Origin of the sequence: Parazoarcus communis, assembly GCF_003111665.1 — a bacterium.
GTDB classification, from domain to species: domain Bacteria; phylum Pseudomonadota; class Gammaproteobacteria; order Burkholderiales; family Rhodocyclaceae; genus Parazoarcus; species Parazoarcus communis_B.
The window spans coordinates 4,574,316-4,689,051 of record NZ_CP022188.1 but is presented as its reverse complement, the minus strand read 5'-3'; the positions used below and the strand labels follow the sequence as shown (position 1 = coordinate 4,689,051).

Sequence of the window (114,736 nt, the reverse complement as noted above, 5' to 3'; positions counted from 1 at the left end):
TACATACTAGGAAACTTTTTGTTCATTTTCAGAATTCTATATATCCGCGCAGTAAAAAAATAGTTAAAAGCATATAGTAAATTCATACATGAAATACAAACGAATTTTGACTTTGTCGTATTATCACCCGATGGCGCGTTTCTTCTGCGCCATTGAAGATGAATGGAAAAAGATTGATAGTGAAGTAGAGTTTCTTCATATATCTGTATTTCCTAGTGCATACGTATATTTTTTAGTGCATGGAAGACGAACCGTTTCTGTTTCATGGATCTCTGCGCTCGGTAATGTGTGTCACGAACGTTTAGAAAAAAAGGTGCTTGACGAGATTACACTTTTTCACGTTTCTGATCCTGGTATAACTAAAGATGAAGTTTCAGAAATACACGAGCACGCGTGTAAATTATTTTATAACTCAAGACGAGTAACCACTAAATTCTCTCCCGACCTTGCAATCATTAGTGGTGATACCCGAATGCCCGCTGAAGTGATAAAGCATGTTTTATCGGGGACAAAGACGGAAATATTATATTTTGAGCAAGGTCCATATAGAACAACAATACTTGATCGAAATGGGGTTAACGCTAACTGTTCGTTCCGCGAGAAACTTGGGGCTTTGGATATAGAAACCTTTGAGGCTGATTCACCAAGGCCCAATTTGAACTTGCGTTGGAACAATAAGCTTTATTCAGCGTTAGACAAACTTTCGCTTCTTCAGTCTCGTTTTACTGGTGTTTTACCCCCAGAGGTTCGTGGTTATCGACTCAAGAAAGTTAGTAAAAAGCTATACAATCAGATATTAAGCGATCGACCTACGAATTCAGTTCCTGATTTAACGGTGCTTCTCGCTATGCAAGTGCCAGAAGACGCAAACAATATTTACCACAATCCGTTAAAGTTAACTGATATTAGCTTGCTACAGTTAGTAAAGTCAGCTTTACTGGATGGAATGAGTATTATCGTACGTGAACATCCCTTATACAGAATGAAATACTCTCAGAAGTTTTACGAGGAAATTGAAAAATCCAACTCCGTTTTTCTAAGTTCATCTTCTCTAGATGATGATCTGAATGCATCAAAGAAGACGGTAACTATAAATTCAATGACAGCTCTAGATTCCTTCGCGGTTGGTAATGATGTTGCACTGTTGGGGGATTCATTCTTTGATAAATTGCATGGTATGTGGAGAGTCCGTAGCTGCGAGGAACTGAGAGTTTTCTTTAATAGCGTGTGTGAGACTGAGTCGGCGAATAGAATTAAGTTGATAAACGCGTTCAAAAAGAGGTATCTCTTGGATGGTCACTTTTCAAACCAGGATCAGTCGTTTGTTTCCAAGATAGTTAAAAAAATTCATGGTAATGAAATCTAGTTGATAAGATGATCCGCAGAATAAAGAACACTACAGCATGGTAAGGCGCGTCCTACGAGGTTTTTTATTGCGAGCTTTGGGCGCGATCTCTAATTTCGTTTTTTTTATAGTTGTTGGACGATTGCTCGGCGCTGCTGAAACAGGCCTTTATATGATTGCATTCGGTTTTGTTGCAGTCGCCTCGTCCGTTTGCCGATTAGGTCTAGAGCAAATAGTTGTTCGTGAGGCATCACCCTTGATTAAGGAAAATAGAGAGTGTGAGTTAAACGCTCTCTATCGTTACGTCATACTGCGTGTCGGTTTTGTTGGCCTTTCTGTTTCTTTTGCAACAATTGCTTTAGTTTACCTTGCTGATACGTTAGGCTTTATAGCTGTTAGCGATATTAAATATTCGCTTTACTGGGCCGCATTGTCGGTGCCAATGATTACGATCGCATACATACATGTTCCATTTCTTCAGGCCGCACTTAAGCCTGAAGCGAGTGTAAGTATCTTAACTCTATGGATACCAATTTTTTCATTAGGTCTACTGTTTTTGTATTGCCCGACTGATAACGGTGATACATCTAGAATTTATTTTATAGCTTGTGCTTTTGCCGCACTGATATCGATTGGCCTGTGGACGAAATCATCACCAAAGTATGCTCCAGAATCGGCAAAGTCAGACAGACCGATTAAATTGCTTAAGTCATCGTCTTCGATGCTTATTGGTAATTTTTTTCTTATGTCTTTACCTTGGATTGGCGTGTACGCAACTGGGTATTTCTCGACTGTTGCGGAAGTTGGTATCTTTTCAATGGCCATGCGTGTATCGATATCAATCCCAGGTTTCATCTTGCCACCAATAGAGGCAATTGTAGGGCCAAAGATTGCTAATTTACGATCAAGTGAAAATTCTTCAAGCATTGAAACATTTTCCACTGCAATATCAACTGCTTTAATGGTTGCTTCTATTTTAATTTTTGTTATTTTGTTTTTTTTCGGTAGAGATCTTCTTTCGCTTTTCGGTAATGAATTCCGTTCTGCTTATTGGTCATTGCTTGTATTGTGCTTTGGACAGTTAATAGTAATAATTTGCGGGCCAACGCGTTCAATTTTGGTGACCTATGGATTTGAGCGAGTGATTAGAGATTCGATGGTTGTTTCAGCTTTAATATGCCTGTTTCTTGCTCTTTTACTCGTGCCATCGTATGGAGGTCTTGGTGCTGCGGTTGCAACGTCTGTCAGTATTGCGGGTCAGAAAATGTATGAAGTTTATGCTTCGCTTCGGTTGCTCGGAATACAAACTTATCCTTCTCGAAAGGGGTTAAGTGCTCTGCTTGATATTTTGGGGCTACATTGAGGTTGTTTATGTTCGACATAGGGATTTTTTTTAAGATTAAAAATAGACTAAGTACATTCTTTCAGTTTCTTGTATACCCAATCTTTTTCAAATCATTTGGGGTTGGTTCTCGAATTCTTCGTTCAAAACGAGTATGTGGTAGCACAAGGATTGAAGTCGGAAGTAATACTTTTATTAATAATGGAGGATGGATAGAGGTTATTGAGGGGTATGTTGATAGTCCGTTGTTGTCCATTGGGAATCGAGTGTATATCGGAAATGACTCCCATATAATTGCGATTGATAGTGTGGTTATAGAGGACTCAGTGATAATTGCTGATAGAGTACATATCGCCGACTATAGCCATAGGTATGACGATGTTAAGACTCCAATCATCGATCAACCACTTTCGCTAAAAGGTGCTGTACGTGTCGGTTCGGGAACCTGGATTGGAGAAGGGGTAGTAATAATTGGTGCAAAAGTCGGAAAGAATTGTGTTATCGGTGCTATGTCTCTAGTTAACAAAGATATCCCGGACTACTCTGTGGCTGTAGGCGTTCCGGCAAAGGTGGTCCGTTATTGGTGTAAAGAAACCGGACTTTGGGTCCAGTGCTAGACCTACTGAATTGGTGCAAAGCATGAATCCGACTTTTCGCGCAATGAATTATTTGTTATTAGTGCTCATACTTCTGGTAAGCGGAGGTTGGGTTGTTGTAACCCGAACTGCCAATGAATTTTTGATAGCATTCATATTTTCATTTCTTCTGTTCGGTTTTCTACGTTCAAAGATAAAGTTTGCTTCTGTAAGCCCTAGATCGTTCGTGCTTGTTACATTTCTAATTCTTGTTTCATTCTTTCAAGATGGCTTGCTTGACGATAAAGAGGTTGCCGTAATTCTGAAGATGTTTATTGCTGCTTTGGCTTGTGAATATTATTTCGTTCGACGAGTGGATTTTTTGGTTTTATTTGTCGAGACGATGTACTTTGTGGCGTTGGTTAGTCTTTTTAGCTTTATTGTCGTCTTGTTTATACCAACAGTATTAGTCCCTATAGATGGTGAGTACAGTACTGCGTTTGGTGTTGGGTATTTCCGTTCCTCAGAGATTGCACGTTTTGGGTTTTACCGAAATCAATCTTTTTTTTGGGAGGCTGGCGTTTTCGGTTCGTTAATCGGGTTGGCTTATTTCTTAAATGAGGCGTCGTTACGGAACAGAAGAATAAGTTATGTTTTTCTTGCTACCATGCTAACGACGTTTTCTATGGGTGCGTTTTTGATTTTCTTTCCATTGGCACTCTATTCGATGATTCGACAGCGAAGTCGTTCTTTTGCTCGCGGATTTCTTCTTGTTGGTGTGGTGTGTCTGCTAAGTGCCTATTATTACCCTGATTTGTTTGTTGGTATTCTTGAGGTTACTTTTGGGCGGAGTTTTTCTAATGACGCAAGTCTGTTGGTACGCGTTAATGATTTGGTGTTGGGGTTGCAGGCTTCCGGCGGTGGATTTTTCTTAGGCCGGCCGAGTGGTGATTACGATTCGTATAACGAACTCCTTTTAGACGAGCACGGTTACACCAAGGGTGATGAAGGTGGGATCACAAACTCAATAGTTTGGTTGATTTATAAGTACGGTTTTCCTTTCGCGTTTATATATTTAATGGTTTTATTCTTTGCCGTTAGACGTTATAAGTTAAAGAATAGCTATATACTTTTTACAGCGTTGGTTGGTTTTTTAATGATAGAGCCGCTAAGTGTTTCTATTTTCTGGCTTATGCTTTTGGGTTGGAAGCCTATTGAGCAATCCCGGATTTTGTCCAGTTAAATTGTATTGTGTTTCGGGTTTATTTAAGGGTGACCAAGTGATCTGCATTCGTATCAGCGAAGATGTTACCGTTTCAAACGAAAAGTCTTTTGTACTCTTCGGGGGCGTAAATGTTATAGAAGACCTTGATTCGACACTTAATGCTTGCGCCGCATACGTAAGGGTTTCCGAGAAGCTTGGGATCCCTTTTGTTTTTAAGGCCTCGTTCGACAAAGCGAATCGTTCGTCAATCAAGTCGTTTCGAGGTGTCGGGTTGGATGAGGGGATGCGTATTTTCTCGGCGGTAAAGGCTGAGTTTGGCGTACCTCTGATCACGGACGTACATGAGATCGAGCAAGCTGCGACCATCGCGGAAGTTGTTGATGTGTTGCAGATCCCGGCGTTCCTCGCCCGGCAGACGGATCTGGTTGTTGCAATCGCAGAGACTGGTCGTGTGATCAACGTCAAGAAGCCGCAGTACATGAGCCCAGCTCAACTCAAGCATGTGGTGTTCAAGTGCAAAGAGGCGGGTAACGAAAAGGTGATCCTTTGCGAAAGGGGTTCGGCTTTTGGCTACGACAATCTCGTCGTTGACATGCTTGGCTTTCGGCAAATGAAAGAGGCGAGTGGTGGGTGTCCAGTGATCTTCGATGTGACCCACAGCCTGCAGTGCCGCGAAGCATTCGGTGATGCCTCTGGTGGCCGCCGGCGCCAGGTGCTGGAGTTGGCACGCGCTGGCATGGCTGTTGGGTTGGCGGGGCTCTTTCTTGAGTGTCACGCAGATCCGGATAATGCCAAGTGTGATGGTCCTAGTGCTCTGCCGCTTTCACTGCTTGAGCCGTTTCTGACTCAAGTCAAAGCGATTGATGATCTGGTCAAAGGTTTCGCAGAGGTTGAGATCCGGTAGGTGTCGGCGCTCGACTAATCTGGCGGCTTGTATCAAGTGAGTGGTTTGACCGTTGTTATTTTTTGGTGAGGATAGGTATGAGTGAGGACCTCTTGCGCGCAGCTCGTGATGTGTTTGCACTGGAGGCAAAGTCTCTGCTGCGGGCGGGTGAACGCGTTGATGCTGGGTTTGCTGATGCCGTTGGATCGATTCTTGTCGCTAAGGGCAAGCTCATCGTTTGCGGAATGGGAAAGTCCGGGATCGTTGGCAAGAAGATGGCTGCAACCTTCGCAAGTACGGGCACACCGAGTTTCTTCATGCATCCAGGGGAGGCTTATCACGGTGACTTGGGTATGGTCACTTCAGACGACATCTTTCTGGCCATCTCGAACTCGGGTGAAACCGAGGAGGTTGTCAAGCTCATTCCTTTTCTCAAGGACAACGGAAACTTCCTGATCGCGCTTACGGGAAATCCCTCTTCGTCACTGGCGCGCGCTGCTCACTGCCATTTGCACGTAGGGGTTGATGAAGAGGCGTGCCCGCTTAATCTTGCGCCCACGTCGTCCACTACGGTAACGATGGCGATGGGTGATGCTCTTGCGGTTACGTTGATGAAGGCGCGGGGATTCAAACCAGAGAATTTTGCACGGTTTCACCCTGGCGGATCTCTCGGTCGCCGTCTTCTACGGCGTGTAGAAGATGAAATGGTGTCTGAGAATCTCCCGATCGTGCCGGAATCCGCGGGGGTGCTTGAACTCCTTAACGCAATGACTCGGTCACGGTTGGGCGTTGCGATTGTTAAGCGTGGAGGCGGTTGGGCACTTATAACCGATGGTGACGTTCGTCGAGCAATTGAGACTTTTGAGAACAAGGTGTTTTCAAAGAATGCGGGTGATCTGATGACGGTCGATCCGCAGATGGTGTCTGTTGGTACTCGGATTGAGGACGCCCTCGCGCTTATGGATTCCAAGAGGATTACGACCTTGCTGGTTTCCGAGGGAGCTGAAGTTGTCGGGGTATTCAAAAAGTAACTTTTGCGTTTCTTCGTATTCTCGCGTGTTTTAGGGGCATTTCATGTCTGAACTTGGTTCCTTGAGAAAATCGGTTAGGGTTGTCATTCCAGCCCGGTTTGCTTCTTCAAGGCTTCCCGGAAAGCCGTTAGTTGACCTTGCTGGTCTGCCAATGATTGTTCGCGTGGCCAGAAGGGTTAGTGAGGCTTTGCCGGCTTCGGATATCGTTGTCGCCACTGATGACGAGCGCATCGCCAGAGTGCTTGAGTCATTTGATATCAAGTTCATGATGACTTCCGTCAGGCATGAGTCCGGTACAGATCGAGCAGAAGAGGTTGCCGCTCTATGCGGGTGGGGTGAGGATGATGTTGTTTTGAACGTGCAGGGTGACGAGCCGTTGGTGCCGGTTCGATTGCTTCAGGCTTTTGCTGCTTTTTGTTCGGAGAATGCTGATCTCTCGATGGGCACGATTGCAGTGCCGGTTTTGTCTGTTGCTGAGATTCGTGATCCGAACGTTGTGAAACTTACTGTGGATTGCAACGGGAACGCCATTGTCTTTTCGCGGGCAGGCGTTCCATATTGCCGTGATGTTCCGGAGACTGATTGGCCGGTCGCCAGTTATTTACGACATGTTGGTATCTATGCGTATCGGCGTTCCGTTCTGCGCACGTTAACCGCCGCTCCGATGTGCGAACTTGAGAAGCTGGAGAAGCTCGAGCAATTGAGAGCACTGTGGATTGGTCTGAAGATCAGTGCAATGCCATGGTCTGAGGTGCCGCCTCACGGAGTTGATACGCCTGCAGACGTTGAACGTGTTTCGCGGTTGCTTGCGATGGGAAAGGTTTGAGTTAAGCAGAGATGATCTGGCACCACGCATAAGGAGCGCTTCATGGTAGCGACCCACAACGTGCTGACTATTGATGGCCCATCGGGAGTTGGTAAGGGCACAGTTAGCAAGCTCATTGCGGAGAAGCTTGGCTGGCACTATCTCGATTCTGGAGTGCTGTATCGGGCTGCTGCGCTGTCAGTTGAGAAGGCAGGGCTACTTGCTGCGGATGATGATGCGATTGCGCAACATGTCAGGTCGGCATCCGTGGTGTTGGAGCGACAGGAATCGGGCGGGATGTTGGTCCTCGTCGATGGTATGGACTCGACTGCACAGGTCCGACTTGAGAGCACAGGTATGGCTGCGTCCCGGATAGCGGCAATTGGTGCCGTGCGGGCCGCTCTGCTTGAGTTGCAGCGCTCTTTTTTTAAAAAACCGGGTTTGATCGCTGATGGTCGCGACATGGGTACAGTTGTTTTTTACGACGCCCCCTACAAGGTGTTTCTGACGGCGCGTGCGTCTGTGCGTGCTCGGCGAAGATACGAACAATTGTCTCAGGCTGGTCAGTCGCCATGTCTTGCGGAGATTACTGAGCAGATTGAGTCAAGGGATCGACTCGATAGTGAGCGCGGGGTTTCACCGCTCAAAGCAGCGGACGATGCGATCGTCGTGGATTCATCGTCGCTAGGAATCGATGAGGTTGTAAGCCGTATCCTTGGATCATTCGGGTTGGGGCATGAGAAGTGATTTGAGGTGTGCGTGGTGAGAGTTCGAACGAAAGAGCGCATCCGGCGCAATGCCTGGCAGCGTTACTGCTGGCGCTTTGCAACCGTTCTATTTCTCGGCTTGGCAGTCGCGTTGTATGCGATTTTGTCCACAGTCGCGGGGCCTGGTCCACGAATTAAAGACAGCGATCCTGTCGTTACTGAACGCACCGCTACCCTGCGACCCCTATCACTTGCTGCCGATAAGGGCGCGCACGATGACCTCACCGAGTGGTGGTACTACACTGGCCATCTCTCGGGCTCTAGTGGCGAGCGTTATGGCTTTCACGCCACGCTGTTTCTTCGCGGCGGTGTGGTGCGGCACACGGTGCTGCATTTTTCATTGATGGATCTGGCCAGTGGCAAACGTGTGGAGCGTGCGATGCGTACTGCAGGCGTTCCAACGGGCGAGTCGGTGCAGGGATTCAATTTTCGCCAGGCAGATTGGGAAATCAGCAGCGAGGGTACTCAACACATTGTCAATGTTGATGCTGAGGGGCAGAAGCTGGCCTTGACGATGCAGGAGCGTGGTACGCCGATGCTGCATCGGGCTGTGGGCTCCAGAACGCCGGGTATTCTGGATTTCGGTGAGGCGGGTATGAGTTATTACTACTCACGTCCGCGACTCGCAGCCAAGGGAACCGTTAGGGATGCGAGCGGGAAGACCGTGGAGGTGGAGGGTGACGTATGGTTCGATCACCAGTGGGGCGACTTCGACAGTACGCTTTTGGGATGGAACTGGTTTGCGCTGCAGATGGACGATGGTTCTGACTTGATGATCTACGAACTGTTCGACAAGGCCGCGAGACGGGTAATGCTCGCGGGTTCGCTGCAGAGTAACGGAAAGGTCACGCCGCTTGCGGAGTCGGATCTTGAACTGGTGCCGGTTGGCAGTTGGCAGAGTGAGCGGTCCCGTGTGCGTTATCCCGCAGGGTGGGATGTGAGGACGCCCTTCGGCGTCATTCAGGTGCGGCCCGAGAAAGCAGAGAGCGAGTTCAATGGGCTCGAGACTACCTTCAGCTATTACTGGGAAGGTGGTGTTTCGGTCAAAGGCGCAAAGTCCGGGAAGGGATTTCTTGAGATGAGCGGTTACGACCACATCAAGGCGTTGCAGCCGCCAAAGTAAGCGGGCTTACAGCTTGGAGATCCAGCTTGTTACTGCGCTGGAGATCTCTGCGTAGGCTTGCTGATGCGCGGCTTCCCCTTTGCGGTAGGGGTCGGGAATCTCGCGCTTGCTCCAGTGGCCGAGCAGGAAGGTTTTGCCGCGCGCGGTGGCGTCGATGTCGGTGACGTAGTCCAGGTGGTGCTGTTCCATTACCAGGATGAGATCGGCCCAGCGACAGAGCTGTATGGTGATCTGCTGGGCGTGGTGGCCTTCCAGCGACGTGCCGTGTGTCAGCGCAACGCTGGCAGCGGTTTCGTCTGCGGGGTGGCCGATGAGGGCGCCGATGCCTGCGGAGCGGACCTCGGCCTTTTTACCTGCATTTGCGAGGTGTTCGCGCAGCAGGAATTCGGCCAGCGGGCTGCGGCAGATGTTGCCGGTACAGACAGTCAGGATTTTTTCGAACATATCGCTACTGTAATGAGAAAAAGCCGGCGCTCCCTTGCAGGAGCGCCGGCTTTGCATTGTAGTGCTGCTTGATCAGGCTTGCTTGCGACGACGCATGGCGCCGAGACCAGCCAGGCCGAGGCCTAGCAGGGCCAGGGTGGCGGGTTCGGGGACGTCGTTGGAGACGAGGTTGGCGGTCACGCCGGCGAGTGCAAAGGTGCCGTCGATCGTGCCGATTGTTGCCGGCGAGCCCATGGCATCCATTGCGCCCAGGAGTGCGCCAAAGCCGGGCCAGCCTGCTGCGGCTTCGGTGACTGCCACGGTGAAGCCGTCGGTGAAGAGGCTGTAGGCAATATTCAGCACGCCGCTGCCGTTGGGGTCACTGAACACGGGGCCGCCAAGCATTGAGTTGAGCGTTGCGATAACAGCGTTTGAGGTGCTGCCGTCGTAAGCTACGGAGAACGTGTTGGTGGCGAGCGGCACGGAAACGCCGGAATTGAACATGAAGTTGTAGTCACCCGGCGTTGCGCTGCTCAGGCCGAGGAGGCCGGAGAAGAGTTCGACGGCGGGTGCGGCGGGCAACGTGATGGGGGAGCCGGTGCCGCCCCAGTTTACGGTGGCGGAGCCGCCCGTGTAGACGGTGTACGAGCCGCTGGTCGGAACGACGAGGTGGAGGTCGCCGTTCAGGCCGGTGAAAGCAAGGTTGTAGGTGCCGGGGGTGCCGTCGTTGAGACCGGTGATGGCGAAGTTGCCCGTGAGGCTGTTCGACACGGTGTAGGCGAACGAAGGCGCGGCGGTCGCAGACAGCACGACGGCGGTGGCGAGCATTGCAAATTTTTTCATGGACTGGCCTTTAAGGTCGGTTGGGTCGATTGCGCTGCGGTTTTTTTGGTACGGCTGAATCCTGTTGCCCTGTTGTCACATTGTGCATTGAAGCATTTCATGACGCAGAGTCTATGTCGTTTGTAGATAGCAAAATACATACCAATAAACGCAATCCGATGAATGATAAGGAAATACGGGCTTCTCGAGGTTTCGGATAGTTTTCGGGTGTAAAAAATCCCGACATTGTTGTGTTGCAGAAATTATGCAGTTTGTCCCGATCCGTGGTTTCGTGTTCTCATTACACCGGAATGGTTTTTGTGCCTGAACTCCGGTTTTTTGGAGCTTCAGGGCTTCCCCCGGGCGGTTCAGAGGGGCATATTTGTTGCGGGATGCTGGCGTGGCGCGTCGCAGTTGTGGCGACTCACGCGGGTGGCACCGCACTTCAGGGAGCAGTTGATGGCAAAGGGAATGATTTTGGCCGCAGGCCAGGGCACGCGGGTACGTCCGCTGACCAAGGACCTGCCGAAACCGATGGTGCCGATTCTGAACAAACCGGTGCTCGAATACCTGATCGAACATCTCGCAAAGTACGGGATCCGCGAGATCATGATCAACGTGGCGTTCAACCACTACAAGATCGAGAACTACTTCGGCGATGGTCATCGCTGGGGGGTGGAGATCGGCTATTCCTACGAAGGCACGCGCCAGCATGGCGAGATTGTGCCGAAGCCGATGGGTTCGGCTGGTGGTATGCGCAAGATCCAGGATTTTGGCGGGTTTTTTGACGAAACCACGTTGGTGATGTGTGGCGATGCCATCGTCGATCTGGATATTGGCGCTGCGCTGGACGAGCACCGGCACAAGGGTGCGCTGGCAAGCGTTGTCACGCTCGACGTGCCGCGCGAGCAGGTCAAGAATTACGGGGTGGTGGTGGCCGACGACGAAGGTCGGGTCAAGGCCTTTCAGGAAAAGCCGGCACCCGAAGAGGCACTGTCCACGCTGGCCAGTACCGGCATCTATATCTTCGAACCCCAGGTTATCGACCTTGTGCCGCCAGGGCGCGAGTTCGACATCGGTAGCGAACTGTTCCCGATGCTGGTGGAGCAGGATGTGCCGTTCTATGCACAGAAGCGCTTCTTCAACTGGATCGACATCGGCCGTCTGACCGACTACTGGGAGGTGCTGCAGCGCGTGCTGCGCGGCGAAGTGGCACAGATGGAGATGCCCGGTCGCGAGATCAAGCCCGGCGTGTGGGTGGGTCTGAATACCTCGATTGCGTGGGATAGCGTCACGATTGTGGGGCCGTGCTACATCGGCTCCAATGTGCGGATTGAGCCGGGTGTGTCGGTGATTGGCCCCACCTGGATTGGCCGTGGTAGCCACCTGCGTTCGGGGTCGCGCGTCGAGCGCAGCGTGCTGTTTGACTACACCCGACTGGGTGAAGAGCAGACGGTGGAAGAAAAGATTCTTTCCTTCCAGTACTGTGTCGATCGCAGTGGTCACGCCACCTACGTGGGCGACGATACTTTCGATCTGCGCTGGGGCGACGCCAGGGGCTGAGCTTCAGGGCCTAAGTGCCCGCACCAAAGCAAAGAGACCGCCACGGCGGTCTCTTTTTTTGCCCATGCGCCGCGATGCTTGCGGCGCTGCGGGGTCGATCAGGCCTTGCGACGCTTCGACAGACCAAGGCCGAGCAGGCCAAGACCGATGAGGGCCGCGGTGCCGGGTTCGGGCACGTTGTTGGTGTCGCGGTTTGCGCTGATGCGCAGGGCCTCGCTCCAGGTGGTGGAGAGCTGGAGGCCGTCGATCAGCAGCACGTCGCCGCTGTCGAGGTTGACCGAGCGGAAGCCGACGTAGCTGATCTGCGACAGGCCGGTGTTGCCGAGCATGATCGCGTCGGGCGTGCTCAAGTCTGCAAACATCGGGTCGAGCCACATCGAGAAGCTCGTGTAGTTGCCCGGTGCGGTGCGGGAGAGCAGGCCGACGATGTGATAGGTGATGTCGTTGGTGGTGCCGATGTTGCTGTTGGCTGCGAAAACGCCGCCTGTGCCGTTGGTGCGCACGAAGACGTCGTTGGTGCCGCTGCCGTCGGCCTTGATGCCCATGTTCGGACGGTTCGTGTGATCGCCCGTGCTGGCGGTATCGAGCCACAGCCCCAGGAAGTCATTCGCAGCCAGTACGCCGGCGTCGAGCTGGATGTAGAAATCCACGAAGAGCTTGTCGCCACTGAAGGCCGAGCTGAGCTGACGATAGGCGGCGTTATTGTTGTTGCCGGTCACCTGCAGGGCGTTGCTGCCGCCGAGGGAGGTGCCGGGGGTGACAACCTGCGTGACGCCGGTGTTGGCCGACCATGCTCCTGCCCAGCCGCTGCCACCGTTCTGGCCGGCGACTTCGCCCGTGGCGTAGTCGAAGTTGTCGCTGGCGACGATCGCTGCCAGGGAGAGGGGGGCAAAAGTGATCAGTGCGATGGCGGCAACAAGCTTTTTGACGGTCATGATTTGGTTTTTATCTCGCGAAGGCTGCTTGGTTTGGAAAAATGTCATTTATGACAAAAATAAAGCAATAAGCGTTCCTGGTGTTGAGTGTGAAAATTAAATCCATAATTAACAGATATTTGCGGTGCTGCAGGCGTAGATCACCGCATGGGGCGCATTCACCAGGCTTCTGTGTGTAAAAAAATCCGACACTTTCTGCTTGAGACGGGGCCGATGAGCCGCATTAGGTGCTTTTATCGAGAAATGTTCTGACAAAAATGTCTTAAGTGGCGATTTGTAGTTGCAGCTCTCTGAGCGATTGTTCAGATTATTGCTTTGGCATCTTGAGGGAGGTCTTTTACATCCCTAGAATGCCGCGATGCATGCAAATATCATTCATCATGGTGCCTTCAGAGGCGTAACTGGGTCGTGCCATCAGCTGTTCATTGACGATGCGCGCAGCCTGCTGATCGATTGCGGTCTGTTCCAGGGGGCGGAAACCGCGCCGGATGGCCAGGCCGGCGCGGGGCAGCCTGACATCCCGTTTGCGGTCGATGGTGTTCAGGCGCTGGTCGCCACCCATGTTCATATCGACCACGTTGGGCGTATTCCCTGGTTGCTGGCGGCAGGCTTCAAGGGGCCGATCCTGTGCAGCGAGCCCTCGGCGCGATTGCTGCCGGTGGTGCTGGCCGATGCGTTCGAGCTGGGTATTAGCCGTGACCGGCAACTTGTCGAGCGCTATCTCAAACTGGTGGAGTCCCGCATCCGGCCGCTGCCCTGGCGCACCTGGCACACGGTGTTCAGCAGTCCGCAGGCCAGTTGTCGCATCCGTCTGCAACGCGCGGGCCATATTCTGGGCTCGGCCTATGTCGAGTGCGAGATCCGGCGGGCGTACGAGACCCCTGTGCGGGTGCTGTTCTCGGGCGACCTCGGTGCGCCGCATGCGCCCTTGCTGCCGGCGCCGCAACCGGCCTATCGCGCAGACGTGGTTGTGCTGGAGAGCACCTACGGCGACCGCGTGCACGAAAGCCGGGCGACGCGACGCGATCGCCTGCAGGCGGTGGTGGAGCGGGCGCTGGGCAATGGCGGCACCGTCATCGTGCCGGCGTTCAGCATTGGGCGTACGCAGGAGTTGCTGTACGAGTTCGAGGACATTCTCCATCGCCAGCGCAAGAAGCCCGGCCCGCATGCGGCGGCGTGGGAAAAGCTGCCGATCTATCTCGATTCACCGCTCGCCGGGCGCTTCACCCAGCTCTATCGCGAGCTGCAACCCTTCTGGGACGCCGAGGCGCAAGCCCGTGTCCGCGCCGGCCGCAAGCCCCTGGCCTTTGATCAGCTGGTGGCGATCGACGAACACGATGCGCATCTGTCCAATGTGCGCAGGCTCGCGCGCAGTGGCGAGCCCGCGATCGTCATCGCCGCCAGTGGCATGTGCACCGGGGGGCGGGTGCTGAACTACCTCAAGGCCATGCTCCATGACCCGCGCCACGATGTGCTGTTCGTGGGCTATCAGGCAAAAGGCACGCCAGGCAGCGACATCCAGACCTACGGGCCGCGTGGCGGCTACGTCGATCTCGACGGCGAGCGCATCGACATCAGGGCCGCCATTCACACGCTGTCGGGCTATTCCGCCCACGCCGACCAGAACGACCTCGTCCGTTTCGTCACCCGCATGCGCCATCTGCCATCTGAAGTGCGCCTGATCCACGGCGACGACGAGGCCCGGCGGGCGCTGGGCAAGCGTTTGTGGAACGAGACCGATCGGCGGGTGATGGTGCTGAATGCGGAGTAACTTGTATTTGATGTGAAAAAGCCCATAATTTCACCGGGGCCAATGATGACGGACGGCGACGCCCACCAGGATGCGATCGCGGAACTGTGCGCAATCAATGCGCGCGGGGGGCGATTTTTCCAGAGCGGTGGGTGCGCTCATCAGGAAGCGCCATGAAGCACTTCGGGCTGGGCGGCTCGATTCGGCTTTCAGGCGCCACGATCTTCGTTCCGGAGAGCGCCTGTATGCGATCAGTCTTTGTGTCGGACGCTGTGGCGTTACCGCCGTGTTTGTGCTCAAGGGGCGGGCATTGGTACTGCTGAGTGTCGCCGCGTTTGATGACTTCATCGCCGAGGCGCTTTCGGCTGGCGCTTTGAACGCCGCGATCGCTCGTGCAGTCCAACGAACGTAGCCTTCAGGAGTTTTGCAATGAGCTTGCGTATGCTGGAAGACGAACTTCTTCGCGATCCTCTGGTTCAAGAGGGCTACGAAGGTGCGACTGCCGCCGAGAAGATGGGCCTTCTGTTGCGGGAGTTGCGCGAAACGGTCGGGCTGACGCAACGGGGCCTGGCGGCGAGTAGCGGTGTTCAACAGTCAGAGATCAGCCGTTACGAAGGTGGTCAGGCGCCGAGAGGCATCACGATTTCCCAGCTCGAGACCCTTGCACATGCGCAGGGTATGGAGGTTGTGATTGGCTTTGCTCGCAAGGCGACAGCCGTTGATGACAAGGCCGTTGTGATTGATGGTCGAACCTTGTTGCTGCACACAGTGCTCTGAATTTCAATGGCATTGCTTGCCGAATTGCTGGCGTTCATTGGCGGTGTGCTGCTCTTGCGCCCAGCATTTCGGCTAAACGGTCTGATGCGTGAGGCGGCAAGCCTGCGGGGCATACTTGAACATAGCCAAGCACGCATCGACCAAGAAACCATCCCCTTGGTTACGGAGCAGCTCGACGACTTGGGTACGAGCTGGAACCGCTGGGACGAACTGTGTCTGCGCGGAGGCGCAGTCATGTTTGTTTGTTCAGGTGCGATAAAGCTGGCGCTTTTGTAGTGCCGAAGCTTCCCGCAGCAGCCACAACTGAAATGCTTCGACCGCAGGCTGGTGCTGCATCGCTTCGTGCATGACCAGATAGTAGGTACTGGGCGAGGGCAGGGCGATGTTGAAGGGAATGACGAGCTTGCCTTCGGCGACGCGTGAATCGATCAGCGGGCGCGGCGCGAGCGCAATGCCGTGGCCAGCTTGGGCTGCCTCCAGTGCAAGTGCAGCGTTGGAAAAATGCGGCCCTCGGCGACTGTCGATGTTCGATGCGCCCGCGAGCCGAAGCCACTCTGCCCAACCCGACCTTGAATGCCTGTCGCGACCGTCTTCGCTCAGTGTGTCGTCGTGGATGAGCACTTGTCCAGCCAGGTTGGCCGGGGTTTGGAGTGCCGCAGCGCGTTGTAGCGCGGGCGTGCATACCGGCACATAGTCGGGCGTGAAGATCGGTACCACCGCATAGCCCGGATAGTGACCTTTGCCATAAAGAATGGCGACTTCCGTGCGCGCTGGATGGAGCTTGCCGAGCACGGCGGCTTCGCCCTTGTGGTCGACGGTGTCCGAGGTGCTCGACAGGCGCAGCTCGATGTCTGGATGGGCAACGTTGAAGCGCGGCAGGCGTGGCAGCAGCCAGTGGCTGGCGAACGAGGGCGGGGCGGTGACGGTGAGCGGGCCGGGTGTGACGCGCCGGGTATGGTCGACCGCGACGGCCAGGCGCTCGAAGGCGTCGCGCACACCCGGCAGCAGGGTGCTGCCATGCTCGGTAAGCTCCAGTGCCCGCACCCGACGGTGGAACAGCGGCACGCCCAGATAATCTTCCAGTGCTTTCATCTGCTGACTCACGGCCGCGGGCGTGACGCAGATCTCGTCTGCCGCCTTCTTGAAGCTCAGGTGGCGGGCGGCGGCTTCGAAGGTGCGCAGCAGGGCAAGACTGGGAAGCTCGTAGCTCATGGCTGCCTGATCATGGTTTGATGATTAAGTTTTGCTAATGCGTCGAATAATAAATGCTCGTTTGTGCGCACGCCAAGCGCTAACTAGACTGTGTCCCGCATGAATCAGCGTTGCCCTCCCGAAGCTGTCCCCTCCCTCGGACGCCTTGGGAAACCTTCGAGTGATCGAAGCACGCGCCATTGCCTCACCGCATGGCGCGTTTCTTTTGGCCCCTTCTGAAAGAGCAGACGATGAGCGAATCCCGTATCCAGTGTTCCGCCCTGCGCAGCAAGATCATGTCGGCCGAGGAGGCCGCACGCCTTATCCAAAACGGTGCCAACGTCGGCATGAGCGGCTTCACCGGATCGGGGTATCCCAAGGTGCTGCCTGCGGCGCTGGCCGAACGCATCACGACGGCCAACGCCCAGGGCGAGCGGTTCAGGGTCGGGGTATGGACAGGGGCGTCGACGGCGCCCGAGCTCGACGGCGCGCTCGCTGCGGTCGATGGCATTGAGATGCGTTTGCCCTATCAGTCCGACCCGGCGTGCCGCAAGCGCATCAACGCCGGCGAGATGGAGTACATCGACATCCATCTGTCGCACGTGGCGCAGTTCGTCTGGTCCGGCTTTCTCGGCAAGCTCGACGTCGCGGTGGTGGAAGTGGGCGGCATTCTCGAGGATGGTCGTTTGATTCCGTCGTCGTCGATCGGTAACAACAAGACCTGGCTGGATCAGGCCGACAAGGTGATTCTCGAGGTGAACTCGTGGCAGAACAGCCGCCTCGAGGGCATGCACGACATCTACTACGGCACCCAGCTGCCGCCCAACCGCAAGCCGATTCCGCTGGTCAAGGTGTCGGATCGCATCGGCGAGCCCTATCTGCGTTGCGACCCCAGCAAGATCGTGGCGATTGTCGAAACCCACAGCCCCGATCGCAACACCGCGTTTTCGCCGCCGGACGAGAATTCACGCCTGATCGCCGGGCACATCCTTGAGTTCTTCAAGCATGAGGTGAAGAAGGGGCGCCTGCCGGCCAACCTGCTGCCGCTGCAGTCGGGTGTGGGCAACATCGCCAACGCGGTGATGGCCGGCCTCAACGATGGCCCGTTCGAGAACCTGACCGCGTACACCGAGGTGCTGCAGGACGGCATGCTGGAGATGCTCAAGTCGGGCAAGCTGACCTGTGCGTCGGCGACCGCGTTCTCGCTCAGCAGCGACGCGCTCGGTGAGCTCAACGCCAATCTCGATTTCTACCACGACCGCATCATCCTGAGAGCGCAGGAGATCAGCAACCACCCCGAGGTGATCCGCCGCCTGGGCGTGATTGCAATGAACGGCATGATCGAGGCCGACATCTACGGCAACGTCAATTCGACCCATGTGATGGGCTCGCAGATCATGAACGGCATCGGCGGCTCGGGCGACTTTGCGCGCAACGGCTACCTGTCGATCTTCATGACGCCGTCGCAGGCCAAGGGCGGTGCGATCTCCTGCATCGTGCCGATGGTGTCGCACGTGGATCACACCGAGCACGACGTGCAGGTGCTGGTCACCGAGCAGGGCCTGGCCGATCTGCGCGGGCTGTCGCCGCGTCAGCGCGCGAAGGCCGTGATCGAGAACTGCGCGCACCCCAACTTCAAGCCGGCGCTGCGCGACTATTACAATCGCGCGCTGGATCAGTCGCCGGGCAAGCACACGCCGCATCTGCTGGAAGAGGTCTACAACTGGCATCTGAGCGCGCTGCGCGGCGAGCCAATGTAAGTTTCCCGTTCCGCTGACGTGTTCTACCCATGAAGGGCGCCGGTGCAAGCCGGTGCCCTTCATTCGTCTGCAGGCCGGTTGGCGAAAGCTCGCCGGGATCGCCGGCGTGTGACGTGGGATAATCACGCACTGACTTCTTTGAGCAAGGGTGTGTCGTGATTCTGGTTACCGGCGGTGCGGGCTTTATTGGCGGCAATTTCGTTCTCGACTGGATTGCCGAAACCGGCGAGCCGGTGGTGAACCTCGACAAGCTCACCTATGCCGGCAATCTGGAGACCCTGAAGTCGCTCGACGGCGACACGCGTCACGTCTTCGTGCAGGGCGATATCTGCGATCGCGAACTGGTCGATCGTCTGCTGGCAGAGCACCGGCCGCGCGCGATCGTGCACTTTGCGGCCGAGAGTCACGTGGATCGCTCGATCCACGGCCCGGGCGAGTTCATGCGCACCAACGTCGAAGGCACCTTCACTCTGCTTGAGGCCGCGCGCGCCTACTGGGGCGCGCTCGAAGGCGAGGCCAAGGCGGCGTTCCGCTTTCATCACGTGAGCACCGACGAGGTGTATGGCTCGCTCGCCGCGCACGAGGCGCCCTTTGCCGAGACCCATGCGTACGAGCCCAACAGCCCGTACTCGGCGAGCAAGGCAGCGTCCGATCACCTGGTGCGGGCATGGTTTCACACCTACGGCCTGCCGGTGGTGACGACCAATTGCTCGAACAACTATGGTCCTTACCATTTCCCCGAAAAACTGATCCCGCTGATGATCGTCAATGCCCTCGCGGGCAAGCCGCTGCCGATCTACGGTGACGGACAGAACGTGCGCGACTGGCTGTACGTGAAGGATCACTGCAGCGCGATTCGTGCCGTGCTTCAACATGGCCGCCTCGGCGAGACCTACAACATCGGGGGCTGGAACGAGAAGCCCAACCTCGACATCGTGCATACCGTGTGCGCGCTGCTAGACGAGTTGAAGCCGGACGCGGCCGGCAGCTACAGCCGCCTGATTACCTATGTGACCGACCGCCCCGGGCATGACCGCCGCTATGCAATCGATGCGCGCAAGGTCGAGCGCGAGCTGGGCTGGCGCCCGGCGGAAACATTCGAGACCGGCATTCGCAAGACGGTCGAGTGGTACCTGGCCAATCCCGAGTGGGTGGCCAATGTGCAGAGCGGCGCCTACCGCGAGTGGGTGTCGGCAAATTACGCGGGCCGCGATGCGAAGGATTCGCACGCATGAAGATTCTGCTGCTGGGCAAGGATGGCCAGGTGGGCTGGGAGCTGCAGCGTGCGCTGGCGCCGCTGGGCGAGTTGGTGGTGCTCGGGCGACAGGGCAGGGATGGTTTGAGCGGCGATCTGTCGGACCCGGCTGCACTGCGGGCGACGGTGGACGCGGTTGCGCCCGATGTGATCGTGAATGCCGCCGCGCATACCGCGGTGGACAAGGCCGAGAGCGAGGCCGAACTGGCGCAGCGTATCAATGCCGATGCGCCCGGTGTGCTGGCCCAGGCGGCCGCGAGCCGGGGGGCGGTGCTGGTGCACTATTCCACCGATTATGTGTTCGACGGCAGCGGCAGCAAGCCATGGCAGGAAGACGATGTCACCGGCCCGCTGTCGGTGTATGGCCGCAGCAAGCTCGATGGTGAAGAGGCCATTCGCGCCAGCGGCTGCACGCACCTGATTTTCCGCACATCGTGGGTGTATGCGGCCCGTGGAGGCAACTTCGCCAGGACAATGCTGCGCCTGGCGGCTGAGCGCGAGCGCCTGACCGTGATTGCGGATCAGATCGGTGCGCCGACGGGGGCCGAGCTGATCGCGGACGTCAGCGCCCACGCCGTGCGCAGCCTGCGCGCACGCCCTGAGCTGTCGGGCACCTACCACCTGGCAGCCGCCGGCGAAACCAGCTGGCATGGCTATGCGGAATTCGTGATCGAGGCTGCGCGTGCGCGCGGTGTGGCGCTGAAGGTGGGCGAGATCGCGCCGATTCCCACCACCGACTACCCCACGCCGGCCACGCGGCCGCTGAACTCGCGCCTCGATACCACCAGGCTGTGCGCAGCCTTTGATCTGACGCTGCCGGCATGGCAGCGCGGGGTGGCGCGGATGCTGGACGAAACGCTGTAGCGTTCACCGGCAGGCCCTGCGCCTGCCGCTTGATGAATGGCGCGACGGTGAAATCACCGGACGCGCCCTTGAAAGGCTGTGAAATCATGAGCGAACAACGCAAAGGCATCATTCTGGCGGGCGGCTCCGGCACCCGTCTGCATCCGGCCACGCTGGCCGTTTCCAAGCAGTTGTTGCCGGTGTACGACAAGCCGATGATCTATTACCCGCTGTCGACGCTGCTGCTGGCGGGCATTCGCGACATCCTGATCATCTCCACGCCGCAGGACACGCCGCGCTTTCAGCACCTGCTGGGCGACGGCAGCCAGTGGGGCATCAGCCTGAGCTACGCGGTGCAGCCCAGCCCGGACGGGTTGGCGCAGGCTTTCATCATCGGCGAGCAGTTCCTGGCCGGTGGTCCCTCGGCCCTGGTGCTGGGCGACAACCTGTTCTACGGACATGAGTTCGCCAGGGATCTGCGCGGTGCAGGTGGGCGCAGTGATGGGGCGACGGTGTTCGCCTACCCGGTGCACGACCCCGAGCGCTACGGCGTGGTGGAGTTCAATGCAGACGGACGCGCGGTCAGCCTCGAAGAGAAGCCCGTCAAACCCAAGAGCCGCTATGCGGTGACCGGGCTCTATTTCTACGACGAGCGCGTGGTGGGTATCGCGAAGTCGCTGGCGCCCAGCCCGCGTGGCGAACTCGAGATCACCGACGTGAACAAGCAGTATCTTGAGTGGGGTGCGCTCGACGTGCAGGTGATGGGCCGTGGGCACGCCTGGCTGGACACCGGCACGCATGAGAGCCTGCTCGAAGCGGGGCTGTTCATCCAGACCATCGAGAAGCGGCAGGGGCTGAAGATTGCCTGCCCGGAAGAGATCGCCTGGCGTGCGGGCTGGATCAACGACGAACAACTGCAGACGCTGGCTGTGCCGCTGGCAAAGAATGGCTATGGGCAGTACCTGAAGCGACTGCTCGAAGAAAGGGTGTTTTGATGAAAGTAACGCAGACTGCGATTCCGGAAGTACTGGTCCTGGAGCCAAAGGTGTTCGGCGACAGCCGCGGGTTTTTTCTGGAAAGCTTCAATGCCCGCACGTTTCGTGAAGTGACCGGGCTGGATGTCGATTTCGTGCAGGACAACCATTCGCGCTCCGGGCGTGGGGTGCTGCGCGGACTGCATTACCAGTTGCAGCAGCCGCAGGGCAAGCTGGTACGGGTGGTGCGGGGCGCCGTCTATGACGTGGCCGTGGATGTGCGCCGCAACTCGCCCACCTTCGGCAAGTGGGTCGGTGCCGAGCTGTCGGAAGACAACAACTGCCAGTTCTGGGTGCCGCCGGGATTCGCCCACGGGTTCGTGGTGCTGAGCGAATCGGCCGATTTCCTGTACAAGACCACCGACTACTACGCGCCCCAGCATGAGCGCTGCATCATGTGGAACGACCCCGCGATCGGGATCGACTGGCATTTCGACGGCGAGCCCTTGCTGTCGGCCAAGGACAAGGAAGGCAAGCCGCTGGCCGCCGCCGAGGTGTTCGACTGAACGCAAGTCCCCGGGGGTTGAGTCGCTGACATGCCTGGTGCCGTTCGCCCCCGCTGTGGTCGCAGACAATGCTGCCCAGAGCGGGGGCGAACGTACTTAGTGCCTTGGCAGAACACCCCGTGCTTCGAGGGTCGTGATCACCAGATCGGCTGCCGCTTCGATCGACAGGCTTGTGGTGTCGATGCGGATGTCCGGTGACTCGGGGGCCTCGTAAGGCGAGTCGATGCCGGTGAAGTTCTTCAGTTCCCCCCGGCGCGCCTTCCCGTAGAGCCCCTTCACATCACGCTGCTCGGCAACTGCCAGCGGTGTATCGACGAAGACTTCGATGAACTCGTCTTCCGCGACCAGGTCGCGGGCCATGCGGCGCTCGGCGCGGAATGGCGAGATGAAGGCGGTCAGCACGATCAGGCCGGCGTCGGCCATCAGCCGTGCAACTTCGCCCACGCGCCGGATATTTTCGACGCGGTCGGCGTCGGTGAAGCCGAGATCCTTGTTCAGGCCCTGGCGCACATTGTCGCCGTCGAGCAGATAGGTGTGGCAGCCCATGGCGTGCAGCTTCTTCTCCAGCCTGTTCGCGATCGACGACTTGCCCGCGCCCGACAGCCCGGTGAACCAGAGCACGCAGCTCTTCTGCCCCTTGATGGCCGAGCGGGCGTGCTTGTCGACGTCCACATGCTGGGCGTGGAGGTTGTGGGCGCGACGCAGCGCGAAGTTGAGCAGGCCCGCGCCCACCGTGTTGTTGCTGAGCCGGTCGATGAGGATGAAGCCGCCGGTGTCGCGGTTGTCGGCGTAGCGGTCGAAGGCGATCTGGCGATCGAGGCTGAGATTGCATTCGCCGATGGCGTTGAGCTCCAGCTTCTTCGCCGCGATGTGCTCAAGCGTGTTGACGTTGATCTGGTGCTTGATCGACGTGATGGTGGCGGTGACGGTGCGTGTGCCGATCTTGAGCAGGTAGGGGCGGCCGGGAAGCAGCGCTTCCTCGTGCATCCAGACGATGGTGCATTCGAACTGGTCGGCGATCTCGGCCGGCGCGGCGGCTTCGGACATCACGTCGCCACGCGAGACATCGATTTCGTCGGTCAGCGTCAGGGTGACCGACTGTCCCGACACCGCGCGCGCGAGATCGCCATCCATGGTGACGATGCGGGCAACCGTGCTCTCCTTGCCCGATGGCTGCACGCGGATGCGCGCGCCCGGCGCGATCGTGCCGCTGGCAATGGTGCCGGCAAAGCCGCGGAAGTCGAGGTCGGGGCGGTTCACCCACTGTACCGGCATGCGGAAGGGGGTGCGCTGCAGGCGGGTGTCGTCGACTTCGACGGTTTCCAGGTAGCCCATCAGCGTCGTCCCGTGGTACCAGGGCATGGCGTCGCTGGGGAGGATGATGTTGTCGCCCCTGAAGGCCGACATCGGGATGAAGGTCATCCCTTCGATGCCGATCCGGCCGGCGAAGGCGCGGTAGTCCTCGACGATCCTGTCATAGGTCTTCTCGTCGTAGGCAACCAGGTCCATCTTGTTGATGGCGACCACCACATGACGGATGCCGAGCAGGGTGACGAGGTAGCTGTGGCGCCGGGTCTGGGTGAGGATGCCCTTGCGTGCATCGACCATGAGAATGGCGACGTCGGCAGTGGATGCGCCGGTGACCATGTTACGGGTGTATTGCTCATGGCCGGGCGTGTCGGCAACGATGAACTTGCGCTTGTCGGTGGAGAAGAAGCGGTAGGCGACGTCGATGGTGATGCCTTGCTCGCGTTCGGCCGCCAGACCATCGACCAGCAGCGCAAAGTCAATGTTGTCGCCCTGGGTGCCGAATTTCTTCGAATCGGCTTCGACGGCGGCCAGCTGGTCTTCGAACAGCATTTTGGATTCGTACAGCAGGCGCCCGATCAGGGTGCTCTTGCCGTCATCCACGCTGCCGCAGGTGATGAAACGCAGCAGGCTCTTGTGTTCGTGGTGCTTGAGATATTGCTCGATGTCGCTGGCGATGAGATCGGAGACGTGTGCCATCAGAAGTAGCCCTCCTGCTTTTTCTTTTCCATGGACGCCGCCGAGTCGTGGTCGATGACGCGTCCCTGACGTTCGGACGTGCGCGTGAGCAGCATCTCCTGAATGATCGCAGGCAGGGTGTCGGCCTCGGACTCCACCGCGCCGGTCAGCGGATAGCACCCCAGGGTGCGGAAGCGGACGCTCTTCATCATCGGAACTTCACCGGGCCTGAGCGGCAGGCGCTCGTCGTCGACCATGATCAGCGCGCCATCGCGTTCCACCACCGGCCGCACGGCGGAATAGTAGAGCGGCACGATGGGGATGGCCTCGAGGTGGATGTACTGCCAGATGTCGAGCTCGGTCCAGTTCGAGATCGGGAATACGCGGATCGACTCGCCCTTGTGTTTGCGGGTGTTGTAGAGCTTCCACAGTTCGGGGCGCTGGTTCTTCGGGTCCCACCGGTGCTGGGCGGAGCGGAAGGAGAATACGCGCTCCTTGGCGCGCGACTTCTCTTCGTCGCGGCGTGCGCCACCGAAGGCTGCGTCGAAGCCGTACTTGTCGAGCGCCTGCTTCAGGCCCTCGGTTTTCATGATGTCGGTGTGGATGGCCGAGCCGTGGGTGAAGGGGTTGATGTCCTTCTCGATGCCTTCCGGGTTGATGTGGACGAGCAGGTCCATCCCGCTCTCCTGTGCCATGCGGTCGCGAAAACCGTACATCTCGCGAAACTTCCAGCGCGTATCCACATGCAGGAGCGGAAACGGCGGCGGCGCGGGAAAGAAGGCCTTGCGTGCCAGGTGCAGCATCACCGCACTGTCCTTGCCGATGGAGTAGAGCATCACCGGATTGTCGGCCTCGGCAACCACTTCGCGCATGATGTGGATGCTCTCGGCTTCGAGCCGCTGCAGATGGGTGAGAGTGTCTGCATGGGTCATGGTGGCGCACCTGCCTGTCGGGAATGAATCGGGAAACCGGTCATGCTGCCGCGCTGGGAGGCGGAGCCGGATGCATTATGTGGCACTCGGCGCCGGTTTGTCCGGCGAGTGCGCTGCGGGCCGCTGCACCTTGCTGGTCAGTAGTGGGTACTTCTTCATGGCAATGTAATGCTGCATTGCAGTATGATTGCTCGCACAAGGATATTGCATTGTGCAGCTGATGCTGCCTGAATCATTCCGAACGTTTTCTAGGTGTCCGAATATGGCGATCAAGACGGTAATTCTTTCTGGCGGTTCCGGCACACGGCTGTGGCCTGCGTCGCGTGAGTCCTATCCCAAGCAGCTGCTGCCGCTGACCAGCGATCACTCGCTGCTACAGGAAACCGTGGTGCGGCTCAATGGCTACGCGGGCGGCGAGGTGGATGCACAGCCGCTGGTGGTGAGTAACGAGGAGTACCGTTTCATCATCGCCGAGCAGATGCGCCAGGTGGGCGTGCGCTCGGCGCAGATCGTGCTCGAGCCGGTGGGCCGCAACACGGCGCCGGCGCTGTCGCTGGCGGCGCTTGCCGCGACGGCCGAGGGCAAGGACCCGGTGCTGCTGGTGATGCCGGCCGATCATGTGATCGTCGATGTGCCCGCGTTCCAGAAAGCCATTGCCGAAGGGGCGGCGCAGGCCGAGGCCGGCCGCCTGGTGACCTTTGGCATCGTGCCCGATCGCGCCGAAACCGGTTACGGCTATATCCGCGTCGGCCCGCTGGCGGGTGACACCGACACCGCCCGCGTGCTGGCCGAGTTCGTCGAAAAGCCGGATGCCGACACCGCCACCCGCTACGTCGAGAGCGGCGAGTACTTCTGGAACAGCGGCATCTTCATGATGAAGGGCTCGGTGTGGCTGAAGGCAATGGCGCATTTCCGCCCCGATATCAGTGCAGCCTGCGATGCAGCGTTTGCAGGACGTTCGGTGGATGCCGACTTCCTGCGCGTGGACAAGGCCGCGTTTGCCGCCTGCCCGTCCGATTCGATCGACTACGCCGTGATGGAAAAGCTGGGCACTGCGCCCGAGCTTGGTCAGGGCGTGGTGGTGCCGCTGTCGGCCGGGTGGTCGGACGTGGGCGCGTGGGACGCGCTGTGGGCGGTGTCGGAGAAGGATGGCGATGGCAACAGCGGGCGTGGCGAAGTGATGTTCGAATCCAGCCGCAATACGCTCGTCCATGCGACGCACCGCATGGTGGCGGCGGTGGGCTGCGACGACATGGTGGTGGTGGAAACCGCCGACGCGGTGATGGTGGCGCACAAGAGCCGCACCCAGGACGTGAAGAAGGTCGTTGAGCGGCTCAAGGCCGAGGGCAAGAGCCTGACGCGCAGCCACCGCAAGGTGTATCGCCCGTGGGGCTGGTACGACTCGATCGACTTCGGCGAGCGCTTTCAGGTGAAGCGCATCGTGGTGAATCCGGGCGCGACGCTGAGCCTGCAGATGCACCATCACCGCGCCGAGCACTGGATCGTGGTGAAGGGCACGGCGGAGGTGACCAACGGCGAACGTACCTTCCTGCTGGGCGAGAACGAATCCACCTACATCCCGCTGGGCCACACTCACCGCCTGGCGAATCCCGGCAAGGTACCGCTGGAGATCATCGAGGTGCAGTCGGGCAGCTACCTGGGCGAGGACGATATCGTGCGCTTCGAGGATACCTACGGCCGCGTCGCAGGCTGATTTTCGGGGGCTTCGCGGGCGCTCAGGCGGCGCGTCGGAGGCAGGCAACGCGCACTCGCAGCAGGCCGGAATATGCAATCGGCGGTGTTTTTGGCACCGCCGATTTTTTTTGTGAAGTTTTGCGCAGATCTGCCGATAAACTCTTCAAGGCATGTGTCCTGATCACGTCGGGCGGTGCTTTCGAGACAGGGAGAGCGCAGTGAAAAAGAAGATCGAACCGAACAGCCAGGAAGTGGTGCTGGGTTCGGGGGAAATGATCGTGAGCAAGACCGATCTGACCGGCCGTATTACCTATGCCAACCGCACCTTCATGCGGATATCGAATTTCGCCGAGCGCGATCTGCTCGGCGTTCAGCACAACATCGTGCGCCATCCCGACATGCCGCGCGGGGTGTACCGCTTCATGTGGGAAACGCTCAAGAGTGGACAGGAGTTCTTCGGACTGGTGAAGAACATGACCGCGGACGGGGCCTATTACTGGGTGTTTGCCAACGTGACGCCCGACCTCGATGCGAGCGGCCGCACGACGGGCTATTTCTCGGTGCGACGTCCGCCCCCGGCCGATGCCGTGAGGGCAGTGGTGCCGCTGTACGAGGCGATGCTGCGTGCCGAGCGCGAGGCGGGTGCCGCCAATGCGCCGGATGCGTCAATGGCGCTGCTGCACAAGACGGTCGCGGATCTGAACACGACGTATGACAAGTTCGTGCTCGGGCTGTACAAAGGCTGAGCGCAGAGGGGACGGCAACATGGAACATGGTAATCCGCGGCCAGGTGTGAGCAAGCGCGCACCCTTTCTCGATCGGCAATTCTTCATTTACTGCGTGGTGTTCGTTGGTCTGATTGCGGCGATGGCGGGCTGGCAGCTGTGGCTGCATGGACTCGATGGTCCGGTGATCGTGATACCGGTGTTGGCGATCGCGTTCAGTTTCTATGCGTGGCGGCATTTCCAGCGTCCGCTGGAGACGCTGCACCACATGCAGAAAGTCATTCTGGCCTGTCGCGACGGCGATCTTCACCAGCGCATCACGCATACATCCGGTCTGGGCGAGGTCGGTCAGGTGGCGTGGGAGCTCAACGAGTTTCTCGATCTGGTCGAGACCTATTTCAAGGAAATCACCACCTGCTTCCGCATGGTGGGCGAGGGGCAATATTACCGTCGGGCGCTGGTGTATGGCCTGCCCGGCGAGTTCAAGTCTTCGCTCGAGCATATCAACGCGGCGATCCAGGGCATGGAAGAGAATGCCGCCTTCGTCGCGCAGCACCGGCTCGGGGCGCAGCTGCATGCTCTCAATACGGTCAACCTGTTGCGCAACCTGAAGGGCAATCAGTCCGACCTGATCAAGGTGTCGACCGAAATGGACGGCGTAATGGGCATTGCCGAGGAGAACCGGCAGGGCGCAACCCGCAGTCACGAGGAAGTGAGCCGGATCGGTGCTGCGCTGGAAGGGATCAACGAGCGCATGCAGGCCATGACGGCTGCGGCCGGCGAACTGGGTGAGGCGAGCGTGACGATCCGTCGGGCGGTGAGCATCATCTCCGAGATTACCGACCAGACCAACCTGCTGGCGCTCAATGCCGCGATCGAGGCCGCGCGCGCGGGCGAAGTGGGACGCGGTTTCGCGGTGGTGGCCGACGAGGTGCGCAAGCTGGCCGAACGCACAAAGGCGGCAACGACCGAGATCAGCCACATTACCGAGGGCTTTCGCAACCGGGTGGAGGCGATGGTCGAGCAGACCGCCGAGGTTGGCGAGCAGAGTGCATTGGTCAGCGGCAACGTGTCGACCTTCCGCGAGCGTTTCGCCGCGGTGGCGACATCGGCCGAGAAGACCATTTATCACCTCGACCGCGCCAAGGACTTCTCGTTTGCCTCGCTGGTCAAGATGGATCACATCATCTACATGCAGAATGCCTACGTGTCGATGGAGGCGAAGGGCGAGGGTGAAGAGGCCGATGCGATTCGGGTCGATCACCACCAGTGCCGTCTCGGCAAGTGGTACTACGACGGTTCGGGGAAGGCATTGTTCGGTGCGACACGCGCGTTTGCCGACCTGGAGAAGCCGCATGCGCGGGTCCACAACTCGGTGCACGCCGCGCTCAAGGGCATCCAGTCCGACATGGTCAACGCCGACGAAGCCCGCGAAGCCATCGTGGGTGCGATGGAGAGCGCCGAGGCTGGCAGCCACGACGTGATCCACCTGATCAGCCGGATGGTGGAAGAGAAGCACCGTGTCTGAATGCGGGTGCAGCACACGTGAAGACAGGCGCTCATGGCGCCTGTTTTTTTATGCGTGGTCGCTATCGGGGCGGCCGGTGTGGCCGGATCACGGGCCTATGTCGTGCCGGCCTCGAAAGCGCATTCGCCGAGGACGTGGGTTGCGGCCACGCAGCGGTCGTCACCGAGCATCATCAGCACGAACAGGCGTTCGGACAGGCTCGTTGTCGCGGCCATGCGACGGGCAAAGAGCGGTGTGGCGGCGGGGTCGATGACCACGAAATCGGCCTCCTTGCCGGGCGCGAAATTGCCGATCCGGTCGTCGAGATAGAGGCTGCGGGCGCCGCCCAGGGTGGCGAGGTAGAAGGCGCGCTCGGCTGACAGGCGCTGTCCGTTCAGCTGCAGCACCTTGTAGGCCTCGTTGAGTGTCTGCAGCATCGAGAAGCTGGTGCCGCCGCCGACGTCGGTGCCGATACCAACGCGCACGCCGAGGGCGTGGGCGCGATCGAGATCGAACAGGCCGGAACCCAGGAACAGGTTCGAGGTGGGGCAGAAGCTCATCGCCGAGCCGGTGCTCGCCATGCGCTCACGGTCGGTTTCATCGAGCCAGATGCAGTGTGCGTATACGCTGCGCTCGCCGAGATGGCCGTAGCGTTCGTACACATCGAGATAGCTGCGTGCTTCGGGATAGAGCTCGGCGACCCAGGCCACCTCGCCCCGGTTCTCGGCCACATGCGACTGCAGATAGACGCCGGGGTGCTCGGCAAAGAGGCGTCCCGCAAGCGCCATCTGTTCGCGGGTCGAGGTCGGCGCGAAACGCGGCGTGACGGCGTACAGCAGGCGGTCGCAGCCGTGCCATTTCTCGATCAGCGCCTTCGAGTCGGCGTAGCCGGTGTCGGCCGTGTCAGCGAGATAGTCCGGGCAGTTGCGGTCCATCAGCACCTTGCCGGCGATCATGCGCATGCTGCGCTGGCGGGCGGCTTCGAACAGGGCATCGACGGACGCGGGATGCACGGTGGCAAAGGCCAGCGCGGTGGTCGTGCCGTTCCTGAGCAGCTCGTCGCAGAAGAAGTCCGCCACCTCGCCGGCGTGCTCCGGATCGGAGAAGCGGGCCTCGGTGGGGAAGGTGTATTTTTCCAGCCACGCCAGCAGTTGTTCGCCATAGCTGGCGATGATGTCGGTCTGGGCGTAATGGATGTGGGTGTCGACGAAGCCGGGCAGGATGAGTTTGCCGCGGTAGTCGGTAATGCGCGCATCGGCGGGCAGCTTTGCCAGCATGGCCTCGGCCGGCCCGCATTCGCTGATGAGCCCGTCGACGATGAGCATCACCCCATCGGGCAGGTGAACGAGCGCAGCGTCGCCGGCATCGGCCGGATCTGCGGTGAAGTGGATCAGTTCGCCGCGAACGGCGTGCACACGGCGGGTATCGGTCATATTGCGCGGGAGGAGATAGAGATAACGCGGACCTGCGGATGCGCAGTCGGGGCGCAACAGGCCTGCACATACGCAGGCCCGGCGCCGACCGGTTACAGGAGCGGTGGGCTTCTGTAAGCGGAGAGAAGGCTTACTTTGCGTTCGGCAGGCGCGAAGCCACGCCTTCGACGAAGAAGTCCATCTTGCCCAGCGCGACGTCGTCCATGACTGCGCCCTTGGCGAGGCGTTCCTTGCCGGACTGGTCAACGATCGGGCCGGTGAAGGGGTGGAGGGTGCCGGCCTTGAGCTTGCCTTCGATGCCCGTGACCATGGTCTTTACGTCGGCGGGAATGGCCGGGTTGAGCGGTGCGAGGCTGACCATGCCTTCCTTGTAGCCGCCCCAGATGCTTTCGGGCTTCCAGGTACCCTCAGCGACGGCCTTGGCCGTCCTGGTGTAGAACTCACCCCAGTGGTGCGTGGTGGCGGTGAGCTGGGCTTTGGGGCCGTACTTCGACATGTCGGAGTGGTAGCCGAAGGCGTAGACGCCTTTTTCCTCGGCAGACTGCACGACGGCGGTGGAGTCGGTGTGGTGGGTCAGCATGTCTGCGCCCTGGCTGATCAGGGTCATGGCCGCTTCGCGCTCCTTGCCCGGGTCGTACCACGCGTTGGTCCAGATCACCCGCACTTCGGCCTTGGGGTTGACGCTCTTCGCGCCAAGGGTGAAGGCGTTGATGCCTTGCAGGACCTCGGGGATGGGGAAGGCGGCGACGTAGCCGAGCACATTGGTCTTGCTCATCTTGCCGGCGATGACGCCGGTCACGTAGCGGCCTTCGTAGAAGCGGGCGTTGTAGTTGCCGAAGTTCTTGCCCATCTTGTAGCCGGTGGCGTGCATGAACGCCACATTGGGAAACTGCTTGGCCACGCGCTCGACGTAGTTCATGTAGCCGAAGCTGGTGGCGAACACCACCTTGTTGCCACTGGCGGCAAACTCGCGGATCACGCGTTCGGCGTCGGCGCCTTCAGCGACGTTCTCGACGTACTTGGTTTGCACCTTGGTGCCCAGGGCCTTTTCCATTTCCTTGCGGCCTTCGTCGTGCTGGAAGGTCCAGCCCGCATCGCCGATCGGACTGACGTAGACGAAGCCGATCTTGGTGGGCTCCTCTGCAAGTGCGCCGAGAGGCAGGGTGGCGGCAACGGCGAGTGCAGCGGCCGAAAGCATGAAGTGGCGGCGTTGGGTCATGCAGATTCTCCTTGCGGTCATTGGCAGACAGTACTGGCCTGAATCATAGCGCGTGCTGCGTGCTCAGTTTCCAGAGAAAAGCTGATTGAGCTTATTGACAGCGCCGATATAGTCCTCGCGCTCGTCGATGCGCTGCTGCAGGAAGGCTTCGAGGCTGGGGTAGGCCTTGACTGCGAGGTCGAGCATCGGATCGCCCCCAGCCTGGTAGGCGCCGACGGCAATCAGGTCGCGCGAGCGCTGATAGCGCGAGAACAACTGTTTGAAACGACGCACTTTCTCGAAGTGTTCGTCGCCAACGATGCTGTGCATGGCGCGCGAGATGGATTGTTCGACGTCGATCGCAGGGTAGTGGCCCTGATCGGCCAGTGCGCGTGTGAGCACGATGTGGCCGTCCAGAATTGCGCGTGCCGAGTCGGCGATCGGGTCCTGCTGGTCGTCGCCCTCGGCCAGCACGGTGTAGAAGGCCGTGATCGAACCGCCGCCGTCGGGGCCGTTACCGGCGCGTTCGACCAGCGCCGGCAGGCGGGCGAAGACGGATGGCGGATAGCCGCGGGTGACCGGAGGTTCGCCGATGGCCAGCGCGATCTCGCGCTGGGCCATGGCGTAGCGGGTGAGCGAGTCCATGACCAGCAGCACCTGCTTGCCCTGATCACGAAAATACTCCGCGATGGTGGTGGCGTAGGCCGCGCCCTGCAGCCGCATCAGGGGGCTGGTGTCGGCGGGGGCGGCGACCACCACCGAGCGCTCGAGACCGACTGCCCCGAGGCTGTGCTCGATGAACTCCTTCACCTCGCGACCACGCTCGCCGATGAGACCGACCACGATCACGTCGGCTTCGGTATAGCGCGCCATCATGCCGATCAGCACGGATTTGCCGACGCCGGAGCCGGCGAACAGGCCCAGACGCTGGCCGCGGCCGATGGTGAGCAGGCTGTTGATGCCGCGAATGCCGACGTCGAGCGGGGCGCGAATCGGCGCGCGGTTGAGCGGGTTGATCGGGCGCCCCTGCAGCGAGCGTGTCTCGGATGTCTGCAAGGGGCCGAGCGCGTCGAGGGGACGTCCTGCGCCATCGACCACGCGCCCGAGCAGGGCGTCGCCCACGGGCAGGTGCTTGGCACGGTCGGAGGCGCGGCGGCGCGGGCCGAGCGGTTTGCCGGCGACGAGTCGCGGCTGGCTGGTTTCCATCGGCAGGACCTGGGCGCCGGGGGCAAGGCCGAACACGTCGTCGGTCGGCATCATGAACAGGCGGTCGCCGTTGAAGCCGACGACTTCGGCTTCGACATAGCCGCCGCCGGGCACCATCACCTTGCAGCCAGAGCCGAGCGGCAAGCGCAGCCCGGCCGCCTCCATCACCAGACCGTTGATGCGTGTGAGGCGCCCGGCGCTCTGGAAGGGGGTGACGCCCTCGACCAGCTGCTGGCCGTCCTGCAGAAACGTGCGCCAGGTTTCGCCGTGGCGCTTCATTCTTCCTCCGGCGGCGTCCATTCGGCCTCGTCCTTGCCCAGGCTCTCGAGCACGCGACGCCAGCGGGTTTCCATGGTGGCATCGATCTGTGCGCCCGAGGCCTCGACCCGGCAGCCGCCGCGGGCAATGTCTTCATCCTCGACGAGGCGGTGGCCGCCATGGCTGAGCTGTTCGCCGAGGTGCTCGCGGGCAAGCGCGAGGTCTTCCGGGTTGAGCCGGATCTGGGCGTGGGACTGGGGGAGTTGCTGGAGCGCGGCGCGGATGGTTTCGATGACGCTTTCGGGCTGGGTGGCGAGGGTGTGCTGGAGCACCTGGCGGGCAATCTCGATGGCGAGCGCGAGCAGTTCGTCGGCGACTTCCTCGTCGATCTTGCCCATGGCGGTGTCGAGCTCGTCGGCGAGACCGGCCAGGCGTTCGGCTTCGGCCTCGGCCTGGGCCTTGCCTTCGGCGTAGCCCGCGTCATAGCCGTCCTTTTCGCCGGCGGCGCGGCCTTCGGTGAAGCCTTCGGTGTGTCCGGAGGTGCGCGCCTCTTCATGCATGCGCTCGATGTCGTCGGCGGTGGGGAGCTGGAAGCCTTCGGGCAGACTGGTGTCGAGCGCGGGCTCGGGCTCGGGCGCTGCAACGGGTTCCGGCGCCGGCTGCGCGTTCTCGGGCGGTGCCGGTTTGGCGGCATCCTTGGCGTCGGCATCGAACGCGGTCGGCTCCCAGCGACGGTAGGCGCCTACCGCCTGATGGCGCGAAATGCTCATGGTCGCGGGCTCGCTTTCGCTGCGTTAAACGAAACCATCGTCGCCGCCCTTGCTTGCCATCATGACCTGGCCTTCCTCTGCCAGGCGACGGACGATCTTGAGGATTTCCTTCTGCTCGGCCTCGACCTCGGACAGGCGCACCGGGCCCTTGGCTTCGAGGTCTTCGCGCATCATGTCGGCCGCGCGGCTCGACATGTTCTTGAAGATCTTCTCGCGCAGTTCGGGCGCCGCGCCCTTGAGCGCGATGATGAGGGAGTCGGACTGCACTTCGCGCAGCACGGTCTGGATGCCGCGGTCGTCGATGTCGAGCAGGTTCTCGAACACGAACATCTCGTCGAGAATCTTCTGTGCCAGATCCGGGTCGTAGTCGCGCACGTTGTCGATGACGGCGGTTTCCGCGCCGGAGCCGACGAAGTTGAGGATCTCCGCCGCATGGCGAACCCCGCCCATTGCCGCCTTCTTGGAGGTGGATGCGCCGGCCAGCATGCGGCTGAGGGCCTCGTTGAGCTCCTTGAGTGCGGTCGGTTGCACGCCGTCGAGGGTGGCGATGCGCAGCATCACGTCGTTGCGCAGGCGGTCGGTAAAGTGCTTGACGATCTCGCCCGCCTGGTCGAATTCGAGGTGGACCAGGATGGTGGCGATGATCTGCGGGTGTTCGTTCTTGATCAGGTCGGCTGCGGTGGCCGCATCCATCCACTTCAGGCTTTCGATGCCGGCGGTGTCCGAGCCCTGCAGCACGCGCGAGATGATGTGGGCGGCGCGCTCGTCGCCGAGTGCCTTGGTCAGCATCTCGCGGATCTGCGCTTCGTCGCCGTGGATCGGCGAGCCCTTGCCGAAGTGGGTGTCGAGCTCCTCCAGGATGGGGGCGACCTTGCTGCGCTCCTGCGCGGGCATGGTGGCCATCTTCATGCCCAGCTTCTGCACTTCGCGCGGGCCGAGATGCTTCAGGACCTCGGAGGCCTCGTTCGGGCCCAGGGTGAGCAGCAGCAGGGCGGCTTTTTCGGTTCCTTCTTCGGGTGTGGTCACTTGCGACCCTCCTCATTGACGCCCATCCATTCCTTGATGAGGTTGGCCACCATCTTCGGATCGGAGCGTGCCATTTCGCGCGCACGAGCGAGGCGGGCTTCGTAGCTGTCGCCGGTGGCCGCGCCGGAAAGGCTGACCGTGGCGTCCTCTTCGCCTTCCTCGCCCTCGATGCCTTCTGCCTCTTCCTCCTCCTCCTCGCTCTTCTTCGGCGCGACGGTGCGCATCAGCGGGCGCACGACGGCGAAGTAGGCAAAGAGGATGGCGGCGAGCACGACCAGGTACTTCAGGCCTTCCTTGCCGAGATCGAGCATCTCGGGGTCTTTCCACAGCGGCAGTTCGGGCTCGGCGGTGTCGGTGATCGCGAACGGGCTGCTCGCAACGTTGAGCGTGTCGCCGCGTCCTTCGTTGTAGCCCATGGCTTCGCGGACCAGGTTGGTGATGCGGGCGATCTCCTCGTCGGTCGGCGGCACCACCTGCGGGTCACCGTTGGGCAGCGTGGTGTTGCGATGGTTCACCACCACCGCGACCGACAGGCGCTTGATCTGGCCGAGCGACTGCTTGACGTGCTGCACCGTGCGGTCGAGCTCGTAGTTGAGCACGGCGCTGCGGTTGCTGGTGCCGGGCTGCGTGCCGTTGGCGTTGGTCTGGCCAGCGACCGCAGGCGTGGTGATTGGCGCGGTGGCCGGGGCGGGCGGCTGGTTGGTGAGCGCGCCGGGCACGCCCTGTGCGCCGGCGTCGCGCGAGAGCTGCTCGCTGGTCTGCTGGCTGCGGATGGCCTGGTCGGGCGAGGGATTGGGCTTGTAGGTCTCCGCGGTCTGCTCGACCTGGTTGAAATCGACGTCAGCGGTGACCTGGGCGCGGAAGTTGCCCTTGCCCACGAGCGGCTCGACAATGGTTTCGATGCGGCGGATGAAGCTGGCTTCGACTTCGCGCACATACTCCAGCTGCGTCGGGTCGAGCCCGGCCTGGCGCAGAGGGTCGGACTTCATGGTGAGCAGTTCGCCGTTCTGGTTGACGATGCTCACGCCGGATTCGCTCATGCGCGGCACGCTGGACGACACCAGGTGCACGATGCCGGCGATCTGGGTGGCGTCTAGCACGCGCCCGGCGCGCAGTTTGACCATCACCGAGGCTGTGGGCTTCTGGTCGTCGCGCAGGAAGGCGGTCTGCTTGGGCATGGCCAGATGCACCCGTGCGCTCATGACCGAGGCAATCGACTGCACGGTGCGCGAGAGCTCGCCTTCGAGCGCGCGCTGATAGTTGATCTGTTCGTTGAACTGCGACACGCCGAGCTTCTGCGTATCCATCAGCTCGAAACCCACCATGCCGCCCTTGGGCAGGCCTTCGGCGGCAAGGCGGAGACGCACGTCGTGCACCTGATCCTGGGAAACCAGGATGGAGCGGCCGTCGCTCGACATGCGATAGGGCACGTTCTGCTGCTGCAGGGCGGCGATGATCTGGCCGCCGTCGCGCTCTTCCAGATTGGAGAACAGGACGCCGTAGTCCGGGCCGCGGTTCCACATCAGCACGCCGACCACGAGTGCAATGGCGAGCCCGAGCGCCACGGCTGCCGCCAGCTTCTGCTGCTGCGTCAGGGCGTTGATGTTCTGCAAGGTCTGCTGCAAGCGCGCGTTCATGGCGCTGGCAGGCGTCGCGGCAATCGTATCTGCTGTAGCCATTTTGGAATTCCCGGTGCTGCCCTTTATGGATGGCAGCATTGTCTGCCCGCGCGGGCAAGGCTCTTCGATGAATAAGCGGCATTTTTTGCCGCCTGTTTGCCGGTTACCATACGCTTGTCAGCACTTAGAGTGCCAGTCGTGAAAATGGAGCATTCGCCGATGATGCCGACGACCGCCGATAAAGCCCAACCGCCAGGGGAAGCCGCCCCGCCGCTGGATGCTGCCCAGCTGGCCGAGGCCTTTGCGCTCTTCAGCCGCGCATCGGAAGAGCTGTCGACCGCCTACAACGCCCTGCAGGGGCAGGTGGTGCAGTTGACCGAGCGCCTGACGGTGCTGATGGGCGCTTTGCCCGCAGGCGTGGTGGTGGTGAATCGTGCGGGCGAAGTGGTTCAGGTCAACCGCGCGGCGGAGGTGCAGTTCGGAACCAATCTCGTCGGCAAGATCTGGGATGAGGTCGCCGCAGCCTTGCAGACCACCGAGACGCCGGGCGAGCTCACCATCGAACGCCCCGAGGGCGCGCGGCGCCTGGCCATGTCGGAAACCGCGCTCGAGTCCGGCGAGGAGCGCATCCTGCTGCTGCACGATGTCACCGAAACCCACCGCATGCGCCTGGCCGCAGAGCGCAACGAACGCCTGGCGGCAATGGGCGAGATGGTGGCCGGGCTCGCCCACCAGTTGCGCACGCCGCTCGCGGCCGCGCTGCTGTACACCGGCAACCTGCGCCAGCCCGAGCTCGGGCCGGCAGAGCGGGCCAAGGTGGCGGAGCGGGCCATCGAACGCATGCGTTACCTTGAGCGCCTGATCCGCGACATGCTGCTGTTTGCGCGCGGTGACAGCCTGGGGCGGCAGGATTTCGGCGTCTGCGATCTGGCAGCCGAGCTCACCCACACCCTGGAACCGCTTGCGCGGGCGCGACAGATCGAGTTTACGAGCGCCTGCGAATGTGGTGCGCTGACCGTGCATGGCGACCGCAAGGCCGTGGGCGGCGCACTGACGAATCTGCTGGAGAATGCAATCCAGGCGACCGAACCGGGCGGCAAGGTGAGCTGCCAGGTTTTCCTGGATGACGGGGCGCAGGGCAGGGAGGTGCGTTTCGTGGTCAGTGACACCGGCCGCGGCATTGCGCCCGAAGTGCAGACACGCCTGTTCGACCCCTTCTTTACCACCCGTGCCGAGGGCACCGGCCTTGGCCTGGCGATTGCCCGCGGCGTGGCGCGCGGCCATGGCGGCGACATCGCGCTGAGCTCCACGCCCGGCACCGGCACGACCTTTACCCTGACCTTGCCCCTGGGCGCCACGAATGGCGCCGCTGCGGGCGGAGCACGCGCATCATGATCGAACATCTGAACATCCTCGTGGTCGAGGACGACGACGCACTGCGCGATGCGGTGTGTTTCACGCTGGAAATGGCGGGGCATGGCGTGACCGGCGTCGACGGCGGCCCGTCCGCACTTGCCGAACTCGAGCGCCAGTCCTTCAACCTGGTGGTGTCCGACCTGCGCATGCAGCCCATGGACGGCCTGCAGTTGCTGGGCGAGATCCGCAGCCGCCTGCCGCAATTGCCAGTGCTGCTGATGACGGCCTATGGCGACGTGGATAAGGCGGTGGCGGCCATGCGTGGCGGTGCCTGCGATTTTCTGATGAAGCCCTTCGAGCCCGAGGTGCTGCTCGAGAACGTGCGCCGTTATGCCGCGGTTCAGCCCGAAGCCGACGATACCGTGGCCGAGGACCCGCACACCCGAAACCTGCTGGGACTGGCCGCGCGCGTGGCCGAAACCGACGCGACGGTGCTGCTCACCGGCGAATCCGGCACCGGCAAGGAAGTCTTTGCGCGCCACATCCACCATCACTCGCCGCGTGCGCGTGCAGCCTTCGTCGCCATCAACTGCGCCGCGATCCCCGAGAACCTGCTCGAAGCCACCCTGTTCGGCTACGAGAAGGGCGCCTTTACCGGTGCGCAGAGCTCGCAGCCGGGCAAATTCGAGCAGGCACAGGGCGGGACCATCCTGCTCGACGAGATCTCGGAAATGCCGCTGGGTCTGCAGGCCAAGATGCTGCGCGTGCTGCAGGAGCGCGAAGTGGAACGGGTCGGCGGCAAGAAGCCGATCGCGCTCGATATCCGGGTGCTCGCGACCAGCAACCGCGACATGCTCAAGGAAATCGCTGCCGGACGCTTCCGCGAGGACTTGTACTACCGGCTGAACGTGTTTCCGCTCAGCATCCCGTCGCTGCGCGAGCGGCCGGGCGACATCGTGCCGCTGGCGCGTCACTTCCTGCAGCGTCATGCCCAGCGTGCGGGGCGCCAGGCACGCTTTTCGCCTGAGGCCGAGAGCTTGCTGCTGAGCTATGGCTGGCCAGGCAACGTGCGCGAGCTCGAGAACACCGCGCACCGGGCGCTGATTCTGACCGCTGGCGACACCGTGAGTGCAGAGACCATCCGCCTGTGCCTGCCGCACTGGACGGGCGAGGCGGCCCCGCCGCCTGCGCCGGCGACGTCACCGGCTGTTTCGGCCCCGCCTGTCGCCGCGGCTGCTCCGGGATTCGGTGCCGGATATGCGTCGTCACCGGCAACAAGCGGCAATCAGGCGGCAAGTTTTGCCGCTTCTGCCGGCCCGGCACCGTCCGAGGCTGCTGCACGGCCGGCAAACATGAAGGATCTGGAGCGCGAGCACATTCTCGGGACGCTGCGTGAAATGGGCGGTTCGCGCAAAAAGACGGTTGAGAAACTCGGCATCTCGGAGCGCACGCTGCGCTACAAGCTGCAGCAGTACAGGGATGAAGGCCACGAGGTGTGATTGCCGGCCGTGTGCCGGGTGGCGGTGCTGCACCGAATGATGTTCGATCGGCGCGATACCGGGCGGGTGGTGGCATGGGGATTGCTCTGCTATGCTCAGAACACAGGTAACCCGTACCCGGGGGAGTAATCATGGATACCCGCGGAATTGATCAAATGTTGTCCGAGCTGCGCTCGGTGTCGCAGACCGCCCAGAACAAACCTGTTCAGGGCAGCGAGCCTGCGGGCGGCGCCAATTTTTCCGATGTGCTCAACAATGCACTCAAGGATGTGAGCGCTGCGCAGCAGGAAGCGCGTTCGATGGCGCAGGATTTCAGCGCCGGCGACCCCAATGTGAACCTGCAGGATGTGATGGTGAACCTGCAAAAGGCCAACCTCTCGTTCCAGCAGATGGTGCAGGTGCGAAATCGCTTGGTCACCGCCTACCAGGACATCATGAACATGCCTGTTTAAGCGGCATTGCTGAAGTATTCAAGGGCCTGTGACCGGCATCGAGCCGGTCACAGGCCCTTGTCGCTTATGGGCCGCAAAACAATTCGCCCGATCCTGCCGCGCTGATGGCGTGGCAGGATCGGGCGAATGCCGTGCGGTGCTTGAGCACCGTCCGGGCGCAGCCCGGCTATCCAGCCGCTTACGGGATCAGCACGATCTTGGCCGACGGGGTGCTGCCGTCGTGCAGGGCCTGAAACGCGGCCGAGCCCTCGGACAGGGGCTGTGTCGACACCCAGTTCAGCGGGCCAAGTGCGCCGGTGTACAGCGCCTGGGCAGCCGCTTTCAGGTCGGTCTGCGAGTAGGTGTAGACGCCGATGAAGGTGACTTCCGCCAGGGTCAGCTTGCGCACGTTGAAGTCGCCGTCGCCCTGCAGCAGGCCGACGTGCACGATGACGCCACCCGGCCGGATGCTGTCGATTGCGGTCTTGCGCGTGGCGACGGCGCCCACGGCGTCGAACACGAGGTCGTAGTGGTTTTCGTCCGGCGTGCTTGCCGACGGATCGAAGACCTCGCCACAGTCAGCCTCGGTCGCGGTCTGGCGGCGCAGCGCGTTGGTGTCGCCGATCAGGATGTCGCGGCAGCCGTAGTGCTTGAGCAGCAGCGCGATCAGCAGGCCGATCGAGCCTGCGCCGATCACCATCGCCCTGGCTTCCGCGAGGGGGCGTTCGGACACGCGCATGGCTCTGTGGACCGCATGCAGGGCGGTCGCGGTCGGCTCGGTGAGCGCTGCGGCCACCGGGTCCATGTCGTCGGGCAGTTCGATCAGCGACTGCTCGGGAATGGTCAGGTACTGAGCGAAGGCGCCGGGGCGGGACATGCCGATCATGGTGCGGTTGGCGCACAGATTCTGGCGCCCGCTGAGGCAGTATTCGCAGTAGCCGCAGAAGGCGATCGGATTCATCGTCACGCGCTTTCCGCGCAGGCGGCCGTGCTCGACGATGCCGGTGGCCTCGTGGCCGAGGATCATCGGCGGCACGCGACGGGCGTCATGGCCATGGTAGGCGTGCATGTCGGAGCCGCAGATACCGACCGCATCAATCTTCACCAGCGCCTCGCCCGGACCGGGAGAGGGGAAGTCCGCGTCGCGGTATTCGACTTCACGGGTGCCGGTATACACCAGCGCGCGCATGCTGTTCATTGTCTCTTCCTTGTTGTTCATTTTGCGGAGAAGCCGCCGTCGACGTACAGGGTCTGCCCGGTGACGTAAGCGGAGGCGTCCGACGCGAAGAAGATCGTGGGGCCGGCGATGTCTTCGAGCTCGCCGTTACGCCCGATCATGGTCTGGCGGGCATTGGCTTCTGCACGTGCGGGGTCGTTGAAGACCGCTGCGGTGAGTTCGGTGGGAAAGAAGCCGGGCGCGATCGCATTGACCGTGATGCCGTGGCGCGACCAGGCCTCGGCCATGGCCCGCGTCAGCTGCACGATGCCGCCCTTGCCTGCGCCGTACGGTGCGCTGTTGGGGAAGGCGCGCTGCGACTGCAGCGAAGCGAGGTTGATGATGCGGCCCCGCCCCTTTGCGATCATGGCCGGTGCCATGGCCTTGGCGAGGAAGAAGGGGGCGGTGAGGTGGAGCGCGAGGTGCAGGTTCCAGGCTTCGGGGCCGACGTCCTCGATGGGCTGGCGCAGGTTAACGCCGGCGGCATTGATGAGGATGTTCGGTGCGCCGAAGGCTTCGGCGGCCTGTGCCGCGATGTCGCCAAGCGCGGCCGGGTCGGCGAGGTCGGCAACGACGAAGGCTGCACGTCCGCCGGCGCTGCGGATTTCACCGACCGCTTGCTCAAGCTCGCTGCGGCGGCGCGCGATCAGCACCAGGTCTGCACCTGCGCCGGCCAGCGCCCGCGCCATCGCGCGGCCGAGGCCGGAGCTGCCGCCGGTGACGGCGGCAACGCGCCCGCTCAGATCGAAACGGGCGCTCATCTCACTGCATCCCGATGTCGAGCAGGAACTTCTCGCCCGGATAGTACTTGGCGAGGCGGACGTCGCCGGTGCGCGCATGGCCTTCCATGCCTTCGCAACGCGACAGGCGTGCGGTTGCTGCGCCCACGCTGCGGGTGGCGTCCTGGGTCTGACGCTGATGGGTGACGATCTTGAGGAACTTCTGTGCGCTCAGGCCACCGGTGTAACGCGCAGCACCCTTGGTCGGCAGGATATGGTTGGTGCCCGAGCACTTGTCGCCAAATGCCACCGTGGCTTCTTCGCCGACGAAGAGCGAGCCGTAGCTGCCGAGCTTGTCCTGCCACCAGTCGAGGTCTTTGGCCTGCACTTCGAGGTGTTCTGAAGCGTAACGGTCGGACACTTCGACGACCTCTTCACGGGTGTCGCACAGGATGACTTCGCCGTAGTCGCGCCAGGCGATCGTTGCCGCGTTGCGCTGAACTTCGGGCAGGCGTTCGATATGGCCCGGTACCAGCGCGATCACCTGATCGGCGATGGTGCGCGAGGTGGTGAACAGCCAGGCCGGGGAGTCGGGGCCGTGTTCGGCCTGACCGACGAGGTCGGCGGCGAGGATCTCCGGGTCGGCGGTTTCGTCAGCAATGATGCCGATCTCCGTGGGGCCGGCAAACATGTCGATACCGCAGCGACCGAAGAGCTGGCGCTTGGCTTCGGCAACGAACTTGTTGCCGGGGCCGACCAGGATGTCGGCGGGCTTGCCGGTGAAGAGGCCGTAGGCCATCGAGGCGATGCCCTGTACGCCGCCCATCTGCAGGATGGTGTCGGCGCCGGCCAGGTCCATCGCATAGAGAATGGCCGGATGGATGCCGTCCTTGTCACGTGGAACCGAGCAGGCGATGACGTTCTTCACGCCAGCGACCTTGGCGGTGGCCACGCTCATGATGGCGGAAGCGATGTGGGCGTAGCGGCCGCCGGGCACGTAGCAGCCTGCGGTTTCCATCGGGATCAGTTTCTGGCCGGCGAAGAGGCCGGGGCTGAGCTCGACTTCGAACTCGCCGATCGAATCGCGCTGGGCACGGGCAAAGCTGCTGACGCGTGCGTAGGCGAACTGGATGTCGAGCTTGAGCTGCTCGGGCACCTTGTCCTTGGCAGCTTCGATCTGCTCGCGGCTGACGATGATGTCGCCATCCCAGTTGTCGAGCTTCTTGCAGTATTCGAGCGCGGCTTCTTCGCGGCGGGTTTCCATGTCGCGCAGCATCGTGGTGACGGTGTCGCGGGTCTGCTCTTCGCCGGTAGCGGAGGTCTTGCTGGCTTTTTTGATATAGGTGATGGTCATGATTTGTCTCCTTTGATTATACGAATGTAAGCGCTTACATTAAACCTGAAAAAAATATTCCGTCAAGCCCGTTTTCACCGGATGGCGGGCGGCCATCCGGCGCCTGAACGGGCACAGGCTTTAACCAGGAATGCCCCACATTGAAAGCTGTGGAATGAAGGCCACCAGCAACACCACCGCCAGCATGCCAAGCACGTAGGGGATGGCGTAGCGCGACATCGACATCACCGAGCATCCGGTCAGCCCTGACAGCACAAACAGGTTGAGTCCGAACGGTGGGGTGATGAAGCCGATACCCAGGGTGGTGACCATGATGATCGAGAAGTGGATCTCGCTCATCCCGAGCGACTGCGCCAGCGGCAGCAGCAGGGGCGACATGATCAGGATGCTGGGTGTGGTCTCCATGAACAGGCCGGTGATGAGCAGCAGCCCGATCATCATCAGGATGATCATCGTCGGATCGCTGGAGATCCCGCTGATGGTCTGTACGAAGGACTGCGGGATGTCGAGCACCGCCATGATCTGCGCCAGGGGCAGGGATACGGCAATGATGGGTACGATGATGCCGCACACCTTGGCCGAGCTCTCCAGCATCTTGGGGATGTCGGCGAAGCCCAGACGCTTCTGGTGGAAGCCGATCAGCACCGTGATCGTGACCGCGGCAGCAGCGGACTCGGTCGGGGTGAAGACGCCCGAATAGATGCCGCCCAGAATCACGCCCGGCACCGCCAGTGCCCAGCGTGCCGCCCATATCGCCTGCAGCCAGCGCTGAAGCGAAAATGACGATCGCCCCTGCTCGAACCCGTGCACCCGGTTCAGGATCACGTTGGTCACCATCACCGAGAACATGATCATGATCCCGGGAATCAGTGCCGCCAGAAACAGCGTGGATACCGAGATGCCGAGGACGAGGCCGATGATGATGTAGGCGATCGAGGGCGGAATCAGGATGCCGGTACAGGCGCCCGAGGCCACCAGCGCAGCGGCTGCAGGCAGCGGGTAGCCGCGCTCGACCAGCCGGTTGATGGTCATCCGTCCGACCGCTGCGGCGCCGGCAGCATCCGAGCCCGAGATGCAGGCAAAGAACCCGCAGCCGAGGGTGGTTGAGCAGCCCAGGCCCGTTCGGACGCCGCCGACGCTGGCTTCCGCGAGGTCAAGGAGCTTGTCGGACAGTCCCGAGCGCACCAGCGCATCACCGGTGAGGATGAACAGTGGTACGGCGATCAGTGCGAAGTGGTCGATTCCCTCGAACAGGCCTTCGCCGACCATGCTGGTCGGGATGACGCCCGTTGCATACACCATTGCCAGCGTACCCAGACCCAGCGATACCCAGATTGGCGTACCGATCAGGACGAGGAAACCGAGCAGGGCAAGCGCGGCGTAGAACTCGACGCCAAGCGTCATCGCCGTCCCTTGCGTGAGCATGAAGTCCATTGCGGTTCTCCTCAGTCGAACAGTTTGTGGCCCTCGAAGGGCGGTCGTCCGGCCTTCAGGTCCTTGATATCGCGACGCATCGACTGCAACACCCGCAGCACGATGCAGGAGAAGCCGAAGGGGACGGCAACCAGGAACCACGCCTGACTGACGCGCAAGCCCGGTGTCACCGAACCGAATCTGATCGACGTGAGGACAGGTTCGATCGACAGGTAGAGCGCGATCACCGCGAACACGAGGGTGAAGAAATCGCTCAGCAGCCAGGAGATTGCCCGTCCGCGTGCCGGCAGTGCCTGAACCAGGGCGTCGATGCGGATATGTGCCCGGTCACGCACGGCGAAGGCGGCGGCGATCCACGTCAGGTAGATGAAGGCGTAGCGCGCGACCTCTTCGCCCCATACGGACGAGTAGGACAGTCCGAAACGGCGCACCACATCGACCGAGATGACCGAGATGATGGTGGCGTAGAAGAACAGCAACAGCCAGCGCTCACCGTTGCGGTCGATCTGCGCAAGCCAGCCCCGCGGGGCTGGTACCGTCGCTTCCGGGTGGTTCCTGGCAGTCATGACTGCGCTGTTCATGACACGTCCTGGACGTGGTAGTCGCCCTGGGTGTTGGCAGCTTCGAGCAGTTTGTTGAAGTCGGCGAGCGAGCCGGCGAACTCCGCCTTCATCGCATCCCAGGCCGGCAACTGGTGACCGCAGCGCGCCACCCATTGCTTGATGTCGTCAGCGGCCGGCACGTGGATCCTGACGCCGGCCTGGCGCAGCTGATCCATGGCGTAGGCGCGCGATGCGGGCACGCGGGCGAGGTTCTGACGGAAGGTGACGTCGGCGGCTTCGGTGATGCCGGCCTGAATGTCCTTGGGCAGGCTGTTGAACCACTGCAGGTTGCACGAGTAGATCTGAGCGTCGGGTACCGAACGGATGGTCGAGATCGAGTGCAGGGTGTCGGCAAAGCCGAATGTCAGCAGGGCCTGCAGGCTGGGGTCGAGCGCGTCGGCCACGCCCTGTTTCATCGCCGAGCTGGTCTCACCCCAGGCCACCGGCGTGGGGTTGGCGCCGGCGAGGCGGTAGAAGGTCTGCAGCACTTTTGACGAAGGCACGCGAAACTTGATGCCGGCAATGTCGTCCGGCACCGATACCGGGCGATCGCGCAAGCCCTTGCGGATCGCGACCGTGCGCGGGTCGATGCACACGTACATCAGTGGCTTGAAACCGCGCGCCTCGACCGCAGGATGCACCCGGTTGCGCCAGGCGGCAGACGTCACCAGGTTCACGAACTGCTGGTTGTTGCCGCACCAGTAGGGGATGTTGATCAGATCGACCGCGGGGGCGAAAGGCGCGAAGTTCGAGATGGAATGCATCGCGATCGGCACCGTGCCGTTCTGTACCTTGCTCACCAGCGCGCCACCGACGCCCAGTTGCCCGCCCGGCGAGAGCTTGACGTAGACGTTTCCCTGGGTGAAATTCTGCAGGTTTTCCTTCAGATCGAGCTGCATCATCGGGTAGCTGCGGCTGGCGCCGAGGATGTACTCGGTGGCCATGATGACCTGGAATTTGGCCTTGCTTTCGCGCTCGCGCTCTTCGTTGGCGACCTGCGCCATGGCGTCGTCCGAGAACAGTGCGCCTGCACTGACACCGGCGACGGCTGCGGTGAAGCCGAAGCGTCCGCTCATCTGGAAGAAGCGGCGGCGTTCAATCTGTTGCGGCTCGTTGCTCTGGATTTTTGTGTTCATTTCGTGTCTCCTTCGGTGGTGGTGTCCAGCGCGGGGGCGTTGATTGCCCTCCGTTGTTCTTCGAGCAGGCAGGCGCCGAGGCCGATGGCCAGGCCCAGTGCGAGAATTAGTGCAAGCAGCATTTCGGGGACAAGGGGGAACTGGTCGTAACCGAAGCTCGTACGCAGTTTTCCGCTAATGATGGCGGCCCAGAAGATCGCGAAGGCTGCGGCCGACAGGCGGAGCAGCAGACGGGTGTGCGGGGGTGGCCCCCCATGTGTGGACGGGTTCTGCACTGATTTGTCTCCTTCGTTATGGCGCCTGTAAGCGCTTACATTTTGGTGTAGTTAAATGCAGATCGGCGGCTTTGTCAAATAGAAATTTCTATATTTATTCATTCGTATCATCTGAATGACTTGACGGCATCAAAGTGTTGCAGCGGGAGCTGAAAACGCTACCATTCGTATCTGTTCGGACACACAGGAAACGTGCATGGTCGAGGGCCGCAGGCGGGAAACGATTCGAAATGACAGGCCGGTACTGGCGGATGTGGCGCGTGCGGCCGGCGTGTCGACAGCCTCGGTGTCTCGGGTGCTGAACGAACCCGACAAGGTGCGTCCCGAGATGCGTCAGCGCGTGATGGCGGCGGTGGAGCAGCTGGGTTATGTGCCTGACGGCGCGGCGCGGGCGCTGGCCTCCGGGCGCCTGCGAACCATTGGTGCAATCGTTCCCACGCTCGACAACGCCATCTTCGCCAGTGGCATCAACGCGTTGCAGCGCCGGCTGGCGCAGCGCGGTTTCACGCTGCTGGTGGCGTCGTCCGAATACGACAGCGACGAAGAGGCGCGCGAGGTTCATGCGCTGGTCGTCAGGGGGGTGGATGGTCTTGTCTTCGTGGGCGAAGGCCACGACCCCAAGCTGTACAAACTGCTCGCCTCCAAGGGCCTGCCGTACGTGAATACCTGGGTGCATGCGCCCGATCAGCCGCATCCGACCATCGGCTTCGACAACCGCAGTGCAGGGCAGCGGCTCGCTGACTATCTGATGGATCTGGGGCATCGGCGCATCGCGATGGTGGCGGGTTTCACGGCCCACAACGACCGTGCACGTGCGCGTGCAGAGGGCGTGCGCGAAGCGCTGGCAAAGCGCGGGCTGGAGATTGCGCCCGGTCAGTTCCTGGAGCGGGCCTACGATGTGCGCGAGGGGCGGGAGGCGCTGCGCACCCTGCTGCGTTTGCCGGAGCCACCCACCGCGGTCATTTGCGGTAATGACGTGCAGGCCATGGGTGCGCTGTTCGAGACCCAGGCGCAGGGTATCGCCGTGCCTGCAAGGCTTTCCATCGTCGGCTTCGATGATCTGCCGATCTCGGCCAACCTCGTGCCTGCGCTGACAACGATCCGGGTGCCGGCGGCCGATATCGGGCGGCGTGCGGCGGATTATCTGCTCGATCGCCTTGCCGGGCAGGACCCGCCGGCCCACACCGAGCTGGATGCCGAGCTGGTGGTGCGCGGCACGACCGCACCCCCGCCAGTGCTGGCGGAGGGCGGCTGAATCTGCCGTCACGGCAGGCGACGGAATCCAGGCGTCTGCAGGCGGTTCAGGTCCGGCTGCTTTCCGCGTCGAAGCCGTCGAGCAGGCGGGCGAGTGCTTCCAGCAGGTCAGGCGCTGCGACGATGCACGACCGGGTGTCGAGTACCGACCCGGCGGGGCGTGTATTCTGCGTGCCGCGCAAGTCGAGGCGGCCGCCTGCCTCCTCGATCATCAGGCTGCCTGCAGCAAGATCCCAGGCTTTCATGCCGACCTGCCAGAAGCCGTCGAGCTGGCCGCTGGCCACGCGTGCGAGATCGAGCACCATCGAACCCGAGCGTCTGACGCCTTGCGCGGTGTTCAGTGCGGCGCCCAGGGCCGGCAGATAGCCCGCCATGGCAGCTGCGCCCGGCTTGGGGAACACGGTGCCGAGCAGGGCGTGTTTCAGCTCGCTGCACGATGAAACGTGTATCCGGCTGCCATTGCGCCAGGCGCCACCGCCACGGACGGCCGAGTAGGTGTCGCCACGCACCGGATCGACGATGACGCCGACCAGTGCCTGCCCGCGATGCAGGCAGGCTACCGACACCGCGAAGTCCGCCAGCCCGTGCGCGAAGTTCACTGAGCCGTCGATCGGGTCGATCACCCACAGGTAATCCGACTCGACGCCATCGCCACCGGCTTCCTCCGAGAGAATGGCGTGATCCGGGCAGGCGCTGCGGATGATGCCGATGGCTGCGGTTTCGGCCGCAAGGTCTATCGAGGTGACGACATCGCCCGCGCCCTTGTCGGCCACTTCGATGCTGTCGCGCTGCAGCCAGCCCTGATGCGCAATCCTGCTCGCGGCGCCGGCAGCGTCGCGCGCCACTGCGAGCAGGCGCTCGCCGTCGAATGTGGATGGCGCGCTCATTTGATGACGTGCTCGAGCAGGTAGATGCCGCCCAGCACCCACAGGGCAAGGAAGATCGTATTGGCCACGATCAGGGCGATCGGCTGCCAGCCGACGGTGCGCAACTCGGCAAAGGACGTCTTGACCCCGAGGGCGGAGATCGCCACGACCAGGCACCAGCGCGACAGGCTCGACAGGGAGTCGCTGACTTCGGTGGTGAGCAGGCCGGCACTGTTGATCAGCACGAGGATGATGAAGCCGACGAGAAAGCGGGGGAGCAGCGTGACCGGTTCATCGTTGTCCTTGTTCTGGCGACGGAAGCTGAGCGAGATCATGAGTACGACCGGCACCAGCAATGCGACCCGGAACAGCTTCACCAGGGTGGCGGTTTCGGCCACCTGAGGCGAGATCAGAAAACCCGCGCCCACGACCTGTGCGACATCGTGAATCGTACCGCCAAAGAACACGGCGGTCATCTCCGGGCTGAGTTCGAGCAGCTTCGCGATCAGCGGGTAGGCGATCATCGCCACCGTCGACAGGGCGGTGACCGTGACCACGGTCAGCAGCGTCATGCGCTGGTTCTGATCGTTCTTGGGCAGGGCCGCAGCGATGGCCAGCGCGGCCGACGCGCCACAGATTGCCACTGCGCCGCCGCCGAGCAGACCTTCCGGCCCGGTGCGTCCGAGGCGGCGCGCAAGCAGCGAACCGAACAGCAGCGTGGCGCCCACGCCTGCCACCACCAGTGCGATCGGCCCGGCGCCAAGGTCGGCGATCTGGCCGACGGTGATGCGCGCACCGAGCAAGGCCACACCGAAGCGCAGCACCCCACGCGCGGCGAAATCGATGCCGATGCGCGTTCTGGGTTCCGCCGCCAGGTAGTGGAAGGCCATGCCGACCAGCAAGGCATAGAGAAACTGCGGGCCGCCGTAGTGCTCGGCGATGAAGGTGGAGGCGAGCGCGATGACAAGGGCCGTCATCAGGCCCGGCATACGCGCGGTGGTGCTGCGCAGGTTGGCGGCAATGCTGGACATCGTGGCTGTGCTCATGATCCTTCCATGTGACGTGCGCTTGAGGCCGACCGGGCAGCGGATCGGGCGTAATGACATTTCAGGGTCAATGCTAGCGGAGATGTAAGATATAGGTCAACTAGATGAGTTAGGTGATGTAGAGTGTTGGAAAGATGATTCCGTGCATCGGAGTCGATGTTGCATCGAGGCGGGGGAGGACATGATGGAATTGCACATCAGGGAATTGCGGAAGTTCGACGAACCACTCTACAAGTGGGTAAAGCGCGGGCTGATCGAATTGATCGGGCTCGGCACCTGGCGTCCGGCGCAGGCGATTCCGTCGGAGCGCAAACTGTCGGATGGCTTTGGCGTCAGTATGGGAACGGTCCGGCGCGCGCTGGATGAACTGGTCGACGAGGACGTGCTGGTGCGCCATCAGGGGCGCGGCACCTTCGTGACCGCGCATGATCGCAACCGCTATCTGTTCAGCTTCTTCAATGTCTGCGGACATGACGGACAGCGGATCTATCCGGTTGTGATCCTGATCGACTTCGACAGTCTGCGTGCAGACGCTTTTGCCGCGCGCAACCTGAGCATCAGTCCGGGGGCCAAGGTGGTGCGCATGCGCAACCTGCTGACCCTGAAGGGCGTGCCGACCCTGGTCGACGAGGTTCTGCTGCCGGCGGCGCGCTTTGCCGGGATCAGCCGCGAGCGGGTGGCCGATCGCAGCGGTACGCTGTACCAGCTATACGAAGAACAGTTCCGGCAGTCGGTGACCCGTATCGAAGAGCGCTTGCGCGCGACCGTGGCCAACGCGCAGCAGGCTGCGGACCTGGAGGTCGATCCGGGCTACCCGCTGCTGCACATCGTGCGGCGGGCGTTTGCGGTCGACGGTACGCCGATCGAATTGCGCCACTCCTTCGTCAAGACCGAACACTACGAGTACTCGCGCACCCTGCATGAAGCTGATCGCGGGCGCGGCCGGGACTGACGTTTACTGGTGCTCTTCGGCGAAATACTCGTGATGCGCGGTGTTCACATAGCTGTGACGCAGCTCCACTGCGAGATCGTTGAACGACAGTGCAAGCCTGACGATGTGCAGCAAGGGTGCGCCCACTTCGACCTCGAGCAGTGAGGCCAGGCGCTCGTCGGCAAGGCAGGCACGCAGGCGCTCCTCGGTGCGCAGCACGGCGACGGCGAAGTTGTCCTGGTAGAGCTGATAGAGCGTGGCAGGCCGGTTGCGCACGATCTCTGCGGTGAGATGCGGAAAGCTGCGCTCGGGTACGTGGATGTCGTCGACGATCAGTGGCTTGCCGGCGATGCTCAGCCGGTTGGTCAGGCGGAAAAGCTTCGACCCGGTGCGTATGCCAAGGCGCTGGGCCATGTCGGCATCGGCCTTGATGCTGGCGAACGCCTCGAGTTCTACCTTCGGGTATTCCTTGTGCCCGTCCTGCCCAATGATGTGGAAAAAGGCGAACACATAGCGATCGTGCGTGTGGGAGGTGACGAAGGTGCCGCGCCCCTGGTGCCGGATGAGGATGTTCTCCGCCACCAGTTCATCGACCGCCTTGCGCACGGTGCCGATGCTGACCCCGAAACGCTCGCCCAGACGCTTCTCCGACGGGATGATTTCGCCCGGCTTCCACTCGCCATTGCGCAGCGATTCCATGATTTTTCGCTTCACTTCCTGGTAGAGCGGGGCGCCCAGGGGAAGGCCTGACAGTGAAATCTGGTTCATGGCGGGAGCGGCCTCGATGAAGTAGGCGCAATGGCACTAGGGGCATCAATCATACCAAATCCCGCGCGAGATCAAGGCTTGAGCGATACATCTCATCCGTATGAGTGTGTGCGCGGGCACTCACGCCATGCCAGCCGCGACCCCGCATTTCATCTGAACTCGAAAAAAGTTAAGCGAAACATCCAACTCATATAGATCACTCAGTTGACACGGATGAATTGCGAGATTACGATGCAGTTGCTGTCCGCATGGACTGATCGCCAAAGGAGAAGAGAGATGATTCATTTTGTCGTACATGAAGAGGGTGACTCGGTCGGCACGATCGTGGTCGAGGGCGTCAAGAGCGGCGCAACGCTGTCGGGCTGGATCATGGAGCAGGACCGCATGACGGAAATCAAGACGCGCAGCGACATTCCGATCGGTCACAAGATCGCGCTGCAGCAGCTGGAAGTCGGTGCCACGGTGATCAAGTACGGCGTCGATATCGGCAAGGTCGTTGCCCCCATCGCGGCGGGCGAGCACTTGCACGTCCAGAACGTCAAGACCAAGCGCTGGTAAGCCCAGGCTCAGGTCGCGCCACACCCATTCCATTCATAGAGAGGCATCGCCAAATGATCAGCAATGAAACGACTTTTCTCGGATATCGCCGCGAGAACGGCCGCGTCGGGGTTCGCAACCACGTCATCGTCCTGCCGGTGGACGACATTTCCAACGCAGCAGCCGAAGCCGTTGCGAACAACATCAAGGGCGCAATGGCCCTGCCGCATCCCTACGGTCGTCTGCAGTTCGGTGCCGACCTTGAGCTGCACTTCCGCACCCTGATCGGTACCGGTTCCAACCCCAACGTGGCTGCAGTGGTCGTGATCGGCATCGAGCCGGCCTGGACCAAGCTCGTTGCCGACGGCATCGCCAAGACCGGCAAGCCGGTCCACAGCTTCTCGATCTCGCAGAATGGCGATCACGAGACCATCATGAAGGCGTCGAAAGCCGCCCGCGAGCTGGTTCAGTTTGCCTCCGAGAAGCAGCGCGAAGAGTGCCCGATCAGCGAACTGTGGGTGTCCACCAAGTGCGGCGAGTCGGATACGACCTCGGGCTGCGGTGCCAACCCGACCGTCGGCAATGCCTTCGACAAGCTCTACGGTGTCGGCGCGACCCTGGTGTTCGGCGAGACTTCCGAGCTGACCGGTGGCGAGCATCTGGTGGCCGCACGCTGTGCCACGCCGGACGTGAAGGAAGAGTTCATGAAGCTGTTCAACAGCTATCAGGACATGATCAACCGTCACAAGACCTCGGACCTCTCCGACTCGCAGCCGACCAAGGGCAACATCGCCGGTGGCCTGACCACCATTGAGGAAAAGGCGCTGGGCAACATCCAGAAGATCGGCAAGAAGTGCAAGGTCGATGGCGTTCTCGACTATGCCGAAACGCCGACCGCCCCCGGCCTGTGGTTCATGCAGTCGAGCTCGGCCGCTGCCGAGATGGTGACGCTGTGTGCAGCTGCCGGTTACGTGGTGCATTTCTTCCCCACCGGACAGGGCAACATCGTCGGCAACCCGATCCTGCCGGTGATCAAGATCTGCGCAAACCCGAGGACCGTCCGCACCATGGGCGAGCACATCGACGTCGATACCTCCGGCCTGCTGCAGCGCGAAATGAACATGGATGGCGCTGGCGACCAGTTGCTTGACTGCATGCTGCGCACCGCGAACGGACGCCTTACCGCGGCCGAAGCGCTGGGACACCGCGAATTCGTGCTGACCCGTCTGTACGAGAGTGCCTGATGGTCTGAAGCCTGACACCGGCCGCTGAGGCCGGTTGCTGCAACGGGGGCTTTCGCCATGAGGCGACGGCCCCCGCAACCCCTTGATGGAGGAGACACATAATGAGAAAGCTTCAAAGCGCCATTACCCGCATGACCGTCGCCAGCCTGTGCAGCATTTCCCTGGGGGCCGCTGCGGCCTACCCGGAGCAGACCATCAACTACATCATCCCCTTTGGTCCGGGGGGTGAGTCGGACATCGCCGCACGCCTGCAGGAGCCGCTGTTCAAGAAGCATGGCGGGCAGTCGGTGGCCATTCAGTACAAGGCCGGTGCGGGCGGCGCTGCAGCGTGGGCGCAACTGAACAGCATGACTGCTGACGGCTACACGATGATGGGGACGAACCTCCCGCACATCGTCCTGCAGCCGATGGAAAAGGACGTAGGCTACCGCACCGCGGAAATGACCAACGTGTACTGGTTTCACTACACGCCCGATGCGCTGCTGGTGACTGCGGACAGCCCCTACAAGACCCTGGCGGACTATCTCGCTGCTGCGCGCAAGGCGCCGGGCGGGGTGATCGTCGGCGGCACCGGAACCAACTCCGGTAACGAGCTGGCGAAGGCGCGCCTGGACAAGCTCGCCGGCGTCAAGACCACCTATATCCCGTTCAAGGGCACAGGTGCGGTCAACACCGCACTGCTGGGCAAGCAGGTCGCGGCCTCCTGGGGCTACACCACGGTGAAGCTGCAACTGGGCGACCAGGTGCGCTGCCTCGCGGTGGCCATGGAAACACGGCATCCGCGCATGCCGGATTGTCCGACCTTCCGCGAGCTGGGCATCGACATGGTCGGTGGCGTCTATCGCGGACTCGCCGTGCCTTCGAATACGCCGGCTGCGGTGCAGAAGCAGGTTGCCAGCCTGATCGGTCAGATCAACAAGGATCCGGTCTTCGTCGAGAAGATGCTGGACAACGGGTTCACCGTCGTCGATGTCGGCCCCGAGCAGATGAAAGACTTCATGGACAAGATGAGCAAGGAATACGCGGAAGCTGCCAAGGATCTTGGCATCAAGATGCAGTGATCTTCCAAGGCGCAGCCCGCAAGGGCTGCGCGTGTTCGTCTGTCTGAGGAGTTCGCATGCCTGGAATCGAGTATCTCCTTCATGCCCTGAGCCCGATGAGTCTGCTGATCGCCTTCGCCGGCGTGCTGGCAGGCATCCTCATCGGTGCAATGCCAGGGCTGACCGCAACCATGGCGGTTGCGGTGCTGGTCCCCTTCACCTTCGGCATGGAGCCGGGTGTCGCGCTGATCGCGCTTGGCGCCATCTATACCGGTGCCATCTACGGCGGTGCCTATTCGGCCATCCTGCTGAAGACGCCGGGCACGCCGTCTTCGATCGCCACCACCTTCGACGGCTATCCGATGGCCAAGCGCGGCGATGGCGATCTTGCGCTCACGCTGGCCTGTCTGGCTTCGGTATTCGGCGGACTGGTGGGCGCAGCCTTCCTGCTGCTGCTCGCACCGCCGCTGGCCTCGGTCGCACTGAGCTTCGGTCCGGTCGAGTACTTCTGGCTCGCCATCTTCGGTCTCACCCTGATTGCGTCGCTCAGCGAAGGCAGCCTGATCAAGTCCCTGATCGGTGGCTGCATCGGCCTGTTGCTGTCGATGATCGGCGTCGCCGAGGTCGGTGGTGATGTGCGCTTTACCGGCGACTCGCAGGCCCTGCTCGGTGGCATCGACATCGTCTCCGCGCTGATCGGCCTGTACTGCGTGCCCGTGCTGCTTGAACTCGTGGCTTCGCCCGATCCGCACATGCGGCTCGGCAGCCGGGTGTCGAGCTACCGCCTGGGCGAGGGCATGCGCCAGTGCTGGAAATCGCGTTTCAACATCATGCGCAGTTCGGTGATCGGTACCATCGTTGGCATCCTGCCTGGCGCGGGCGGTTCGATCGCCTCGCTGATTGCCTACTCCGAGGCACGCCGTGTGGCCAAGCAGCCGGAGAAATTCGGCACCGGCGAGCCCGATGGTCTGCTGGCAACCGAGTCGTCCAACAACGCGACCGTCGGTGGCGGCTTCATCCCCACCCTGGTGCTCGGGATTCCGGGCACGCCGCCGGATGCGGTGATCCTCGGCGCGCTGCTGGTGCAGGGCGTGCGCGTAGGGCCGCAGCTGTTCGGCGAGCAAAGCGAGATCGTCTACACCTTCATCTACGGCCTGTTCATCGCCACCGTGCTGATGCTGCCGGTCGGTCTGCTGGTCGGCCGCTATGCCTTCAAGTCGCTGGTGGGCATTCCGAAGGCGCTGCTTGCCCCTTCGGTCGCCTTCCTCACCATTCTCGGCAGCTATGCCGTGCATAACAACGCACACGAAGTGCTGCAGATGGTGCTGCTTGGCGGCTTTGCCTGGGTGATGGCGAGCTGGGGCTTCTCCGCGTCGCCCATCGTGCTCGGGCTCATCCTCGGCAGCATCGCCGAAGGTGGATTCGTGCAGGGCTATCTGATCGGATCGGCCAAGGGCAGTGCGCTGGCGGAGTTCTTCGGGCGCCCGATCTCGATCGGCATCATCGTGTTCATCCTGATCGGTCTGATGTATCCGCTGCTGACCCGTCGCTTTGGCAAGAAGGAGATCAAGCATGAGTACGCATGAGGTGAAAGTGCGCGACGTGTCCGGCGTGATCGCGTCGGTGATTGCGATCGCGATCGGGGTGATGGTGCTGCGTGCGGCGCGTGACTTCGACACCCTGGGTGCGGTGTTTCCGCGCTCGGTGGCGGTGCTGATGATGGTGCTCGGTGCCTGCTACGTAGTGCTTGCCCTGCGCAAGCCGGGGGTGAGTCCGGCGCGGCTCGAAGGTTCAGGCATGCGCAGGCTGGCGCTGTTCGGCGTCATGCTGGGCTGGGCGCTGCTGCTCGAGCCGCTCGGCTTTCTCACCACCAGCCTGATCGGCTATGTGCTCGGGCTGCTGATCGCCAACTTCGATCGCTGGACCCCGCGCATGACGATGATCTACTGCGGCGCCGGGTGCTCGATGGTCGTGGGCCTGTTCCTGCTGTTCCGCTTTGCCCTGAAGGTGCCGTTGCCCCCCGGCATCCTGATCTGATCTGTGCCGCTTCATACGCTCAACCCCAGCAAGAGATAGAGGAAAAAAATGACAAAGGTCGTGATCTCCGAGTTCATGGATGAAAGTGCGGTGGATGCGCTGCGCGCCCGTTTCGATGTGCTGTATGACCCCAAGCTGGTGGACCAGCCGGCAGCCCTGCTCGCGGCGCTGGCGCAGGCGGATGGCCTGATCGTGCGCAACCGCACCCAGGTCAACGCCGACATGCTGGCAGCAGCGCCGGCACTGAAAGTGGTAGGTCGTCTTGGTGTGGGACTGGACAACATCGATGTGGTGCGGTGCAAGGCCGCAGCGGTTGAAGTGATCCCGGCCACCGGCGCCAATGCACTTGCCGTGGCCGAGTACGTCATTGGCACGGCGATGGTGCTGCTGCGCGGCAGCTATCTGTCGAGCAGCGAGGTGGCTGCCGGCGAATGGCCGCGTACCCGCATGTCGAATGGGCGCGAGACCGCAGGCAAGACCCTCGGCCTGGTCGGCTTCGGCGGCATTGGCCAGCTCACGGCCCGTCTGGCCCGTGGCCTCGGCATGCAGGTGGTGGCGCATGACCCGATGATCGCGAACGATGCGCCGGTGTGGGCGGAGTCGGGTGTGACCCCGCTGGCGCTCGATGCGCTGGTGAGCACGGCCGATGTCGTCAGCCTGCACGTACCGCTGACCGACGGCACCCGCGGCCTGTTCGGCGCAGCCTGCATCCAGTCGATGAAGGCGGGTGCCGTGCTGATCAACACCGCACGCGGCGGCATTGTCGACGAGGCGGCGCTGGCTGCGGCACTTCGCAGCGGGCACCTTGGCGGCGCGGCGCTGGACGTGTTCGAGGCCGAACCGCTGCCCGCAGGGTCGGCGCTGGTGGGTGTCCCCAACCTGATCCTCACGCCGCACATCGGCGGGGTGACGTTTGAATCCAACGAGCGTGTGAGCAGCCTGATCGCAGAGCGCGTCATCCGTTTTCTTGCAGACTGAGGAGCCGCACATGGCCAGACACACGATTGATCATCTGCTCGAACTGACTGCGGCTGCGCTGATGCGCGCAGGTGCGGGGCCCGACATGGCGGCGTCCACCGCGAGGTCGCTGGTGGCGGCCGAAGCGCAGGGGCTGGCTTCGCATGGGCTGGCGCGGGTGTCGCAGTACGCGGCCCATCTGCGCAATGGCCGCGTCAATGGCGATGCAAAGCCGAAGGTGGTGAGTGAGCGTGCCGCCGCCTGCCTGATCGACGCCGAAGAGGGGCTGGCTTTCCCGGCCTGCGATCTGGCGATCAAGGAGGCGATCGAGCGCGCCCGCAAGTGCGGCGTGGCCTTTGCCGGTATCACCCGCAGCCACCATTTCGGGGTGGCCGCACTGCACCTCGAGGCCGCGGCTGCCGCCGGCATGGTGGGACTTGCCTTCGGCAACTCACCGGCGGCGATGCCGGCCTGGGGCGGCAAGCGCGCCCTGTTCGGCACCAATCCGGTTGCTGCGGTGTTTCCGCGGCGCGACGGTGAGCCGATCACGATCGACCTCGCCTTGTCCGAAGTTGCGCGCGGAAAGCTGATGGTGGCTGCACGCGACGGCAAGTCGATCCCGACCGGCTGGGCGCTGGACAGGAACGGCGAGCCCACCACCGATCCGAAAGCCGGGCTCGAGGGCATGATGTGCCCGGCGGGCGGGGTGAAGGGGGCGATGCTGGCGATGATGGTGGAACTGCTGTGCTGCTCCCTGACCGGCGCGGCCTTCGGCTTCGAGGCCGACTCCTTCTTCGTCGAGGAGGGCAATCGTCCGCGCATCGGCCAGGCTTTCCTGGTGATCGATCCGGGCGCGCTGGCCGGCACGGACACCTATCTGGAGCGCGTCGAGACCCTGCTGACGGCCATGCTCGTCGATGAGGGCGTGCGTGTGCCGGGCGATCGTCGTCGCGGCATTGCGCTCAAGGCCATGAGCGAAGGCGTGGAAGTCGCCGACGCACTGCTCGCACAGCTGGTCTGAGTTTTTCCCCGCGCGGGCCTTCTGTCCGCGCGGGCCTTGAATACCCGATTGTGTTGTTGAGATGCCGGGCAGGGCCTGGCAGGGAGGAGTCATGTCGTTGAAGATTGGTGTGCCGGCTGAGACTCATCCCGGCGAACGCCGCATTCCGGTCGTGCCGGATGTGGTCAAGAAATATCAGGGCCTCGGTGCCCATGTGATGATGCAGACCGGCGCAGGTGTGCCGGCGCATTATCGAGACGATGCCTTTGCCGAGATCAGCGTGGTCGATGACGCGCAGTCGGTGTTCGGCGAAGCCGAGGTGGTGCTGTGCGTGCAACCGCCGACGCCGGAGTCGATCGCGGCGATGAAGCCGGGCAGCGTGCTGCTGGGCATGCTGCAGCCGTGGGCGGACGCCGAGCGGGTGAAGCTGCTGCAGGAGAAGCAGATCACCGCCTTTGCGCTCGAACTGCTGCCGCGCATCTCGCGCTCGCAGAGCATGGACGCGCTCTCCAGCCAGGCCGCAGTGGCCGGCTACGAGTGCGCGCTGATTGCCGCGGACCACTCGCCCAAGTTCTTCCCCATGCTCACCTACGCCGCAGGCACCATCCGCCCGGCCAAGGTGCTGGTGATCGGTGCCGGCGTGGCCGGGCTGCAGGCGATTGCCACCGCGCGCCGGATCGGCGCCATGGTCGAGGCCTACGACGTACGCCCCGAAACCCGTGAGCAGATCGAATCGCTCGGCGCCAAGTTCGTCGACACCGGCGTGGCCGCAGCGGGCACGGGCGGCTATGCGCGCGAACTCACCGACGAAGAGAAAGCCAAGCAGACCGAACGCCTGGCCAAGGCCGTGGCGCAGTGCGATGCGCTGATCACCACCGCGGCGATCCCGGGCCGGAAAGCCCCGCGCATCATCAGCGCGGACATGATCGCGAAGATGAAAGCCGGTGCGGTGGTCGTCGACATGGCCGCCGAGAGCGGCGGCAACGTCGAAGGCACGGTCGCGGGCGAGAAGGTGTGGATCAACGACGTGCTCGTGATCGGTCCCACCCACATCACCAGCCGCATGCCGGTGCATGCCTCGGAGATGTACGCCAAGAACCTGTTCAACTTCATTTCGCCCTTCATCAAGGACGGCGCGCTCGCGCTCGACTGGGAAGACGAAGTCATGGCCGGATGCTGTCTCACCCACGCGGGCGAAGTGCGCCACGCGGGCGTGAAGCAGATCCTCGGTCTGTAAGGAGAGACATCATGGAAGGCTTTGCCGCACTCTACATTTTCATGCTGGCCGCGTTTGCCGGCTACGAAGTCATCTCGCGCGTGCCGGTGATTCTGCACACGCCGCTGATGTCGGGCTCGAACTTCGTGCACGGCGTGGTGCTGATCGGCGCCATGGTCGCCCTCGGCCACGCCGACCCGGAAGACCCGGTGCAACTGGTGATCGGTTTCTTCGCGGTGTTCCTCGGCGCGGCCAACGCCGCCGGCGGCTACATCGTGACCGAGCGCATGCTGGCCATGTTCAAGCCCGGTGGGCGTAAGGAAGGGGGCGCGAAATGAGTTCAAACTGGTTTGTCAGCATGGCGTACTTCATCGCCGCGGTGGTGTTCATCCTCGGCCTGAAGGCCATGAGCTCGCCGGTGACCGCACGGCGCGGCATCGTCTGGGCCGGCTTCGCGATGATCGGCGCCACGGTGGTCACCTTCTTCATGCCGGGGCTGCACAACGTTGGGCTGATCGTTACCGCGATCGTGCTCGGCGGCGGCGTGGCCTGGTGGAGCGGCAAGACGGTGAAGATGACCGACATGCCGCAGATGGTCGCCATCTACAACGGCATGGGCGGCGGTGCGGCGGCGGCGATTGCCGGGGTCGAACTGGTGCGCGGCGCAGCGCACGACGGCATCACCTCCACCCTGATGGCGCTGGGCGCGATCATCGGTGCGGTGGCCTTCTCCGGCTCCTGCGTGGCCTTTGCCAAGCTGCAGGGCATCATGAAGAAGGCGATCCGGCTGCCGGCGCAGAACAACGTCAACTTCTTCCTCGCGCTGGCCACCTTCGGCGTGGGCCTGACGGTGAGCTACTCGGCGCAACCGAGCGGCTTTGAAGTGTTCATCTTCTTCGTGCTCGCGCTCGCGCTCGGCACGGTGCTGGTGATGCCGATCGGCGGCGCCGACATGCCGGTGGTGATCTCGCTGCTCAACGCCTTCACTGGCCTGGCGGTGGGCTTCGAAGGCTTCGTGCTCGGCAACCCCGCGCTGATCGTGGCCGGTATCGTGGTCGGCGCCTCGGGTACGCTGCTCACGCAGCTGATGGCGAAGGCGATGAACCGCCCGATCAAGAACATCATCTTCGCCCCGCTTACTGGCGCGGCGGCAGAGGGTGAGGGCGAGGCCATCGAAGGCACCATGAAGGAGTTCTCCGCGCTCGATGCCGCGTCGGTGATGCGTTACGCGAGCAAGGTCGTCATCGTGCCCGGTTACGGCATGGCGGTGGCCGGGGCGCAGCACAAGGTGTGGGAGATGGCGCAGCTGCTCGAAGAGGCCGGGGTGGAGGTGGTGTTTGCCATTCACCCGGTGGCGGGGCGGATGCCAGGGCACATGAACGTGCTGCTGGCCGAGGCCGGTGTGCCCTACGACAAGATCTTCGACCTTGAGGAGATCAATGCCGACTTCCCGCAGGCCGATGTGGCGCTGGTGATCGGTGCCAACGACGTGGTGAACCCGGTGGCGCGCACCGACAAGAGCAGCCCGATCTACGGCATGCCCATCCTCAACGTGGACATGGCGCACAACGTGATCGTGGTCAAGCGCGGCAAGGGTGCGGGCTACTCCGGCATCGAAAACGCGTTGTTCTACAAGGACAACTGCCGCATGCTGTACGGCAGTGCGCAGCAGGCCATCGGTGAGGTGATTACGCACGTGAAGGCGCTGGAGGCCTGACAACATGGAGCAGCCAAACATGAAGAAGATTCGCAGCATTCTGGTCGCGAACCGCAGTGAAATCGCCATTCGAGTATTCCGTGCCGCGAGCGAGATGAACATCCGCACGGTCGGCATCTATGCGCATGAAGACCGCCTCGCCCTGCACCGTTTCAAGGCCGACGAGGCCTACCAGGTGGGGGCGGGCAAGAAGCCGATTCAGGCCTATCTCGACATCCCCGACATCATCCGCATTGCGCGCGAGGCCAAGGTGGACGCAATCCATCCGGGCTACGGCTTCCTGTCCGAGAACCCGGATTTCGCCGAGGCCTGCGCCGCGGCCGGGATTGCCTTCATCGGCCCGAGCCCGGCGGTGATGCGTCAGCTCGGCAACAAGGTGTCTGCGCGCGAACTGGCGCAGCGTGCCGGTGTGCCGGTGGTGCCGGCGACGGGTGCGCTGCCGTATGACCTGGAGGCCTCGCGTCGCCTGGCGGCAGAGGTGGGCTACCCGCTGATGCTCAAGGCGAGCTGGGGCGGCGGTGGTCGCGGCATGCGCGCCATCGAGTCCGAGGCCGAACTCGGCGATGCGATCGATGCGGCGCGTCGCGAGGCTGCGGCCGCCTTTGGCAATGACGAGGTCTATCTCGAAAAGCTGGTGCGGCGTGCGCGGCACGTCGAAGTGCAGGTGCTTGGCGATACCCACGGCCAGCTGGTGCATCTGTTCGAGCGCGACTGCTCGGTACAGCGCCGCAACCAGAAGGTGGTGGAGCGCGCACCCGCACCCTATCTCGATGCGTGGCGGCGGGCAGAGCTGTGTGAAGCGGCGCTCAAGCTCGCACGTGAAGTGGGTTACTCGCACGCCGGGACGGTCGAGTTCCTGATGGACGTGGATAGCGGCGACTTCTACTTCATCGAGGTCAATCCGCGTATCCAGGTCGAACACACGGTGACCGAGCAGGTCACCGGCGTGGATATCGTCAAGGCGCAGATCCGTATCACCGAAGGCGCGCGCATCGGTGACGAAGACAGCATGATCCCGGACCAGGAGGCGATCCGCCTTCACGGCCATGCGCTGCAGTGCCGGGTCACCACCGAGGACCCCGAGAACGGATTCACCCCCGACTACGGCCGCATTACGGCCTACCGCAGCGCGGCGGGCCTGGGCGTGCGGCTCGACGGCGGTACCGCCTATTCCGGCGCGGTCATCACCCCGTTCTACGACTCCCTGCTGGTGAAAGTGACGGTGTGGGGCAATACGCCGGACGAGGCGAGCGCCCGCATGGATCGCGCCTTGCGCGAGTTCCGGGTGCGCGGCGTATCGACCAACCTCGCCTTTCTCGAGAACGTCATCGCCCACCCGCTGTTTACCTCGGGCGAATGCACCACGCGTTTCATCGACGAAACGCCCGCACTGTTCGATTTCCCGCTGCGTCAGGACAGGGCGACGCGACAGCTCAATTTCCTTGGCGAGGTCATCGTCAATGGCAATCCGGAGATGAAGGGCCGCACCGCGCCACCGCTGCCGATTCCGCGCCCGCGCCTGCCGGCGTGCGATCGCGGCGCGCCGATCCCGCCCGGCAGTCGTGACCGCCTCAAGGAAATGGGGGCGGAGGGCTTCTCGAAGTGGATGCGCGACGAACCGCGCGTGCTGCTCACCGACACCACGATGCGCGACGCCCACCAGTCGCTGTTCGCGACCCGCATGCGGACCGCCGACATGCTCGCCGTGGCGCCGCATTACGCACGCATGGGCGCCGATCTGTTCTCGCTCGAGTGCTGGGGTGGTGCGACCTTCGACGTCGCAATGCGCTTTCTGAAGGAAGACCCGTGGCAGCGCCTGGGGCTGTTGCGCGAGGCGATACCGAATGTGCTGTTCCAGATGCTGCTGCGGGGCTCGAACGCCGTTGGCTACACCAACTATGCGGACAACGTGGTGCGTCACTTCGTGCAGCAGGCCGCGCGCGGACCCGATGGCGTCGGTGGCATCGACCTGTTCCGCGTGTTCGATTCGCTCAACTGGGTGGACAACATGCGGGTCGCGATCGATGCGGTGCGCGACACCGGAGCGTTGTGCGAGGCGGTGATCTGCTATACCGGCGACCTGTTTGATGCGTCGCGCAGCAAGTACAACCTGAAGTACTACGTCGACATGGCCCGCGCACTCGAGAAGGCCGGTGCCAACATCCTGTGCATCAAGGACATGGCCGGCGTGTGCCGGCCGAATGCGGTCACCGAGCTGGTGCGGGTGCTGCGCGAGGAGACCGCGCTGCCGCTGCACTTCCACACCCACGACACCAGCGGCATCTCGGCCGCCAGCGTGCTCGCTGCGGTCGAGGCCGGGGTGGACGCGGTGGACGGGGCGCTCGACTCGATGAGCGGCCTGACTTCGCAGCCCAGCCTGGGCTCGATCGTGGCTGCACTCAAAGGGACAGCGCGCGATCCGAAAGTCGACCTGCGTGCGCTGCAGTCGCTGTCACGCTACTGGGAGGGGGTGCGCCGGCAGTATTCGCCCTTCGAGCCCGACATCCGTGCCGGCACGTCCGAGGTCTATCGCCACGAGATGCCGGGCGGGCAATACACCAACCTGCGCGAGCAGGCGCGGGCGGTGGGGATCGAGGAGCGCTGGCCGCAGGTGGCAGACGCCTATGCCGAGGTGAATCTGCTGTTCGGCGACATCGTCAAGGTCACCCCGTCCTCCAAGGTCGTGGGCGATATGGCCTTGTTCATGGTTACCAATGAGCTGCGCCCGGAGGACATCACCGATCCGAAGCGCGACATCGCCTTTCCCGAGTCGGTGGTGCAGTTGTTCCGCGGTGAGCTCGGCTACCCGCCGGACGGCTTCCCCGAAGCCCTGCAGAAGAAGGTGCTGAACGGTCTGGAGCCGGTCGTCGGGCGTGCCGCCGACCACCTGCCGGATGTGGATCTGGCGCAGGCAAAGGCGGCGCTCGAGACCGAGATCGGCCGCCCGGTGTCGGAAACCGACCTCGCTTCGTCGCTGATGTATCCGAAGGTGTTCCGCGATTTTGCGCGCCACGACAACCTGTACGGTGACGTTTCCGTGCTGCCGACGCCTGCGTTCTTCTATGGTCTGGTGGAGGGCGAGGAGATCTCGGTCGAAATCGACCGCGGCAAGACGCTGGTGATCCGCCTGCTCGGCCGCAGCGACACCGACGATGGCCATGTGAAGCTGTTCTTCGAGCTCAATGGCCAGCCGCGTCTGATCAAGGTGCCGGTTGCCGGCTTCAATGCGGTCGAGCGCCCCCAGGCCGACCCGGCCAATCCGGACCAGGTCGGTGCGCCGATGCCGGGCATGGTGGGAACGGTTGCCGTGCGCCCCGGCCAGCATGTCAGCAAGGGCGACATGCTGCTGACGCTGGAGGCGATGAAGATGGAGTTGTCGATCAAGGCCGAGCGCGACGGGGTGGTGAAGCAGGTCTACACCACGTCGGGCACCGTTGTAGCGGCCAAGGATCTGCTGCTCGACTTTTCGTGAGCCCTGGCGAGGGCGGCTTGCGCAGCGCGGGCGGGCTCAGAGTCCGCCGCGCTCGCGCGAGCTGCGTTCGCGTTCGGTCTTGAAAATGTAGCGCTGAATCTGGGTGTCGGCAGCGCGTGGCAGCTCGACGAAGCGGAAGCCGACGCGTTGCGTCAGCACGCCGCTGCGGGTTGATTGCTGCGAGTTGTTCCTGACCTCGAGCCGGACCGTGAGCGCTTCGCCATCGACCAGTTTGAGCACGCAATCGTCGATGACCTTGCCGATCGGCAGGTGCACGGTATCGAGCGGCAACTGCAAGGCGGTGCCGCCCGGGCTGATGTCGAGTACGCGGGCTTCGAGTGGTTCGGGGTCGGTTTCGTCGGCCTTTACGCCGAGCCGGCAGGAGACTTCGTGCGTCACCGGAACCTGCATGCGGTAGAACTCGCGCCGCTGCACGCGGGCCATCTGCTCGGGTATGCGCGCAGCAAGAGCGGGGCGACCGTCCAGCTGCATCTCGGTGAGCGGGCCAACCGAAAACTGGATCCGGATCTTGTCGAGCTGTGTGACGCACACCATGCGCTCGGCCTGCAACGCCCTGTCGTTGATCTGGCGGTCGGGGCTCACATCGAGAAAGACCCACTCCTCGTCGTCCGAGAGCGTCACCAGCGCCGTCAGAAAGGACTGGCCGCCGGGTGACAGGTGCGCGCTGATGAGCGAATGCCCGTCGATCAGTGCCTGCAACAGTTGGCGAATCTGGCGCTTCCCGTGCAGCAGGTATTTCTCGAGCGAGTCGTTTTGCAGCGGTGCGACGGCTTGGTTTTCGGTCTCTTCGGACATGCCTTGTCTGATGTGGGTGATACGCCTTTGTGAATACGGGTTCTTATAGCACGCCTCGCACTGCGCTGGTGCGCCAGCGACCGGATCGCGGCGTTTCTTCCTGCGTGAAAGGGGCGTTCAGAAATTGCCGCGTTCGCGGGCGTTGCGAGTGCGTTCGATCCTGAGAATGTAGCGCTGGATAATGCTGTCGGCGTTGCGCGGCAGGTCGAGAAACTCGCATCCCGCGCGTTGCATCTCGATTCCGTTGCGATTGACCAGCCGGAACAGGTTCCTGACTACCAGCCGGGTGCTGATCGGCTCGGCTTCGGGCAGGCGCAGGGTGCAGCCGGGAAACTCCATGTGCGGTTCGAACACGAAGTCCGAGGGCGGCACGGCGATCGCGATGCCGCCACTGCTGATGTCGATGATCCGGACTTCGACCGGCATGCCGCCGCCCGTGCCACCGGCAATCGGAAGTTCGCAGATCACCGACTGGGTGACGGGCGTCTGCAGGCGGTAGAACTCGCGGCGTTGCAGGCGCAGCACGCTGTCGGGCAGCAGGGCGCGGAATGCAGGCCGGCCATCGACCTGGATGCGGGCCGCGTTCTCCACCTGAAACTGGATGCGGATGTTGTGGAGCTGCGTGATGCAGGTGATCTGTGCCGCCTGTTCGATGCGGGTGTTGATCGATTCGTCCGTGCTGCCGTCCAGCAGCAGGGCAGTATCGTCGTCGGCCAGTCCGAGGACTGCGGTCAGAAAGGACTGGTTGCCGGGCGTCAGTTGTGCGCTCACCAGCGCACGACCGGTCACGAGACTGGTCAGCAGCTGACGGATTTCGCGGGGGCTCTGCAGCAGATATTTTTCTTCTTCATCTGAGCGGACGAGCTCGACCCGGGTGTGTGCGTTATCGGTGGACATGCGGTCTGACGCTGATGCGGTTTCCGGAGGGTATTGCGCAAATCTTATAGCACGACTCGGTGCGGGGTGCGCTGTCCGCGCTCAAGTGCGGCGCAATCGGTGCCTGCGAGGCGCTACTCGGGCTTCTTGGTCGGTGCGCCCATCAGGCCGGCCAGTGCGGGTGGTGGCGGTGGCGACGCATCGTTGCCCTGTTCGATACGGTACAGCCAGGCAAGCAGTTCTGCGACCGCGACGTAGAGCTGGGGCGGAATATGGGTGTCGAGATCGACCTGCATCAGCAGGGAGACCAGCTCGGGCGATTCGTGCACATAGACACCGGCTTCGCGCGCACGCTCGATGATCTCCTGCGCGATCAGGCCGCGCCCCTTGGCGACGACGCGCGGTGCGCCTTCGCCGCTGGAGTAGGTCAGGGCGACCGCTTCGCCGCGGCCCGGGGTTTCATCCGCGCTCATCACGCAACTCCACGACCATGCCGGTGAGCGGCACGGCGACGGCCTCTAGCGCGTCGGCCAGCGCACCCTGTCCGGCCTCGAGGGCGGCGATGGCTTCGGGGTCGTCTGCGCGCAGGCGCAAGGCAACGCCGGCCGGCGTCAGATGCAGCTGCGCTTCCATGCCGCCGAGGCGGGGCAGGGTGAGGCGAAGTGTGGTGTTCCATTCGGCAGGCGTTTCGGCCTCACCACCTTCGGCCTCGCCGCGCGGGTCCTCGATGATCCATTCGATCTTCTGCCCCGGCCACGCAAAGCCATGCCAGGCATACTGGTTGGTGGCCAGCGCATCGAGTTGCTGATGGACGACCGGCAGGGTGCGCTCGGCCACCGGGCCCGCCTTGCTGACGGCTGCCTCCGTCCCGAGCGCAGAGGCGACGCCTCGTGCATTCTCGCTCCCGGCAGCACCTGCCGCGACCGCGGCGTTGCCGGCGGCTTGCGCTGCAGTGCCCGATGCGGGGCCGGGGCGTGCGGCAAGCTGTGCGGCCTGCGAACCGGGCGTCGCGGCGGCCTGCGCCTGCGGCTCGCGCATCAGGGCTGCGAGGTCGGTCTTGCCCGACAGCCATTGCGCCTGATGCGACTCATAGAACAGCCCGCTCTGCGCCACGGCCTGACGCAGCATCGGCACCAGCGCGGCACCGTTTGCCGGCGGGGTGGTCAGCAGCGGCTGGTTGTTTGCCAGTACGACGGGCTTTGAGGCCGGCTGTCCGGTGAGCAGGAAACTGATCAGCTTGCCGGTCTGGCTCAGCGTTGAAGGGGCCGAACTGTTGGCCTGAGCGGCGTCGGGATTCGCCAGTCGGGCGAGCACCGCCTTGGGTGTGGTTTCGGCAACGATCAGTTCGAGTGTGTCGCCGGCCTTGGCGGAGGTGTTGAGCGCCAGCGTAACCTGCTTGCCCGCGACCAGTGCCTGAAAGGTGCCGTCAGGCAGGGTGCGTTGCAGGGTGGCAAAGAAGCGCTGACCGGGAACGAGCTCCGGCAGTTGCGCCTGGATCTCGCGCGCCCGTTGCAGCCCCGCGACCGGTGGATCGGTATTGAAGAAGCTTGCTTCGTTGAGCAGGCGGAGGCGGGCGGCGAGATCGGCTGGAATCATGGTGCGGGGCGTCCGGTCAGCAGACCGTCAAGCCGCTCACCCCCCGAGATTGCCGTACGCGTTGCGCACGGCCTTGTCTCGCACGGTGGTCGACAGCAGCTTGCGGGTGCTCTCAAGCGCGGGTTCGACGTGAGTACGGATCTCGCGGTCGAGTTCGAGAATGCTGCGGATACATCCGGCGAGCGTACGCTGCTCGTCCGCCGACAGCACGGAGCCGTTCGAGGCGCTCTGGGCCGACTTGCGCACGTCTGCTGCGGCATGTTCGAGTTCTGCGAGCTGATCCCAGTCGTTTTCACGTGCGGCCACGGCCATGGCCTCGTAAAGGCTCAGCAACTGGGCGCCGGTTCCGGGTGTCAGCATGACCGGTCTCCGTCAGGTCGAAACCTGGCCGGCGATGCCTTCCCAGGCTTCCCGCAGGCTGCTCAGCAGGTTGGCGACTTCTTCCAGCGCTGCCTCGTTGTTGTGCAGGTTGGCGTACAGGAGGCGCTCACCCATGTACTCGTAGAGTGCGTCCAGACGAGCGGCAAGTTCGCCGCCGGCTTCGAGGTCGAGACTGACCTTGAGCCCGTTGGTGATGATGTCGATCGCCTTCGACACGGCGGCACCTTTTGCCGGAATGTTCTTGTTGCGCATGGCAGCGGTGGCCGTGGCGATGGACAGCAGCGCGCCGTCGTAGAGCATCAGGATCAGCTTGTGGGGCGTGGCTGATTCGACGCTGGTCTGTGTGCCGATTCGGGCATAAGCCGATGCACGATTCGCGTATGAGGTTCCAAACATGAAAGTCGGCGTCCTTGTTACTTGGAACTGAAGGAAGGCAGGTTTGCCAACTGCTGCGTCAGATAGGTACTGGTCTGGCTCAGGCCGGAAATCAGCGTGTCGAGCGACGTGAATTGCGCCCGGTAGCGCGCTTCAGTGGCTTCAAGCCGGGTTTCCAGCGTGTCGTAATTTTTCGTGATCGACTTGATCGTCGAGTTGATCCCTTCCGTGCGGGCGGCGATCAGGCCGTCGCTGTCGATATAGGCGCTCAGGCGCGCATTGAAGGTGGTGGCGAAGCCATCGACGTCGTCGGTGCCGGTGAACAGGGCGGAGACGTTCATGTCGGAGTCGCTGAGCGCCGTCGAGAACTTGGTGCTGTCGAAAGCGAGGGTTCCGTCCTTGTCGAAGCTGATGCCGATCTGCGACATCGTCGTGGCGGTTCCAAGCCCGCTGAAAGAGGCGCTGAGCGAGCTTCGCAACTGACTGGCGATGCTGCGCGCGGTGGAGTCGCCAGTCAGCGTGGAAGCCGTACTGGTGTCGGTGTTGTAGGCCGTGAGGCTCTTGATCGTGCTGCTGACCTCGTTATAGGCCTTCACAAATGCTTCGATCGCAGATTTTGCCGCGGTCTGATCTTCGGACACGGAGACGGTATTGACCAGGCTGGTCGCGGTGCCGCTCGGCTCCTTGGTCAGCGTCAGGGTGACCCCTTCGATGACGTCGGAAATGGTGTTCTTGCCACGCGTGATCTCGATGCCGTCGACCTTGATGCGGGCATCCTGCGCAGCCTGAACGGAGTACATCGTATCCGTAGGAGCGGCCGTGGCGGCCGGGTCGAAGCTCAGCCCTGCGAGGCCATTGTCACCGGTCAGCTTGAATGCCATGTTGGCGCCCGTGGTGGTGCCACTGAGCACCAACTGATTCTGCGAGCCGTTGTTGACGATGCTGGCCTTGATGCCGAGCGTACTGTCGGCATTGATCGCATCGCGCAGTTCTGCAAGTGTGCTGCCCGTGAAGTCGAGCGAGGCAGTGCGCGCCGGCACGTCATCGACAAAGGTGTTCGATCCGTTGACCTCGGAGACTGTGCCGAAGTTGATCGTCAGCGTGCCGGCGGAGGGGACAAAGCTGGTGCTCGCAGGTGTCGAAATGCGCTGGATCTTTGCCATCTGCATTACATCCACGCTATAGCTTCCGGTTGAAGCGGCTGTGCTTGAGCTGACAGTGAAGCCGCCGTCGCCGCTCGATGTTGCCTTGGTTGCGGCAAATTTGTCCGCATCGTTCAAGGCAGTTGTTGCCGTCTGCAGCGACGAGAGCACGCTCTTGATCTGGCCGAAGGCGGAGAGTTTTGCCTGGTAGCTTGCTTCCTTGGCGGCGAGCAGGCTGAGCGGACGACTTTCTACCGTCATCAGTTGGCTGACGATCGACTCGATGTCGAGCCCCGAACCCAGACCAGTTGAAGTAATGCCCGCCATAACGTTCTCCTTCTAAGCCGCAGCCGCTCAGGCTTTCTGTTTGAGCAGCAAGCCCTGTAGGTTGTCCAGCGCCTTGGCGATGGTAATGATTTCCTCGGACGGAATCTGCCGGATGACTTCGTCAGTGCTCGAATCCACCACTTTGATGATGGTTTTTCCGGTGTCTTCCTCAATGGAGAAAAGCAAGTCCTGTGCCATTGGGGCGATTGCACTTCGCACTTCTTCCATCGCCTGCTCCACTTCCTGCAGCGAAGCGGGCGTGCCTGAAGACTGTTGCGATGTGGTGGCCGTCGCAGACGAAATCTGTTCAGCGCCGGTTGTCGTACCGCTGTTCCGTGTCGATCCCAAAGTCTGAGCCGACCCGGCGGGCGGTGCCGCAGTGGCGTGCGACAGCACATCGGACGCCATGGAACTGCTTAACGCAGGGATAGTCATGATTGCCTCCCTCAAGGGAAAGCGGCGCGAGGCTCTTGCGAACTTCGCGCCGTGTGGTTTTCCTCAGCCTACTCCGCTTAGCCGAGCAGCGAAAGTACGTTCTGCGGCAGGGCGTTGGCCTGGGACAGCATCGCGGTGCCGGCCTGTTGCAGAATCTGTGCGCGGGTCAGGTTGGCGGTTTCCGATGCGAAGTCGGTGTCACGAATCCGCGAACGCGAGGCCGACAGGTTCTCGGTTGTGGTCTGCAGGTTGGAGATGGTGGTCTCGAAGCGTGATTGCAGGGCGCCAAACTTTGCACGCTGACTATTCACCGCCGCGAGGGCTGAGTCGACCATGGCCAGTGTGCGCTGCGCTGCATCGACTGAACTGACATCCAGGTCACTGACCTTCTGCAACTGTCCTGCCGCTGCTGTGGCGTTAAAGAAGTCGGTTGTGTTGGCGGCAGCGACACTGAACGACTTTTCGGAGTCGAGGGCCAGCTGGCCCGTGGCGACTGCCGAAGCACCTGCGTTAGTCGCGGTGCCACCGATGGTCGCAGCGGCCGATCCGCTCGCAGCGTTGGCAATGGTGATGTTCTCACCTGCGGCGTTGAGCAGGGTGATGCCGTCATTGGTGTCGTTGATGCGCGCGGTGACGCCGGTCTTGGAAGACACGTCGTTGAACGCATTGACTGCCGAAGTCAGCCCGTCCTGATCAACAGCAGAGCCGACAGTGAAGGAGAGCGTCACTGCAGTGCTGTTGTTGGAAGAAACGTCGAACTTGTAGGTCGTGTTCGCCGCCATGGCGGTCACGTCGATTTCGGTCTTGGCCGATGCCTTCACGCCAGTGGTGCTGGTCTGCGCATTGATCAGTTCAGCAGCCTTCTTGGCCGAATCGCCCGCAGTAATCGAAACCGTGGCGGAGCCGGTCGCACCGCTAATCGTGATGGAGCCACCTGCGACACGGCTGGTCGCTGCAGCGTTGGAGGCAATTGCGTTGGCCGTGCTGCCGTTGGTCAGGTCGCCCGTGCCGCCTGCAGTGGTCGCCGCCTTGGAGCCGATGCGGTAGTTGCCATACTGGTTGGTGGAGAAGTTGGCCGTCGTTGCGGTGATGCTTTGACCCGCATTGGCACCAACCTGGAACGTTGCCGAAGTGAAGGAGCCGTCCATCAGCTTCTGGCCGTTGAATTCGGTGGTCTTGGCGATGCGGTCGAGCTCTTGCGTGAGCTGGTTGACTTCGTCGTTCAGTGCCTGACGGTCGGAAGCCGAGTTGGTCGCGTTCGACGACTGCACAGCGAGTTCGCGAATCCGCTGCAGGATGTCGCCAGATGACTGAAGCGCACCTTCTGCGGTCTGGGCGAGCGAGATGCCGTCGTTGGCATTACGCTGAGCCTGGTCAAGGCCGCGAATCTGGGCGGTGAAACGCTCGGAAATTGCGAGTCCGGCCGCGTCGTCCTTTGCACTGTTGATGCGCAGGCCGGAGGAGAGGCGCTGCAGCGAAGTGGCCAGCGAGCTGCCGGTGGTGTTCAGGTTGCGTTGGGCATTCAGCGACTGAACGTTGGTGTTGATAACTTGTGCCATGATTTTTCTCCGTTAGAGAAGTATCAAAAATGTCCGGCGCTGGCCGGGGTGTCCGATGCGAGCCAGATGTTGAATCCTGATTCCTGCGCTCTTGATTCCATTAACGGACCATGATCGGAGAACTTTAGGAAATTTCTCCCGCTTGTGTGCTTGACCTTGCAACGATTGCCGTGTCCGGGCAAGGCTGCGGGGAACACCGGTTAAGATGCGCGGCACCGACGATGCCTGGGGAATTGATTGATGGTGCAGCCCAAACTGCTTTCGGCGCATGACAGGGAATCCTTGAGCGCCGCTGCGACACATTTTTCTGCCGGGCGGCATGCACAGGCTGCTGCGCTTGCCGCGGCCTTGTGTCTGCGGCACCCCGAAGCTGGTCTCGCACACAAGCTGCATGGGTGTGCGTTACTGGAGATGGGGCGCGCGGCCGAGGCCGTGATTGCCCTGCGCGAAGCGGTGCGCTTGCTGCCACAGGACGCGCAGGCCATGAGCAATCTTGGTAATGCCCTGGCGGCAGATAATCAGCTGGATGCGGCCATCGAGGCGCACGAGCGGGCAATCGCAATGCAGCCGGGTGTGCCGACGCCGGTCTACAACCTCGGTTGCGTGTTGCTGCAGGCACATCGGCCCGGGGATGCGCTCAGGCATTTTCTGTCTGCCCATGCCCTGCTGCCGCAGGATCGCGAGCTTGCCCGCCTGTGCAGGGAGCTTCTGGTCGAGCGTGGCGACCTCGCGCAGGCAGAGCGCTTCTGTCGTGGCAATCTGAGTGCGCTTCCGGACGATGCAGGTGCGGCTGCTCTGCTGGGTGCCATTTTGCTGCAGACGGGCGAAGGCCAGCCCGCCGAGGCCGAGGGCTGGTTGCGCGAGGCTGTCCGCCTTGCGCCGGACGATGCGGTTTCATGGTCCAACCTCGGCCTTGCGCAGCGCGCCCGGCACGAAATCGGTGAGTCCATTGCGGCGGGTCGTCGGGCAGTGGCACTGGCGCCCGAGTGGGGACAGGGGTGGAGCAACCTCGGGGTAGCGCTGCGTGATGCGGGGCAGCTGGAGGAGGCCCGGACGGCACTGCTGAAGGCACTTGAGTGCGATTGCGAGTGCGCAGACGCCTATTACAACCTTGGCTGCACCGCGCAGGATCTTGGCGAACATGCGCTGGCGCGCGAGGCACTGATCGAGGCCGTAAAACGATCCGAACGCCCCGCATGGATACTGCAGGCGGCGCACGCATGTCGTCAGGTGCTCGACTGGGATGGGGCAGAGCTGCTCGAGAGCGCCTTTGCTGGACAGTTGAAAAGTGGCGAAGTCCTGAGCACGGGCGAGTCGCCTTCGCCGTTTGCGTGGCTGGCGACGCCGGGCTCGGACCCGGCCACCCAGTTGCAGCTCGCACGTCACTTCTCGGCCCGCTTTCCGCAAGCAGGGCAGACGCAGCCTCGTGCGCGGGCGGCGGGCCCTTTGCGCGTTGCGCTCCTGTCGGCGGATTTCCGCGATCACGCGACAGCTCACCTGCTCGCGGGTGCAATCGAGTACCACGACCCCGCCCGTTTCACCCTGATTGCCTACGATCATGGGCCCGACGTCCAGGACTCCTATCGCCAACGCTTGCAGCAAAGCATTCGCGAATGGGTGTCAGTGGGCGCGCTCAGCGACGAGGCTGCAGCGTGCCGCATGCGCGACGACGGCATCGACATCGCGATCGATCTCAAGGGCTGGACCCAGGGCTACCGGGGCGGCATCCTGGCTTATCGCCCTGCACCGGTGCAGATGCAATGGCTGGGCTTTCCGGGAACGATGGGTGCGCCGTGGATCGACTACATCATTGCCGATCCGGTGACGATTCCGCCGGGCGCGGAGGCGCACTACAGCGAGCGCGTTCTGAGCGTACCGGGCTGCTACCAGCCGAACGACCTGAAACGTGCCATCGGGCCGAGGGCTTCGCGCGCTGACCTCGGGCTGCCCGAAGGCGCGTTCGTGATGGCAGCGTTCCACCAGCCCTACAAGATCACACGTGCGGTTTTCGATCAGTGGATGCGCCTGCTCGGGGCCATCCCGAACGCCATCCTGTGGTTGCTCGAGGCCAGCCCCGAGGCGCGCGAGGCGATGATTGCGGCGACAAGCATGGCTGGCGTTGATCCGGGGCGTCTGGTCTGGGCTCCGCGGATGTCATCCGGGGGCCACCTAGGCCGCCTGGCTGCGGCCGATCTCGCGCTCGACGCATTTCCGGTGAATGCCCACACGACTGCGAGCGATGCGCTTTGGGCCGGCGTGCCACAGGTCGCGCGCTGCGGTACCACCTTCGTGTCACGGGTGTCGGCCAGCATTGTGAACGCTGCGGGATTGCCCGAGCTGGTAGCGCATGACGATGCGGCCTATGAGGCGCTGATCCTTGCGCTCGCGCATGATCGACCGGCGCTTGCCGCCTTGCGGACGCGCCTGCAGACGACGCGCGAACACTGCGCACTGTTCGATACGGCAGCCTTCGCCCGCCATCTCGGGCGCGGCCTCGAAATGGCCTGGGCGCGGCGGACGGATGGCCCAGGGGCGGGTCGTATCGAGGTCGCGGACTGATCAGCGCGTCCAGGCCGATAGCCACTCGGCGCGCCGGGCGTCGATCATCCAGTTCGCCCGGACTTCGGTCCGGAGTGAGTCTCCCAGCGACTGGCGTTCGTCTGCGTCGGCCAGCAAACGCCGGAGTGCAGCCACCCACTGCTGGGTGGTGTTCGCAACCCTGACGACCGGCAGCTTGCCTTGGTAAGGCAGGACATTGCTGCACACGACCGGATAGCCGAGCGCACCGTATTCGAGCAGCTTCAGGTTGCTCTTGGCTTCGTTGAAGGCATTGGCCGCGAGTGGCGCAATGGCGATGTCGAGCCCGAGGCCGGCCAGCGCCGCGGGATAGTTCTTTACAGCCACCGACGGGTGAAACTCGCGCACGAAGGGGCGAAGCGCATCGGGGCAGAAACCCAGGAAGACCCAGTCCACCTCGTCGGACAGGCTGCGCACCACGTCGTGCATGAGCGCCAGATCGCCTCCGTGACTGGTGCTGCCGGCCCAGCCGACGCGGAGTCGGGCGCCCTGTTTGCGGGTGGGCTGTAAGCCACCCCATATTGCATCGTCGAGGAGATTGGGGGCGACTACGGTTTCGTTTGCGAAGCGGCCATAAGCGTCTGCCAGCGCTGCGGTCGACACCACCAGGCGGTCGCACAGGCCGATGGCCTTTCCGATGCGGGCCTCGATATCGGCCGGAAAGCCTTTTCCGTGTTCGTTCTCGCGTGGGATACGGGTGATCAGGTCGTCCAGTTCGTAGATCAGCAGGCTGCGGCCATATTTGCGGTAGGCAGCCAGCCAGGTCAGCCCGAGGTCACTGAAGATGCGCTGAGTCACGACCGTGTCGGGGGCGACGGTCGCGAGCTCCCATGGGCCAAGGAAGCGGGTGCCGCCGCCGCCCTGAATCAGGCTGGCGCGGTTTAGCGCGCGCAGCGGCGTGGAAACGCGGATCTCGCCGCACCCGGCCAGGTCTGCGGGGTGGGCGTAGATGCGCGGCACCGGGTGCCAGGGCAGCGCATCCTGCGCGAGCGCTACGTCGGTCTGTAGCCGTGGCCGGTTGAAATGGCGCGTGAGCTGACGGTTGAAATACGGGTCGGTCGGGACGCGCTCAAGCCAGTCGTCGAGCAAAGCCTCATCGTCGCGCACAGGCGGGCCGAAGGACGGCGCTGGACGTGGTGCAGGCGCAACGACGGTCGAATAGGGCGTCCACACGGTGCGAAGGCCCCGCTCGGCGAGGCGCAGGCACAGGTCGACTTCGGCGTGGCGCGCTGGATAGCGGTCGGCTGCGAATCCGCCAGCGTCGTGGAAGGTTTTGCGCCGGATCATCAGGCACTGCGTCGAGACTGCGGTGCAGTTCTGTTCGAGCTGCAACTCACCCCCGTTGCCGGTATAGCCGACCGATACGTCCTGGAACGGGGTCGCGGCAACGCCCATCTGGCCGAGCCGGATCATGCCGTGCTGCAACGAGCCATCGGGCGCGATCACACGGCCGCCGGCTGCGCCGATGCTTGGCCTGAGCGCATGGCGGACCAGGGCATCGAGCCAGTCCGCATCGAGCGGGATCAGTCCGTTGCCCAGGAAAAGCAGCACGTCGGCCTCGGTCGCCGCTGCGAGCTGATTCGCCACAGCCGTCGGCGACCCTGCCGCGACCTCAATGATCCGGATGCCCTGTGAGCCGAGCGCAGCCAGTTGTTGCAGGCACTCACGCGTGTCGGCGGTACAGTCTGGCGCCAGCGGCAACAGGATCGAAAGGGGGGGAGTGGCCGGGTGGGAGAGGATGCCTTCCACTGACCGGAGCAGCATGCCGCGGTCGCCGATGCCAGTGATCACAATCGCGACCGCAGGGGGCTCCTGCGCGTGCTCGTAGCGAATACGGCAGCTGTCATCCAGCATGCCGTGTTCGATCCCGGCTGCATGGCCCTGGCGCCCGAGGTGGGCCTGCAGCAGCTCGGCGCGAAAACCAAGCGGAATCGGGGCTACGGAATCAGGCCGGCTCAGCGCAATGCGGGGAAGGTGAAGCATGTGGTGCCCATCTGCGTCTTCGAACGCGCGCAGCACGGCCGCCAGGGGCAATGCGTTGGTGGGGGAGTCGCCGATGTCCTGCAGGGCATTGCGGATGATCCCCGTGCTGGCAATGACGAGGCCGCCAATCCTGAGCGTGGATCTTAGCCAGTCGGGGTTGACCCCGGGGGCGAGCCAGGTTCGAACCGGTCTGCCGTCAGCATCCCGGGTGTCGCCGTCGGTCAGCAACAGGCTGGCTTCGGGGGCATCGATCAAGGCCTGGCTTGCGAACAGCAGGGCATCCTCGGCCAGAAGCTCGCCGCCGGCGAAAACGAGGTGCCAGTCGTCGCCCGAACTTTCGACCAGCTGCAGGGTGGCCGCCGCTGCCTGCTGCGGCTCGATGGTGTGCCAGCCAAGGCGCGAGGAGGCAATGTTCGGCGCGGCCCGCTGCGATAGCACCTCAAGCTGCCAGTGTTCATAGAGCTGGGCTGCAACCGAGTTCAGCGAGTCCTGAAGTTGAGCGTCGCTGCAGTTGGTGGCGTCGAGCACGATACGGATGTGCGGCGGGGCGCAGCCGCTCAGCCGCTGATCATGCAGCAGGCCGGCCGCCTTGCTGAGGCGTTGCGCAGACTGGCGCCTGGCATACGCTTCCCGTGGGACGAAACCGTTGTGGGAAAGCGGATCGACCAGCGGCGGGGATTTCAGTGTCCGTGGTGCGGCGGCCGTCTCGAGCGCACGGCGGGTGGCTTCGAGGTAGCCACGCCCGAACTTCTGGTCGGGTTCGAGATGGTTGCCCTCGGCCCATTCGTTCCACGCGTTGATGAAGACCAGTTGCTGGCTCTCGGGACGGTCGGATACGCTGCGCAAGGTCTCGGTCAGCCAGTGCTCATAGGCTTCCGGCGCGCTGTCGGCGATGATGAAGGCGTTCTTCTTGCGGCGGGCGGAGTTGTCCCATGACGGCGTGACGCCGGGAAAGCGCAGGTGCGGGACATCGGGCCGGTCCAGTTGCGACTCGACCATGTCGCGGTAGTCGACCACGAAATGCTCGTCGGGCAGCACGACGCTCGGGTTGTCGTCGTTGATTGCCATCCAGTCGGGCTGGAAGTCTACCGAGGCGTCGAACCCCAGCACGTGGGGATCATCGCGCTCGTTGAAGAAGTTCTCCACGCGGCAGATGAAAATTTCGCCAATACCCGCCTTGCGCGCTTCGTTGCGCCAGATGGTGGTCGTACGCTTCGGGTCGGGCAGATGGCGGGCGCGGTAGATCAGGATCAGTGGCTTGCCGTCGACCCGGATATAGCGTGGATCACGGAAAGCCTCGATCAGGTATTGAATGTGCTCGCGATCGTCGTCGTCGTTGTAGTTCTGGCCGATCAGGATTTCCTGCTCGGCGCCGTCCCAGCGCCGGGTCCAGTTCTCGTTGGCCCAGCACAGGCAGAAGGGGAAGTCCGGTTCGCCGGACGCAAGGATCTCTTCCACTGGGCGCTCGAGCAGGCGCTTCCCGTTGAACCAGTAGTGGTAGTAGCAGAAGCCGTGGATGCCGTATTCGCGTGCAAGTTCGGCCTGCGCGGCGCGAGCCTCGGGCAGGCGCAGGTCATAGAAGCCGAGATCGGTCGGCAACTGCGGCTGGTGGTGGCCGGGGAAATGGGGCGTGGCGCGTGCAACGTTGGTCCATTCAGTGAAGCCCTTGCCCCACCAGGCATCGTTTTCAGGAATCGGGTGGAATTGGGGCAGGTGGAAGGCGATCAGTTTCGGCTGCATGGGCGGTGTGCTCGCTTCAGCTGGGTTTGCGCATGACGATCAGGGCCTGAGGCAGGCTGCCGTCGTCGATGTAGGTGACCGGCTCAAGAAAGCGCGACCAGACGCGTTCGACGAAGGCCGGTGGCACGAGGGCTTCGCCATAAAAGCTTGACGGTCGGGCGTCACCGCCCCCCGTGGCTGAGAACAGGAACTCGCCTTGATCGTAGGCGGCCTGAGACGCTTCGAGGTCGACGAAGGACTCGGCAAGCTTCAGGTGCCAGGGGTGAGTGATTTCGCCCGTGCGACGTATGGTGTCGCAGTAGGCCAGGAAGCGCCGGCTTTGCGTGGTGATCGCGATCATGCCCCCTGGGGCCAGGATGCGCGCGAACTCCTCGACCCACGCGGTGGCGGCGGCTTCCGACAAGTGGGAAAAAACGGAATAGGCGATGACGAGGTCGAACTGTGCTGCGGGCAGTTCAGTCGGCGGGAAGGGCGGAACAAGCTCGAAATTGCAGTACGGAAAGGTGCGGCGGCACACCTGGACGAGGTCGGGGTCGACGTCGACCCCGGTGATGTTGTCCGGCGCGATCTCCTTCATGAAAATACGTGAGTAGCGCCCCCACCCCGTGCCGAAATCGAGCAGCCGCGTGGCGGCTGACAGAGGATGACCGTGTGTGGCACAAAGCGCCTTTACAGCGCGGTAGAAATTAAAGCCCTCGCGCAGCGCGGGTTCATTGCTGGAGCCGACGGTGCCTGTCTGCAGCGCGTCCTCGGGAAAACCCGGCAAGGGGAATCCTTGGTAGGAAGGCATGTTGACGCTGCGGATCAGCACGTTCTGCCAGTCTTCGTCGGACAGCGCATGGATCCGCTGCCAGGCGACGTTGCGCGTTTCGGGGTTAGGCGTGGACGCGAGGAGACGCAACTCGACGCGGAGTTCGTCGAGTTCGGCGCGCAGCTGCTCGTTAGCTGCTTTCTGTGCCGCGAGTTGCTGACGCATCGTCTGGTATTCGTCGATCGCCTGCTTCTGTTCGTGCGAGGGTGTGCGCAGGTCCGAGAGCAACCGCGCCCAAGCGATCGGGCCGAGCGCCGATGCCTTGCCGAGGATGTCGCGCACGAGCCCGAAGTCGTCGCTGCCAGCCTGGCCGGAACGAAGGACAGGACTGAGGGTGGCCAGCGCGTCGTCGTACTGGTGCTCGATGGCCTGCACCAGCGCGATGCTGCGGCGGGCGGTGAGCGACTCGGGGTTCTTTTCCAGGGCCCGACTGAAGAGCGCTGAAGCCGTCTCGACGTCGCCCTGCCGGACGGCGAGGCAGCCGAGGTCATGGTAGGCGTCGGCGAGCGGGGTATCGGCCAGCACCAGCGCCGTCAGGATATCGGCAGCTTCCGCGAGATCGTCCTGGGCAATGAGGCTGCGGGCCAGCTCAATCTGGTCGCGGTCTTTATCGGCGGGGGTAGTCTGCATCGGTGCGAGTCCCTTGGCGTCGTGTTAGTCGGGCCGGTTTGCTGAAAACGGGGGGAGATGTGACGGGCGAGGCGTCCGGTCTGATCCTGTTGTTGGCAGATGCATCGAAGCTTGGCAACTCAGCGCGAAGCTCGCCGGACGTCTCGGACCGCAGTGCCTTGGTCTTGAGCGGCTGTTGATCGAAATGGTGAACTGAGCGAGCTTGAGCACTGTGTGGCATCAGGTTGCCAGTATGCAGGTGACGTCGTTGTTGCTCGATGCCTTTTTTCTGCGCCGCTGCGGCCCACGGAGCAAGGTCGCGGATGGTGCTCAGCGAGAACGGCGCGGCCGATCCAGTTTCCACTTCGGATGAGCGCTTCGGGTTTGGCACTTAGCCCCTGCTTCTGGCGCCATTTCGGGGCCGGAAGCAGGGGCTAAGTGGCGGATCCGACAAGCTCGATGGTACTTAAGGAATCAGCCCTGCAGCAACTGCAGCACCTGCTGTGGCAGCGCATTGGCCTGTGACAGCATTGCAGTGCCAGCCTGTTGCAGGATCTGGGCGCGTGTCAGGTTCGCAGTTTCGGACGCGAAGTCGGTGTCGCGGATACGCGAGCGCGAGGCCGACAGGTTCTCGGACGATACCTGCAGATTGGATATCGTGGTGTCGAACCGTGCCTGCAGGGCGCCGAATTTTGCCCGTTGTCCGTTGATTGCCGACAGCGCCGCGTCTGCGATGGCAAGCGTTCGTTGTGCGGCATCGACGGAGCTGACATCGAGGTCGCTCACTTTTTGCAGTTGAGCCGCAGCAGTGGTCGCGTTGAAGAAGTCGGTCGTGTTCGGTGCGTCGATGCTGAACGACTTGTCCGAGTCCAGCACCAGCTGGCCGGTTCCGATGGCGGTCGCGCCTGCAGCAGTCGCCGTTCCGCCGATGGTGGCCGCAGCAGAACCCGACGCCGCGTTGGCGATGGTGATGTTTTCGCCCGCTGCGTTGAGCAGGGTGATGCCGTCGCCGGTATCGTTGATGCGCGCCGAAACACCGGTCTTCGAGGAAACGTCGTTGAACGCATTGATGGCCGAAGCCAGTCCGTCGTTGTCTTCTGCACCAATGGTGAAGGAGATGGTGACCGCAGCTGAGTTGTTCGAACTGACATCGAACTTGTAGCTGATATTGGGGGCGCTGAAGTCGATGTCGAACTCGGTCTTCGCCGATGCACTGACGCCGGTGGTGGCGCTCTCGGTATTGATCAGCGCGGCGGCGGTCTTTGCCGATGCACCTGCTGGAATCGTGGCGGTTGACGCACCGGTGGCGCCGTTGATCGTGATCGTTCCGCCGACAACCCGGTTTGATGCTGCGGCCGACGAGGCGACGGAGAACGGGGTGCTGCCGGTCGTCAGGTCGCCCTTGGCGCCTGAAGTGGCCGCTGCCTGGGAGCCGATCCGGTAGCCGCCATATTGATTCGTGCTGAAGTTTGCCGTCGTGGCCTGAATCGTCTGCCCGGCGTTGGCGCCAACCTGGAAGGTCGCAGTGGTGAAGGAACCGTCGAGCAATCGGCTGCCGTTGAATTCGGTGGTCTGGGCGATGCGGTCGAGCTCGGCCGTGAGCTGATTGACTTCGGCGTTCAGTGCCTGGCGGTCCGAGGCCGAGTTCGTTGCGTTGGACGACTGCACCGCCAGTTCGCGGATGCGCTGCAGCACATCACCGGACGACTGCAGCGCGCCCTCGGCCGTCTGCGCCAGCGAGATGCCGTCATTGGCATTGCGCCGGGCCTGATCCTGTCCGCGGATCTGCGAGGTCATGCGCTCCGAGATCGAGAGGCCTGCGGCATCGTCCTTGGCGCTGTTGATGCGCAATCCGGAGGAGAGGCGTTGCAGCGAGGTCGCGAGCGAGCCCTGGGAGGTGTTCAGGTTACGCTGTGCATTGAGCGAGGCGACGTTGGTATTGATTACCTGTGCCATTTTTGCATCTCCTTAGATCAGGTTCTGATGTCGCCCGGATTGGCTAGCTGTTTGGAACACCGTTGATGAATCCGAGCCTTCTGAAACAGACATAGCGAGATGCGTGCCAGCATGTTTATTCTTTCTGTTTCATTGTTTTAGGTGGCTTTATTGGTGATTTTCGGCAAGTTTTGCCGGCTTGCGATCGGAGCTTGGCAGCCTTTTGCCGGTCGGCGGCAACATTTCTGAGACGGAGCATCGTGACCGGGAGGGTGACAGCCGGGCCCGGTTCGTCCTGATCAGGCCGGCCCTGTCCAGGCGGTGATCCACGAGGTGAGAGGGGACGAGCTGCTCCTGTCTCTCTGCACCGTTGCAAGCCGGGTTTTACCTTGTTGCCGCAGGGTGTTGCGCAGCAGTGTTCGGGAGCAAGGTGACGGGCTGGTTACGATGGTCACCGTCATCGGCCTCCGCACAATGTGGTGGCGTCGAACGGCATCGTATTTGTTGCGTATGAACGAGCGAAAATCAAGAAACAGTCAACTCACTGTTGTGCGGCCTCAGCGAGCAGATTGAAGACGATGGGGAAGGTCTCGTTACGCACTTGCGCGCGCAAGAGGTACGCTGCAAGCGGGTCGACTGCGGGCGATTTGCGGATATTCTCAGGCGCTGCAGCGACTGTTGTCGGGGCGCCGCGCACCGCGGCCTCGAAACCTGCTGGAGCATGGGCCTGCAGATAGTGTTCGCGTGCGCGCTGCGACTGACTGGCAAGGGCTTCTGGTGAAGCCGAATCGACGATGGCGAGCAACTCGTCCGGAGTAGACCAGCACCAGGTGCCAACGGGGCCAAGCGTGGCGCTGCCCAGCGGTGGGTGCATGTGGTGTGCATGGGTGACGATCGGGGTGCCGCCGGCCATGGCCTCGATGATGGCGCGTCCGCCGCCTAGCGGAAACGACCCGATGTAAAGATCCACATCCTGTTCCTTGAGCGTTGCGCCAAGGTTTTCGACCCACGGGATATGTGTGAAGCGATCTGCGCTGACGCCTTGCACGGCCAGTTCTGCATGTATGGCGTTCAGGACGTCGCCAGACAAGGGGCCGATGTGCAGATGCCTGCCGCCGCTGCGTCGCAGGACCTGCGGCAGGACCATCCAGTAGTGGAAGGGGTAGGGGGCCATGAATTTCGCGTCGTGGCCGCTGCAGGCGGTGAGCAAGGAGCCAGTCCGGCGGAACGAAGCGGGATCGTGAGGGCGTGCGCCGATGTCCGGTACAGACAGGGGCCAGAGTTCGGCCTTGATCCCGGCCCCGCGGCAGGTGTTGCAGAAGTCTTCGTAGAGGTCCACGTGGCGAACCCAATCCAGCGCAGCGCCCAGACATAGATGGTGATCAGCGTGGTGACAGAACACCACCTCGCGATTGAGGCCGGGCTGAATGCCGGCAATGGCGGCCACATCGGCGTGGTGGTTGAACACCAATACCTGCGCGTCGGGGTGGCTGCACAGTTGGCGCTGTGTCCACACGAGGCGACTCACATAGTCACCAGACTCGGGTGTCCTGACTTCGACGCCGAGCCTGGTAAAGCGCTCCCGGTCGAATTGGTAATCGTGCGAGAAAAAATTCGTCATCAGGATCAGGTGATGCTTATCCGGCTGCGCCCGGATGATGTCCTCGATAACCCGCGTATGCCCCCCCACACCATAGAGCTCCGTGGCGAGAATGATGACATCGGCTTGGCGGTCGGCCGTCGGGGGACGCATCTTTTCAGATTCGAGGTAATGGAGCGAAATAGCCCCGAGCTTCTGACAGAGCTCATCGAGGCCCGGCGACGACAGCACGTTTCCGACTGTTGCCGGGTCATTGGTCACCGTATCTACCAGTGCGCGGATCGCGGCAAGCGCCGAATCCGCCTCACGCTTTGCGAAAAGTGCTTCGATGGCGGCTATGAAGGAAAGAAGATCCTGATTCATGGTCAGACCCTTGTCTGATGATCCTGCTGTGATTGCGGAGAATCCGTCGGGCTGTATTTTCGGCACACGAGCAGAAAGTGATCGTTCTGAACACCGAAGCAATCCGCACGTATTTCTCCGTGTGAGAAATCGGCGAATGCTGCTTCAAGACTCTGTTGCAGGGCCTGGGCATCGCTGAAGCGCTGCAGTCGGGCACCTTGAAGTACGCCGAAAGCATCGGTGGTCAGTGTGGTGCTGCCATCATCATGGGCAACGCAGTCATTGAAGATGTAGTTTGTGGGCATCGGCACAGACAGGATGAGAAAGCCCTTGTCCGTGAGTACGCGAGCATATTCCATGACGTGATCGGCGAAGGCCGACCCGGCTTCCATGTAGTAACAGCTGTTCCAGGCAATCAGGTAACGAAACGATGCGTCGGGATAGGGCAGGCGCGCGTTGGTGCCGACATCCAGGCTTGCCGGTATGCCAGCCTTCTGGAGTCGAGCGTGGGTCGAGTCGCATATTGCCGCGCTGACTTCGGTGGCGTGAATCCTGAAGCCCAGGTCATGAAACAGCCCAAGATTTCTGCCGTCGCCACAGCCGACCTCCAGCAAGGGGGCGCCGCGATAATCCGCTTGATCCAGCGCCAGTCTCGGATGACGGCCCATCAGTATGCGAACCAGATGTTCGGCCGGATAGCGTGCTCCGCCCTGGCGGCGGAGATAGTGTGCGGTGTAGGCACAGATCGCGGGATCGCCCTGCGTGCTATCGGATTGCGCTGGATCAACGGATGCTTTCATTGCAGGGCTCAAAGATCGATCACGTAGGTGTCGTAGCATACGCAACGTGCGCCGAATTCTTCCTTCTGGCTCATCAGCCCTTCGTTAAGAACCTGTCCGCCCGCTTCTGTCGAAATGCCAAACTCGAGCCACTGGCAGCCCTCGCGATAGCGCGCGGCGAGCGCATGAATCAGGAAATCCATTGCGCGGCTAGCGCGACCAGCCTCGGATGCAACGAGATACTGGGTGTGCGCAACCGGCCCCGCGACGTAAACGATGGCACCTCCTACAAGGAGACCGTCTCCGTCGCTGACGTGGAAAATTTCGATGCTGCGGGGGAAGGCCGCGCGCAGGCGATTCATCTCGGCAGCGCTGTGAACGGCACTGACACCATGACGCAGTTGCAGATTCGTGTTGATCAGCGCCATCAGCGCATCGGCGGTGCTGACCTGCTCAAGGCGCAGACCAAGCTGCGCTGCGCGCGCTGCGCCATTGCGTTTCTTGCCAGGCAAGCCGGTATCGAGCAAATGCAAGGCTGCTGAGGGCTCGCGCTTGAGCAACTGGGCACCGAGGCGGAACAGGGCGTAGGCATCTTCCTCGGCCGGTGCTTGATGGTAGATATGCGGAATGGCCTTGTATTCAAGCCGTGTGATACCGATGCTGTTGTAAAACGCCAGCGCGGCATCGAATGTGCGGAGCATCTTCTCGACCCGCATGCGACCATCGGTGATGAAGCCGCCGTAAGTCAGTCCGCCATGTGAGCGGATCGTATTGTCGTGGCGACTGGCGGGCAGGAGGGCTAGCGCCGCATCTGCTTCGTCGATGATCAGCGAGGCGTCGACAAAGCGCTCTGCGTGATATTCCATGTAGGCGCGTTCAAACAGCAGCGTGCCATTGCGGCTATTGCGCACAAAGGCGTCCCAGCGCTTGCGGTCTTTTGCCGAATAGGCGGCGGCGATCACGGGAAGTCCCCATGCAGTTCGGCGACACCAAGGCCGTCGCGACCGAATCCGTTGCCGGCGTAGAAGAGGAACCGTCGTCCGCTTCCGGGTACGCTGACCAGCGAGGGGAAGTACACCATCTCGCTATCGAAGCCTGTGCCATGGGCAATGTTGGCGAGATGGTCGGCGCGCTCCCAGTGCTGCAAGTCGTCGGAAAGTGACAGTCCGAAGTGATATTTCATGTCCAGCGTGCGGCGGGTGTAGAAGACGGCATAGCGCTCGCCGAGCCGGACGAGCTGGGGCCTGCCCAGACCGTGCTCTACGCTTGCGTCGTGCGTCACGATGCGCTGCCCACTGCGTTGATACGCCAGACCGTCGGGAGAAGACTGGTAATACACATCGTAAGTTGGCCGCAGATAGCCACCGACATTGACCCAGTCACTACCTGCGGAATAGACCGTGTGGAAAGCGCCTGATTCGTGCAGGATGGATTGCCCTGCGCGAACGCTCAGGCCCTCGTCGGCGCGGTCGAGGATGGGCGCCTCGGAGACGCGAGTGAAGGTTTGACCGCCGTCGCGACTCAGCGCCAAGCCGCCGAAATTGAAGTAGCGGATCTTCTCGCCAAGCTGAAAACCGGTGTAGTAGAGGTAGATCGTGTCGCCCACGCGCGTAGCATGTCCGGGGAATACGCCATTGTCGTCAAAGCAGCCCGGTCGGCCGATGTCGACAACAGGCTTGGGGGACACAGCAAGGACCTCATTGGGGCGCTCTGCCGATACATCGACATAGCCGATGCGGGAGATGCCCGCGCTATCCCAGCAGCCCAGGAAGACACGGATGACCTCGTCGTTCAGGCAGATGGCGGAGGGGGCCATGGTGTGGCTATGCCACCAGCCTGCATCGGGCTGGCGGTGATAGACCTGCCCGAGTTTTTGCCATTGCATCATGCTAGAGCCCTCGGTCGTCCAGCAATACTTCGACCATGCTGGGATCAAAAGTCAGGATGCCCAAACGCCTGGCGACCTCTTCGCGTTGCGTGAAACTGTCGTCGATGAAAATTGCGTCGGTGTCGTGGATGTAATCGCTTTTCGATTCATCTTCACGCAACCAATGGACTTCATCAAAGAGCGATTGCAGGCGCCAACGGGCGAGCAGCGCTTCCTTGTCGGCTGCGAGTGATTTCGATAGCAGAACGATGCGCTTTCCCTGGTTGATGCATTGATAGAGAAACTGCAGCATTTGCGTGTTCAGTGTTTGCTTGATGACGAGCGTGTCGTCCCAGTCCACATAGACCGTGGTGTAGCGCAGGTCCAGTCGGTAGCGATTCGTCAGTGCCCGATCGATGCTGTACTGATGGTACGGGTTGCGCAATATGCGCACGCTCATGCCAGCCTTGTCGAGCAGCCCCAGAAGGGGAAAGTTGATGCCCTGTACGCGGTGAAACGCCATGGTGCCGGCGATACGCGGGTCGATTTCCAGCAGCTTCAGCGTGCCCTGAGCATCGCGCTTCATCTGGAAGAACCACGGGCCGGTCAGATCCAGCGCATTATGGATTTGCAGGGCATGCGCGAGTAATTCGGCGTGGGTCTCGCTGTCCGGTACCTTGCTGTGCATCGAGGTGCCCATGCGGATGCGCTCGCGCGTTCGTGGGCCGGCGAACAGCAATTTCCCGGTGCTGCTCGAGAAGCAGTCGACGGTGTATTCATCGCCCGGCAGGTACTCGCAGAGGAGCATGCCCTCCAGACTGCCGACGGCCGTGAGTGCGTGGCGGCTATCGAGTCGCTGTCCTCCCTGCGATCCATACAGGCGGTCTGGCTTCAGATAAACCGGAAAACGCTCGATGCTCTCCGCACTATGCAGTTTCGGTACCGGTAGTTGCTGCGCCAGGTGCTTGTAGCTGGCGGACTTGGAACGGACGATATTGAAGGTGTCGCTGGCAGGCATGACGATGGCGCAGGAGATTTCGCGTCGGTGCTCATCGAGAAAATCCATGACGAGTGGATTTGCCGGGAAAATGAAGTCGATTTCCCACGCTTCGATCAGTGCCCTCAGGGCGTGCAAGGCGTCGGCGTGGTCTATGGATGGCAGTTCGCGATAGCGCGCAAAGACGCAAGGTCCGTGGTTGACCACGGCTGCAGAGGCGCCGAACAGCCGCACCTCCTTGCAGTGTTCGAGTGAACGGAAAATTTCCAGCCCGACCTCTGTGCCGGCCGGGAATACGAGAACATTCCACGGTGGCGCTTTCATGAGGCCAGCTCCCGATGTGCCTGCAGCACTGCCGCGATGACAGGCGCAGGGTCGAGTCCAGGCCACATCGGCAGACTCAGTACTTCTGACGAGAGCTGTTCGGTCATCGACAGATCGGGCCAGTCTTCGCTGGAGTAGGCCCCCTGTCGATGGGCCGGTACAGGGTAATGGATCAGGGTGTCGATGCCCGCTGTCTTCAGGGCCTTCATCAGCGCATCGCGCCGTGTGCAGCGAATGACGAAAAGATGCCATACGGGCGTGGCCCAGTCGGGCGTCTGCGGCACGGTGATATGCGTCAGCGCTGACAATGCCTGAATGTAGGCTTGGGCGACTGACTGGCGCGCGCGATTGTCTTCATCGAGGCGTCGCAGCCTGACACGCAGAAAGGCGGCCTGAAGCTCATCGAGCCGAGAGTTGTAGCCAACTTCGTCATGCTGATACCTGGTCTGCGATCCATAGTTGCGCAGTGAGCGCAGGCGCGATGCCAGGGCTGCGCTATTGGTGCAGATCGCGCCACCGTCGCCCATCGCACCGAGGTTCTTGGTCGGGTAGAAACTGAAGGCGGCCGCGTCACCGAGGCTGCCGACGGGGCGGTTGTGGTAGCGCGCGCCATGCGCTTGCGCAGCATCTTCGATCACTTGTAGACCATGCTTTGCCGCGATGCTGCATATCGCGGCCATATCGGCGGGCTCACCATAAAGGTGCACGGCGATGATGGCTTTCGTGCGGGGGGTGATCGCTTCGACAATGCGTTCAGGATCGATGTTGAAGCCGAATGGACAGGATTCGACCGGGACGGGCCGGGCGCCGCTCCAGGTGACGGCGAGCCAGGTGGCGATGAAAGTATGGGCCGGAACGATGACTTCATCCCCGGCGCCGATACCCATGGCCTGAAGTGTCAGATAAAGCGCTTCGAGCCCATTGCCAACGCCTATGCAGTGTTCGACGCCGCAGTAGCGGGCGAACTCCTGTTCGAAGGCCGTGAGCTCGTTACCCAGTATGAAGTGATGTCTGCTCAGCACCCGCTCGAAGGCATCCCTTAACTCGGATTCGATCGGGGTGGTGATCGCCTGCATGTCGAAGAAAGGTGTCGTCATCTCGGTGCGCAGTCAGTCGACTCGGCTAACGGATCCAAACGTCCGCAACCAAATGCCGTGAATTTTTCGCATGTTTGTCGATGCGCAGGCCGCGCAACGCGGATCTCGATCAATCGAAGTTGTAGTCCAGTGCAGCGTAAACCGGAGCAGCGGAAAACAGGCGGTTGAGTACTTCGATTGAGTTTGGGTCAAGATCTTCGCGCCACTTGTCCTGATTCTCACGCTCTGGATCGGTATAGGTTCTGCGCCCGCCGGCCCATGGGTCGGAACCGTCCTTCAACAGGCTCGCGCTCTCGTGCACGACCTGGCCCGGGTTCAGTACCGCACGATCATCAGGCAGGTCAAGGAACTTCAGCAGATTCATCATCGTGTCTTCGGTACGGGAGAGCAGATCTTCGTAGCGCACGATGATCGCGCGGGCGGCTTGACTCTCGCAGGCTTCAACGCCGGCATGCACGCATTGATTGATGTACAAGGCCATCGCTTCCAGGTTGGCCAGGAAGGGCGGCCGTGTTTGTCCGGCCTGATCAATGCGCTTGGCGACCTGATACATGGACATGATGACTGCGCGCGGGTCGCGTATGACATGTACGAATTTTGCGCCCGGCAGTATCGTCATCAGGTCCTTGAAGACGAGGACATTCATCGGTGTTTTTTCCGAGAGCCGGCTGACCCCGTGGCGATCTGCGACGGGATAAAGCAGGGACTCCACCATTTGCCCCATGGCGTCATCGATCTGAGCCGCATCAACGAAGTGCGTGATGCGACCATAGTGCAAGCCCTGCTGCAGGCGGTTACGCAAGTTGACGATGTCTGTCAGGTGATCAAACTCGGGCCCGCCATAGACATCACGGTGCGAGTCCATCATGGATTGGAACAGGCTGGTCCCTGAGCGCGGCGCGCCACCGACGATAATCAAGCGGCTACCACGCATGCCAGCCTCGCTGGGAAGAGTCGAGGTGTTCTTCATGCACGTGAGGCCTGTGCCGCAATCTTGAAAGACGCATAGTCGCGGTAATAGTCGGCCTCGTCGTAATACGCTGAAGCGAGCACCAGACAGACGGCACCCGAAGAAAAGTTATCGAGATGGCGCCAGGTCATCGGCGCGATGTAGATGCCGTTGTATGAACGATTGAGGTGAAAGCGGCGCTCGCGATCACCATCGTTGAGCACGATGTCAAAGCTCCCCGACATGGCGATCATGAACTGCTGGAGCTTTCCGTGAGCATGGCCGCCGCGATCCGAACCGCCGGGTACGTCATAGAGGTAGTACACGCGTTTGATATCGAAGGGAACATGCCTGTCACCCTCGACAAAGGTCAGGTTCCCGCGTTGGTCGTGAATTTTCGGTAGTTCGATCATCCTGCAGTCATCGAGTGACATGGTCCATCCCTTGTTGCCGTAGCGATTACCCTTTGATTGACTTCCTGGCAAGCAGGGCACGTTGCAATTCTAAGGGGGTGGGGGGACGATTGATAGATCGAAAAGTTATGGGTTTTGGCTACTGTTTTTCTTTTTGATGCGCCATCTCGCATTGTGTTGCGGCGTTTGGTTTGGTGCGGCAGGCAAGATCATCGCGTTACACACACCTCGTCGGTGTCAGTGCGGTCGTTCCGCGCCATTTGAAGAATTCCAGTCAGGTTTTTGCAAAACATGGACAAATATCGTCATTTGGCATCAGTCCGCGCGGACTTCGCAAAAAAATAAAGCCCGCGAATACGGGCCTCATTATTGCGACCTTCTCGCGCGCCTACCCCTCAGCCCGGAACGGTTTCCCCAGCGACATAGGCGAATTCAAGCGAATCGTATTCACGTTGCGTGAGATCACCACCAGCACAATGATCGTGGCCCAATAAGGCAGCGATGACAGGAACTGCGAGGGGAAGTCGATCTGCATGCCCGAGCCCTGGATGAAGAGCTGGGTGATCATGACGCCGCCGAACAGGTATGCGCCAACCATGACCCGCAGCGGGCGCCAGGTGGCGAACACGACCAGCGCGAGGGCGATCCAGCCGCGACCGGCGACCATGCCTTCGACCCACATCGGGGTGTAGAACACCGAAAGGAAGGCGCCGCCGATGCCGGCCATGGCGCCGCCGAAGAGTACCGCCAGATAGCGGATGAGGATGACCGGGTGGCCGATGGCGTGCGCCGAGGCGGGGGATTCGCCCACGGCGCGCAACACCAGGCCGGCGCGGCTGCGGTAGAGGAACCACACCACCGCCCAGAACATCGCCCACGACAGATAGACGAGGGCTTGCTGGTTGTAGAGTGCCTCGCCGATCAGCGGCAGGTCGGCAATGAAGGGAATGCGGATCGGCGGCACCGCGGGCAGGGCGATGGACTCGAAGGGCTTGCCGATGAAGGCCGACAGACCGACGCCGAAGATCGCCAGCGCGAGCCCGGAGGCCACCTGGTTGGCCTGCAGCGTGAGGGTGAGCAGACCGAACACGAGCGACACCGCCATGCCCGCACCCATGCCGGCGAGCACGCCCAGCCAGGGGCTGCCGGTGTGGTGGGTGACGGCGAAGGCGGCGACCGCGCCCATGGCCATCATGCCTTCGGCGCCGAGGTTGAGCACGCCGGCCTTTTCATTGACCAGCAGGCCGAGCGACACGATGATCAGCGGGGTGCCGGCCACGACGGTGGCAAACAGCATCGAGGTGAAGAGCGAAGCGTCCATGATCGATCCTCAGGCGGCAACGCGGCCGAACTTCAGCCGGTAGTGGATGAATACGTCCGAACCCAGCAGGAAGAACAGCAGCAGGCCCTGAAACACCAGCGAGATGGAGCTGGGCAGGTTCATGTACTGCTGCACCTGCTCGCCGCCGATGTAAAGCAGCGCCATCAACAGGCTGGCAAGCAGAATGCCGAAGGGGTTGAGGCGGCCGACGAAGGCCACGATGATGGCGGCAAAGCCGTAGCCCAGGTTGACCTTGTCGGTGAGCTGGCCCATGGGGCCGGCCACTTCGCTCATGCCCGCAATGCCGGCTGCGGCACCGCCGGTGAGCAGGCCGATCCAGATCATGCGGTTGGCAGAGAAGCCCGCATAACGCGCGGCCTCGGCCGCTTCGCCCGCGACCCGCATCTTGAAGCCGGTGTAGCTGCGGTTCATGAAGGCGTAGCCGGCGACCAGCGCGGTGAGCGCGATCAGGAAGCCCGCATGCAGGCGTGTGCCTTCAACGAGAATCGGCAGCAGCGCATGGTCGGCAAACATTGCCGTCTGCGGGAAGTTGAAACCGTCAGGGTCCTTCCAAGGGCCGAACACCAGCCACGACACGAAGAGCTGCGCCACATAGACCAGCATCAGCGACACCAGAATCTCGTTGGCGTTGAACTTCGTTTTCAGCAGGGCCGGAATCGCCGCCCAGGCTGCGCCGGCAGCCGCGCCGGCGAGCACCATCGCGGGCAGGACGAGGCTGCTGTCGGACTCCTGAAAGTACAGTGCAACGCCCGTTGCACCGACGGTGCCGAGCATGAACTGACCCTCGGCGCCGATGTTCCACACGTTGGCGCGGAAGCCCACCGCAAGACCAATGGCGCACAGCATCAGCGGGGTGGCCTTGAGCAGGAGTTCGGAGACGCCGTAGAGATCCTTGACCGGGCTGATCAGGAACAGGCGCAGACCTTCGACCGGATCCTTGCCCAGCGAGGAGAAGACGGCCATGCCTGCGATAAGGGTGAGCACGGCCGCCAGCACCGGCGACAGATAGCTCATCAGGCGCGAGACTTCGGCGCGGGGTTCAAGCCTGAGCATGGGCGAGCTCCCCTTTCTGTTCAACAGCCTCGGTTGCGAGCTCGGAGCCTGGCCACAGGCCGCTCATCCACACGCCGATGTCCTCCACCGAGGTTTCAGCGGTCGGGCGCAGCGGCGACAGCCTGCCCTTGGCGATGACCGCGATGCGGTCGCAGATCTCGAACAATTCGTCCAGCTCCTCGGAGATGACCAGCACGGCGCAGCCACGGTTGCGCAGGTCGATGATGGACTGGCGGATGAAGGCGGCTGCGCCGACATCGACACCCCAGGTGGGCTGGGCGCACACCAGCAGCTTGGGCGCCTGCAGGATTTCGCGGCCCATGATGAACTTCTGCAGGTTGCCGCCCGAGAGCGATTTGGCGGGAGATGGCGCTCCGCCGCACTTGACGCTGAAGGATTCGATGCAGTTCTCGGCGAAGGCCCGCGCGCGGCTGAAGGCCAGAAAGCCACCGCTGACGAAGTGCTGCGATTTCGCTGCGGTCAGGATCGCGTTGTCGGCAAGCGACATCGTGGGCACGGCGCCACGGCCGAGGCGCTCCTCGGGCACGAAACACATGCCGAGCTTGCGCCGCTGGCCGGGGTTCATGCGGCCGGCTTCGGTGCCGAGGATCTGCACCGGGAATTTTTCCGACAGCGGTTCCTCGCCCGAGATGGCCCGCAGCAACTCCTGCTGGCCATTGCCCGATACGCCGGCAATGCCGACGATCTCGCCGGCGTGGACGTCGAGATGGATGTCGCGCAGGTCGGTGGCGAAGGGGTCGGGTGTCGAGTGCGACAGCCCCGCCAGGCGCAGCCGGATCTCGTTGCTGGCCTGGCTGGCGCCGTGTTCGCACACCGGCAGGTCCTTGCCGATCATCAGCCGCGCCATCGATTCCGGCGTTTCCTCGCCCGGGCGGCAGTGGCCGGTGACGCGGCCGCCGCGCAGTACGGTGGCGGTGTGGCACAGCTCCTTGATCTCGTCGAGCTTATGGCTGATGTAAAGGATGGAGCAGCCTTCGGCGGCGAGCTGGCGCAGGGTCTCGAACAGTTTGCGCACGGCCTGCGGTGTGAGCACCGAGGTCGGCTCGTCCATGATCAGCAGGCGCGGATTCTGCAGCAGGCAGCGCACGATCTCGACCCGCTGACGCTCGCCTACCGACAGTGCATGCACATGGCGGCGCGGATCGACCGGCAGGCCGTAGCGCTTGGAGACCTCTTCGATGCGTTGCGCGAGTTCGCCGAGGTCGGGCTTGCCCGGCAGGGCGAGGGCGACGTTCTCGACCACGGTCAGGGTTTCGAACAGCGAGAAGTGCTGGAACACCATGCCGATGCCGAGTTCGCGCGCATGTGCCGGGCTCTCGACGGTGACATCCTTGCCTTCCCACTGCATCTCCCCCGAGCTGGGCCGGGTGACGCCGTAGATGATCTTCATCAGCGTCGACTTGCCGGCGCCGTTCTCGCCCAGTACGGCATGAATCTCGCCGGGCGCGACTTCAAGATTGACGCCGTCGTTGGCGACCACGGTCGGGTAGACCTTGCGGATGTTGCTCAATACGAGGCGCGGCGGCGCGCCCGGGGAAGGGCTTGTCTGCTGGGTCATGGTGTCGTGCATGCCTTGGCTGGATGATCTTGCCGGATGTGCCGGACGTTCTGTGGCTTGCTGCGCAGGCTCATGAGCTGCGCGGCAATCGCGATGGCGATGACTTCGGGTTCCTTGCCGACGACGGCGGGGTCGCCCACCGGGCTGACGATGCGTGCAAGCTGGTCTTCCGCGTAGCCGCGAGCGCGCAATTTTGCCTCGAAGTTTGCGCGCTTGGAGGTCGAGCCGATGAGTCCGAGAAAGCCGAAGTCACCTCGGTCGAGCCAGGTCCGTACCAGCTCGAGATCGAGCGCATGGCTGTGCGTGGTAATCAGCACCGCGGTGTTGGCAGGTTGGTGTCGCACTTCGGCTTCCGGCATGTCGGTCAGAACGGGGCGCGTATTGTGCGGCATCCAGGCCAGAAATTCCGACTCGCGCGGATCGATCCAGGTGACGCGAATGGGCAGGCGGGCGAGGACCTCGATCAGTGCGCGGCCGACATGGCCCGCACCGAACAAGGCCAGGTGAAGCTCCGCCGGGCGCATGAGTTCGATGACGTGGCGCTCGCCGCCAAGGCTGTCGCAGCAGATCATGGCGCTGTCGCCGGCAAGGGAGGAGAGCCCGGCTGCACTGGCGGCGAGCGCCGGGTGGCGGCTGTCGGCGCGCAGGCTGGCGAGGCTGGCGACCTGCACAGGCGCGCCCCCGAGGCTGAGGATGCGCACCCACTCGATGTCCTCGTGCGCCAGTGCGCGTGCCGCTTCGACCCATGCACGCTCAGTCGGGCGAACGACATCGAAGGCAAGATGCATCACACCGCCGCAGCACTGGCCGACGCTGGCCCCAAGCGGAAAGCGCTCGATTCTGGGGGCGGTCGCAATACCGGCGGCGTCATCGACGATCATGCCGCGCGCAATTTCGATTGCACGCAGTTCGAGGTGACCGCCGCCGATGGTGCCGAAGCTTGAGCCCATGCCGACCAGCATGCGGGCGCCCGGCGCGCGCGGTGCCGAGCCGCGTGTCTCTGCGACGCCGATCCACACCATGCGCTCGCCGGCGCAGAGGCTGGCGGCCAGATGATCGAGCAGGCGTCCGGCAGTCATGGCGTGTGAGCCCGCTGACGGGCGTCGTCCACGCTGCGCAGGATCTCTTCGGCGGTGGCCGGCGCGTTGAGCATCGGGGTGACGCGGTAGTCGGCTGACGCAGCCACCGCGTCCTTGATCGCATGCCAGACCGACAGCGCAAGCATGAAGGGAGGCTCGCCGACGGCCTTGGAGCGGAAGATCGAGTCTTCGACGTTGATGGCGCGATCCCACAGGCGAACGTTGAAGACCCTTGGGATGTCGGACACAGCCGGAATCTTGTAGGTGGAGGGCGCATGAGTGCGCAGGCGTCCGCTTGCGTCCCAGTGCAGCTCTTCCATGGTCAGCCAGCCCATGCCCTGAATGAAGCCGCCCTCGACCTGGCCGATATCGATCGCCGGGTTCAGCGACTGGCCGGCGTCGTGCAGGATGTCGGTGCGCAGCACTTTCGACTCGCCAGTCAGGGTGTCGATGGCGACCTCGCTGCACGCAACCCCGTAGGCGTAGTAATAGAACGGGCGGCCCGACAGGGTTTCACGGTCGTAGGCAATCTTGGGCGTGCGGTAGTAGCCGGTCGCGGACAGCGAGACGCGCGCCATCCACGCCGCATGCACGAGCTCGGCAAAGCTGACGACGGTGGTGCCGGCTTGAACCTGATTGGCGCGGAACTCAACCTGGTCTTCGCGCACGGCGTACTTTGCCGCGGCAAATTCGGTGAGCCGTGCCTTGATCTTGCGTGCGGCGTCCTGCGCGGCCTTGCCGTTGAGGTCGGCACCGCTCGACGCTGCTGTGGCCGAGGCATTAGGCACGCGCGCGGTATCGGATGCGGTGACGCGGATGCGATCGATGTCGATCTGCAGTTCGCGCGCCACGACCTGTGCCACCTTGGTAAACAGGCCCTGACCCATTTCGGTGCCGCCGTGGTTGAGCAGCACTGTGCCGTCGGTATACACGTTGAGCAGTGCGCCGGCCTGGTTGAGGTGGGTGGCGGTGAAGGAGATGCCGAACTTGACCGGGGTGAGGGCGATGCCGCGGCGGATGACCGGGCTGCTTTCGTTCCATTTCCGGACCGCCTCGCGGCGGGCGCGGTAGTCGCAGCCGGCCTCGAGCTCGGCCGTCATCTCATGGATAACGTTGTCTTCGATGACCTGGCCGTAGTGCGTGGTGTTGCGCTCAGTGATGCCATAGTAGTTGAGCTTGCGCACGTCGAGCGGGTCGCGCCCGAGCTTGCGCGCAATGGCGTCGATCACTTCCTCGATGCCGAACATGCCCTGCGGCCCGCCGAAGCCGCGAAACGCGGTGTTCGATACCGTATGGGTCTTGCAGCGGTGGGAGTCGATCGCGACGCTGGGCAGGAAGTAGGCGTTGTCGGCATGGAACATCGCGCGGTCGGCAATCGCACCGGTGAGGTCGGCCGAATAGCCGGCACGGGTGGACTGGCGGAAACGAACGCCGAGAATGCGGCCCTCGTCATCGAAGCCGACATGCCAGTCGATGCGGAAGTCGTGGCGCTTGCCGGTGAGCACCATGTCGTCGTCGCGGTCGAGGCGCAGCTTGACCGGGCGCCCGGTGCGCAGCGCGCCGATGGCGGCAATCGCGGCGATCTGCCCGGGCTGGCTTTCCTTGCCACCGAAGCCGCCGCCCATGCGCCGGCATTCGACGGTGACGTCCTTGGCCTCCAGACCGAGCGCGTGGGCGACCTGCAACTGAACTTCGCCCGGGTGCTGGCTCGACGAATGCACCTTGAAAGTCCTGTCTTCCTGCGGGATGACGTAGGCGATATGGGTTTCGAGGTAGAAGTGATCCTGCCCGCCGTGGCGCACGGTGCCTTCGAGCTGATGCGGCGCGGCACCGATGGCCGTGTCGACATCGCCCTGCCGGAGTGCGACGTCGGGCAGCACCCGGGTGCCGGCTTCGAGCGCTTCGTCGATGCTGAGCAGCGCGGGCAGGCGGTCGTATTCGACCTTGGCAAGACGGGCGGCGGCACGGGCGGCGCGCATGTCTTCGGCAAGCACTGCGAACAGCGCCTGGCCATGGAACTGCACTTCTTCGGTGGCGAAGATCGGGTCGTCATGCACGACAGGGCCGAAATCGTTCAGGCCGGGGATGTCGTCCGCGCTGAGCACGCAGACCACACCGGGCGCGGCACGGACCGCCGACAGGTCGATACTAAGGATGCGGGCATGTGCTTCGGTCGCGAGTCCGATTGCCGCATGCAGCGTGCGCCGCAGTTCGGGCAGGTCGTCAATATAGGTGGCGCTGCCGGTGACGTGCAGCACTGCCGATTCGTGGGGAAGGGCAGCGCCGGCGCTGCCGCGTGCTTCAGTGCTGAGCATGATCGGCCTCCACGCTGTCGATGCGGGTCGGATGACCTGCGAGTTCATGGTGCAGGCGGGTAAGCAGGTTCTGCGCGACGTTCATGCGGTATTCGGCAGACGCACGCATGTCGGACAGCGGCTGAAAGTCGAGTGCGAGTGCGGCGCGGGCGTCGCTCAGGGCCGCAGCATCAAAGGGGCGGCCGATCAGGGTGGCTTCCGCGTGGCTGGCGCGCTTGGGCGTTGCGGCCATGCCGCCAAAGGCGAGCCGTGCGCTGCTGACGATGCCGTGATGATGAATGATCGAGAAGCCTGCGAACACCGCCGAGATGTCCTGGTCCTGACGCTTGGAGATCTTCCAGGCGCGGAACAGGTGTTCATCGAGGGGGCCGCGTGCGAGGGGAATCCTGACGCACTGCACGAATTCGCCCTGTGCAAGATCCTTTTTCTGATAACCCAGATAGAGCGCTTCGAGCGGGAGCGCACGGGTGCGATCGCCGTGGCGCAGTACCACCTCGGCGCCGATGGCGATCAGCGCCGGCATCGAGTCGCCGATGGGGCTGCCGTTGGCGATGTTGCCGCACAGGGTGCCGGCGTTGCGGATCGGGCGTGAGGCAAAGCGGCGCCAGAGTTCGGTGAGTTCGGGGTAGTGCGGGAGGATGGCCTCGAAGGCGTCTTCCAGCGTCACCGCGGCGGCAATTTCGAGCCAGCCGTCGGCTTCGGAAATGCGGTTGAGTTCGCGCGCCCGGCCAAGATAGATCAGATGCGGAAGGGCGCGGAACTGCTTGGTGACCCACAGGCCGATGTCGGTGCTGCCTGCGAGAATGGTCGCATCAGGGTGGGTGGCGACGCAGCTGGCAAATTCATCGAGGCTGCGCGGCGCGGTGAAGCGGCCGTCCGCATGGACGATGTCGAGTGTGGCGTCGTCCGCATTCATATGTACGAGACGATCTAGCAGCGCCTGTGCCGCGGGGTCGGATGCATCCTGCCACTGTGGCGCAGGCAGTTCGCCGCCAGGCGCAGGCAGGCGATACATTTCATGCGCGGCATCCACGATCGGGCGGTAGCCGGTGCAGCGGCACAGGTTGCCAGACAGCGCGTCGGCCACGGCGTCACCGTCAGGTGCGGCTTCGGTCTGGTACAGCCCGAACAGCGACATCACAAAACCCGGTGTGCAGAACCCGCACTGAGAGCCATGGCAGCTCACCATCGCCGCCTGGGCTGGGTGCAACCCGCCCTTGGCTGCACGGAGGCTTTCCACGGTGAACAAGGCCTTTCCATGCAGGGTGGGAAGAAACTGGATGCAGGCGTTGACACTGCGCCAGACCAGTTCGCCGTCGCGTGCTTCGGCAACGACGACGGTGCAGGCGCCGCAGTCACCTTCGGCGCACCCTTCCTTGGTGCCGGTGCGCCCCTCGTCTTCGCGCAACCAGTTGAGCAGCGTCGTTGTCGGGCTGACCTGATGCAGCCGGATGTCGCGACCGTCGAGGAGGAAATGAAGTTCTGCTGTCGTCATGGCTTGAATTTAGCATCGTCGGCGATTGCGTGCCGATGCCCTTGTTTATACAAAGTATTGAAAATGATGGATTTTGTGCGCCAGATTGGTGCGATGCACAAAACGACGCCCCAGACTGGCGCAATACCCCGTCAGTCTATGGCGAGCAGCCTGCTCTGGCGCGGGAGATGGCGGGTCAGGAAATCCATCTGGTCGGCAAGTATGTGGCGATTGCACAAAATCAGGTACTCGGCCTTGTTCGGCACATAGGGTGCATAAAGCAGCGCCATTCTCGCCTGTTCGGGGGTGCGTCCGCTCTTGCGCTGGTTGCACGGGCGGCAGGCTGTGACCACGTTCATCCACACATCGCGCCCCCCGCGGGAAACCGGCATCACGTGATCGCGAGTGAGCTGGCTGCCGGGTAAGCGATGCCCGCAGTAGGCGCAGAGGAACTGATCGCGCCGGAACAGTTCGCGGTTGCTGAGCGGAGGCACCTTGGTGAGTGCTGCCGGGCGCTGCGTGCGTCCCTTGATGGCGATGATGCTCTGAGTGGTGATCTGCGATCGTTCCCCGGTGAGGCGCGAGGTGCCGCCGAGGAAACTGAAGGAATGGTCGCCGATGCTCCAGGCAACGAGATCGCGCGCATGGTAGTGACAGGCCGCCTGCCACGAGATCCAGCGATAGGGCGCGCCGTTCATGTCGAGCGACAGGATCCACGGATGCTGGCCATCGTCCTGAATGGCCAATCCGTCCGGTCCCAGCAGCGTCGCTCCATGTTCGATCAGCACGCGTCCTCCGTTACCTCTGGGTGGGCGCACCGAAACGCGGCGCACCACGTTTGTGAATGAAAACAGACAACTCCCCGCAGCGCAAGCTGTCCCGGGGGGCTGCAGCGCGCGCCGAGGCAGGGTTTCAGGTTTTTGGCGCGGGCCCGATGCTGCCGGTGTGGAAAGACCACTTGCCACTGCGACGATCTTCAAAGAAGTGTCGCAGGCTCAGTGCGATGGTGCGGAAGGCAATGTCGTCCCACGGAATGTCCGCTTCGTCGAACAGCGCCACTTCGAGTGACTCTTCGCCGGGGCGGAAGTCGAGATCGAGCAGGCGGGCGCGATACACGATATGAACCTGACTGATATGGGGAACGTCGATCAGGGTGAACATCTCGCCCAGTTCGATTCGCGCGCAGGCCTCTTCGAGGGTTTCACGCACAGCGCCTTGTGCGGTGGTTTCGTTGTTCTCCATGAAACCCGCAGGCAAGGTCCACTTGCCATAACAGGGTTCAATCGCGCGCCGGCACAGCAGGATGCGGTCTCCCCACTCTGGCAGTGCGCCAACGACGAGCTTGGGGTTCTGGTAGTGGATCGTGCCGCAGTTGCCGCAGACATGGCGCGGCAAGGCATCGCCCGGGGGGATACGTAAATCGACAGCGGCACCGCAGCTTGAGCAGAACTTCATGGGAAGGCTTCCTGTATACGATGCCAATTCTAACAGGCCCGCACCGCGCCAATTGGTATCGAAACGGCGGGTCGGTACTGCGCCGCATGTACGTGATCTGTACAAGATATCGTCGTTAGCGTTTATGCTACCGATTAAGTTCCAATCCACACATTGCGAGAACATGCCTCCTTCGATCGACATGAACCGTTTTGCGCAGCTTAAGGCGACGGGCGATCTTCCTTCCCCACGTGGGGTTGCGCTTGCCATCATTCGCATGACGCAAAGCGACGACGTGTCGGTGGCAGAGCTGGCGCGGGTGATCAAGGGTGACCCCGCGTTCGTCGGCCGTATCATCAAGGCCGCCAATGGTCTCGTCGGGCTGCAGCGGCGTTCGGTCGTGTCGGTTCAGGAAGCCCTGATGGTGCTGGGCATGCCTGCGGTGCGAACGATGGCGCTCGGTTTTTCGCTGCTGTCGAGCTACCGCAAGGGGGCGTGCGCCGGCTTCGATTACGTCCGCTTCTGGTCATCTTCGCTGGTCATGGCACTGTCGATGCAGACGCTGGTCCAGCGCCTGCGCGTGGTCGCCGCCGATGAGGCCTTCTCGGTCGGGCTGCTTGCGCGGATCGGCGAGCTGGCGATGGCTACCGTGTATCCGGTTGAGTATGGCCGCCTGCTGCTTGAGATCCAGCGCAACCCGGATCGGCGCCTGCTCGATCTGGAGCAGGAGGCGCTGGCGATGACCCACCGCGAGTTGGGTGCGGCCATGCTGGTGGATTGGGGATTGCCGCCGGTCTTCTCCGAGCCGGTGCGTTTCTTCGAACAGACCGAGCGTGCGGCCTTCGCACCAGAGAGTCGCGAAGCGACGATGATGCAGTGTCTCGTGCTGTCCCGGGCCGTCGCGGAGATCTGCCTTGCCGTAGAGGCCGACCAGCCAGCGCTGATGGGGATGGTGCTGAAGCTGGCCTTGCGCCTCGGATATAGCCGCGATGAGTTCGTCGGTGCCTGCAGCGACATCGGGCGCCAATGGGTCGAATGGGGCAAGCTGCTGCAGATCGACACGGTCACGCCGCCGCAGTTTTCGGAGCTGTGCCCGGGCGACGGGGGCGATACGAACGCTGCAGTGAAGGCCGGTGAAGGCCCGGCGCCGGAGGCGAGTGTTGCGGTCGAAGCCGCGCCGCAGAGCCCGAGCGCGGCTTTGCGTGTCCTGCTGGTGGATGACGATGCGAGCAGTCGTGATCAGCTGCGCAAAGTGCTCGACGGCGAGGGGCATCGCCTGTTCGAGGTTCGCCCCGGGCAGCAGGTGCTGGAGGCCGTTGTCGAACTTCAGCCGCACATGATGGTGATCGATTGCGGTGTGTTCGGTGCTGAAAGCGAACGTCTGATTCGTGCCCTGCGTGCCACCCGCGTGGGGCGCAGGATGTACATCCTGCTGCTTGCGCCGAACGATGACGACGATCGCCTGATCGATGCGTTCGAGTCAGGCGCAGACGATTTTCTGCTCAAGCCGTTCCGCCCCAAGGTGCTTGCCGCGCATTTTCATGCAGGGCAGCGAGTCGTGCGACTGCAGCAGGAGCTCGAACGTGACCGCGAGGAAGTCCGGCATTTCGCCGCCGAGCTTGCGATCTCGAACAGACGATTGCAGGAAGTTGCACTGACCGATGCGCTGACCGGGTTCCCGAACCGCCGCTATGCCATTGACCGCATGCATCAGGAATGGGTGACCGCCACCCGTAATCGCCGGCCGCTGTCGTGCATGATCATCGATCTGGATGGCTTCAAGCTCATCAACGACACGCACGGGCACGATGTTGGCGACATGGTCCTGCGCCAGGCGGCGGATGCCTTGCGCGAGGCCTTGCGCGGGCAGGACGTGATCTGTCGCACCGGTGGTGACGAATTTCTGGTGATCTGCCCGGAGACCGGGCTGTCCTCGGCCATGATCTGTGCCGAGCGCTTGCGCGCATCGGTGGATGCGCTGCTGATCGAGACCGGTGGTCCTGCGCTCGAACTGACGGTCAGTATCGGGGTGGCGATGCGCGATGGTGCAATGGCCGATCTCGATGCGCTCATCAAACAGGCCGACCGCGGTGCCTATCTGGCGAAGCGCCAGGGCCGAAATCGCGTCGCCTCGGTGCAGCAACCGGAAGCACCCGCCTGACTTTTGCCCGTTTGGCATGAGTTGGGTGGGGGGAGTGTTGTCTGTTTGCAACAGCATTGACCCCCATTGCAGCATGGGAAAGCTTGCGGATGTTCAGAAATTACTTTAACTTCAAAGCCGCTTGTCCCTGAAAGGGAGTCATTTTTCATGAAACGCCCCGATTTTCAGGCAGAAATTCGCGAGCTGAACCTGGCCTATCTGATGCTGGCGCAGCAGATGCTGCGCAGTGATCGTGAAACTGCAATGTTCAGGCTTGGCGTGGGCGAGGCGTTTGCCGACCTGATCGAGGGGCTTTCCGCTGCGAAGCTCGTGCGCATGTCCAACAACCAGATGTTGATGCCGCAGTTCCGATTCAACGATGAGCAACTTGGCCGCCTGATGGCGGGCGAGGGCCGCGATCAGGCAAGCTCCAGTCTGCATGCAGCGATCATCGCTGCGGGCAAGGCTGCCGAGGAAGCTGCCTGAGGAGAAGAGAAAATGAAGAACAAACGGATTATCGACGAAGCGGACGACATTCGTCGTGCGGTGGAAATGGTGCAGCTCGGCGCGCGCATGCAGATGCTCGAGGTCGAAACCCAGCTCAGCCGCGAGAAGCTGCTCAAGATCTACAAGGAAGTTCGCGGTGTGTCGCCGCCCAAGGGCATGCTGCCGTTTTCGACCGACTGGTTCATGACCTGGCAGCCCAATGTGCACTCGTCGCTGTTCATGGGCTTTCATCGCTTCTTCGAGAAGAAGGCCGGGGTCAGTGGCCTCGAAGCCATCCTGAAGTCCTATCATCTCTATCTCGATCAGATCGAGGCCGAGCAGATGGAACCGGTGCTCAGCCTGACCCGCGCGTGGACGCTGGTCCGCTTCTTTGATGCCGATCTGCTGCACATGGCGGGCTGCACCTGTTGCGGCGGGCACTTTGTGGCCCATGCATACGACCCGACGCAGGCCTATGTGTGCGGGCTGTGCAACATGCCTTCGCGTGCAGGCAAGACCAAGCGGGCGGCGGTGCGCAAGACCAAGGTCAGGGATACGGTTGCGGCCTGACCCTGCCGTTTCCAACAGAAAGGCTGCCTGATCCGGAGGCAGCCTTTTTTTCGTACCCGGAATTCAAGTTTTCCCTTTGCGGGCCGTTACAATTTTGCATTCTCAACCGACCCGTGCTTCTTGCCTGGAGTAAGCAGTGTTTCTGATCATCGGCTACGTCATCATCCTCGCCGCGTCGATCGGCACCTATGCGGTGCACGGCAGCCTGCTCGCACTGTGGGTGCCGCTCGAGTACATCGCCATTTTCGGCCTGATGATCGGCGGCTTCGTGGCCGGCAACGGACCGAAGGCACTCAAGGCCACGCTGGGCTCGCTGAGCATGGCGGTCAAGGGCTCAAAGTACAACCGCGCGCTTTACGTCGATTTGCTGGCGATGCTGTTCGAGATCCTGGCGAAGGTGCGCAAGGAAGGCCTGATGTCGATCGAGAACGACATCGAGAACCCGGATTCGAGCCCGATCTTTTCGAAGTATCCGAGCGTGACATCGGACCATCACGTGGTCGAGTTCCTGTGCGACTACCTGCGCATGATGGTGGGCGGCAACCTCAATGCCTTCGAGATCGAGAACCTGATGGACATGGAGATCGAGACCCATCACCAGGAAGCGCATGTGGCGCCTCATATCGTGTCCAAGGTCGCCGATTCGGTGCCGGCCTTCGGTATCGTGGTGGCGGTGATGGGCGTGGTGAACGTGATGGGCTCGGTGGGTGAGCCGCCGGCGGTGCTGGGCAAGATGATCGGCGGCGCGCTGGTTGGTACCTTCCTCGGTATTCTCGTGTCTTACGGTTTCGTGGCCCCGCTTGCGAGCCAGATCGAGCAGAAGGTCGAAGAGGGCGGAAAGATTTACCAGGTGATGAAGGTGGTGCTGCTGGCGAGCATGAACGGCTATGCACCGCAGGTGGCGGTCGAGTTCGGGCGCAAGGTGCTGTACGCCTCCGATCGGCCGACCTTCACCGAGCTCGAAGAAGAAATCAAGAACCGCAAGGGCTGAGGCAGGGCATGGCGGAAACAGGCTTCGTGTTGGTGCTTTCTGAACCGGGCCCGGTTCCGGTCGGGGTGGAGTCGTGAGCGACGACAGCCAGCAACCAATCATCGTCAAGCGCATCAAGAAGGGCGGCGGTGGCGCGCACGGCGGTGCCTGGAAGATTGCGTACGCCGACTTCGTGACCGCGATGATGGCGTTCTTCCTGCTGATGTGGCTGCTTGGCTCGACCGCGCAGGGCGACCTGGAAGGCATTGCCGACCACTTCCAGAATCCGCTCAAGCTGGCGATGGCCGGCGGCGAGGGCTCGGGAGACAGCTCGAGCATCATCAAGGGCGGCGGCGAGGATCTGTCGCGCAAGGTGGGGCAGGTCAAGCGTGGCGATACGCCGAGCACCCGCGCCATCAACGTTGACGCCGCGCGCGACCGGACCCCGTCCGATCCCGCCGATGGCGGTGCCGAAGAGGCAGAACTGCGTCGCGAGCGCGCCCGGCTGGTCGATCTCAAGGGGCGCATCGAAGCCATCATCGAGGCCGACCCTCAGCTCCGGCAGTTCAAGGAGCAGATCCTGATGGACATCACCTCGGAGGGGCTGCGCATTCAGCTGGTGGACGAGCAGAACCGGCCGATGTTCACCTCCGCAAGTGCGAATCTTCAGCCCTATACCCGTGATCTGCTGCGTTCGATCGGGCGTGCACTCAATGACGTAGACAATCGCATCAGCCTCTCGGGTCATACCGACTCGGCGCGCTATGCTGGCGGAGATCGTGGCTTCTCCAACTGGGAGCTGTCGAGCAACCGTGCGAATGCTTCGCGCCGCGAACTCGTCAGCGGCGGCCTCGAGGTGGCCAAGGTGGTGCGTGTGGTCGGGCTTGCCGACACCATCCCGCTCAGGAAGGAAGATCCGCTCGATCCGATCAACCGCCGCATCAGCATCATCGTGCTCAACAAGCGCACCGAAGCCGCCATTCGTGGCGAAGGCGGCAATCTCGATGTCAGCGCATCGACGCCGCTCGAGCCGTCGGCGCTGACGCGCGACAGCGGCAGCGCAACGGCAGCGCAAGGGATCATCCCGAATATCCGGCCGGCGCTGGGGCGATAACGAACAAATGCATGTGAGCGCCGGGTGTGCGTTCATTGCGCGCACTTGAAGAGGTTCTTGCATGGTTTTCGATCCTCCGCCGCGGCGGCCGTTTTTGTCGGCAAGCACCCCGCCGGATTCGCCACGGCGCGCGCTGTTCCCGCCTGCCGCCTCTGCGCCCACTGTTTCTGGCCTGCCTGCGCGCGATCGTGAGTTCGAGTTCACGTCGGCCGATTTCGAGCGCATCCGTACCCTGATCCATCAGCACGCAGGCATTGCGCTGTCGTCGGCCAAGCAGGACATGGTCTACAGCCGCCTCGCGCGCCGTCTGCGCAGTTGCGGCGACCGCACGTTTGCGCAGTATCTGGCCAGACTCGAACGCGACCGGGGCGAGTGGGAGACTTTCGTCAACTCCTTGACCACCAACCTCACCTCCTTCTTTCGTGAAGCGCACCATTTCGACATCCTTGCGGATCAGCTCCGCCAGATCGGCGAGAAGCGGACGATCCGGATCTGGTGCAGCGCGGCCTCGACCGGGGAGGAACCGTACTCGCTGGCGATGACGGCGTGTGAAGCGTTCAATTCCCTCACGCCGCCGGTGCAGATCCTTGCCAGTGATATCGATACCTCGGTGCTGGCGCATGGCGAGGCAGGCATCTACCGGCAGGATCGTATCGATCGTCTGTCCGACGCACGCAAGAGCCGCTTCTTCACCCCGCGCAGTGGCGCCGAGACGGGGACGTTCGCGATTCGTCCCGAACTGCGCCGCCTGGTCAGCTTCCGTCGCATCAACCTGCTCGACGCCATGTGGCCGGTGCAGGGGCCGCTGGATGCGATCTTCTGCCGCAATGTGATGATCTACTTCGACAAGCCCACCCAGTACGGCATTCTCAAGCGCTTCGTGCCGCTATTGCGCCCCGAAGGGCAGTTGTTTGCCGGGCACTCGGAGAGTTTCATGCATGCCGCAGACCTTGTGCGTTCGCGCGGGCGTACGGTGTACGTACGGCTCGACTCACCCTTGCGCTGAGGTGCCGGCGTGAGTCATTTTCCCAGCGCGTCAGCGAGCGGCTGCATCGTCTTCATCGGCGCCTCGACCGGCGGCACCGAGGCGATCCGAGAGGTGCTGACGGGGCTGCCCGCGAGCATGCCCGCGATCATGATCGTCCAGCACATGCCGGAGATGTTTACCGGCTCCTTTGCGCGCAGGCTCGACGGTTTGTGTGCGCTACGGGTCAAGGAGGCCGAGCACGGCGAGCGCGTCGAGCCCGGGACCGTCTATATTGCGCCCGGCCATTCGCACCTGAGCATTCGTCGCGGAGGGGCAGGTTTTCAGTGTGAGCTGGCGAAGTCCGACCCGGTCAATCGGCACCGCCCTTCGGTTGACGTACTTTTTCACTCGGCGGCAGCGGTGCTGGGACGTGCCGCGGTTGGTGTGCTGCTGACCGGCATGGGGCGGGATGGTGCGGCGGGTTTGCTGCGCATGGCCCAGGCCGGTGCGTGGACGATCGCGCAGGATGAGGCTTCCTGTGTCGTGTACGGCATGCCGCGCGAGGCCGCGCTGCTGGGGGCTGCGCGTGAAGTCGTCAGCCTGTCCGGGATCGCCGGACGTATTCAGGTGCGGCTTGCGGCCCAGAGCGCGGGGGAGTGAGCGCCGGAGTGGGGGGGCGTGAGTGGTATTTCCAGTCTTGTTGCGCATCAGGGCTAAAGAAGTTCTGCGTTCGCGCCGATAGCTGAAGACATTAGTGCTGCACTGCATGCGCGCGGCTTGTGACTGCATGCAGCTGGAATCGCGAGAGGAGAGGGAGATGAGGATCTGGTCGATTTGCATCATGCTGGGGCTGCTGGCAGGCCTCGGAGGTGGCATCGTTGCCGTGATCGACCCGGCGCCGGCGTGGATCGCGATAGCGGCACATGCACTTGTCGGCGTTGCGGTCGCGGCGCTTGCGGTCACGCTGTTGAAGGCGCGTTTCGGCACGCCGCTCGATCACTTTGCGGCGACGCTCCTGAAAACCTACGAGGATGGCGATCTGTCGCGGCGTGCAGCGACGACAAGCGGGCCGCTGGCCGAATGCATCGAACATTACAACCGTTTGATTGCGAGCTTTCAGGGCATCGTGGGCAAGGTGATCTACGATGCCCAGCGCGTGGCCGAGAAGGCTGAAACGCTGTCGTCGCTCGCCGCCGGCGTGGCCGAGGGGTCAACTTCGCAACGTACTGCATCGGAGCAGATGGCGCAGGCGATCGAGGAGATGACGACCGGCGTGAATGCGATCGCCGGCCATGCGTCGCAAACCGCCCGGAATGCGCAGGAAGCACGGGAGCTGTCGATCGAGGGGGCACGGGTGGTCTCCAGCGCGTCGTCCGAAATCGATCTGATTGCCCGCTCGGTGGAGCAGTCCGCACAGGTGATCTCGGCGCTCGGAGAGCGCTCGCAGGCCATCAGCGGCATCGTGAAGGTGATCCGCGAGATCGCCGATCAGACCAATCTGCTTGCCCTGAATGCGGCAATCGAGGCTGCACGCGCAGGCGAGCAGGGCCGAGGCTTCGCGGTGGTCGCCGACGAGGTGAGAAAACTGGCGGAACGCACCTCTGCTGCCACAAGTGAAATCGGCACGATGATCACCGCCATCCAGACCGAAACCGGTGCAGCGATCGTTTCCATCAAACAGGGTAGCGAGCAGGCCCGCGCTGGCGCCGATCTTGCGCGCCAGGCCGCCAGTTCCCTCGAGCAGATCAACCGGGGCGCTCAGCAGACCATGGAGCGGGTGGATGAAATTGCGCAGTCCATTTCGCGTCAGGGTGATGAGGCCGACAAGGTGGTCGGGAACGTCCGCCAGATCATGAACATGGTCGAACGCAATGCCGAGGGTGCGGCGAAAACGCTCGACGAGGCGCACGAACTCGACAGCCTTGCGCTCAACCTGCACGAGATCAGCAACGTGTTCCGTCTCGGTGCCGAGGGCGAGAAGGCCATGGCCACCCACAAGATGATGCCCGCGATCGTTCAACAGGCTGCGCGCGAACTCGGGCGGCTCATGGAGCAGGCCATTGCGGCAGGGCAGATCACGGCCGACGCCTTGTTCGACCAGGCTTCACAGCCCATCCCAAATACCCGGCCACAGAAATACACCACGCGTTTCGATGCATTCACCGACAAGCTGTTTCCCCGGGTTCAGGAGGCGATCCTGCAGAAGCACGGTGAGATCATCTACGCAATCGGCTGCGATCGGCGCGGCTATGTCCCAACGCATAACACGCGCTTTTCCCAGCCCCTGACCGGTGATTACGACAAGGACTTCGTCGGCAACCGGGGCAAGCGGATATTCGACGATCCGGTAGGCAAGCGCTGCGGTGCGCATGAACTGCAGTTCCTGATCCAGACCTACCGACGCGATACCGGGGAGATCATGCATGACATCTCTGCGCCGGTGTATGTGAATGGCCGTCAGTGGGGGGGATTCCGCATGGGCTACCAGGCATGAGGGCTGCACTTGCCCTTGTGTCCGGGCACAATGTCGGCCTCTTGCTAAAGTCTGATCCTTCCGGGTCGATACACTACACAACAGCGCTACCGGTCGCGTCGACCGGGCCAGCAGCCGCAAGCGTGCGGAGAACGAAATGTCCGAGTTACTGAAGAATATCGATGCCCGTACCCGGCTGGCCGGGACCAACAAGCTGGAGATCCTGCTGTTTACGCTGGGTACGGATCAGAAAACGGGCCGGCGGGAGACTTTCGGTATCAACGTCTTCAAGGTCCGTGAGGTCATGCGTACGCCGGCCATCACGGCCGCGCCCGAGATGCCTGCATCGGTCGTGGGCATGGTCAGTCTGCGCGGCGCACTGGTGCCGGTGGTTGATCTGGCACGCTACGTCGGCGTGGGGGCCGACACGCCGCGCGACATCATGATCGTGACCGAGTACAACGGCCACACCCAGGGCTTCCTGGTCGAGGCGGTCGACACCATCCTGCGGCTGGACTGGTCGCAGATGCGGGTGCCGCCCGACATGCTGACCGCCAATATGGGCGGGCTGGTCACCGCCGTCACCGAATTGCCGGAGAACAGGCTGGTGATGCTGCTCGATGTCGAGAAGGTGCTGTCGGAGACGACCCGCTACGACGACAGCCACATGTTCAAGGACATCGCACCAATCGAGGATGGCGGCGAGCATCTGGTGTTGTTCGCTGACGACTCTTCGGTGGCGCGCAAGCAGATCTGCCAGACGCTCGATGTGCTCGGTGTGAGGTACATCTCGGCCGTAAACGGGCGTCGTGCGTGGGAAGAGCTCAAGCTGATGGCTGCGCAGGCCGAAGCTGCCGGGCGGAAGGTGAGCGACACCCTGAGCCTGGTGCTGACCGATGTCGAAATGCCCGAGATGGACGGTTATATCCTCACCCGCAGCATCAAGGCCGACCCGCGTTTCGAGGGGGTGCCGGTGGTGATGCATTCCTCGCTGTCGGGCATGTCGAACCAGCAGCTTGGCAAGTCGGTCGGTGTGGATGAATACGTTCCCAAGTTCGAACCGCAGCGCCTGTCGCAGACGCTGCGTCGCCTGATCAGCCGCAACGTGGCGCCGGTCAGGAAGTGAGGTGAGTCAATGTTGAGTCTCGACCAGAAAGAAGATACCGCCCTGCTTGATTCGGTAGACGGCCGCACCATGCTGGCCGGCTCGAACCGCATGGAGATCCTGCTGTTTTCGCTCGGTACCAGCGAAACCTTCGGGATCAACGTGTTCAAGGTGCGCGAGGTGTCCAAGACGCCCTTCATCACCAAGGCACCCAATATGCCGCGCGGTGTGGAGGGCCTGATCTCCCTGCGTGGCAACGTCATTCCGGTGCTGTCCCTGGCCAAGATCCTCGGCCTGAGCGCGCCGGGCGATGCCCTCGGCGGCTCGATGATGGTGACCGAGTACAGCAAGCGCACCCTCGGCTTCCTGGTGAAGGAAGTCGATCGCATCATTCGCGTCGAATGGGACAAGGTGCGTACGCCTGACAACGTGTCGTCGAACAGTCAGAACTACATCACTGCGATCACGGAGCTGGCCGATGGCAAGCTGGTGTCGATCCTCGATGTCGAGACCATTCTGGCCAATACCTTCGGCGAGGCGATCGTCGGCAACATCAGTCCGCTGCATGGTGGCGATGACGTGAACGTGTTCTTCGTGGATGACTCCGCCGTTGCCCGGCGCAAGATCGCCGAAGTGCTCGACAAACTGGGTGTCCGCCACAAGCATGCGCAGAACGGGCTCGAGGCGTGGACGCGGCTGGAAGGCATGGCAGCGCACGCCCAGCAGATGGGGCATCACGTCGGTGATGAGATCGATCTCATCATGGTCGATGCTGAGATGCCCGAAATGGACGGTTATGTGCTGACGCGCAATATCAAGAACGACAGCCGCTTCGACGGAATTCCCGTCGTGATGCACTCCTCCCTGTCATCGGAAGCCAATCGGGCGATGGGGAAAAGGGTCGGTGTGGATTCATACGTGGCAAAATTCGACGCTGATGTTCTCGCCGAGACCTTGCGGCCGCTGCTCCAGCGCGCACGCCAGGCTTGATCGGGAACGGGCACAACGGAGAATGAGATGGCTGACCCAAAACTGAAATTTCTGGTCGTGGATGATTTCTCGACCATGCGCCGCATCGTGCGCAACCTGCTCAAGGAGCTGGGTTACACCAATGTTGACGAAGCTGAAGATGGCGTGGTTGCACTGCAAAAGCTCAGTGCTTCCCCCTTCGATTTCGTCGTGACCGACTGGAACATGCCCAACATGGATGGGCTGACCCTGTTGCAGACCATCCGTCGCACGCCGCAGCTGAAGCATCTTCCGGTGCTGATGATCACGGCCGAGGCGAAGAAGGAAAACATCATCGCAGCCGCGCAGGCCGGGGCCAACGGCTACATCGTCAAGCCTTTCACCGCTGCGACCATGTCCGAGAAGCTGGAGAAGATCTTCGAGAAGCTCGGCAAGAGTGCAGCTGCCTGACTGGCAGCACGAACCACATAGGGAGCCAGGAAATGGCGAAGCGGATGAAATTTGACGAAGCGAGCGATTCGGATGAACTGCAGGCCCTGTTCGACAGCATTGCGTCGACCCAGGCCGAGCCCGAACCCGTACTCCAGCGTCCAGTGCCCGCACCGGCCGCAGCCCCCGAAACGGACGACAACGACGAGCTGCAAGCGCTGTTCGACTCGGTTGCCGCTGAGTTCGACGAATCCACGAGTGCTGCGCCCGACGCGCAATTGCCAGAGCCGGCGCCTGCCGCTGCAGAGCAGGATACAACGGCCCCCGAAGCCGTCTTCAATCGCATCGGGCAGATGACGCGCAAGGTGCACGACTCGCTGCTTGAGCTCGGGTTCGACTCTGCCCTGCAGGAGGTCGCGCAGGCGATGCCCGATGCACGCCAGCGTCTGACCTATATCGCGCAGATGACCGAACAGGCTGCGAGCCGGGTGCTGAACGCCACTGATGTGGCCAAGCCGATTCAGGACAAGCTCGAAAGCGATGCAGACGCGCTGCGCGCGAAGTGGGATCGACTGTACGCGAACGAACTCTCGGTCGAAGAGTTCAAGGCGCTGGCGGGTGAAACCCGGGGCTTTCTGTCCGCCGTCAGTGACGGCAGCCGCGCCACGAATGCGCAGCTGCTCGAGATCATGATGGCGCAGGACTTCCAGGACCTGACTGGCCAGGTCATCAAGAAAGTGGTCGACATGGCGCAGACCCTGGAGTCGCAACTGCTCGAGGTCTTGCTCGAGGTTGCGCCGGCGGAGAAGCGTAAGGAAAAGAATGCCGGGCTCATGAATGGCCCGGTGGTGAGCAGCGAAGGCCGCGATGACGTGGTGACCAGTCAGGGGCAGGTCGATGACCTCCTCGAGAGCCTGGGTTTCTGATCTGCACGCCGGCCGTACGGGCATTGTGACCCGGTGGTCTGAACGTGAATGGGAGCGATAGAGCGATGAGTGACTTTGCCGGAATGGAAGAACTGCTGCAGGACTTCCTGGTCGAAGCCGGAGACCTGTTGTCGGGTGTCGACAACAAGCTGGTCGATCTGGAGCGCTTCCCTGACGACCGGAACCTGCTCAACGACATTTTTCGCGGGTTTCATACCATCAAGGGTGGCGCCGGTTTCCTCAACGCCACCGAGCTGGTGACCCTGTGCCACCTCACCGAGAACCTGTTCGACAAGCTGCGCAATGGCGAGCTGGCGGTCAGCTCGGAGATGATGGACGTCATCCTGGAGGCGACCGGCGCGGTACGCGAGATGTTCAATCATCTCGAGCATGGTGGCCAGCCGCCCGCAGCGGATCCCGCCCTGATTGCCGCGCTGAAACTGGCCATTGCCGGTGAGGCTGTGCCGGTGGTCGAGTCGACGTCGACAAAGAAGGGTGGTGGCGAAGGCGGGGGCGAGAGCACCGGCAGCGCGCATGAGCCTGACTGGAAACTCCTCTACAACGCCGTCGCGGTAGTGCCGAAGGGTGCTGCCGATCCCGCTGCAGAGGCAGCGAAGCTCATTCCTGCGCAGCCGCAGGAGGACCCGGAAGAGGTCATCACGCGTGCGGTCGGACGCCGTGCGAGTGACCGGCCGGGCGCTTCAGCGCCGGCAGGGCGACGCGAGGGCGAGCGTCAGCGCGACAACTCGATCCGGGTCGACACCTCACGCCTTGACCAGGTGCTGAACCTGTCGGGCGAGATCGGGCTGACCAAGAACCGGCTCAATGCGCTGCGCAGCGACATTCTGAGCGGACGCAACGATACCGAGACCCTGCATGCGCTCGACCTGGCGGTGAGCCAACTCGACCTGCTGGTTTCGGATCTGCAGAACGCGGTGATGAAGACACGCATGCAGCCGATCGGGCGCCTGTTCCAGAAATATCCGCGAATTGCGCGCGACCTCGCCCGCAACCTCGGCAAGGACGTGGAGCTCGTGCTTGCCGGTGAGGAAACCGAAATCGACAAGACGATGATCGAGGACTTGTCCGATCCGATCATCCACCTCATTCGCAATGCGGTCGATCATGGTGTCGAAGACGGTGTCGAGCGCCGGGCCAACGGCAAGCCGGAGAAGTCCGAAGTCCGTCTCGAAGCGCGCCAGGAGGGCGATCACATCGTGATCCTGATCGCCGACGACGGCCGTGGCATGAACGCCGACAAACTGCGGGCCAAGGCCTTGCAGAAGGGCCTCATCACCGATGAGGAGGCCAACACCATGGACGAGCGGCAGAGCTTCAACCTCATCTTCCTGCCCGGGTTCTCGCTTGCGGCGCAGGTGTCGGACGTATCGGGCCGCGGCGTCGGCATGGATGTGGTGAGAACCAACATTCAGAAGCTCAACGGATCGATCGATATCCGTTCGACGCAGGGCAAGGGTACGACCTTCATCATCAGCCTGCCGCTGACCCTGGCGATCCTGCCCGTGTTGCTCGTTCGACTGGGGGAGCAGCCGTTTGCCGTACCGTTGTCGATGGTGCGCGAAATCCTGCCGATCGAGATCGACGAGGTACAGGAGGTTGGGGGCAGGGCAACGATGGTGGTACGGGGCGAAGTGCTGCCCATTCTGCCGCTTGCCGGCCTGCTGGGATGGGAGCAGGAGCGCCCGCCGGAATACGGCGTGCTGATGCAGACCGCCGAACTGTCGTTCATTCTTGCCATCGACAGCTTCGCTGGTCGCGAAGATGCCGTGATCAAGTCGCTCGATGACTTCCGTCCCAAGGGCGTGGCCGGCGTGACGACACTGTCCAACGGACAGATCGTCCTTATCCTCGACATGAAGGAAGTGCTGGGCGCCGCTGGCGATCAGCGCGGTGTGGCACGCTCGGCGTTGGTGAAGAAGCCCCAGCCTCAGCTGGCGCTGGCCTGACCCGCCTGCTGCGCGTCGCGGCCAGCGCGAGCTGCCCTGCGGCGCGCAGTGACTGAAGCGGCAATCGCCGCTTCAGACCTCAGTCTGCAGTCAATTCAAGCAGTTTTGAGAACGCTTCCTCGAACTGGCGCAGGCCGTCTGCCTGCAGCTTTTCGCCGACCGCGTCCATGTCGATCGAGAGGGCTGCAAGGCCATCCATGGCCGCCTGAGCAAGCCCGATGTCCTGCTCCAGCGTATTGCCGGCCTTGCCATGGTCGCGCAGTGCGTCCAGCGTGGCGTCAGGCAGGGTATTCACTGTCTCCGGCCCGATCAGGGGCTCAACGTACAGCAGGTCGCTGTAGTCGGGGTTCTTGGTACCGGTGCTGGCCCACAGCATGAACTGGGGGCGGGCGCCCGC

At 62.3% G+C, this 114,736-nt stretch carries 103 protein-coding genes and 1 pseudogene (2 of these 104 only partly in view); 53 read left to right on the top strand and 51 right to left on the bottom strand.

Going from position 1 to position 114,736, the window contains the following annotated elements:
• From CEW87_RS21340 to CEW87_RS21295, 10 genes are all read left to right on the top strand, one after another.
• Positions 1-63: the end of a WecB/TagA/CpsF family glycosyltransferase gene (locus tag CEW87_RS21340; RefSeq protein ID WP_108976264.1), read on the top strand. The gene continues 663 nt to the left of window position 1, outside the view; 63 of the gene's 726 nt are visible here — the last part of the coding sequence; its start codon lies off the left edge, out of view; its stop codon occupies positions 61-63.
• Positions 64-88: 25 nt separating this feature from the next.
• On the top strand, positions 89-1,366 hold the full coding sequence (locus CEW87_RS21335; RefSeq protein WP_108976262.1) for a capsular biosynthesis protein: 1,278 nt from the start codon (positions 89-91) through the stop codon (positions 1,364-1,366).
• Between the two features lie 37 nt (positions 1,367-1,403).
• Positions 1,404-2,708, top strand: coding sequence for an oligosaccharide flippase family protein (locus tag CEW87_RS21330; protein WP_108976259.1), 1,305 nt, complete (start codon positions 1,404-1,406; stop codon positions 2,706-2,708).
• Positions 2,709-2,716: 8 nt separating this feature from the next.
• Positions 2,717-3,304 (top strand): acyltransferase, encoded by a 588-nt coding sequence (locus tag CEW87_RS21325; RefSeq protein WP_108976257.1) that lies wholly within the window; start codon positions 2,717-2,719, stop codon positions 3,302-3,304.
• Positions 3,305-3,326: 22 nt separating this feature from the next.
• Positions 3,327-4,505, top strand: coding sequence for a hypothetical protein (locus CEW87_RS21320; RefSeq protein ID WP_159098230.1), 1,179 nt, complete (start codon positions 3,327-3,329; stop codon positions 4,503-4,505).
• Between the two features lie 37 nt (positions 4,506-4,542).
• Positions 4,543-5,391 carry a 3-deoxy-8-phosphooctulonate synthase gene (gene kdsA / locus CEW87_RS21315; RefSeq protein WP_199917243.1) on the top strand — a complete coding sequence of 283 codons (849 nt, stop codon included), beginning with the start codon at positions 4,543-4,545 and terminating at the stop codon, positions 5,389-5,391.
• 77 nt (positions 5,392-5,468) lie between these two features.
• The gene (locus tag CEW87_RS21310) at positions 5,469-6,401 is read left to right on the top strand and encodes a KpsF/GutQ family sugar-phosphate isomerase (RefSeq protein ID WP_108976254.1); all 933 of its coding nucleotides are present in this window, start codon (positions 5,469-5,471) and stop codon (positions 6,399-6,401) included.
• A gap of 43 nt (positions 6,402-6,444) precedes the next feature.
• Entirely contained in the window at positions 6,445-7,227 is a 783-nt protein-coding gene (gene kdsB, locus CEW87_RS21305) for a 3-deoxy-manno-octulosonate cytidylyltransferase (RefSeq protein WP_108976252.1), read from the top strand.
• A gap of 42 nt (positions 7,228-7,269) precedes the next feature.
• Entirely contained in the window at positions 7,270-7,953 is a 684-nt protein-coding gene (gene cmk / locus CEW87_RS21300) for a (d)CMP kinase (protein ID WP_108976250.1), read from the top strand.
• Between the two features lie 15 nt (positions 7,954-7,968).
• The gene (locus CEW87_RS21295) at positions 7,969-9,096 is read left to right on the top strand and encodes a lipocalin family protein (RefSeq protein ID WP_159098229.1); all 1,128 of its coding nucleotides are present in this window, start codon (positions 7,969-7,971) and stop codon (positions 9,094-9,096) included.
• 6 nt (positions 9,097-9,102) lie between these two features.
• Here the strand turns inward: CEW87_RS21295 and CEW87_RS21290 are convergent, their stop codons facing one another.
• Complete coding sequence (locus CEW87_RS21290) at positions 9,103-9,540, bottom strand: low molecular weight protein-tyrosine-phosphatase (RefSeq protein WP_108976246.1); 438 nt, start codon at positions 9,538-9,540, stop codon at positions 9,103-9,105.
• Positions 9,541-9,612: 72 nt separating this feature from the next.
• Complete coding sequence (locus CEW87_RS22855) at positions 9,613-10,362, bottom strand: PEP-CTERM sorting domain-containing protein (RefSeq protein ID WP_159098228.1); 750 nt, start codon at positions 10,360-10,362, stop codon at positions 9,613-9,615.
• 450 nt (positions 10,363-10,812) lie between these two features.
• On the opposite strand from CEW87_RS22855, the gene CEW87_RS21280 reads away from it, so the two are divergent.
• Positions 10,813-11,904 (top strand): sugar phosphate nucleotidyltransferase, encoded by a 1,092-nt coding sequence (locus CEW87_RS21280; RefSeq protein WP_234421607.1) that lies wholly within the window; start codon positions 10,813-10,815, stop codon positions 11,902-11,904.
• 98 nt (positions 11,905-12,002) lie between these two features.
• Here the strand turns inward: CEW87_RS21280 and CEW87_RS21275 are convergent, their stop codons facing one another.
• The gene (locus CEW87_RS21275; RefSeq protein ID WP_108976240.1) at positions 12,003-12,839 is read right to left on the bottom strand and encodes a PEP-CTERM sorting domain-containing protein; all 837 of its coding nucleotides are present in this window, start codon (positions 12,837-12,839) and stop codon (positions 12,003-12,005) included.
• Between the two features lie 358 nt (positions 12,840-13,197).
• Between CEW87_RS21275 and CEW87_RS21270 the strand changes: the two genes are divergently transcribed.
• From CEW87_RS21270 to CEW87_RS22525, 3 genes are all read left to right on the top strand, one after another.
• The gene (locus tag CEW87_RS21270; protein ID WP_108976238.1) at positions 13,198-14,610 is read left to right on the top strand and encodes an MBL fold metallo-hydrolase RNA specificity domain-containing protein; all 1,413 of its coding nucleotides are present in this window, start codon (positions 13,198-13,200) and stop codon (positions 14,608-14,610) included.
• Between the two features lie 408 nt (positions 14,611-15,018).
• Positions 15,019-15,366, top strand: a complete 348-nt coding sequence (locus tag CEW87_RS21260; protein WP_108976234.1) for a helix-turn-helix domain-containing protein — start codon at positions 15,019-15,021, stop codon at positions 15,364-15,366.
• Between the two features lie 6 nt (positions 15,367-15,372).
• Entirely contained in the window at positions 15,373-15,642 is a 270-nt protein-coding gene (locus CEW87_RS22525) for a hypothetical protein (protein WP_159098227.1), read from the top strand.
• Here CEW87_RS22525 and gcvA read toward each other — a convergent pair.
• Positions 15,613-16,578, bottom strand: coding sequence for a transcriptional regulator GcvA (gene gcvA / locus CEW87_RS21255; protein WP_108976232.1), 966 nt, complete (start codon positions 16,576-16,578; stop codon positions 15,613-15,615). The genes CEW87_RS22525 and gcvA overlap by 30 nt on opposite strands.
• 230 nt (positions 16,579-16,808) lie before the next feature.
• On the opposite strand from gcvA, the gene CEW87_RS21250 reads away from it, so the two are divergent.
• From CEW87_RS21250 to rfbC, 5 genes are all read left to right on the top strand, one after another.
• A complete protein-coding gene (locus tag CEW87_RS21250; RefSeq protein ID WP_108977452.1) occupies positions 16,809-18,317 on the top strand; it encodes an acetyl-CoA hydrolase/transferase family protein in 1,509 nt (502 codons plus the stop codon).
• Positions 18,318-18,472: 155 nt separating this feature from the next.
• A complete protein-coding gene (rfbB, locus tag CEW87_RS21245; RefSeq protein ID WP_108976230.1) occupies positions 18,473-19,552 on the top strand; it encodes a dTDP-glucose 4,6-dehydratase in 1,080 nt (359 codons plus the stop codon).
• On the top strand, positions 19,549-20,436 hold the full coding sequence (gene rfbD, locus CEW87_RS21240) for a dTDP-4-dehydrorhamnose reductase (protein WP_108976228.1): 888 nt from the start codon (positions 19,549-19,551) through the stop codon (positions 20,434-20,436). The genes rfbB and rfbD overlap by 4 nt, the downstream gene beginning before the upstream one ends.
• Positions 20,437-20,522: 86 nt before the next feature.
• Positions 20,523-21,410, top strand: coding sequence for a glucose-1-phosphate thymidylyltransferase RfbA (gene rfbA, locus CEW87_RS21235; RefSeq protein WP_108976226.1), 888 nt, complete (start codon positions 20,523-20,525; stop codon positions 21,408-21,410).
• Positions 21,410-21,955: a dTDP-4-dehydrorhamnose 3,5-epimerase gene (rfbC, locus tag CEW87_RS21230; protein WP_108948960.1), complete on the top strand. Its 546-nt coding sequence runs from the start codon at positions 21,410-21,412 to the stop codon at positions 21,953-21,955. Before rfbA ends, rfbC begins: the two co-directional genes overlap by 1 nt.
• Positions 21,956-22,051: 96 nt before the next feature.
• Here rfbC and cysN read toward each other — a convergent pair whose 3' ends face one another.
• Together cysN and cysD are read right to left on the bottom strand one after the other, a co-directional pair.
• Entirely contained in the window at positions 22,052-23,962 is a 1,911-nt protein-coding gene (gene cysN, locus CEW87_RS21225; RefSeq protein WP_108976224.1) for a sulfate adenylyltransferase subunit CysN, read from the bottom strand.
• Complete coding sequence (gene cysD, locus CEW87_RS21220) at positions 23,962-24,873, bottom strand: sulfate adenylyltransferase subunit CysD (RefSeq protein ID WP_108948958.1); 912 nt, start codon at positions 24,871-24,873, stop codon at positions 23,962-23,964. The genes cysN and cysD overlap by 1 nt, the downstream gene beginning before the upstream one ends.
• Before the next feature lie 262 nt (positions 24,874-25,135).
• Here cysD and CEW87_RS21215 point away from each other — a divergent pair, with 262 nt between their 5' ends.
• The 4 genes and pseudogenes from CEW87_RS21215 (at position 25,136) to CEW87_RS23080 (ending at position 28,821) form a co-directional block, all read left to right on the top strand.
• Complete coding sequence (locus tag CEW87_RS21215; protein WP_108976222.1) at positions 25,136-26,587, top strand: mannose-1-phosphate guanylyltransferase/mannose-6-phosphate isomerase; 1,452 nt, start codon at positions 25,136-25,138, stop codon at positions 26,585-26,587.
• A 199-nt stretch (positions 26,588-26,786) separates the two neighbouring features.
• A complete protein-coding gene (locus tag CEW87_RS21210; RefSeq protein WP_234421606.1) occupies positions 26,787-27,314 on the top strand; it encodes a PAS domain-containing protein in 528 nt (175 codons plus the stop codon).
• Positions 27,280-28,353 (top strand): annotated as a pseudogene (locus tag CEW87_RS22955) (methyl-accepting chemotaxis protein); the annotation flags it as partial. The gene CEW87_RS21210 and the pseudogene CEW87_RS22955, both read left to right, overlap by 35 nt.
• 114 nt (positions 28,354-28,467) lie before the next feature.
• Complete coding sequence (locus CEW87_RS23080; RefSeq protein ID WP_420094148.1) at positions 28,468-28,821, top strand: CZB domain-containing protein; 354 nt, start codon at positions 28,468-28,470, stop codon at positions 28,819-28,821.
• A 95-nt stretch (positions 28,822-28,916) separates the two neighbouring features.
• On the opposite strand, the gene guaD is transcribed toward CEW87_RS23080, so the two are convergent.
• From guaD to fliF, 6 genes are all read right to left on the bottom strand, one after another.
• Positions 28,917-30,233: a guanine deaminase gene (guaD, locus tag CEW87_RS21200; protein ID WP_108976216.1), complete on the bottom strand. Its 1,317-nt coding sequence runs from the start codon at positions 30,231-30,233 to the stop codon at positions 28,917-28,919.
• A gap of 130 nt (positions 30,234-30,363) precedes the next feature.
• The gene (locus tag CEW87_RS21195) at positions 30,364-31,452 is read right to left on the bottom strand and encodes a BMP family ABC transporter substrate-binding protein (RefSeq protein WP_108976214.1); all 1,089 of its coding nucleotides are present in this window, start codon (positions 31,450-31,452) and stop codon (positions 30,364-30,366) included.
• A gap of 63 nt (positions 31,453-31,515) precedes the next feature.
• Positions 31,516-32,916 carry a flagellar protein export ATPase FliI gene (fliI, locus tag CEW87_RS21190; protein WP_108976212.1) on the bottom strand — a complete coding sequence of 467 codons (1,401 nt, stop codon included), beginning with the start codon at positions 32,914-32,916 and terminating at the stop codon, positions 31,516-31,518.
• On the bottom strand, positions 32,913-33,665 hold the full coding sequence (locus CEW87_RS21185) for a flagellar assembly protein FliH (protein ID WP_108976210.1): 753 nt from the start codon (positions 33,663-33,665) through the stop codon (positions 32,913-32,915). The genes fliI and CEW87_RS21185 overlap by 4 nt, the downstream gene beginning before the upstream one ends.
• 24 nt (positions 33,666-33,689) lie before the next feature.
• Positions 33,690-34,691 (bottom strand): flagellar motor switch protein FliG, encoded by a 1,002-nt coding sequence (gene fliG / locus CEW87_RS21180; protein WP_108976209.1) that lies wholly within the window; start codon positions 34,689-34,691, stop codon positions 33,690-33,692.
• A complete protein-coding gene (fliF, locus tag CEW87_RS21175) occupies positions 34,688-36,370 on the bottom strand; it encodes a flagellar basal-body MS-ring/collar protein FliF (RefSeq protein WP_108976207.1) in 1,683 nt (560 codons plus the stop codon). Before fliF ends, fliG begins: the two co-directional genes overlap by 4 nt.
• 162 nt (positions 36,371-36,532) lie before the next feature.
• On the opposite strand from fliF, the gene CEW87_RS21170 reads away from it, so the two are divergent.
• The 3 genes from CEW87_RS21170 (at position 36,533) to fliE (ending at position 39,617) form a co-directional block, all read left to right on the top strand.
• Positions 36,533-37,705 carry a sensor histidine kinase gene (locus CEW87_RS21170; protein ID WP_108977450.1) on the top strand — a complete coding sequence of 391 codons (1,173 nt, stop codon included), beginning with the start codon at positions 36,533-36,535 and terminating at the stop codon, positions 37,703-37,705.
• Entirely contained in the window at positions 37,702-39,165 is a 1,464-nt protein-coding gene (locus tag CEW87_RS21165) for a sigma-54-dependent transcriptional regulator (RefSeq protein ID WP_108976205.1), read from the top strand. Before CEW87_RS21170 ends, CEW87_RS21165 begins: the two co-directional genes overlap by 4 nt.
• A 131-nt stretch (positions 39,166-39,296) precedes the next feature.
• Positions 39,297-39,617 carry a flagellar hook-basal body complex protein FliE gene (fliE, locus tag CEW87_RS21160; protein WP_108976203.1) on the top strand — a complete coding sequence of 107 codons (321 nt, stop codon included), beginning with the start codon at positions 39,297-39,299 and terminating at the stop codon, positions 39,615-39,617.
• A gap of 178 nt (positions 39,618-39,795) precedes the next feature.
• On the opposite strand, the gene CEW87_RS21155 is transcribed toward fliE, so the two are convergent.
• The 7 genes from CEW87_RS21155 to CEW87_RS21125 all read right to left on the bottom strand — a co-directional run bounded on the left by CEW87_RS21155 (position 39,796) and on the right by CEW87_RS21125 (position 46,332).
• Positions 39,796-40,794, bottom strand: a complete 999-nt coding sequence (locus tag CEW87_RS21155) for a galactitol-1-phosphate 5-dehydrogenase (protein ID WP_199917084.1) — start codon at positions 40,792-40,794, stop codon at positions 39,796-39,798.
• A 17-nt stretch (positions 40,795-40,811) separates the two neighbouring features.
• Entirely contained in the window at positions 40,812-41,573 is a 762-nt protein-coding gene (locus tag CEW87_RS21150; protein WP_108976201.1) for an SDR family NAD(P)-dependent oxidoreductase, read from the bottom strand.
• A gap of 1 nt (position 41,574) precedes the next feature.
• Entirely contained in the window at positions 41,575-42,885 is a 1,311-nt protein-coding gene (gene hisD, locus CEW87_RS21145; protein WP_108976199.1) for a histidinol dehydrogenase, read from the bottom strand.
• Between the two features lie 120 nt (positions 42,886-43,005).
• A complete protein-coding gene (locus CEW87_RS21140) occupies positions 43,006-44,319 on the bottom strand; it encodes a TRAP transporter large permease (protein ID WP_108976197.1) in 1,314 nt (437 codons plus the stop codon).
• A gap of 11 nt (positions 44,320-44,330) precedes the next feature.
• Complete coding sequence (locus CEW87_RS21135) at positions 44,331-44,900, bottom strand: TRAP transporter small permease (protein ID WP_199917083.1); 570 nt, start codon at positions 44,898-44,900, stop codon at positions 44,331-44,333.
• Positions 44,897-46,057 (bottom strand): TRAP transporter substrate-binding protein, encoded by a 1,161-nt coding sequence (locus CEW87_RS21130; RefSeq protein WP_108976195.1) that lies wholly within the window; start codon positions 46,055-46,057, stop codon positions 44,897-44,899. The genes CEW87_RS21135 and CEW87_RS21130 overlap by 4 nt, the downstream gene beginning before the upstream one ends.
• Positions 46,054-46,332 carry a hypothetical protein gene (locus tag CEW87_RS21125; protein WP_108976193.1) on the bottom strand — a complete coding sequence of 93 codons (279 nt, stop codon included), beginning with the start codon at positions 46,330-46,332 and terminating at the stop codon, positions 46,054-46,056. Before CEW87_RS21125 ends, CEW87_RS21130 begins: the two co-directional genes overlap by 4 nt.
• A 196-nt stretch (positions 46,333-46,528) precedes the next feature.
• On the opposite strand from CEW87_RS21125, the gene CEW87_RS21120 reads away from it, so the two are divergent.
• Positions 46,529-47,587 (top strand): LacI family DNA-binding transcriptional regulator, encoded by a 1,059-nt coding sequence (locus tag CEW87_RS21120; RefSeq protein WP_108976191.1) that lies wholly within the window; start codon positions 46,529-46,531, stop codon positions 47,585-47,587.
• A gap of 46 nt (positions 47,588-47,633) precedes the next feature.
• On the opposite strand, the gene CEW87_RS21115 is transcribed toward CEW87_RS21120, so the two are convergent.
• Both CEW87_RS21115 and CEW87_RS21110 read right to left on the bottom strand, forming a co-directional pair.
• A complete protein-coding gene (locus tag CEW87_RS21115) occupies positions 47,634-48,473 on the bottom strand; it encodes an inositol monophosphatase family protein (protein WP_108976189.1) in 840 nt (279 codons plus the stop codon).
• Positions 48,470-49,498, bottom strand: a complete 1,029-nt coding sequence (locus CEW87_RS21110; protein ID WP_234421605.1) for a YeiH family protein — start codon at positions 49,496-49,498, stop codon at positions 48,470-48,472. Before CEW87_RS21110 ends, CEW87_RS21115 begins: the two co-directional genes overlap by 4 nt.
• A gap of 181 nt (positions 49,499-49,679) precedes the next feature.
• Between CEW87_RS21110 and CEW87_RS21105 the strand changes: the two genes are divergently transcribed.
• Positions 49,680-50,450: a GntR family transcriptional regulator gene (locus CEW87_RS21105; protein ID WP_108976187.1), complete on the top strand. Its 771-nt coding sequence runs from the start codon at positions 49,680-49,682 to the stop codon at positions 50,448-50,450.
• A gap of 3 nt (positions 50,451-50,453) precedes the next feature.
• Here CEW87_RS21105 and CEW87_RS21100 read toward each other — a convergent pair whose 3' ends face one another.
• Complete coding sequence (locus CEW87_RS21100) at positions 50,454-51,197, bottom strand: GntR family transcriptional regulator (protein ID WP_108976185.1); 744 nt, start codon at positions 51,195-51,197, stop codon at positions 50,454-50,456.
• A gap of 276 nt (positions 51,198-51,473) precedes the next feature.
• On the opposite strand from CEW87_RS21100, the gene CEW87_RS21095 reads away from it, so the two are divergent.
• From CEW87_RS21095 to CEW87_RS21045, 11 genes are all read left to right on the top strand, one after another.
• On the top strand, positions 51,474-51,755 hold the full coding sequence (locus tag CEW87_RS21095; protein WP_108948937.1) for a UxaA family hydrolase: 282 nt from the start codon (positions 51,474-51,476) through the stop codon (positions 51,753-51,755).
• 53 nt (positions 51,756-51,808) lie between these two features.
• Positions 51,809-52,978, top strand: coding sequence for a UxaA family hydrolase (locus CEW87_RS21090; protein WP_108976183.1), 1,170 nt, complete (start codon positions 51,809-51,811; stop codon positions 52,976-52,978).
• A gap of 101 nt (positions 52,979-53,079) precedes the next feature.
• Complete coding sequence (locus tag CEW87_RS21085; RefSeq protein WP_199917082.1) at positions 53,080-54,039, top strand: tripartite tricarboxylate transporter substrate binding protein; 960 nt, start codon at positions 53,080-53,082, stop codon at positions 54,037-54,039.
• A 56-nt stretch (positions 54,040-54,095) separates the two neighbouring features.
• Positions 54,096-55,604 (top strand): tripartite tricarboxylate transporter permease, encoded by a 1,509-nt coding sequence (locus CEW87_RS21080; RefSeq protein ID WP_108976181.1) that lies wholly within the window; start codon positions 54,096-54,098, stop codon positions 55,602-55,604.
• Positions 55,591-56,055, top strand: coding sequence for a tripartite tricarboxylate transporter TctB family protein (locus CEW87_RS21075; RefSeq protein ID WP_108976179.1), 465 nt, complete (start codon positions 55,591-55,593; stop codon positions 56,053-56,055). The genes CEW87_RS21080 and CEW87_RS21075 overlap by 14 nt, the downstream gene beginning before the upstream one ends.
• Before the next feature lie 48 nt (positions 56,056-56,103).
• Positions 56,104-57,033 carry a hydroxyacid dehydrogenase gene (locus CEW87_RS21070; RefSeq protein WP_108976177.1) on the top strand — a complete coding sequence of 310 codons (930 nt, stop codon included), beginning with the start codon at positions 56,104-56,106 and terminating at the stop codon, positions 57,031-57,033.
• Positions 57,034-57,043: 10 nt separating this feature from the next.
• Positions 57,044-58,033, top strand: a complete 990-nt coding sequence (locus CEW87_RS21065) for an Ldh family oxidoreductase (RefSeq protein WP_108976175.1) — start codon at positions 57,044-57,046, stop codon at positions 58,031-58,033.
• Between the two features lie 91 nt (positions 58,034-58,124).
• Positions 58,125-59,249: an NAD(P) transhydrogenase subunit alpha gene (locus CEW87_RS21060; RefSeq protein WP_108976173.1), complete on the top strand. Its 1,125-nt coding sequence runs from the start codon at positions 58,125-58,127 to the stop codon at positions 59,247-59,249.
• A gap of 11 nt (positions 59,250-59,260) precedes the next feature.
• Positions 59,261-59,566, top strand: a complete 306-nt coding sequence (locus CEW87_RS21055; RefSeq protein ID WP_108948930.1) for an NAD(P) transhydrogenase subunit alpha — start codon at positions 59,261-59,263, stop codon at positions 59,564-59,566.
• A complete protein-coding gene (locus tag CEW87_RS21050) occupies positions 59,563-60,945 on the top strand; it encodes an NAD(P)(+) transhydrogenase (Re/Si-specific) subunit beta (protein ID WP_108948929.1) in 1,383 nt (460 codons plus the stop codon). Before CEW87_RS21055 ends, CEW87_RS21050 begins: the two co-directional genes overlap by 4 nt.
• Before the next feature lie 19 nt (positions 60,946-60,964).
• A complete protein-coding gene (locus CEW87_RS21045) occupies positions 60,965-64,417 on the top strand; it encodes a pyruvate carboxylase (protein WP_108977440.1) in 3,453 nt (1,150 codons plus the stop codon).
• 36 nt (positions 64,418-64,453) lie between these two features.
• Here CEW87_RS21045 and CEW87_RS21040 read toward each other — a convergent pair whose 3' ends face one another.
• The 9 genes from CEW87_RS21040 to CEW87_RS21000 all read right to left on the bottom strand — a co-directional run bounded on the left by CEW87_RS21040 (position 64,454) and on the right by CEW87_RS21000 (position 71,924).
• Positions 64,454-65,233, bottom strand: a complete 780-nt coding sequence (locus tag CEW87_RS21040) for a flagellar brake protein (RefSeq protein WP_108976171.1) — start codon at positions 65,231-65,233, stop codon at positions 64,454-64,456.
• 117 nt (positions 65,234-65,350) lie between these two features.
• Positions 65,351-66,130 carry a flagellar brake protein gene (locus CEW87_RS21035; RefSeq protein WP_108976169.1) on the bottom strand — a complete coding sequence of 260 codons (780 nt, stop codon included), beginning with the start codon at positions 66,128-66,130 and terminating at the stop codon, positions 65,351-65,353.
• 113 nt (positions 66,131-66,243) lie between these two features.
• Positions 66,244-66,582 (bottom strand): EscU/YscU/HrcU family type III secretion system export apparatus switch protein, encoded by a 339-nt coding sequence (locus CEW87_RS21030; RefSeq protein WP_108976167.1) that lies wholly within the window; start codon positions 66,580-66,582, stop codon positions 66,244-66,246.
• Positions 66,569-67,705, bottom strand: coding sequence for a flagellar hook-length control protein FliK (locus CEW87_RS21025; RefSeq protein ID WP_108976165.1), 1,137 nt, complete (start codon positions 67,703-67,705; stop codon positions 66,569-66,571). The genes CEW87_RS21030 and CEW87_RS21025 overlap by 14 nt, the downstream gene beginning before the upstream one ends.
• Before the next feature lie 36 nt (positions 67,706-67,741).
• Positions 67,742-68,065: a flagellar protein FliT gene (locus CEW87_RS21020; protein ID WP_108976164.1), complete on the bottom strand. Its 324-nt coding sequence runs from the start codon at positions 68,063-68,065 to the stop codon at positions 67,742-67,744.
• Between the two features lie 12 nt (positions 68,066-68,077).
• Complete coding sequence (gene fliS, locus CEW87_RS21015; protein WP_108976162.1) at positions 68,078-68,482, bottom strand: flagellar export chaperone FliS; 405 nt, start codon at positions 68,480-68,482, stop codon at positions 68,078-68,080.
• 17 nt (positions 68,483-68,499) lie between these two features.
• Positions 68,500-69,930, bottom strand: coding sequence for a flagellar filament capping protein FliD (gene fliD / locus CEW87_RS21010; RefSeq protein ID WP_108976160.1), 1,431 nt, complete (start codon positions 69,928-69,930; stop codon positions 68,500-68,502).
• A gap of 27 nt (positions 69,931-69,957) precedes the next feature.
• On the bottom strand, positions 69,958-70,365 hold the full coding sequence (locus tag CEW87_RS21005) for a flagellar protein FlaG (RefSeq protein WP_108976158.1): 408 nt from the start codon (positions 70,363-70,365) through the stop codon (positions 69,958-69,960).
• Between the two features lie 77 nt (positions 70,366-70,442).
• Positions 70,443-71,924, bottom strand: a complete 1,482-nt coding sequence (locus CEW87_RS21000) for a flagellin (protein WP_108976156.1) — start codon at positions 71,922-71,924, stop codon at positions 70,443-70,445.
• Positions 71,925-72,164: 240 nt separating this feature from the next.
• On the opposite strand from CEW87_RS21000, the gene CEW87_RS20995 reads away from it, so the two are divergent.
• Entirely contained in the window at positions 72,165-74,483 is a 2,319-nt protein-coding gene (locus CEW87_RS20995; protein ID WP_108976154.1) for a tetratricopeptide repeat protein, read from the top strand.
• Here CEW87_RS20995 and CEW87_RS20990 read toward each other — a convergent pair whose 3' ends face one another.
• The 19 genes from CEW87_RS20990 to CEW87_RS20900 form a co-directional block, all read right to left on the bottom strand.
• Positions 74,484-78,224: a glycoside hydrolase family 99-like domain-containing protein gene (locus tag CEW87_RS20990; RefSeq protein ID WP_108976152.1), complete on the bottom strand. Its 3,741-nt coding sequence runs from the start codon at positions 78,222-78,224 to the stop codon at positions 74,484-74,486.
• 16 nt (positions 78,225-78,240) lie between these two features.
• Positions 78,241-79,665, bottom strand: a complete 1,425-nt coding sequence (locus CEW87_RS20985) for a methyltransferase domain-containing protein (protein ID WP_108976150.1) — start codon at positions 79,663-79,665, stop codon at positions 78,241-78,243.
• Between the two features lie 453 nt (positions 79,666-80,118).
• Positions 80,119-81,600 (bottom strand): flagellin, encoded by a 1,482-nt coding sequence (locus CEW87_RS20980; RefSeq protein ID WP_108976148.1) that lies wholly within the window; start codon positions 81,598-81,600, stop codon positions 80,119-80,121.
• Between the two features lie 520 nt (positions 81,601-82,120).
• Positions 82,121-83,542: a hypothetical protein gene (locus CEW87_RS20975; RefSeq protein ID WP_108976146.1), complete on the bottom strand. Its 1,422-nt coding sequence runs from the start codon at positions 83,540-83,542 to the stop codon at positions 82,121-82,123.
• A 2-nt stretch (positions 83,543-83,544) separates the two neighbouring features.
• Positions 83,545-84,321, bottom strand: a complete 777-nt coding sequence (locus CEW87_RS20970; RefSeq protein ID WP_234421604.1) for a class I SAM-dependent methyltransferase — start codon at positions 84,319-84,321, stop codon at positions 83,545-83,547.
• Between the two features lie 8 nt (positions 84,322-84,329).
• Positions 84,330-85,262: a GNAT family N-acetyltransferase gene (locus CEW87_RS20965; protein ID WP_108976142.1), complete on the bottom strand. Its 933-nt coding sequence runs from the start codon at positions 85,260-85,262 to the stop codon at positions 84,330-84,332.
• Positions 85,259-86,188: a hypothetical protein gene (locus CEW87_RS20960; protein ID WP_108976140.1), complete on the bottom strand. Its 930-nt coding sequence runs from the start codon at positions 86,186-86,188 to the stop codon at positions 85,259-85,261. Before CEW87_RS20960 ends, CEW87_RS20965 begins: the two co-directional genes overlap by 4 nt.
• Position 86,189: 1 nt before the next feature.
• The gene (locus CEW87_RS20955; RefSeq protein ID WP_108976138.1) at positions 86,190-87,488 is read right to left on the bottom strand and encodes an ATP-grasp domain-containing protein; all 1,299 of its coding nucleotides are present in this window, start codon (positions 87,486-87,488) and stop codon (positions 86,190-86,192) included.
• Positions 87,485-88,585, bottom strand: coding sequence for a DegT/DnrJ/EryC1/StrS family aminotransferase (locus tag CEW87_RS20950; RefSeq protein ID WP_108976136.1), 1,101 nt, complete (start codon positions 88,583-88,585; stop codon positions 87,485-87,487). Before CEW87_RS20950 ends, CEW87_RS20955 begins: the two co-directional genes overlap by 4 nt.
• Positions 88,586-88,694: 109 nt before the next feature.
• A complete protein-coding gene (locus CEW87_RS20945) occupies positions 88,695-89,555 on the bottom strand; it encodes a sulfotransferase family protein (RefSeq protein WP_108976134.1) in 861 nt (286 codons plus the stop codon).
• Positions 89,552-89,968, bottom strand: a complete 417-nt coding sequence (locus tag CEW87_RS20940) for a sugar 3,4-ketoisomerase (RefSeq protein WP_108976132.1) — start codon at positions 89,966-89,968, stop codon at positions 89,552-89,554. The genes CEW87_RS20945 and CEW87_RS20940 overlap by 4 nt, the downstream gene beginning before the upstream one ends.
• A 367-nt stretch (positions 89,969-90,335) precedes the next feature.
• The gene (locus CEW87_RS20935; protein ID WP_108976130.1) at positions 90,336-91,268 is read right to left on the bottom strand and encodes an ABC transporter permease; all 933 of its coding nucleotides are present in this window, start codon (positions 91,266-91,268) and stop codon (positions 90,336-90,338) included.
• Positions 91,269-91,277: 9 nt separating this feature from the next.
• Positions 91,278-92,342 carry an ABC transporter permease gene (locus tag CEW87_RS20930; RefSeq protein WP_108976128.1) on the bottom strand — a complete coding sequence of 355 codons (1,065 nt, stop codon included), beginning with the start codon at positions 92,340-92,342 and terminating at the stop codon, positions 91,278-91,280.
• Positions 92,329-93,921 (bottom strand): ABC transporter ATP-binding protein, encoded by a 1,593-nt coding sequence (locus CEW87_RS20925; protein WP_199917081.1) that lies wholly within the window; start codon positions 93,919-93,921, stop codon positions 92,329-92,331. The genes CEW87_RS20930 and CEW87_RS20925 overlap by 14 nt, the downstream gene beginning before the upstream one ends.
• Positions 93,918-95,000 (bottom strand): xanthine dehydrogenase accessory protein XdhC, encoded by a 1,083-nt coding sequence (xdhC, locus tag CEW87_RS20920; RefSeq protein WP_108976124.1) that lies wholly within the window; start codon positions 94,998-95,000, stop codon positions 93,918-93,920. Before xdhC ends, CEW87_RS20925 begins: the two co-directional genes overlap by 4 nt.
• The gene (gene xdhB, locus CEW87_RS20915; RefSeq protein ID WP_234421603.1) at positions 94,997-97,315 is read right to left on the bottom strand and encodes a xanthine dehydrogenase molybdopterin binding subunit; all 2,319 of its coding nucleotides are present in this window, start codon (positions 97,313-97,315) and stop codon (positions 94,997-94,999) included. The genes xdhC and xdhB overlap by 4 nt, the downstream gene beginning before the upstream one ends.
• On the bottom strand, positions 97,302-98,810 hold the full coding sequence (xdhA, locus tag CEW87_RS20910; protein WP_108976120.1) for a xanthine dehydrogenase small subunit: 1,509 nt from the start codon (positions 98,808-98,810) through the stop codon (positions 97,302-97,304). The genes xdhB and xdhA overlap by 14 nt, the downstream gene beginning before the upstream one ends.
• A 131-nt stretch (positions 98,811-98,941) precedes the next feature.
• On the bottom strand, positions 98,942-99,577 hold the full coding sequence (locus CEW87_RS20905; protein ID WP_234421602.1) for an HNH endonuclease: 636 nt from the start codon (positions 99,575-99,577) through the stop codon (positions 98,942-98,944).
• A 124-nt stretch (positions 99,578-99,701) separates the two neighbouring features.
• Positions 99,702-100,244: an NUDIX hydrolase gene (locus CEW87_RS20900; RefSeq protein WP_108976118.1), complete on the bottom strand. Its 543-nt coding sequence runs from the start codon at positions 100,242-100,244 to the stop codon at positions 99,702-99,704.
• Positions 100,245-100,407: 163 nt separating this feature from the next.
• On the opposite strand from CEW87_RS20900, the gene CEW87_RS20895 reads away from it, so the two are divergent.
• The 13 genes from CEW87_RS20895 to CEW87_RS20835 all read left to right on the top strand — a co-directional run bounded on the left by CEW87_RS20895 (position 100,408) and on the right by CEW87_RS20835 (position 114,339).
• The gene (locus tag CEW87_RS20895; RefSeq protein ID WP_108976116.1) at positions 100,408-102,384 is read left to right on the top strand and encodes a diguanylate cyclase; all 1,977 of its coding nucleotides are present in this window, start codon (positions 100,408-100,410) and stop codon (positions 102,382-102,384) included.
• A gap of 147 nt (positions 102,385-102,531) precedes the next feature.
• Entirely contained in the window at positions 102,532-102,849 is a 318-nt protein-coding gene (gene flhD / locus CEW87_RS20890; RefSeq protein WP_108976115.1) for a flagellar transcriptional regulator FlhD, read from the top strand.
• Between the two features lie 12 nt (positions 102,850-102,861).
• A complete protein-coding gene (gene flhC / locus CEW87_RS20885; RefSeq protein ID WP_108976113.1) occupies positions 102,862-103,419 on the top strand; it encodes a flagellar transcriptional regulator FlhC in 558 nt (185 codons plus the stop codon).
• Positions 103,420-103,555: 136 nt separating this feature from the next.
• The gene (motA, locus tag CEW87_RS20880; protein WP_108948900.1) at positions 103,556-104,410 is read left to right on the top strand and encodes a flagellar motor stator protein MotA; all 855 of its coding nucleotides are present in this window, start codon (positions 103,556-103,558) and stop codon (positions 104,408-104,410) included.
• Positions 104,411-104,483: 73 nt separating this feature from the next.
• On the top strand, positions 104,484-105,503 hold the full coding sequence (gene motB / locus CEW87_RS20875) for a flagellar motor protein MotB (protein WP_108976111.1): 1,020 nt from the start codon (positions 104,484-104,486) through the stop codon (positions 105,501-105,503).
• Between the two features lie 61 nt (positions 105,504-105,564).
• The gene (locus CEW87_RS20870; protein WP_108976109.1) at positions 105,565-106,509 is read left to right on the top strand and encodes a CheR family methyltransferase; all 945 of its coding nucleotides are present in this window, start codon (positions 105,565-105,567) and stop codon (positions 106,507-106,509) included.
• A gap of 9 nt (positions 106,510-106,518) precedes the next feature.
• Complete coding sequence (locus CEW87_RS20865) at positions 106,519-107,130, top strand: chemotaxis protein CheB (RefSeq protein WP_269807783.1); 612 nt, start codon at positions 106,519-106,521, stop codon at positions 107,128-107,130.
• Positions 107,131-107,287: 157 nt separating this feature from the next.
• Entirely contained in the window at positions 107,288-108,964 is a 1,677-nt protein-coding gene (locus CEW87_RS20860; RefSeq protein WP_108976107.1) for a methyl-accepting chemotaxis protein, read from the top strand.
• A gap of 136 nt (positions 108,965-109,100) precedes the next feature.
• Positions 109,101-110,069 (top strand): chemotaxis protein, encoded by a 969-nt coding sequence (locus tag CEW87_RS20855; protein ID WP_108976106.1) that lies wholly within the window; start codon positions 109,101-109,103, stop codon positions 110,067-110,069.
• Positions 110,070-110,078: 9 nt separating this feature from the next.
• Positions 110,079-111,038 carry a chemotaxis protein gene (locus CEW87_RS20850; protein ID WP_108976104.1) on the top strand — a complete coding sequence of 320 codons (960 nt, stop codon included), beginning with the start codon at positions 110,079-110,081 and terminating at the stop codon, positions 111,036-111,038.
• Positions 111,039-111,065: 27 nt separating this feature from the next.
• Entirely contained in the window at positions 111,066-111,467 is a 402-nt protein-coding gene (cheY, locus tag CEW87_RS20845; protein WP_108976102.1) for a chemotaxis response regulator CheY, read from the top strand.
• 32 nt (positions 111,468-111,499) lie between these two features.
• A complete protein-coding gene (gene cheZ, locus CEW87_RS20840; RefSeq protein ID WP_108976100.1) occupies positions 111,500-112,372 on the top strand; it encodes a protein phosphatase CheZ in 873 nt (290 codons plus the stop codon).
• Between the two features lie 65 nt (positions 112,373-112,437).
• Positions 112,438-114,339 (top strand): chemotaxis protein CheA, encoded by a 1,902-nt coding sequence (locus CEW87_RS20835; protein ID WP_199917080.1) that lies wholly within the window; start codon positions 112,438-112,440, stop codon positions 114,337-114,339.
• 79 nt (positions 114,340-114,418) lie between these two features.
• On the opposite strand, the gene tal is transcribed toward CEW87_RS20835, so the two are convergent.
• A protein-coding gene (gene tal / locus CEW87_RS20830) for a transaldolase (protein ID WP_108976096.1) crosses the window boundary here: on the bottom strand, positions 114,419-114,736 show its 3' end. Its footprint extends 762 nt past the window's final position; 318 of the gene's 1,080 nt are visible here — the last part of the coding sequence; its start codon lies off the right edge, out of view; it ends in the stop codon at positions 114,419-114,421.

Bases quoted from the DNA above. Each gene is read 5' to 3' on its own strand.
- CEW87_RS21165 (WP_108976205.1), top strand. From the start codon at position 37,702: ATGATCGAACATCTGAACATCCTCGTGGTCGAGGACGACGACGCACTG.
- CEW87_RS20835 (WP_199917080.1), top strand. From the start codon at position 112,438: ATGAGTGACTTTGCCGGAATGGAAGAACTGCTGCAGGACTTCCTGGTC.
- cmk (WP_108976250.1), top strand. From the start codon at position 7,270: ATGGTAGCGACCCACAACGTGCTGACTATTGATGGCCCATCGGGAGTT.
- CEW87_RS21185 (WP_108976210.1), bottom strand. From the start codon at position 33,665: ATGAGCATTTCGCGCCATCAGGCGGTAGGCGCCTACCGTCGCTGGGAG.
- CEW87_RS21045 (WP_108977440.1), top strand. From the start codon at position 60,965: ATGAAGAAGATTCGCAGCATTCTGGTCGCGAACCGCAGTGAAATCGCC.
- cheY (WP_108976102.1), top strand. From the start codon at position 111,066: ATGGCTGACCCAAAACTGAAATTTCTGGTCGTGGATGATTTCTCGACC.
- xdhC (WP_108976124.1), bottom strand. From the start codon at position 95,000: ATGACTGCCGGACGCCTGCTCGATCATCTGGCCGCCAGCCTCTGCGCC.
- rfbA (WP_108976226.1), top strand. From the start codon at position 20,523: ATGAGCGAACAACGCAAAGGCATCATTCTGGCGGGCGGCTCCGGCACC.
- CEW87_RS20995 (WP_108976154.1), top strand. From the start codon at position 72,165: ATGGTGCAGCCCAAACTGCTTTCGGCGCATGACAGGGAATCCTTGAGC.
- cheZ (WP_108976100.1), top strand. From the start codon at position 111,500: ATGGCGAAGCGGATGAAATTTGACGAAGCGAGCGATTCGGATGAACTG.
- CEW87_RS20895 (WP_108976116.1), top strand. From the start codon at position 100,408: ATGCCTCCTTCGATCGACATGAACCGTTTTGCGCAGCTTAAGGCGACG.
- CEW87_RS21310 (WP_108976254.1), top strand. From the start codon at position 5,469: ATGAGTGAGGACCTCTTGCGCGCAGCTCGTGATGTGTTTGCACTGGAG.
- cysN (WP_108976224.1), bottom strand. From the start codon at position 23,962: ATGGCACACGTCTCCGATCTCATCGCCAGCGACATCGAGCAATATCTC.
- CEW87_RS21270 (WP_108976238.1), top strand. From the start codon at position 13,198: ATGCATGCAAATATCATTCATCATGGTGCCTTCAGAGGCGTAACTGGG.
- CEW87_RS22525 (WP_159098227.1), top strand. From the start codon at position 15,373: ATGGCATTGCTTGCCGAATTGCTGGCGTTCATTGGCGGTGTGCTGCTC.
- CEW87_RS21335 (WP_108976262.1), top strand. From the start codon at position 89: ATGAAATACAAACGAATTTTGACTTTGTCGTATTATCACCCGATGGCG.
- CEW87_RS21170 (WP_108977450.1), top strand. From the start codon at position 36,533: ATGCCGACGACCGCCGATAAAGCCCAACCGCCAGGGGAAGCCGCCCCG.
- gcvA (WP_108976232.1), bottom strand. From the start codon at position 16,578: ATGAGCTACGAGCTTCCCAGTCTTGCCCTGCTGCGCACCTTCGAAGCC.
- guaD (WP_108976216.1), bottom strand. From the start codon at position 30,233: ATGACCGATACCCGCCGTGTGCACGCCGTTCGCGGCGAACTGATCCAC.
- CEW87_RS20900 (WP_108976118.1), bottom strand. From the start codon at position 100,244: ATGAAGTTCTGCTCAAGCTGCGGTGCCGCTGTCGATTTACGTATCCCC.
- fliI (WP_108976212.1), bottom strand. From the start codon at position 32,916: ATGAAGCGCCACGGCGAAACCTGGCGCACGTTTCTGCAGGACGGCCAG.
- CEW87_RS20935 (WP_108976130.1), bottom strand. From the start codon at position 91,268: ATGGACGCTTCGCTCTTCACCTCGATGCTGTTTGCCACCGTCGTGGCC.
- CEW87_RS21090 (WP_108976183.1), top strand. From the start codon at position 51,809: ATGATCAGCAATGAAACGACTTTTCTCGGATATCGCCGCGAGAACGGC.
- kdsB (WP_108976252.1), top strand. From the start codon at position 6,445: ATGTCTGAACTTGGTTCCTTGAGAAAATCGGTTAGGGTTGTCATTCCA.
- CEW87_RS21195 (WP_108976214.1), bottom strand. From the start codon at position 31,452: ATGACCCAACGCCGCCACTTCATGCTTTCGGCCGCTGCACTCGCCGTT.
- CEW87_RS20985 (WP_108976150.1), bottom strand. From the start codon at position 79,665: ATGCAGACTACCCCCGCCGATAAAGACCGCGACCAGATTGAGCTGGCC.
- rfbD (WP_108976228.1), top strand. From the start codon at position 19,549: ATGAAGATTCTGCTGCTGGGCAAGGATGGCCAGGTGGGCTGGGAGCTG.
- CEW87_RS21330 (WP_108976259.1), top strand. From the start codon at position 1,404: ATGGTAAGGCGCGTCCTACGAGGTTTTTTATTGCGAGCTTTGGGCGCG.
- CEW87_RS20925 (WP_199917081.1), bottom strand. From the start codon at position 93,921: ATGACCCAGCAGACAAGCCCTTCCCCGGGCGCGCCGCCGCGCCTCGTA.
- CEW87_RS21070 (WP_108976177.1), top strand. From the start codon at position 56,104: ATGACAAAGGTCGTGATCTCCGAGTTCATGGATGAAAGTGCGGTGGAT.
- fliE (WP_108976203.1), top strand. From the start codon at position 39,297: ATGGATACCCGCGGAATTGATCAAATGTTGTCCGAGCTGCGCTCGGTG.
- rfbC (WP_108948960.1), top strand. From the start codon at position 21,410: ATGAAAGTAACGCAGACTGCGATTCCGGAAGTACTGGTCCTGGAGCCA.
- CEW87_RS20990 (WP_108976152.1), bottom strand. From the start codon at position 78,224: ATGCAGCCGAAACTGATCGCCTTCCACCTGCCCCAATTCCACCCGATT.
- CEW87_RS20850 (WP_108976104.1), top strand. From the start codon at position 110,079: ATGTTGAGTCTCGACCAGAAAGAAGATACCGCCCTGCTTGATTCGGTA.
- CEW87_RS21020 (WP_108976164.1), bottom strand. From the start codon at position 68,065: ATGCTGACACCCGGAACCGGCGCCCAGTTGCTGAGCCTTTACGAGGCC.
- CEW87_RS21100 (WP_108976185.1), bottom strand. From the start codon at position 51,197: ATGAACCAGATTTCACTGTCAGGCCTTCCCCTGGGCGCCCCGCTCTAC.
- CEW87_RS20950 (WP_108976136.1), bottom strand. From the start codon at position 88,585: ATGACGACACCTTTCTTCGACATGCAGGCGATCACCACCCCGATCGAA.
- CEW87_RS21035 (WP_108976169.1), bottom strand. From the start codon at position 66,130: ATGTCCACCGATAACGCACACACCCGGGTCGAGCTCGTCCGCTCAGAT.
- CEW87_RS20930 (WP_108976128.1), bottom strand. From the start codon at position 92,342: ATGCTCAGGCTTGAACCCCGCGCCGAAGTCTCGCGCCTGATGAGCTAT.
- CEW87_RS21000 (WP_108976156.1), bottom strand. From the start codon at position 71,924: ATGGCACAAGTTATCAACACCAACGTTCAGTCGCTGAATGCCCAACGC.
- CEW87_RS21325 (WP_108976257.1), top strand. From the start codon at position 2,717: ATGTTCGACATAGGGATTTTTTTTAAGATTAAAAATAGACTAAGTACA.
- CEW87_RS21135 (WP_199917083.1), bottom strand. From the start codon at position 44,900: ATGAACAGCGCAGTCATGACTGCCAGGAACCACCCGGAAGCGACGGTA.
- CEW87_RS21065 (WP_108976175.1), top strand. From the start codon at position 57,044: ATGGCCAGACACACGATTGATCATCTGCTCGAACTGACTGCGGCTGCG.
- cysD (WP_108948958.1), bottom strand. From the start codon at position 24,873: ATGACCCATGCAGACACTCTCACCCATCTGCAGCGGCTCGAAGCCGAG.
- CEW87_RS20940 (WP_108976132.1), bottom strand. From the start codon at position 89,968: ATGTCACTCGATGACTGCAGGATGATCGAACTACCGAAAATTCACGAC.
- CEW87_RS20870 (WP_108976109.1), top strand. From the start codon at position 105,565: ATGGTTTTCGATCCTCCGCCGCGGCGGCCGTTTTTGTCGGCAAGCACC.
- CEW87_RS21030 (WP_108976167.1), bottom strand. From the start codon at position 66,582: ATGAGCGCGGATGAAACCCCGGGCCGCGGCGAAGCGGTCGCCCTGACC.
- CEW87_RS20960 (WP_108976140.1), bottom strand. From the start codon at position 86,188: ATGATGCAATGGCAAAAACTCGGGCAGGTCTATCACCGCCAGCCCGAT.
- CEW87_RS21095 (WP_108948937.1), top strand. From the start codon at position 51,474: ATGATTCATTTTGTCGTACATGAAGAGGGTGACTCGGTCGGCACGATC.
- CEW87_RS21140 (WP_108976197.1), bottom strand. From the start codon at position 44,319: ATGGACTTCATGCTCACGCAAGGGACGGCGATGACGCTTGGCGTCGAG.
- fliD (WP_108976160.1), bottom strand. From the start codon at position 69,930: ATGGCGGGCATTACTTCAACTGGTCTGGGTTCGGGGCTCGACATCGAG.
- CEW87_RS20980 (WP_108976148.1), bottom strand. From the start codon at position 81,600: ATGGCACAGGTAATCAATACCAACGTCGCCTCGCTCAATGCACAGCGT.
- CEW87_RS21075 (WP_108976179.1), top strand. From the start codon at position 55,591: ATGAGTACGCATGAGGTGAAAGTGCGCGACGTGTCCGGCGTGATCGCG.
- CEW87_RS21005 (WP_108976158.1), bottom strand. From the start codon at position 70,365: ATGACTATCCCTGCGTTAAGCAGTTCCATGGCGTCCGATGTGCTGTCG.
- CEW87_RS21250 (WP_108977452.1), top strand. From the start codon at position 16,809: ATGAGCGAATCCCGTATCCAGTGTTCCGCCCTGCGCAGCAAGATCATG.
- CEW87_RS21290 (WP_108976246.1), bottom strand. From the start codon at position 9,540: ATGTTCGAAAAAATCCTGACTGTCTGTACCGGCAACATCTGCCGCAGC.
- CEW87_RS20855 (WP_108976106.1), top strand. From the start codon at position 109,101: ATGTCCGAGTTACTGAAGAATATCGATGCCCGTACCCGGCTGGCCGGG.
- CEW87_RS21040 (WP_108976171.1), bottom strand. From the start codon at position 65,233: ATGTCCGAAGAGACCGAAAACCAAGCCGTCGCACCGCTGCAAAACGAC.
- hisD (WP_108976199.1), bottom strand. From the start codon at position 42,885: ATGACCATCACCTATATCAAAAAAGCCAGCAAGACCTCCGCTACCGGC.
- CEW87_RS21215 (WP_108976222.1), top strand. From the start codon at position 25,136: ATGGCGATCAAGACGGTAATTCTTTCTGGCGGTTCCGGCACACGGCTG.
- CEW87_RS21155 (WP_199917084.1), bottom strand. From the start codon at position 40,794: ATGAACAGCATGCGCGCGCTGGTGTATACCGGCACCCGTGAAGTCGAA.
- CEW87_RS20860 (WP_108976107.1), top strand. From the start codon at position 107,288: ATGAGGATCTGGTCGATTTGCATCATGCTGGGGCTGCTGGCAGGCCTC.
- CEW87_RS21280 (WP_234421607.1), top strand. From the start codon at position 10,813: ATGATTTTGGCCGCAGGCCAGGGCACGCGGGTACGTCCGCTGACCAAG.
- fliF (WP_108976207.1), bottom strand. From the start codon at position 36,370: ATGGCTACAGCAGATACGATTGCCGCGACGCCTGCCAGCGCCATGAAC.
- CEW87_RS21115 (WP_108976189.1), bottom strand. From the start codon at position 48,473: ATGAGCGCGCCATCCACATTCGACGGCGAGCGCCTGCTCGCAGTGGCG.
- CEW87_RS21025 (WP_108976165.1), bottom strand. From the start codon at position 67,705: ATGATTCCAGCCGATCTCGCCGCCCGCCTCCGCCTGCTCAACGAAGCA.
- CEW87_RS22855 (WP_159098228.1), bottom strand. From the start codon at position 10,362: ATGAAAAAATTTGCAATGCTCGCCACCGCCGTCGTGCTGTCTGCGACC.
- CEW87_RS21120 (WP_108976191.1), top strand. From the start codon at position 46,529: ATGGTCGAGGGCCGCAGGCGGGAAACGATTCGAAATGACAGGCCGGTA.
- CEW87_RS21150 (WP_108976201.1), bottom strand. From the start codon at position 41,573: ATGAGCGCCCGTTTCGATCTGAGCGGGCGCGTTGCCGCCGTCACCGGC.
- flhC (WP_108976113.1), top strand. From the start codon at position 102,862: ATGAAGAACAAACGGATTATCGACGAAGCGGACGACATTCGTCGTGCG.
- CEW87_RS20945 (WP_108976134.1), bottom strand. From the start codon at position 89,555: ATGAAGAACACCTCGACTCTTCCCAGCGAGGCTGGCATGCGTGGTAGC.
- CEW87_RS20975 (WP_108976146.1), bottom strand. From the start codon at position 83,542: ATGAATCAGGATCTTCTTTCCTTCATAGCCGCCATCGAAGCACTTTTC.
- CEW87_RS21275 (WP_108976240.1), bottom strand. From the start codon at position 12,839: ATGACCGTCAAAAAGCTTGTTGCCGCCATCGCACTGATCACTTTTGCC.
- CEW87_RS21105 (WP_108976187.1), top strand. From the start codon at position 49,680: ATGATGGAATTGCACATCAGGGAATTGCGGAAGTTCGACGAACCACTC.
- CEW87_RS21050 (WP_108948929.1), top strand. From the start codon at position 59,563: ATGAGTTCAAACTGGTTTGTCAGCATGGCGTACTTCATCGCCGCGGTG.
- CEW87_RS21130 (WP_108976195.1), bottom strand. From the start codon at position 46,057: ATGAACACAAAAATCCAGAGCAACGAGCCGCAACAGATTGAACGCCGC.
- CEW87_RS20970 (WP_234421604.1), bottom strand. From the start codon at position 84,321: ATGAAAGCATCCGTTGATCCAGCGCAATCCGATAGCACGCAGGGCGAT.
- CEW87_RS21055 (WP_108948930.1), top strand. From the start codon at position 59,261: ATGGAAGGCTTTGCCGCACTCTACATTTTCATGCTGGCCGCGTTTGCC.
- CEW87_RS21085 (WP_199917082.1), top strand. From the start codon at position 53,080: ATGAGAAAGCTTCAAAGCGCCATTACCCGCATGACCGTCGCCAGCCTG.
- CEW87_RS21060 (WP_108976173.1), top strand. From the start codon at position 58,125: ATGTCGTTGAAGATTGGTGTGCCGGCTGAGACTCATCCCGGCGAACGC.
- CEW87_RS21260 (WP_108976234.1), top strand. From the start codon at position 15,019: ATGAGCTTGCGTATGCTGGAAGACGAACTTCTTCGCGATCCTCTGGTT.
- CEW87_RS21320 (WP_159098230.1), top strand. From the start codon at position 3,327: ATGAATCCGACTTTTCGCGCAATGAATTATTTGTTATTAGTGCTCATA.
- CEW87_RS20955 (WP_108976138.1), bottom strand. From the start codon at position 87,488: ATGAAAGCGCCACCGTGGAATGTTCTCGTATTCCCGGCCGGCACAGAG.
- fliS (WP_108976162.1), bottom strand. From the start codon at position 68,482: ATGTTTGGAACCTCATACGCGAATCGTGCATCGGCTTATGCCCGAATC.
- xdhB (WP_234421603.1), bottom strand. From the start codon at position 97,315: ATGCTCAGCACTGAAGCACGCGGCAGCGCCGGCGCTGCCCTTCCCCAC.
- CEW87_RS21110 (WP_234421605.1), bottom strand. From the start codon at position 49,498: ATGAGCACAGCCACGATGTCCAGCATTGCCGCCAACCTGCGCAGCACC.
- flhD (WP_108976115.1), top strand. From the start codon at position 102,532: ATGAAACGCCCCGATTTTCAGGCAGAAATTCGCGAGCTGAACCTGGCC.
- CEW87_RS21080 (WP_108976181.1), top strand. From the start codon at position 54,096: ATGCCTGGAATCGAGTATCTCCTTCATGCCCTGAGCCCGATGAGTCTG.
- xdhA (WP_108976120.1), bottom strand. From the start codon at position 98,810: ATGACGACAGCAGAACTTCATTTCCTCCTCGACGGTCGCGACATCCGG.
- CEW87_RS23080 (WP_420094148.1), top strand. From the start codon at position 28,468: ATGGATCACATCATCTACATGCAGAATGCCTACGTGTCGATGGAGGCG.